Source organism: Streptomyces sp. NPDC001108, from assembly GCF_053598535.1.
In genome coordinates, this window is the sequence record NZ_JBSFKL010000008.1 from 224,940 (window position 1) to 338,771 (window position 113,832).

100 protein-coding genes, 6 pseudogenes and 1 riboswitch (2 of these 107 running past the window's edge) are annotated in these 113,832 nt (G+C 71.6%); of the genes and pseudogenes, 63 read left to right on the forward strand and 43 right to left on the reverse strand.

Going from position 1 to position 113,832, the window contains the following annotated elements:
- Window positions 1-283, reverse strand: the 5' portion of a protein-coding gene (locus tag ACWC97_RS19995) for an ABC transporter substrate-binding protein (RefSeq protein ID WP_450650629.1). The gene continues 1,055 nt to the left of window position 1, outside the view; 283 of the gene's 1,338 nt are visible here — the first part of the coding sequence; the start codon lies at window positions 281-283; its stop codon lies off the left edge, out of view.
- Window positions 284-427: 144 nt separating this feature from the next.
- Between ACWC97_RS19995 and gcvPA the strand changes: the two genes are divergently transcribed.
- The 6 genes from gcvPA (at window position 428) to ACWC97_RS20025 (ending at window position 7,189) form a co-directional block, all read left to right on the forward strand.
- Window positions 428-1,819 (forward strand): aminomethyl-transferring glycine dehydrogenase subunit GcvPA, encoded by a 1,392-nt coding sequence (gene gcvPA, locus ACWC97_RS20000; RefSeq protein WP_352274352.1) that lies wholly within the window; start codon window positions 428-430, stop codon window positions 1,817-1,819.
- A complete protein-coding gene (gene gcvPB, locus ACWC97_RS20005; RefSeq protein WP_352274351.1) occupies window positions 1,816-3,414 on the forward strand; it encodes an aminomethyl-transferring glycine dehydrogenase subunit GcvPB in 1,599 nt (532 codons plus the stop codon). The genes gcvPA and gcvPB overlap by 4 nt, the downstream gene beginning before the upstream one ends.
- Window positions 3,411-4,544 carry an ATP-NAD kinase family protein gene (locus ACWC97_RS20010; RefSeq protein ID WP_450650632.1) on the forward strand — a complete coding sequence of 378 codons (1,134 nt, stop codon included), beginning with the start codon at window positions 3,411-3,413 and terminating at the stop codon, window positions 4,542-4,544. The genes gcvPB and ACWC97_RS20010 overlap by 4 nt, the downstream gene beginning before the upstream one ends.
- Before the next feature lie 41 nt (window positions 4,545-4,585).
- Window positions 4,586-5,332 (forward strand): SDR family NAD(P)-dependent oxidoreductase, encoded by a 747-nt coding sequence (locus ACWC97_RS20015; protein ID WP_352274349.1) that lies wholly within the window; start codon window positions 4,586-4,588, stop codon window positions 5,330-5,332.
- A 49-nt stretch (window positions 5,333-5,381) separates the two neighbouring features.
- Complete coding sequence (locus ACWC97_RS20020; RefSeq protein WP_385213797.1) at window positions 5,382-6,023, forward strand: GntR family transcriptional regulator; 642 nt, start codon at window positions 5,382-5,384, stop codon at window positions 6,021-6,023.
- A 116-nt stretch (window positions 6,024-6,139) separates the two neighbouring features.
- Window positions 6,140-7,189, forward strand: coding sequence for an NAD-dependent epimerase/dehydratase family protein (locus ACWC97_RS20025; RefSeq protein ID WP_450650635.1), 1,050 nt, complete (start codon window positions 6,140-6,142; stop codon window positions 7,187-7,189).
- A 49-nt stretch (window positions 7,190-7,238) separates the two neighbouring features.
- On the opposite strand, the gene ACWC97_RS20030 is transcribed toward ACWC97_RS20025, so the two are convergent.
- Window positions 7,239-7,532, reverse strand: coding sequence for a type II toxin-antitoxin system Phd/YefM family antitoxin (locus tag ACWC97_RS20030; RefSeq protein WP_352274347.1), 294 nt, complete (start codon window positions 7,530-7,532; stop codon window positions 7,239-7,241).
- 436 nt (window positions 7,533-7,968) lie between these two features.
- On the opposite strand from ACWC97_RS20030, the pseudogene ACWC97_RS20035 reads away from it, so the two are divergent.
- From ACWC97_RS20035 to ACWC97_RS20055, 5 genes and pseudogenes are all read left to right on the forward strand, one after another.
- Window positions 7,969-9,194: pseudogene (locus ACWC97_RS20035) on the forward strand (cytochrome P450).
- Window positions 9,195-9,228: 34 nt separating this feature from the next.
- Window positions 9,229-9,423 carry a ferredoxin gene (locus tag ACWC97_RS20040; protein ID WP_450650637.1) on the forward strand — a complete coding sequence of 65 codons (195 nt, stop codon included), beginning with the start codon at window positions 9,229-9,231 and terminating at the stop codon, window positions 9,421-9,423.
- 488 nt (window positions 9,424-9,911) lie between these two features.
- Window positions 9,912-10,550: an ATP-dependent Clp protease proteolytic subunit gene (locus tag ACWC97_RS20045; protein ID WP_385213812.1), complete on the forward strand. Its 639-nt coding sequence runs from the start codon at window positions 9,912-9,914 to the stop codon at window positions 10,548-10,550.
- Between the two features lie 7 nt (window positions 10,551-10,557).
- Window positions 10,558-10,866: a hypothetical protein gene (locus ACWC97_RS20050; RefSeq protein ID WP_352274343.1), complete on the forward strand. Its 309-nt coding sequence runs from the start codon at window positions 10,558-10,560 to the stop codon at window positions 10,864-10,866.
- A gap of 394 nt (window positions 10,867-11,260) precedes the next feature.
- Window positions 11,261-11,427: riboswitch (cyclic di-AMP (ydaO/yuaA leader) on the forward strand.
- 3 nt (window positions 11,428-11,430) lie between these two features.
- Entirely contained in the window at window positions 11,431-11,904 is a 474-nt protein-coding gene (locus ACWC97_RS20055) for a C40 family peptidase (RefSeq protein ID WP_385213815.1), read from the forward strand.
- A 191-nt stretch (window positions 11,905-12,095) separates the two neighbouring features.
- Here the strand turns inward: ACWC97_RS20055 and ACWC97_RS20060 are convergent, their stop codons facing one another.
- Window positions 12,096-13,238 (reverse strand): 8-amino-7-oxononanoate synthase, encoded by a 1,143-nt coding sequence (locus tag ACWC97_RS20060; RefSeq protein WP_450650640.1) that lies wholly within the window; start codon window positions 13,236-13,238, stop codon window positions 12,096-12,098.
- 141 nt (window positions 13,239-13,379) lie between these two features.
- On the opposite strand from ACWC97_RS20060, the gene bioB reads away from it, so the two are divergent.
- From bioB to bioD, 3 genes are read left to right on the forward strand one after another with little or no spacing between them, the layout of a single operon-like run.
- Complete coding sequence (bioB, locus tag ACWC97_RS20065; protein WP_450650642.1) at window positions 13,380-14,546, forward strand: biotin synthase BioB; 1,167 nt, start codon at window positions 13,380-13,382, stop codon at window positions 14,544-14,546.
- Complete coding sequence (locus ACWC97_RS20070) at window positions 14,539-15,843, forward strand: adenosylmethionine--8-amino-7-oxononanoate transaminase (RefSeq protein ID WP_450650643.1); 1,305 nt, start codon at window positions 14,539-14,541, stop codon at window positions 15,841-15,843. Before bioB ends, ACWC97_RS20070 begins: the two co-directional genes overlap by 8 nt.
- A 1-nt stretch (window position 15,844) precedes the next feature.
- The gene (gene bioD / locus ACWC97_RS20075) at window positions 15,845-16,525 is read left to right on the forward strand and encodes a dethiobiotin synthase (RefSeq protein WP_450650645.1); all 681 of its coding nucleotides are present in this window, start codon (window positions 15,845-15,847) and stop codon (window positions 16,523-16,525) included.
- 81 nt (window positions 16,526-16,606) lie between these two features.
- Here bioD and ACWC97_RS20080 read toward each other — a convergent pair whose 3' ends face one another.
- A complete protein-coding gene (locus ACWC97_RS20080; RefSeq protein ID WP_352274337.1) occupies window positions 16,607-16,978 on the reverse strand; it encodes a fic family toxin-antitoxin system, toxin component in 372 nt (123 codons plus the stop codon).
- Window positions 16,975-17,202: an antitoxin gene (locus ACWC97_RS20085; RefSeq protein ID WP_352274336.1), complete on the reverse strand. Its 228-nt coding sequence runs from the start codon at window positions 17,200-17,202 to the stop codon at window positions 16,975-16,977. The genes ACWC97_RS20080 and ACWC97_RS20085 overlap by 4 nt, the downstream gene beginning before the upstream one ends.
- A gap of 411 nt (window positions 17,203-17,613) precedes the next feature.
- On the opposite strand from ACWC97_RS20085, the gene ACWC97_RS20090 reads away from it, so the two are divergent.
- From ACWC97_RS20090 to mug, 7 genes are all read left to right on the forward strand, one after another.
- The gene (locus ACWC97_RS20090; protein WP_385213830.1) at window positions 17,614-18,117 is read left to right on the forward strand and encodes a transglycosylase SLT domain-containing protein; all 504 of its coding nucleotides are present in this window, start codon (window positions 17,614-17,616) and stop codon (window positions 18,115-18,117) included.
- A gap of 110 nt (window positions 18,118-18,227) precedes the next feature.
- Complete coding sequence (locus ACWC97_RS20095; RefSeq protein WP_450650648.1) at window positions 18,228-18,653, forward strand: GNAT family N-acetyltransferase; 426 nt, start codon at window positions 18,228-18,230, stop codon at window positions 18,651-18,653.
- Window positions 18,654-18,884: 231 nt separating this feature from the next.
- Entirely contained in the window at window positions 18,885-20,222 is a 1,338-nt protein-coding gene (locus ACWC97_RS20100) for a hemolysin family protein (protein ID WP_450650650.1), read from the forward strand.
- On the forward strand, window positions 20,219-21,238 hold the full coding sequence (locus ACWC97_RS20105; RefSeq protein ID WP_352274332.1) for a hemolysin family protein: 1,020 nt from the start codon (window positions 20,219-20,221) through the stop codon (window positions 21,236-21,238). Before ACWC97_RS20100 ends, ACWC97_RS20105 begins: the two co-directional genes overlap by 4 nt.
- 127 nt (window positions 21,239-21,365) lie before the next feature.
- Window positions 21,366-22,214, forward strand: coding sequence for an SGNH/GDSL hydrolase family protein (locus ACWC97_RS20110; RefSeq protein ID WP_450650651.1), 849 nt, complete (start codon window positions 21,366-21,368; stop codon window positions 22,212-22,214).
- A gap of 505 nt (window positions 22,215-22,719) precedes the next feature.
- Window positions 22,720-24,162: an adenylosuccinate lyase gene (gene purB, locus ACWC97_RS20115; protein ID WP_352274330.1), complete on the forward strand. Its 1,443-nt coding sequence runs from the start codon at window positions 22,720-22,722 to the stop codon at window positions 24,160-24,162.
- Between the two features lie 21 nt (window positions 24,163-24,183).
- Window positions 24,184-24,747, forward strand: a complete 564-nt coding sequence (mug, locus tag ACWC97_RS20120; protein ID WP_352274329.1) for a G/U mismatch-specific DNA glycosylase — start codon at window positions 24,184-24,186, stop codon at window positions 24,745-24,747.
- A gap of 145 nt (window positions 24,748-24,892) precedes the next feature.
- Here mug and ACWC97_RS20125 read toward each other — a convergent pair whose 3' ends face one another.
- Entirely contained in the window at window positions 24,893-25,630 is a 738-nt protein-coding gene (locus ACWC97_RS20125; protein ID WP_450650653.1) for an ABC transporter permease, read from the reverse strand.
- A 2-nt stretch (window positions 25,631-25,632) separates the two neighbouring features.
- Window positions 25,633-26,571 (reverse strand): ABC transporter ATP-binding protein, encoded by a 939-nt coding sequence (locus tag ACWC97_RS20130; protein WP_450650655.1) that lies wholly within the window; start codon window positions 26,569-26,571, stop codon window positions 25,633-25,635.
- Between the two features lie 108 nt (window positions 26,572-26,679).
- On the opposite strand from ACWC97_RS20130, the gene ACWC97_RS20135 reads away from it, so the two are divergent.
- The 3 genes from ACWC97_RS20135 (at window position 26,680) to ACWC97_RS20145 (ending at window position 29,815) form a co-directional block, all read left to right on the forward strand.
- On the forward strand, window positions 26,680-27,900 hold the full coding sequence (locus tag ACWC97_RS20135; protein WP_450650657.1) for a sensor histidine kinase: 1,221 nt from the start codon (window positions 26,680-26,682) through the stop codon (window positions 27,898-27,900).
- A gap of 9 nt (window positions 27,901-27,909) precedes the next feature.
- Complete coding sequence (locus ACWC97_RS20140; protein WP_352274325.1) at window positions 27,910-28,560, forward strand: response regulator transcription factor; 651 nt, start codon at window positions 27,910-27,912, stop codon at window positions 28,558-28,560.
- A gap of 97 nt (window positions 28,561-28,657) precedes the next feature.
- Window positions 28,658-29,815: an ROK family protein gene (locus ACWC97_RS20145; protein ID WP_352274324.1), complete on the forward strand. Its 1,158-nt coding sequence runs from the start codon at window positions 28,658-28,660 to the stop codon at window positions 29,813-29,815.
- Between the two features lie 52 nt (window positions 29,816-29,867).
- On the opposite strand, the gene ACWC97_RS20150 is transcribed toward ACWC97_RS20145, so the two are convergent.
- Window positions 29,868-30,635 carry a GntR family transcriptional regulator gene (locus ACWC97_RS20150; RefSeq protein WP_450650660.1) on the reverse strand — a complete coding sequence of 256 codons (768 nt, stop codon included), beginning with the start codon at window positions 30,633-30,635 and terminating at the stop codon, window positions 29,868-29,870.
- Between the two features lie 250 nt (window positions 30,636-30,885).
- Entirely contained in the window at window positions 30,886-31,773 is an 888-nt protein-coding gene (gene sigJ, locus ACWC97_RS20155; RefSeq protein WP_352274322.1) for an RNA polymerase sigma factor SigJ, read from the reverse strand.
- A 153-nt stretch (window positions 31,774-31,926) separates the two neighbouring features.
- On the opposite strand from sigJ, the gene ACWC97_RS20160 reads away from it, so the two are divergent.
- Window positions 31,927-32,757: an alpha/beta fold hydrolase gene (locus ACWC97_RS20160; RefSeq protein ID WP_352274321.1), complete on the forward strand. Its 831-nt coding sequence runs from the start codon at window positions 31,927-31,929 to the stop codon at window positions 32,755-32,757.
- Between the two features lie 75 nt (window positions 32,758-32,832).
- Here the strand turns inward: ACWC97_RS20160 and ACWC97_RS20165 are convergent.
- A pseudogene (locus ACWC97_RS20165) lies at window positions 32,833-33,681 on the reverse strand (DMT family transporter); the annotation flags it as partial.
- A 47-nt stretch (window positions 33,682-33,728) separates the two neighbouring features.
- On the opposite strand from ACWC97_RS20165, the gene pdxR reads away from it, so the two are divergent.
- From pdxR to ACWC97_RS20190, 5 genes are all read left to right on the forward strand, one after another.
- Entirely contained in the window at window positions 33,729-35,231 is a 1,503-nt protein-coding gene (gene pdxR, locus ACWC97_RS20170) for a MocR-like pyridoxine biosynthesis transcription factor PdxR (protein WP_450650662.1), read from the forward strand.
- A gap of 92 nt (window positions 35,232-35,323) precedes the next feature.
- Window positions 35,324-36,904, forward strand: a complete 1,581-nt coding sequence (locus ACWC97_RS20175; RefSeq protein ID WP_450650664.1) for an alkaline phosphatase D family protein — start codon at window positions 35,324-35,326, stop codon at window positions 36,902-36,904.
- Window positions 36,905-36,977: 73 nt separating this feature from the next.
- The gene (locus ACWC97_RS20180; protein WP_450650666.1) at window positions 36,978-38,351 is read left to right on the forward strand and encodes an SWIM zinc finger family protein; all 1,374 of its coding nucleotides are present in this window, start codon (window positions 36,978-36,980) and stop codon (window positions 38,349-38,351) included.
- Window positions 38,348-41,017 (forward strand): DUF6493 family protein, encoded by a 2,670-nt coding sequence (locus ACWC97_RS20185; RefSeq protein ID WP_450650668.1) that lies wholly within the window; start codon window positions 38,348-38,350, stop codon window positions 41,015-41,017. The genes ACWC97_RS20180 and ACWC97_RS20185 overlap by 4 nt, the downstream gene beginning before the upstream one ends.
- A gap of 319 nt (window positions 41,018-41,336) precedes the next feature.
- Window positions 41,337-42,815, forward strand: coding sequence for a GNAT family N-acetyltransferase (locus ACWC97_RS20190; RefSeq protein WP_450650670.1), 1,479 nt, complete (start codon window positions 41,337-41,339; stop codon window positions 42,813-42,815).
- Here the strand turns inward: ACWC97_RS20190 and ACWC97_RS20195 are convergent.
- Complete coding sequence (locus tag ACWC97_RS20195; protein WP_392279917.1) at window positions 42,783-44,021, reverse strand: trans-sulfuration enzyme family protein; 1,239 nt, start codon at window positions 44,019-44,021, stop codon at window positions 42,783-42,785. The two genes, ACWC97_RS20190 and ACWC97_RS20195, sit on opposite strands and share 33 nt — an antisense overlap.
- 59 nt (window positions 44,022-44,080) lie before the next feature.
- Between ACWC97_RS20195 and ACWC97_RS20200 the strand changes: the two genes are divergently transcribed.
- Both ACWC97_RS20200 and ACWC97_RS20205 read left to right on the forward strand, forming a co-directional pair.
- Window positions 44,081-44,593, forward strand: a complete 513-nt coding sequence (locus ACWC97_RS20200; RefSeq protein ID WP_352274314.1) for an Lrp/AsnC family transcriptional regulator — start codon at window positions 44,081-44,083, stop codon at window positions 44,591-44,593.
- A gap of 164 nt (window positions 44,594-44,757) precedes the next feature.
- Window positions 44,758-46,443, forward strand: a complete 1,686-nt coding sequence (locus ACWC97_RS20205) for a DUF885 domain-containing protein (protein WP_352274313.1) — start codon at window positions 44,758-44,760, stop codon at window positions 46,441-46,443.
- Window positions 46,444-46,510: 67 nt separating this feature from the next.
- Here the strand turns inward: ACWC97_RS20205 and ACWC97_RS20210 are convergent, their stop codons facing one another.
- From ACWC97_RS20210 to ACWC97_RS20220, 3 genes are all read right to left on the reverse strand, one after another.
- Window positions 46,511-49,582: an AAA family ATPase gene (locus ACWC97_RS20210; protein ID WP_450650672.1), complete on the reverse strand. Its 3,072-nt coding sequence runs from the start codon at window positions 49,580-49,582 to the stop codon at window positions 46,511-46,513.
- Window positions 49,579-50,742 (reverse strand): exonuclease SbcCD subunit D, encoded by a 1,164-nt coding sequence (locus ACWC97_RS20215; protein WP_450650674.1) that lies wholly within the window; start codon window positions 50,740-50,742, stop codon window positions 49,579-49,581. The genes ACWC97_RS20210 and ACWC97_RS20215 overlap by 4 nt, the downstream gene beginning before the upstream one ends.
- A gap of 111 nt (window positions 50,743-50,853) precedes the next feature.
- Complete coding sequence (locus ACWC97_RS20220) at window positions 50,854-51,480, reverse strand: YigZ family protein (RefSeq protein ID WP_352274310.1); 627 nt, start codon at window positions 51,478-51,480, stop codon at window positions 50,854-50,856.
- A gap of 58 nt (window positions 51,481-51,538) precedes the next feature.
- On the opposite strand from ACWC97_RS20220, the gene ACWC97_RS20225 reads away from it, so the two are divergent.
- Together ACWC97_RS20225 and ACWC97_RS20230 are read left to right on the forward strand one after the other, a co-directional pair.
- Window positions 51,539-51,949: a CoA-binding protein gene (locus ACWC97_RS20225; protein WP_352274309.1), complete on the forward strand. Its 411-nt coding sequence runs from the start codon at window positions 51,539-51,541 to the stop codon at window positions 51,947-51,949.
- A 74-nt stretch (window positions 51,950-52,023) separates the two neighbouring features.
- Window positions 52,024-52,857 carry an aminoglycoside N(3)-acetyltransferase gene (locus ACWC97_RS20230; RefSeq protein ID WP_450650677.1) on the forward strand — a complete coding sequence of 278 codons (834 nt, stop codon included), beginning with the start codon at window positions 52,024-52,026 and terminating at the stop codon, window positions 52,855-52,857.
- Between the two features lie 22 nt (window positions 52,858-52,879).
- On the opposite strand, the pseudogene ACWC97_RS20235 reads toward ACWC97_RS20230, so the two are convergent.
- A pseudogene (locus ACWC97_RS20235) lies at window positions 52,880-52,975 on the reverse strand (transcriptional regulator); the annotation flags it as partial.
- A gap of 21 nt (window positions 52,976-52,996) precedes the next feature.
- Entirely contained in the window at window positions 52,997-53,752 is a 756-nt protein-coding gene (locus ACWC97_RS20240; protein ID WP_450650679.1) for an acyltransferase, read from the reverse strand.
- Between the two features lie 154 nt (window positions 53,753-53,906).
- Between ACWC97_RS20240 and ACWC97_RS20245 the strand changes: the two genes are divergently transcribed.
- Window positions 53,907-54,437, forward strand: coding sequence for a gamma carbonic anhydrase family protein (locus ACWC97_RS20245; protein ID WP_352274306.1), 531 nt, complete (start codon window positions 53,907-53,909; stop codon window positions 54,435-54,437).
- 55 nt (window positions 54,438-54,492) lie between these two features.
- Here ACWC97_RS20245 and ACWC97_RS20250 read toward each other — a convergent pair whose 3' ends face one another.
- Together ACWC97_RS20250 and ACWC97_RS20255 are read right to left on the reverse strand one after the other, a co-directional pair.
- The gene (locus ACWC97_RS20250) at window positions 54,493-55,152 is read right to left on the reverse strand and encodes a DedA family protein (RefSeq protein ID WP_352274305.1); all 660 of its coding nucleotides are present in this window, start codon (window positions 55,150-55,152) and stop codon (window positions 54,493-54,495) included.
- 162 nt (window positions 55,153-55,314) lie between these two features.
- Complete coding sequence (locus tag ACWC97_RS20255; protein ID WP_352274547.1) at window positions 55,315-55,752, reverse strand: DUF4442 domain-containing protein; 438 nt, start codon at window positions 55,750-55,752, stop codon at window positions 55,315-55,317.
- Window positions 55,753-55,905: 153 nt separating this feature from the next.
- Here ACWC97_RS20255 and ACWC97_RS20260 point away from each other — a divergent pair, with 153 nt between their 5' ends.
- Together ACWC97_RS20260 and ACWC97_RS20265 are read left to right on the forward strand one after the other, a co-directional pair.
- Window positions 55,906-56,976, forward strand: coding sequence for a hypothetical protein (locus tag ACWC97_RS20260; RefSeq protein ID WP_450650682.1), 1,071 nt, complete (start codon window positions 55,906-55,908; stop codon window positions 56,974-56,976).
- Window positions 56,977-57,036: 60 nt separating this feature from the next.
- A complete protein-coding gene (locus ACWC97_RS20265) occupies window positions 57,037-58,335 on the forward strand; it encodes an MFS transporter (RefSeq protein ID WP_450650684.1) in 1,299 nt (432 codons plus the stop codon).
- On the opposite strand, the gene ACWC97_RS20270 is transcribed toward ACWC97_RS20265, so the two are convergent.
- Both ACWC97_RS20270 and tuf read right to left on the reverse strand, forming a co-directional pair.
- Window positions 58,297-59,142, reverse strand: a complete 846-nt coding sequence (locus ACWC97_RS20270; protein WP_450650686.1) for a spermidine synthase — start codon at window positions 59,140-59,142, stop codon at window positions 58,297-58,299. The two genes, ACWC97_RS20265 and ACWC97_RS20270, sit on opposite strands and share 39 nt — an antisense overlap.
- Before the next feature lie 98 nt (window positions 59,143-59,240).
- Window positions 59,241-60,428, reverse strand: coding sequence for an elongation factor Tu (gene tuf, locus ACWC97_RS20275; RefSeq protein WP_450650688.1), 1,188 nt, complete (start codon window positions 60,426-60,428; stop codon window positions 59,241-59,243).
- A gap of 392 nt (window positions 60,429-60,820) precedes the next feature.
- Between tuf and ACWC97_RS20280 the strand changes: the two genes are divergently transcribed.
- The 9 genes from ACWC97_RS20280 to ACWC97_RS20320 all read left to right on the forward strand — a co-directional run bounded on the left by ACWC97_RS20280 (window position 60,821) and on the right by ACWC97_RS20320 (window position 70,884).
- Window positions 60,821-61,534, forward strand: coding sequence for a TVP38/TMEM64 family protein (locus tag ACWC97_RS20280; protein ID WP_450650690.1), 714 nt, complete (start codon window positions 60,821-60,823; stop codon window positions 61,532-61,534).
- A 222-nt stretch (window positions 61,535-61,756) separates the two neighbouring features.
- Window positions 61,757-62,629, forward strand: coding sequence for an undecaprenyl-diphosphate phosphatase (locus ACWC97_RS20285; protein ID WP_352274299.1), 873 nt, complete (start codon window positions 61,757-61,759; stop codon window positions 62,627-62,629).
- Window positions 62,630-62,924: 295 nt separating this feature from the next.
- On the forward strand, window positions 62,925-63,665 hold the full coding sequence (locus ACWC97_RS20290) for an IclR family transcriptional regulator (RefSeq protein ID WP_352274298.1): 741 nt from the start codon (window positions 62,925-62,927) through the stop codon (window positions 63,663-63,665).
- 200 nt (window positions 63,666-63,865) lie between these two features.
- A complete protein-coding gene (locus ACWC97_RS20295; RefSeq protein ID WP_450650693.1) occupies window positions 63,866-65,959 on the forward strand; it encodes a hydantoinase/oxoprolinase family protein in 2,094 nt (697 codons plus the stop codon).
- 14 nt (window positions 65,960-65,973) lie between these two features.
- Window positions 65,974-67,737: a hydantoinase B/oxoprolinase family protein gene (locus tag ACWC97_RS20300; protein ID WP_385213925.1), complete on the forward strand. Its 1,764-nt coding sequence runs from the start codon at window positions 65,974-65,976 to the stop codon at window positions 67,735-67,737.
- A 46-nt stretch (window positions 67,738-67,783) separates the two neighbouring features.
- Entirely contained in the window at window positions 67,784-68,650 is an 867-nt protein-coding gene (locus tag ACWC97_RS20305) for a DODA-type extradiol aromatic ring-opening family dioxygenase (protein ID WP_352274295.1), read from the forward strand.
- A 13-nt stretch (window positions 68,651-68,663) separates the two neighbouring features.
- Window positions 68,664-68,990 carry an extradiol ring-cleavage dioxygenase gene (locus tag ACWC97_RS20310; protein ID WP_352274294.1) on the forward strand — a complete coding sequence of 109 codons (327 nt, stop codon included), beginning with the start codon at window positions 68,664-68,666 and terminating at the stop codon, window positions 68,988-68,990.
- 80 nt (window positions 68,991-69,070) lie between these two features.
- Complete coding sequence (locus ACWC97_RS20315; protein ID WP_352274293.1) at window positions 69,071-69,958, forward strand: acetamidase/formamidase family protein; 888 nt, start codon at window positions 69,071-69,073, stop codon at window positions 69,956-69,958.
- 56 nt (window positions 69,959-70,014) lie between these two features.
- On the forward strand, window positions 70,015-70,884 hold the full coding sequence (locus tag ACWC97_RS20320) for an alpha/beta fold hydrolase (RefSeq protein WP_352274292.1): 870 nt from the start codon (window positions 70,015-70,017) through the stop codon (window positions 70,882-70,884).
- On the opposite strand, the pseudogene ACWC97_RS20325 reads toward ACWC97_RS20320, so the two are convergent.
- From ACWC97_RS20325 to ACWC97_RS20335, 3 genes and pseudogenes are all read right to left on the reverse strand, one after another.
- Window positions 70,806-71,111 (reverse strand): annotated as a pseudogene (locus ACWC97_RS20325) (hypothetical protein); the annotation flags it as partial. The gene ACWC97_RS20320 and the pseudogene ACWC97_RS20325 overlap by 79 nt on opposite strands.
- A gap of 21 nt (window positions 71,112-71,132) precedes the next feature.
- Window positions 71,133-71,387: a DUF1049 domain-containing protein gene (locus ACWC97_RS20330; RefSeq protein WP_352274291.1), complete on the reverse strand. Its 255-nt coding sequence runs from the start codon at window positions 71,385-71,387 to the stop codon at window positions 71,133-71,135.
- Between the two features lie 47 nt (window positions 71,388-71,434).
- On the reverse strand, window positions 71,435-71,704 hold the full coding sequence (locus ACWC97_RS20335; protein ID WP_385213936.1) for a hypothetical protein: 270 nt from the start codon (window positions 71,702-71,704) through the stop codon (window positions 71,435-71,437).
- A 301-nt stretch (window positions 71,705-72,005) separates the two neighbouring features.
- Here ACWC97_RS20335 and ACWC97_RS20340 point away from each other — a divergent pair, with 301 nt between their 5' ends.
- On the forward strand, window positions 72,006-72,899 hold the full coding sequence (locus tag ACWC97_RS20340; protein WP_450650697.1) for a DUF1963 domain-containing protein: 894 nt from the start codon (window positions 72,006-72,008) through the stop codon (window positions 72,897-72,899).
- A gap of 153 nt (window positions 72,900-73,052) precedes the next feature.
- On the opposite strand, the gene ACWC97_RS20345 is transcribed toward ACWC97_RS20340, so the two are convergent.
- A complete protein-coding gene (locus ACWC97_RS20345) occupies window positions 73,053-74,063 on the reverse strand; it encodes a hypothetical protein (RefSeq protein WP_450650698.1) in 1,011 nt (336 codons plus the stop codon).
- Window positions 74,064-74,353: 290 nt separating this feature from the next.
- On the reverse strand, window positions 74,354-74,872 hold the full coding sequence (locus ACWC97_RS20350; RefSeq protein WP_352274287.1) for an RICIN domain-containing protein: 519 nt from the start codon (window positions 74,870-74,872) through the stop codon (window positions 74,354-74,356).
- A gap of 540 nt (window positions 74,873-75,412) precedes the next feature.
- Between ACWC97_RS20350 and ACWC97_RS20355 the strand changes: the two genes are divergently transcribed.
- From ACWC97_RS20355 to lnt, 3 genes are all read left to right on the forward strand, one after another.
- Window positions 75,413-76,276 carry a universal stress protein gene (locus ACWC97_RS20355; RefSeq protein ID WP_450650701.1) on the forward strand — a complete coding sequence of 288 codons (864 nt, stop codon included), beginning with the start codon at window positions 75,413-75,415 and terminating at the stop codon, window positions 76,274-76,276.
- A 65-nt stretch (window positions 76,277-76,341) separates the two neighbouring features.
- Window positions 76,342-76,839 carry a nuclear transport factor 2 family protein gene (locus ACWC97_RS20360; RefSeq protein ID WP_450650703.1) on the forward strand — a complete coding sequence of 166 codons (498 nt, stop codon included), beginning with the start codon at window positions 76,342-76,344 and terminating at the stop codon, window positions 76,837-76,839.
- 15 nt (window positions 76,840-76,854) lie between these two features.
- Window positions 76,855-78,456, forward strand: a complete 1,602-nt coding sequence (gene lnt, locus ACWC97_RS20365; RefSeq protein WP_450650705.1) for an apolipoprotein N-acyltransferase — start codon at window positions 76,855-76,857, stop codon at window positions 78,454-78,456.
- On the opposite strand, the gene ACWC97_RS20370 is transcribed toward lnt, so the two are convergent.
- Window positions 78,443-78,787 carry a hypothetical protein gene (locus tag ACWC97_RS20370; protein WP_450650707.1) on the reverse strand — a complete coding sequence of 115 codons (345 nt, stop codon included), beginning with the start codon at window positions 78,785-78,787 and terminating at the stop codon, window positions 78,443-78,445. The two genes, lnt and ACWC97_RS20370, sit on opposite strands and share 14 nt — an antisense overlap.
- Before the next feature lie 93 nt (window positions 78,788-78,880).
- Window positions 78,881-79,780 (reverse strand): Gfo/Idh/MocA family protein, encoded by a 900-nt coding sequence (locus ACWC97_RS20375; protein WP_450650709.1) that lies wholly within the window; start codon window positions 79,778-79,780, stop codon window positions 78,881-78,883.
- 352 nt (window positions 79,781-80,132) lie between these two features.
- Between ACWC97_RS20375 and ACWC97_RS20380 the strand changes: the two genes are divergently transcribed.
- Window positions 80,133-80,606 carry a hypothetical protein gene (locus ACWC97_RS20380; RefSeq protein WP_352274281.1) on the forward strand — a complete coding sequence of 158 codons (474 nt, stop codon included), beginning with the start codon at window positions 80,133-80,135 and terminating at the stop codon, window positions 80,604-80,606.
- Window positions 80,607-80,637: 31 nt separating this feature from the next.
- Here the strand turns inward: ACWC97_RS20380 and ACWC97_RS20385 are convergent, their stop codons facing one another.
- The 7 genes from ACWC97_RS20385 to ACWC97_RS20415 form a co-directional block, all read right to left on the reverse strand.
- Window positions 80,638-81,123, reverse strand: a complete 486-nt coding sequence (locus ACWC97_RS20385; protein WP_352274280.1) for a hypothetical protein — start codon at window positions 81,121-81,123, stop codon at window positions 80,638-80,640.
- A 330-nt stretch (window positions 81,124-81,453) separates the two neighbouring features.
- A complete protein-coding gene (gene ung / locus ACWC97_RS20390) occupies window positions 81,454-82,137 on the reverse strand; it encodes a uracil-DNA glycosylase (protein ID WP_352274279.1) in 684 nt (227 codons plus the stop codon).
- Window positions 82,138-82,218: 81 nt separating this feature from the next.
- Complete coding sequence (locus tag ACWC97_RS20395; protein ID WP_352274546.1) at window positions 82,219-83,799, reverse strand: ABC transporter substrate-binding protein; 1,581 nt, start codon at window positions 83,797-83,799, stop codon at window positions 82,219-82,221.
- A 117-nt stretch (window positions 83,800-83,916) separates the two neighbouring features.
- Window positions 83,917-84,672 carry an SDR family oxidoreductase gene (locus tag ACWC97_RS20400; RefSeq protein ID WP_392279939.1) on the reverse strand — a complete coding sequence of 252 codons (756 nt, stop codon included), beginning with the start codon at window positions 84,670-84,672 and terminating at the stop codon, window positions 83,917-83,919.
- A gap of 20 nt (window positions 84,673-84,692) precedes the next feature.
- On the reverse strand, window positions 84,693-85,454 hold the full coding sequence (fabG, locus tag ACWC97_RS20405) for a 3-oxoacyl-ACP reductase FabG (RefSeq protein ID WP_352274277.1): 762 nt from the start codon (window positions 85,452-85,454) through the stop codon (window positions 84,693-84,695).
- Window positions 85,455-85,689: 235 nt separating this feature from the next.
- A complete protein-coding gene (locus tag ACWC97_RS20410) occupies window positions 85,690-86,073 on the reverse strand; it encodes a DUF3037 domain-containing protein (protein WP_352274276.1) in 384 nt (127 codons plus the stop codon).
- A complete protein-coding gene (locus tag ACWC97_RS20415) occupies window positions 86,070-86,924 on the reverse strand; it encodes a HipA family kinase (RefSeq protein ID WP_352274275.1) in 855 nt (284 codons plus the stop codon). Before ACWC97_RS20415 ends, ACWC97_RS20410 begins: the two co-directional genes overlap by 4 nt.
- Before the next feature lie 517 nt (window positions 86,925-87,441).
- Here ACWC97_RS20415 and ACWC97_RS20420 point away from each other — a divergent pair.
- Window positions 87,442-88,059, forward strand: a complete 618-nt coding sequence (locus ACWC97_RS20420; RefSeq protein ID WP_450650713.1) for a hypothetical protein — start codon at window positions 87,442-87,444, stop codon at window positions 88,057-88,059.
- Window positions 88,060-88,216: 157 nt separating this feature from the next.
- On the opposite strand, the pseudogene ACWC97_RS20425 reads toward ACWC97_RS20420, so the two are convergent.
- Window positions 88,217-88,456: pseudogene (locus ACWC97_RS20425) on the reverse strand (Tn3 family transposase); the annotation flags it as partial.
- A 229-nt stretch (window positions 88,457-88,685) separates the two neighbouring features.
- Here ACWC97_RS20425 and ACWC97_RS20430 point away from each other — a divergent pair.
- Entirely contained in the window at window positions 88,686-88,913 is a 228-nt protein-coding gene (locus ACWC97_RS20430) for a hypothetical protein (protein ID WP_450650715.1), read from the forward strand.
- A 92-nt stretch (window positions 88,914-89,005) separates the two neighbouring features.
- Here the strand turns inward: ACWC97_RS20430 and ACWC97_RS20435 are convergent.
- Window positions 89,006-89,176, reverse strand: a pseudogene (locus ACWC97_RS20435) (Tn3 family transposase); the annotation flags it as partial.
- Between the two features lie 615 nt (window positions 89,177-89,791).
- Between ACWC97_RS20435 and ACWC97_RS20440 the strand changes: the two are divergent.
- Window positions 89,792-90,586 carry a hypothetical protein gene (locus tag ACWC97_RS20440; RefSeq protein ID WP_450650717.1) on the forward strand — a complete coding sequence of 265 codons (795 nt, stop codon included), beginning with the start codon at window positions 89,792-89,794 and terminating at the stop codon, window positions 90,584-90,586.
- 403 nt (window positions 90,587-90,989) lie between these two features.
- Here the strand turns inward: ACWC97_RS20440 and ACWC97_RS20445 are convergent, their stop codons facing one another.
- Complete coding sequence (locus ACWC97_RS20445; protein ID WP_450650719.1) at window positions 90,990-91,868, reverse strand: SCO0930 family lipoprotein; 879 nt, start codon at window positions 91,866-91,868, stop codon at window positions 90,990-90,992.
- Between the two features lie 275 nt (window positions 91,869-92,143).
- Window positions 92,144-93,721, reverse strand: a complete 1,578-nt coding sequence (locus ACWC97_RS20450) for a hypothetical protein (protein WP_450650721.1) — start codon at window positions 93,719-93,721, stop codon at window positions 92,144-92,146.
- A gap of 158 nt (window positions 93,722-93,879) precedes the next feature.
- Between ACWC97_RS20450 and ACWC97_RS20455 the strand changes: the two genes are divergently transcribed.
- From ACWC97_RS20455 to ACWC97_RS20465, 3 genes are all read left to right on the forward strand, one after another.
- Window positions 93,880-99,954, forward strand: a complete 6,075-nt coding sequence (locus ACWC97_RS20455; protein ID WP_450650723.1) for a hypothetical protein — start codon at window positions 93,880-93,882, stop codon at window positions 99,952-99,954.
- A 98-nt stretch (window positions 99,955-100,052) separates the two neighbouring features.
- The gene (locus tag ACWC97_RS20460) at window positions 100,053-100,349 is read left to right on the forward strand and encodes a hypothetical protein (protein WP_352274267.1); all 297 of its coding nucleotides are present in this window, start codon (window positions 100,053-100,055) and stop codon (window positions 100,347-100,349) included.
- Between the two features lie 97 nt (window positions 100,350-100,446).
- The gene (locus ACWC97_RS20465; RefSeq protein WP_450650725.1) at window positions 100,447-104,835 is read left to right on the forward strand and encodes an FtsK/SpoIIIE domain-containing protein; all 4,389 of its coding nucleotides are present in this window, start codon (window positions 100,447-100,449) and stop codon (window positions 104,833-104,835) included.
- Between the two features lie 177 nt (window positions 104,836-105,012).
- Here ACWC97_RS20465 and ACWC97_RS20470 read toward each other — a convergent pair whose 3' ends face one another.
- The 3 genes from ACWC97_RS20470 to ACWC97_RS20480 form a co-directional block, all read right to left on the reverse strand.
- Complete coding sequence (locus ACWC97_RS20470) at window positions 105,013-105,639, reverse strand: hypothetical protein (protein ID WP_352274265.1); 627 nt, start codon at window positions 105,637-105,639, stop codon at window positions 105,013-105,015.
- 79 nt (window positions 105,640-105,718) lie between these two features.
- Window positions 105,719-106,054 (reverse strand): hypothetical protein, encoded by a 336-nt coding sequence (locus tag ACWC97_RS20475; RefSeq protein WP_352274264.1) that lies wholly within the window; start codon window positions 106,052-106,054, stop codon window positions 105,719-105,721.
- A 141-nt stretch (window positions 106,055-106,195) separates the two neighbouring features.
- Window positions 106,196-106,666: a COG4315 family predicted lipoprotein gene (locus tag ACWC97_RS20480; RefSeq protein WP_450650727.1), complete on the reverse strand. Its 471-nt coding sequence runs from the start codon at window positions 106,664-106,666 to the stop codon at window positions 106,196-106,198.
- A 203-nt stretch (window positions 106,667-106,869) separates the two neighbouring features.
- On the opposite strand from ACWC97_RS20480, the gene ACWC97_RS20485 reads away from it, so the two are divergent.
- The 4 genes from ACWC97_RS20485 (at window position 106,870) to ACWC97_RS20500 (ending at window position 110,319) form a co-directional block, all read left to right on the forward strand.
- A complete protein-coding gene (locus tag ACWC97_RS20485; protein ID WP_450650729.1) occupies window positions 106,870-107,823 on the forward strand; it encodes a CHRD domain-containing protein in 954 nt (317 codons plus the stop codon).
- Between the two features lie 87 nt (window positions 107,824-107,910).
- Complete coding sequence (locus ACWC97_RS20490; protein WP_450650731.1) at window positions 107,911-108,909, forward strand: DUF1996 domain-containing protein; 999 nt, start codon at window positions 107,911-107,913, stop codon at window positions 108,907-108,909.
- A gap of 121 nt (window positions 108,910-109,030) precedes the next feature.
- A complete protein-coding gene (locus ACWC97_RS20495; protein ID WP_352274260.1) occupies window positions 109,031-109,603 on the forward strand; it encodes a sigma-70 family RNA polymerase sigma factor in 573 nt (190 codons plus the stop codon).
- Window positions 109,600-110,319, forward strand: coding sequence for an anti-sigma factor family protein (locus ACWC97_RS20500; RefSeq protein WP_450650733.1), 720 nt, complete (start codon window positions 109,600-109,602; stop codon window positions 110,317-110,319). The genes ACWC97_RS20495 and ACWC97_RS20500 overlap by 4 nt, the downstream gene beginning before the upstream one ends.
- A gap of 234 nt (window positions 110,320-110,553) precedes the next feature.
- Here ACWC97_RS20500 and ACWC97_RS20505 read toward each other — a convergent pair whose 3' ends face one another.
- A complete protein-coding gene (locus ACWC97_RS20505) occupies window positions 110,554-111,240 on the reverse strand; it encodes a FadR/GntR family transcriptional regulator (protein ID WP_352274258.1) in 687 nt (228 codons plus the stop codon).
- Between the two features lie 59 nt (window positions 111,241-111,299).
- Here ACWC97_RS20505 and ACWC97_RS20510 point away from each other — a divergent pair, with 59 nt between their 5' ends.
- Window positions 111,300-112,508, forward strand: a complete 1,209-nt coding sequence (locus ACWC97_RS20510) for an MFS transporter (RefSeq protein ID WP_450650735.1) — start codon at window positions 111,300-111,302, stop codon at window positions 112,506-112,508.
- On the opposite strand, the gene ACWC97_RS20515 is transcribed toward ACWC97_RS20510, so the two are convergent.
- Window positions 112,489-113,079 carry an alcohol dehydrogenase catalytic domain-containing protein gene (locus ACWC97_RS20515; RefSeq protein WP_450650737.1) on the reverse strand — a complete coding sequence of 197 codons (591 nt, stop codon included), beginning with the start codon at window positions 113,077-113,079 and terminating at the stop codon, window positions 112,489-112,491. The two genes, ACWC97_RS20510 and ACWC97_RS20515, sit on opposite strands and share 20 nt — an antisense overlap.
- Before the next feature lie 373 nt (window positions 113,080-113,452).
- On the opposite strand from ACWC97_RS20515, the gene ACWC97_RS20520 reads away from it, so the two are divergent.
- A protein-coding gene (locus ACWC97_RS20520) for an amidase (protein ID WP_450650738.1) crosses the window boundary here: on the forward strand, window positions 113,453-113,832 show its beginning. Its footprint extends 1,129 nt past the window's final position; the window shows 380 of its 1,509 coding nt (coding positions 1-380); it begins with the start codon at window positions 113,453-113,455; the stop codon falls past the right edge of the window.

A 113,832-nucleotide genomic window follows, 5' to 3' on the forward strand; every position in this document is an offset into this window, starting at 1 on the left:
TGTCGGCGGCGTTGTCGTAGCCGATGTCGGTGACGGCGACGGTGGTACCGGGATGGCGCTTCTCGAAGGTGCGGGCGAGGCGTTTGAGGGCGTTGGCGGCCACGTCCCACGACCAGACGGTGATCTTCCCGCTGACCTTGCCCCCTCCGTCCTTCTTCCCGCCGCCGAGGTCGCGGCTCGCGCCTCCGCCGGTGCCTCCCATCGCGCATCCGCCGGCCAGGGCGGCCGTGGCGGTGGCGATCCCGGTGGACAGAACGGCCCGTCGGGTGGGTCGTGTTGACACTCTTGCCTCCTCGAGCCTGAATGCCTAATGCTGTATTCAGAACACTGAATGACGGAGGCTGCCGTCAAGAGGTGTACACACAAAGACTTTTGCTGCTGTGTCCACGACCGACCCGCCCGAGTCGGCCCACGCGAAAGGCGCGGCATGACGCCACCCCAGGAACCCGTCCCCCCGTTCACCCATCCGTACATCCCCAACGCCGTACCGGCCGTGCGGCAGGCGATGCTGGACGAGATCGGCGCCGCGAGCGTCGAGGACTTCTACGCCGACATCCCGGACTCCGTCCGGCTGCACCGCCCCCTCGACCTGCCCGCACCCCTGCGTTCGGAAGCCGAACTCACCCGGCACATGGAGGGACTGCTCGGCCGCAACACCTCGACGCGGCAGGTGCTGAGCTTCCTCGGCTCGGGCTGCTACCAGCACCATGTCCCGGCCGTCGTGGACGAGGTGGTCAACCGCAGCGAGTTCCTCACCGCCTACGCGGGCGAGCCCTACGAGGACCACGGCCGCTTCCAGGCGCTGTGGGAGTACCAGTCGATGATGGCCGAGCTGCTCGACGTGGAGGTCGTCAACGTCCCGGTGTACGACGGCTTCCAGGCGGCCGGGACGGCCCTGCGGATGGCCGGCCGGATCACCGGCCGCCGCCGGCTGGTGGTCGCCACGGCGATCGACGCGGACAAGCTCTCCCGCATCCGGGACTACGTACGCCCCGACCACGATGTGACGGTGGTCCCGGTCGATCCGGCGACCGGCCGCGCCGACCTCGACGCGGTACGCGAGGCGCTCGCCGCCGGTGACACGGCCGCGGTGTACGCGGACGCCCCGTCCGCCCTCGGCATCGTCGACGAAGCGCTGCCGCTGCTCGCCCCACTCGCCCACGACGCCGGCGCGCTCTACGTCGTGGGCTGCAACCCGCTCACCCTCGGGGTCCTCGCCCCGCCCTCCGCGTACGGCGCGGACATCGCCTGCGGCGACATCCAGCCGCTCGGCCTGCACCAGAGCTTCGGCGGATCCAACGCGGGCTTCATCGCCACCCGGGACGAGGAGCGGCTCGTCGCGGAGTACCCCTCCCGGTTGTTCGGGCTGGTGCCCACGGCGGTCGAGGGCGAGTACGGGTTCGGCGACGTGGCCTATGAACGGACCTCGTTCGCGCTGCGCGAGGAGGGCAAGGAGTGGGTCGGCACCGCCGCCGCGCTGCACGGCATCGGCGCCGGGGTCTACCTCGCGCTGATGGGACCGCAGGGCATGCGGGAGATCGGCGACACGATCCTCGCGCTCACCGCGTACGCCCGGCGGCGCCTGGCCGAGGTCCCCGGCATCGAGGTCCCGTACGGCGACGCCCTGCACTTCGCCGACTTCACCGTCCGCTACACGGGGGCCCGTACGGCCTCCGAGATCAGTGCCGGGCTCAAGGAGCGGGGCATCTACGGCGGCACCCCGACCGGCACCCGCGAGGCCGCGTACTGCGTCACCGAAGTCCACACCAAGGCCGACATCGACCGGCTCGCCGCGACCCTGGAGGAGATCGTCAAGTGACCGCCCACACCCCGGTTTCCGTGGAGCCCGAGCAGGCGCGCATCGCGGCCAGACCGCCGCTGCGCAGGTTCCGGCAGGCGTCCTGGGACGAGGAGCTGATCTTCGAGCTGGGCTCCCCGGGCGAGCGCGGCGTGCTCGTCCCCGTCCCGGACCCGGCCGTCGAGCCGGTCACGGTCCCGGCCGCGCTGCGCCGGGCCGAACCCCCCGCCCTGCCGGAGCTGTCCCAGCAGCAGGTCCTCCGCCACTATCTGCGCCTCTCGCAGGAGAACCTGGGCGCCGACCTCAACATCGACGTCGGCCAGGGCACCTGCACCATGAAGTACAGCCCCAAGGTCAACGACCAGTTCGTCCGCGACCCCCGGATCGCCGCGCTCCACCCGCTCCAGGACGCCGACACCGTGCAGGGCGTCCTCGGGATCGTCCACGGCCTGGAGGAGCTGCTGAAGGAGATCTCCGGCATGGACCGGGTCTCGCTCCAGCCGGGCGCCGGTTCCGCCGCGATCTACACCAACGTCGCGATGATCCGCGCCTACTTCGCCGCGCGCGGCGAGCTGGAGCAGCGCGACGAGGTCATCACGACGATCTTCTCCCATCCGTCGAACGCGGCCTGCGCGAAGACGGCGGGCTTCAAGGTCGTCACCCTCCACCCGGACGCGGACGGCTACCCGGACATCGAGGCGCTCAGAGCGGCGGTCGGCCCGCGCACGGCGGCACTCCTCATCACCAACCCCGAGGACACCGGCATCTACAACCCGCGCATCGAGGAGTTCGTGCGGATCGTCCACGGGGCGGGCGGCCTGTGCTCGTACGACCAGGCCAACGCGAACGGCATCCTCGGCATCACCCGGGCCCGGGACGCGGGCTTCGACCTGTGCCACTTCAACCTGCACAAGACGTTCTCGACGCCGCACGCCTGCGGCGGCCCGGCGGCGGGGGCCTGCGCGGTCACCGAGGAGCTGGCCCCGTACCTGCCGCGTCCGACGGTCGAGCGCGACCCGGACACCGGGCTGTTCCGGCTGGACGACGACCGGCCGGAGTCGGTCGGCAAGATGCGGCCGTTCTACGGAGTGGTGCCGAACCTGGTCCGCGCCTACGCCTGGATCATGTCGCTCGGCGCCGAGGGGCTGCGGACCGCCGCCGAGACGGCCGTGCTCAACAACAACTACCTGCTCCACAAGGTGCGGCGGATCCCCGGGGTGTCGGTGCCGTACGCGCAGGGCCGCCCCCGCGTGGAGCAGGTCCGCTACAGCTGGGAGCAGCTCCACCGGGACACCGGGCTGCACTCCGAGGACCTCGGTCTGCGGGCCGCCGACTTCGGGACGCACTACTGGACCAGCCACCACCCCTACGTGGTGCCCGAGCCCATGACGCTGGAGCCCACCGAGTCCTACACCCGCGCCGACCTGGACGAGTACGCGGCGATCCTCGCCGAGGTGGCCCGCGAGGCGTACGAGGACCCGGAGACCGTGCGCACCGCACCGCACCGCTCGACGATCCACCGGGTCCGGCCGGAGGCGCTGGACTCCCCGGAGACCTGGGCGGTCTCCTGGCGCGCCTACCGCCGCAAGGTGCTCGGCGAAACGGACCGGGGGTGACCCGGATCGGCCTGGTGGTCAACCCGGTCGCCGGGCTCGGCGGCCGGGTGGGGCTGGGCGGCACCGACGGCCCGGACCGGGCGCGCGCCGCGCTCGCGCGGGGCGCCCGCCCGCTGGCGGGGGCACGGGCCACCACCGCCCTGGCCGAACTCGCCGCCCGTGCCGGCCGGGCCCCCGTCGTCGTCGCCGCGGCCGGGCCCCTGGGCGCCGGCCCGGTCGCCGCCGCCGGACTCACGGGGCGGGTGGTGTACGACGCGGGCACCGGGCGGGACACCTCGGCGGCGGACACCGCCGCCGCGGTGCGGGCCGTCGTCGCCGAGGGGGTGGAGCTGCTGCTCTTCGCGGGCGGCGACGGCACCGCGCGGGACGTGCTGGGCGCGCTGGACGGCGTGCGGTGCCCGGTCCTCGGCGTACCGACCGGGGTGAAGATGCACTCGGCGGTCTTCGCCGTCAACCCGCGCGCCGCGGGCGAGGTCGCCGCGGCGTGGCTGGAGCGCGCGGGCGCGGTCCGGCTGCGGGACGCCGAGGTGATGGACCGCGACGAGGAGGCGCTGGACCGGGGCCGGGTCGCCTCCCGGCTCTTCGGGTGGCTGGCGGTCCCGGACGTACCGGTCCGGGTGCAGCAGCGCAAGACCGGTTCCACCGCGGCGGCGCCGGAGGCGGTGGGCGGCATCGCGGCGGAGGTGGCCGAGCGGGTCGGGTCGGGGCTGCTGGTGCTCGGCCCCGGCACCACCACCCGGGCGGTGGCGGCGGCCCTCGGCGCGGACACCTCGCTCACCGGCGTGGACGTCCTCGCGCTGCGGCCGGGCCTGCCGCCCCGGGTCGTGGTCCGCGAGGCCGCCGAGGCCGACCTCCTGACGCTCGGGCCCGCCTGGGTCGCCCTCTCCCCCATCGGCGGCCAGGGCTTCCTCCTGGGGCGGGGCAACCAGCAGATCTCACCGCGCGCCCTGCGGGCGACGGGCGGGCGCGAGCGTCTGCTGATCCTGTGCACCGAGGCGAAACTGGCCGCGCTCGGCGGCCGCCCCCTTCTTCTCGACACCGGCGACGACGCGCTCGACGCGGAGCTGTCCGGCCACCGCCCGGTCATCACCGGCCGGCGGAGCTCCGCGCTGTACCGCCTGGCCGGCTGACCACGCACCTGTCCCTCGACACCGTGACCAAGGAGCCCAGCATGTTTTCCCTCGACGGCAAGCGCGCGATCGTCACCGGCGGCGGAGCCGGGATCGGCCGCGCCACCGCACAGGTCCTCGCCGAACTCGGCGCCCGGGTGGTGGTCGCCGACATCGACACGGACGGCGGCGAGAGCGCCGCGAAGGACACCGACGGCGTCTTCGTCCGCTGCGACGTCTCCCGGCGCGAGGACTGCGAGGCCGTGGTGCGCACGGCCGAGGAACGGTTCGGCGGGGTGGACGTCCTCTTCAACAACGCGGGCATCATCCGTCGTTCCACGGTCTGCGAGATCACCGACGACGACTGGGACCTGGTGATGGCGGTGAACATCCGCTCGGTGATGCTGATGAGCCGGCTGGTGATACCGGGGATGGCGGCGCGGGGCGGCGGCTCCATCGTCAACACCGGCTCCGGATGGGGCATCCGGGGCGGCGGCCGGGCCGTCTCGTACTGCGCCTCCAAGGGTGCCGTCGTCAACATGACCCGGGCCATGGCCATCGACCACGGCCCCGACAACATCCGGGTCAACTGCGTCTGCCCCGGCGACACCGCGACGGGGATGCTCGCCGACGAGGCCCGCCAGCTCGGCGAGAGCGCCGACGCCTTCTACGCCGACGCCGCCGACCGGCCGCTCGGCCGGATCGGGCAGCCCCGCGACATCGCGCAGACCGTGGCGTTCCTGGCCTCCGACGCCTCGGCGTTCCTGAGCGGGGCGGTCATCCCCGTCGACGGCGCCGGTACCGCGTGACTTTCCGGTAGCGGATAATCGACCGGACCGAAGGGGAGGGCAGCCGCACATGCCAATCGAGAACCGCCCGCTGCGCGAACAGGTCAAGGAGGAACTGATCAGGCGCCTCGGGCGCGGCACGATCGCGACCAACTCACCGATCAACGAGGGGCAGCTCGCCACCGAGCTCGGTGTCAGCCGTACGCCGCTGCGCGAGGCGCTGATCACGCTGGAGCGCGAGGGCGTCATCACCAGCGAGCGCGGCAAGGGCTTCCGCTTCACGCCGCTCAGCGCGCAGGAGTTCCGCGACCTGTCCGCGATCGTCGCGACGCTGGAGGCCCTCGCCCTGGAGTCCAGCGATCCGGAGCATCTGGCGGCGGCGGCCCCCCGGCTGCTGGAGGAGGCCCGCGCCTTCTCGGCACCGCAGGCCCCGCACGACGTCATAGAGCGGTACGACGACGCCTGGCACGACCTCCTCCTGTCCGGCTGCACCAACGACCGGCTGATGAAGTTGATCACCTCCCTGAAGGTGACGATGCACCGCTACGAGCGGGTGGCCCTGGGCGACCAGGACATCCTGGAGCGCTCCGCGGAGGAGCACGAGCGGATCGCCGAGTGCCTGCAGCGCGGCGACCTGGAAGCGGCCGTCGCGGCGCTCAAGGAGAACTGGAACAGCGGGATGCACCGCATCCTGGAGCATCTGACGGACTGACCGGGGCGGCGTCCGCGGCGCCGCCCCGGAGTTCCCGGAACGGTGACGCCGAGAGCGGATCCGCGCCGGGTGAACACCACCGCGGTTCCCGGTGGATCCGCCCTACCGTCGCTCCCATGAGCCGAGGAAACGCATGGGTGCTGGGAGCGACGGGACAGATCGGACGGGTGGCCGTACGGGCGCTCGTCGAGGACGGCTGGGAGGTGACGGCCGCCTCGCTCGGCGGCGGCCGGGACGAACGGTGGGACGGGGCGGTGCGCACGGTCGCCCTGGACCGGGACGTGGACGGGGCGCTCGCGACGGCGCTGGGCGAGGGGTGCGACCTGCTGGTGGACATGGTGGCGTTCCACGGGGGCCATGCCCGTCAGCTGACCGGTCTCGCCGACCGGATCGGCTCGGCGGTGGTCGTCTCCAGCGGCGCGGTCTACGAGGACGACCGGGGCCGCAGCTTCGACACGCACGGCGAGCCGGACGGCGCGCCGCACTATCCGGTGCCGATCCCGGAGTCGCAGCGCACCCTGCCGCCGGGCGACGCCACGTACGGGAAGCGGAAGATCCAGCTGGAGCGCGCCTTGCTGGCGGCCGGCGAGAGCCTGCCGGTGACACTGCTGCGGGCCGGCGCGGTGCACGGCCCGCACTGCCGCTCCCCGCGTGAGCTGTACTTCGTGAAGCGGGTGCTGGACGGCCGGGAGTGGCGGGTGCTCGCCCTCGGCGGCAGGGCCCGGTTCCACCCGGTCCATGTCTCCAATCTGGCCGAGCTGATCCGGCTGGCGGCGCTGCGGCCCGGCTCGCGGGTGCTCAACGCCGGTGACCCGTACGCGCCGACGGTCGCGGAGATCGGCGAGGCCGTCGACGCGGTGCTGGGGCGCAGCACGGTGACGGTGCTGCGGGAGGGGATGCCGGAGGAGGGCTTCGTCGGCCTGACCCCGTGGAGCGGCGCGCACCCCATCGTGTACGACATGACGGCGGCCGGGCGCGAGTTGGGCTACCGGCCGGTCACGGACTATGCCGGCTCGCTACCCGAGACGGTCGAGTGGCTCGCGGCGCAACTGGCCGACCGGGACTGGCGGGACGCCTTCCCCGCCCTGCTGCACGCGTACGGGGAGAAGCTCTTCGACTACGCGGCGGAGGACGCCTGGCTGGCGGCGTACGACCGGGAGCACTGAGGGGCGGCGGCCGGAGCTTGCCCCGGGAGTGGTGTCGGCGCGGCGCCGTTCAGCGGCCCGGCTCGGGCCGCTCCCCGGGCTCGCGGTGCTCCGCCGCGATGCCGAAGCGCTGACGCTCGCCGGGAACGGACGGCGCCGACCCGACCGAGGAGATCGAGCTGATCACCTGCTCCCCGGCCGCTCCCGGCTCCTGCTCCAGTCGTTCCAGGTCGGCGGCCGAGACGAGCGCCACCAATGGCTTGCCGTGGCGGGTCACCACCACGCGCTCGCCGCCGTAGACGACTCGGTTGATCAGTTCGGCGAGCTCCGCCCGGGCTTGCGTCACCGGAATCTCATAGGCCATGCCCTCCAGCTTATGTAATGCCCGCCCGGTCCGGCGTGGTCCCGTGGCGGGGGTGACGATCCTGGTCGGAGGTGCCGGCTGCCGCCCGGGACGCGGGGCGGATTCGCACGGTGCGGTCTAGGTCGGGGCCGTTTCCCGGCGGCGCGGCCCGGCTCCGGACGCACGGCGTGCTCTTGCCGGTTGCGGTGGGTGAGGGGAGGGCGGTCGGTTCCGGTCACATTCGGCGGGTGAGCGGCCGTGCGGCCGGGGAGCGGTCCGGGATCCGTCCCCGCGCGCGGTGGCCCGGTCGGCACCGAGCGGGTGACCGCCCTGCCGTGGGTGTCGGGGATGGCCGGATAGAACGCAACAGCCGATCACCCTCGGTGATTTAGTTGTGTCAGGCTACTAATGCTGTGAGAAATGAGTCACGTGATTCCTCTTCCCCAAGGAGGTACGCATGACCGAGGCCGCGGACACGACGGTCCGACTTCCCGAACTCCCCAGCCCCCGGGCGGCGGGCTGCCCCTTCGACCCGCCGCCCGCGCTGCGGTCGCTCCAGGCCGACAGCCCCGTCACCCGGGTCCGGATCTGGGACGGCAGCAGCCCCTGGCTGATCACCCGGCACGATCATCTGCGCACGCTGCTCGGCGATCCGCGCGTCAGCTCCGACCCGGCGCTCCCGGGGTTCCCGCACCGCAACGCCGGGATGAGGGACCGGGACCAGCGGGACCCCACGTTCATCAACATGGACGATCCCGAACACGCCCGGCTGCGCCGCATGGTGACCGCCCCCTTCGCGGTCCGGCGGACGAACGCGCTGCGGCCGGCGATCCAGCGGATCGTCGACGACCTGATCGACGGGATGCTCGCCGGACCCAAACCCGTCGACCTGGTCGAGGCGTTCGCGCTTCCGGTGCCCAGCCTGGTCATCTGCGAGCTGCTGGGCGTTCCGTACGAGAAGCACGACTTCTTCAGCACCGCACCAAGGTCATCGTCCGGCGCACGTCGACGCCCGACGAGGTGCGGGAGGCGACCGAGGCGCTCACCGACTACCTCGACGGCCTCCTGGCCGCCAAGAGCACGGCACCCGGCGACGACCTCCTGTCCGAACTCGCCGTCAAACGTGTGGCCACCGGCGAGACGACTCGGCACGAGGCCGCGCGGATGGGCGTCCTGCTGTTGGGCGCGGGGCACGAGACGACGGCCAACATGATCGCGCTGGGCACCCTCGCCCTCCTGGAGAACCCGGACCAACTCGCCCTGCTGCGCGAGTCGGAGGATCCCGCGGTGGTCTCCGCGGCGGTCGAGGAACTGCTGCGCTACCTGAACATCACCCACTCCGGCCGCCGCAGGGTGGCGCTCGCGGACATCGAGGTGGACGGCTTCACCATCCGCGCGGGCGAGGGCATCGTCTTCGCCAACGACATCGCCAACCGCGACCCCGACGCCTTCCCCGACCCGGACCGTCTCGACCTCACCCGCGACGCCCGCCGCCACGTCGCCTTCGGGTTCGGCGTGCACCAGTGCCTGGGGCAGCCGCTGGCCCGCGTCGAGTTGCAGTGCGTCTACAGCACGCTCTACCGGCGCGTCCCCACGCTCCGGGCGGCCACCGGTATCGACCGGCTGGACTTCAAGCACGACGGCTTCGTCTACGGCGTCTACGCGCTGCCCGTCACCTGGTGAACGCCCCTCTCCCCCGAACGGAAACGAGAAGCCGATGCGTGTGGAAGTCGACCGGCCCAAGTGTGTCGCCTCCGGTCAGTGCGTTCTGCTGGCCCCCGATGTCTTCGACCAGGACGACGACGGCATCGTCGAACTGCTCACCGACACCCCCGGTCCCGCCCACCACGACGACGTCAGGGAATCGGCCGCCGTCTGCCCGGCCGCGGCGATCCGTCTGGTCGGGGCCTGACCGCCGGGCCTCCGCGCCGGACCGCCGTCGACCCGCCCGCCCCTTCGCCCCCGTCCCCTGTTCTCGCCCACCGACTCACCGGCGCCCTGTCCTTCGGCATGCCGCCCAGGGCACTGCGCCCCTGGCACGCAGCCCATCGCCGCCGGGAGTGACTGGCGGCCGACCACGGCGACGGCCCCGGCCGTGCGACCGCACATCTCCGTGAGGCACCAGGGGCGTTGACCGGCCCTCCCGGCCGGTCGACGCCCCTCGCCCGGGGTTTTCCGGCCAGGACCGGAAGCCCACGCAACGGCCGGATCGCCTCTCCACGCCTACCCGTTCGGCGGGTTCACGGCGTTCCCGCGCGCCTCGGCCACCTCGTGGAACCGGTCGTTGGGCAGGCCAGGTCGATGGCTGAATACCCCCTCCTTCTTCTGTACGTCCTGTACATTTTTCACGGAAGCCCGCCCAGGGCCCGGCCCGTACCGTTCCGGAAGAGAGGCGTCGCCATGCCGTTCCGCCCCGCAGCCCGCCATGTACTGCCCGAGTTCACCGAGCGCACGGCGGACGGTGTCCGCACCTTCGATCCGTACTCCAAGCTGCTCGCCGAGCGGATCGTCTTCCTCGGCACCCCGGTCGACGACGCCGCCGCCTCGGACCTGATCGCGCAGTTCATGTATCTGGAGCACGCGGCCCCCGACCGGCCCCTCTCGCTCTACATCAACTCCCCCGGCGGCTCGTTCGAGGCCATGTCCGCGATCTACGACACGATGCGGTACGTGGACTGCGAGGTGGAGACCTTCTGCCTCGGCCAGGCCGGCCCCTGCGCCTCCGTACTGCTCGCCGCCGGGACGCCCGGCCGTCGGCACGCGCTGCCCGGCGCCCGGGTGCTCGTGCGCCAGCCCGAACTTCCCGAGCCGATGCGGGGTCAGCCGTCCGACCTGGCCATCGAGGCGCGGGAGATGGAACGGCTGCACGCGCTCCTCGTCGACCTGCTGGCCCGGCACACCGGGCAGGACGCCGGGCGGATCGCCGAGGACATCGAGCGCGACCTGATCCTCGACGCGGCCGGGGCCCGGGCGTACGGCCTGGTGGACCATGTCCTGGAGAACCGGAACGCCGTCCGCGCACCGCACGGCGCGCGGTGACCGCCCGATGCGACCGCCGGAGCCCCGGCCGCTTCCCGCGCTGACCAGGGCCGAGGGGGAGTTCATCGACCGTTACCTCGATGTCGTCGACCAGGTCGGGCGGATCAACCCGGCCCGGGGCAGCGACACCTACGGCGCCCTGCGCGCCGCACAGGCGCTGGCCTCGCACGCGGTCGCACTGCGGGACGCCCTGACGCTGATGCACGAGCGCGGGGAGGCACACATCCACGCCGCGACACTCGCCCGGGCGCTGCGCGTCCTGGACGGCGAGCGCCGCGCCGGGCGCGTCACCGTGCCACCGGCTCCCACCGGTTGACCGGAGCGTACGCTCCGCCGTGGGCGGCGCGGCCCACCGCACCGCCCACGGCCCGCATCCCGTCCCAGGGGGGCGACACACCCGACACGGTGATCGAATTTCCTCGCTCGTTCGGCGTAGGAAGTCCCCTGCGCAAGAGACCGCTCGACTTGCGCGTTTCGCGTGGACCACGGCTGGAACCGGCGCTTCCGCCGCTGGTACCGCGCCGGTCCGATCGTCCGGCGACGGTCCGGAAGGACAGATGTCCACCCGAATGGATCAGCCGTGAGGAGCCTCACATATCCGTTTTTCAGCTCGGAAATCCACCGGCCCGTGGGTCAAGATCCCTGGGACGACAAGCCCCCGCCACCGCGGCGGGGCGGTCCGGGTGGACGCCGAGTCCTGCCGCCGTCCGGATGCCTGGTCGACGAAAGTGGATCGGCAGGAGTGGAGGACCCGAGCACAACGGGTCGGCCCGGGCACACCGGACGGCCCTCGGGGTGAAGCCGCACCACGCGGCCGGGCGACTTCGCAGGCCCGAACCCGACAGGTCACCCTTCACAGGCGGCTGACGAAGGGTTGCGCATGTCTGCGCAGGTTCATGTCCCGTCCTTGCTCGCCCGGGCCGGAACGGCCTCGGTCCTCACTCTCGCCGCCGTCGGCGGCACCATGTTCGCGCCGGGCGCCCCTACGGAGGCCCAGGCCGCGACCGTATCGATGAAGGCGCTCGACATCGCGGCGTCGAAGAAGGGCTCACCGTACCGTTGGGGCGCCGCGGGCCCCCACCGCTTCGACTGCTCGGGCCTGACGCTCTACGCGTTCAAGAAGGCGGGCAGGACGCTCCCCCGCACGGCCCAGCAGCAGTACAACCGGGCCAAGCACGTCCGGTCCTCGGACCGGCGCCGGGGCGACCTGGTCTTCTTCCACTCCGGCCGCAGCGTCTACCACGTCGGGATCTACGCCGGGGAGAACCGGATCTGGCACTCCCCGAAGGCCGGCGCCGTGGTGAGGCTGGAGAAGATCTGGAGCAGGAGCGTCTACTACGGCCGGGTCGGCTGAGCCCCGGCCGGCCCGCCACGCGGTCGCGGCCGCGTATCGCGTTCGGCGCCGGACCGTCCGGCGCGGCCCCCTACCTGATCGGCTCCGGCCCGTCCGGCCCGACGGAAGGGAGGGAGGCCGCGCGTTCCTCACCGGGCCGCGCGGCGTGTCCGTCGCACCCCGGCCGACGGACACGTACGGGGCGAGTGCGGTCAGCCGGCGGGCGCGGTGCGCAGGACGGTCGACACGGCGGTGGCGATCTCCTCCTCGGTCAGGTCGGCGCGCGCGGTCAGCCGGAGCCGGGACACCCCGTCCGGTACCGACGGGGGCCTGAAGCAGCCGACGGCGACCCCGGCGGCACGGCAGTCGGCCGCCCAGCGCACCGCCGCGTCCGCGGAGGGGGCGCGCACCGACACCACGGCCGCGTCGGGGCGTACGGCGGTCAGCCCGGCCCCGGTCAGCCGTTCGTGGAGCGTGGCGGCCACGGCGCGGGCCCGGCCGGCCCGTTCCGGTTCGCGGCGCAGCAGCCGCAGGCTCGCCAGGGCGGCGCCCGCCGCGGCCGGTGCGAGACCGGTGTCGAAGATGAACGTCCGGCCCGTGTTGACGAGGTGTTCGATGACGCGGGCCGGTCCGAGGACGGCCCCGCCCTGGCTGCCCAGGGACTTGGAGAGGGTCAGGGTGGTGACGGTCCCGGCGGTGCCCGCGAGCGAGGCGGCGGCCGGCGCACCCCGGCCGCCGGGCCCGAGCACGCCCAGGCCGTGTGCGTCGTCGATGAGCAGGGCGGCGTCCTCCGCGCGGCAGACCTCGGCCAGTTCGGGCAGCGGGGCCGCGTCGCCGTCGACCGAGAAGACGGAGTCCGTGACGGCGAGCGCCCGCCCGTCCCGTGTCCGCAGGGCCTTGCGTACGGCCTCGGGGTCGGCGTGCGGGACGACGGCGGTCCGGGCGCGGGAGAGCCGGCAGCCGTCCACGATCGAGGCATGGTTGCCCGCGTCGGAGACGATCAGCGAGCCGTGTCCGGTGAGCGCCGTGACGGCGGCGAGGTTGGCCGCGTAGCCGGACGACAGCACCAGGGCCGCCTCGAAGCCGCAGAACTCGGCCAGTTCCCGTTCGAGTTCGGCGTGGAGCGCGGTGGAGCCGGTGACCAGCCGTGAACCGGTCGCGCCCGCGCCCCATTCGTGTGCGGCGGCGGCCGCGGCCGCCGTGACGTCGGGGTGTCTGGCCAGCCCCAGGTAGTCGTTGCTCGCGAGGTCCAGGAGCCCTGAGGCGGCGGCCCGGGGGCGGAGGACACGGACGAGTCCGGCATCGGCACGACGGCGTGCCTCGGCGTCGATCCAGCCGAACGGGTCGAAGGGCATGAGCGGTCCCTTTTGTAGGCAGCTCACAGACCCTAACCGTGGGAACCGCCGGTCATGGTGTGGCAATACACACACCCTCGACAGGCACTGTTGTCCGGTTCCTCCTTGGCTGCGGGACGTCGGTAGGACAGGATCTTCGCCATGGACCTCCTGACCACACTGGTGGACAAGGGCCTGCGGCGTGAGCTGCCGACCCGTGAAGAAGCCCTCGCCGTGCTGGCGACCTCGGACGACGATCTGCTCGAAGTGGTGGCCGCGGCCGGGAAGGTGCGCCGCCAGTGGTTCGGGCGGCGCGTGAAACTCAACTACCTGGTCAACCTCAAGTCGGGGCTGTGCCCCGAGGACTGCTCGTACTGCTCGCAGCGGCTCGGCTCCAAGGCCGGGATCCTCAAGTACACCTGGCTGAAGCCGGACGAGGCGTCGAAGGTCGCCGCGGCCGGAGTGGCGGGCGGGGCCAAGCGGGTGTGCCTGGTCGCGAGCGGCCGCGGTCCCACGGACCGCGACGTCGACCGGGTCTCGGAGACCATCGAGGCGATCAAGGAGCAGAACGAGGGCGTCGAGGTGTGCGCCTGCCTGGGTCTGCTCTCCGACGGCCAGGCCGAGCGGCTGCGGTCGGCCGGCGCCGACGCGTACAACCACAACCTCAACACGTCCGAGGCGACGTACGGGGACATCACCAGCACCCACACCTACGCGGACCGGGTGGCGACGGTGCGTCAGGCCCAGTCCGCCGGGCTCTCGGCGTGTTCCGGGCTGATCGCGGGCATGGGAGAGAGCGACGCCGATCTGGTGGACGTCGTCTTCTCGCTGCGTGAGCTGGACCCGGACTCGGTGCCGGTGAACTTCCTGATCCCGTTCGAGGGGACGCCGCTGGCCAAGGAGTGGAACCTCACCCCGCAGCACTGCCTGCGCATCCTGGCCATGGTCCGGTTCGTCTGCCCGGACGTGGAGGTGCGGCTCTCCGGCGGGCGCGAGGTGCATCTGCGCTCGATGCAGCCGCTGGCCCTGCACCTGGTGAATTCGATCTTCCTGGGCGACTACCTGACCAGCGAGGGTCAGGCGGGCCAGACGGATCTGGACATGATCGCGGACGCGGGTTTCGAGGTGGAGGGCGCGGGCACGACGACGCTGCCCGCGCACCGGTCGGAGCAGGGCGGCGGATGCGGCTCGCACGCCGGCGGATGCGCCCCCTGCGGGGGGACGCCCGAGGCGGATCCGGCCGCCCCCACCGAGGTGCCGGCCGCCCGCACCGATCTGGTGGCGGTCCGCCGCCGCGGCGCGGGGACGGATCTCGCCCCCAATGCCTGAGCCGCTCTCCCCGGCCGAGCTGAGGTCCCTGGACCGGGCCCATGTCTGGCATCCGTACGGCCCGATGCCGGGGCGTCAGGATCCGCTGGTCGTGGCGTCCGCGTCCGGGGTACGGCTCAGACTGGCCGAACCTGCCCACGGACGGACCGAGTTGGTGGACGGCATGTCCTCCTGGTGGTCCGCGGTGCACGGCTACAACCACCCGGTCCTCAACGAGGCGGCCCGCGGGCAGCTGGACCGGATGAGCCATGTGATGTTCGGCGGGCTCACCCATGAGCCCGCCGTGCGGCTGGCCTCCCGGCTGGTCGAAATCACCCCGGAGCCGCTGCGGCACGTCTTCCTCTCCGACTCGGGGTCGGTCGCGGTCGAGGTCGCGGTCAAGATGTGCCTGCAGTACTGGCGTTCGGCCGGTCGGCCCGCCAAGCGACGGCTGCTGACCTGGCGCGGCGGCTATCACGGGGACACCTGGCAGCCGATGTCGGTCTGCGACCCCGAGGGCGGGATGCACGAGCTGTGGTCGGGCGTCCTGCCCCGTCAGGTCTTCGCCGACGAGCCGCCGGCCGGCTTCGACGCGGGGCCGGACGCCGCCTATGAGCGACGGCTGCGGGAACTGGTCGCCGAGCACGCCGAGGAGTTGGCGGCGGTGATCGTGGAGCCGGTGGTGCAGGGCGCGGGCGGAATGCGTTTCCACTCCCCCGCGTATCTGCGGGTGCTGCGCGAGGCGTGCGACGCGAACGACGTGCTGCTGGTGTTCGACGAGATCGCCACCGGGTTCGGCCGGACCGGAAAGCTGTTCGCCGCCGGGCACGCCGGTGTCTCGCCCGACGTGATGTGCGTGGGCAAGGCGCTGACCGGCGGCTATCTGACGATGGCGGCGACGCTGTGCACCTCCCGGGTGGCGGAGGGCATCTCGCGCGGCGAGGTGCCGGTGCTCGCGCACGGCCCGACGTTCATGGGCAATCCGCTCGCCGCCGCGGTGGCGTGCGCCTCGATCGATCTGCTGCTCGGCCAGGACTGGGAGCGCGAGGTGGAGCGCGTCGGGGCGGGGCTGCGGAAGGGGCTCGCCCCGGCGTCCGAACTGCCCGGAGTACGGGACGTACGGGTGCTGGGCGCGATCGGCGTCGTACAACTGGACCACGCGGTGGACATGGCGACCGCGACCCGGGCCGCGGTACGGGAAGGGGTGTGGCTGCGGCCGTTCCGCGACCTGATCTACACGATGCCGCCGTACGTGACGGACGACGAGGACGTGGCGCGGATCTGCCGGGCCGTGTGCGCGGCGGCGCGGGAGGGATGAGATGACGATCCTGGTGGTGACCGGTACGGGCACCGAGATCGGCAAGACGATCGTGACGGCGGCCGTGGCGGCGGCCCACGCGGGCCGCCGCGTCGCGGTGCTCAAACCGGCGCAGACCGGCCTCGCCCCCGGCGAGCCGGGCGACGCCGCCGAGGTGGCGCGGCTGGCCGGGGACCACGTCACGGCGGTCGAGCTGGCCCGCTTCCCCGAGCCCCTGGCCCCGGCGACCGCCGCCCGCAGGTCCGGACTCCCGCCGGTACGGCCGGACGATGTCGCCGACGCGGCACGGAAGCTGGCGACCGAGCACGACCTGGTGCTGGTCGAGGGTGCGGGCGGGCTGCTCGTCCGGTTCGACGACGAGGGCTCGACCCTCGCCGACGCCGCACGGCTGCTGGCCGCCCCGGTGCTGGTCGTGGTGGCCGCGGGGCTGGGCACGCTCAACACCGCGGCGCTGACCTCGGAGGCCCTGCGGTCCCGGGGGCTGGAGTGCCGGGGGGTCGTGGTGGGCAGCATGCCCGCCGAGCCGGACCTCGCGGCGCGCTGCAATCTGACGGATCTGCCGGTGGTGACGGGCGCCCCGCTGCTGGGTGCGGTACCGGCCGGTGCGGGCGCGTTGGAGCCGGCCGCCTTCCGCAGGCGGGCCCGGGGCTGGCTCACGGCGGAGCTGGGCGGGGACCGCTGACCTCGGCGCGCGGGGCCGTGCGGGCCGCCCCTCCGCATCACGCGGACGCGGCCCACACGGCCCGTGCGGCTCCCTTCCGGGTCACAGACTCCACTGGCGGAGTTCGTCGGCGATGGCCCGTACGTCGGCCTTGCCCTCCTTCACCAGCCTGGCCAGGTCGCGGACCTGCTCGGGCGAGGTGATGACCTTGAGGCCGGAGGCCACGAGATATCCGTAGGCGACGGCCGAGGAGAACATCGCGTTGGAGTGTTCGAGCGCGGGGACGTGCAGCAGCAGTTGGAGGAGCGAGGCGGCCCGGGAGTGCGGGTCGCTGTACACGGGGCTGCCGAAGATCTCGGCCTCGTGACGGGCCACTGCCGCCACCAGCGCGCCCCAGTCGACGACCTGCGGATCGCCGGGGGTCTTGTGCTCGGCCACCATGAGCAGCCAGGCGAGGTCGATCTTCAGGTTCAACGCTTGCCTTCGCGCTCCGGGCCGAACTCCTCGGCGAACACCGACCCGTACTGCTTCATGAAATCGGCCGCCGCCTCGACGAAGGTGTGTCCCACCTCGCCGGCGTCCTGACGCACGAGCTCCTCTATATAGCGGTTCACGCTCATCCCCCTCTGCAGCGCGCGCTGCCGCGCGGCCTCGGCGGTGGCCTCGTCCACTCTCACGTTCAGCTGAGTCTTGGGCACCCCACCACGCTAGCGCCGGGGCGCTAGCACCGACAAGAGAAGGCCCCGGGTGCTCCGTACACGGGTCGGGGGGACGGGGATCCGGGTCCGGGAACGCCCCGCGGATGTGATGCCACCCATAGGGGCCAGATCACATACGAAGAGGGGTAGTAGGTGTCGGAGCCGCAGACGCGCGAGATAAACAGCCTTAAATGCACCATTTCCGACATTGCTCCGTATTGGGGTAGTACGTCACATCGTTGCCCCCTGGACGGACCGCCGCTAACCATGGTTGTCATCACGGGGAGCCACGAACGACCCGGACGCGACACCACCGGACCCGCCACCCCGTCCCGCATCCCGCGGGCCCCGCCCCACCGCCGACACCGGCACCCGGGCGGCCTCGTCCCACCCCACAGGAGTTACTTCCGCATGACCGCTCGCACCCTGACCAGCACCGGCCGCATCCGTAACCTGGCCATCACCGCCCTCACCACCACCGCCGCCGCGGCCGCCGCCCTCACCCTGGTCCCCTCCTCCGCACACGCCGCGGAGGTCAAGCAGACCGCCGCCGCGGTCACCGCCGGTGACACCGGGCAGACCGGCAATGCCTACGCGAACAACCTGGACGGCTGGATCAAGGAGTCCCTGGACATCATGAAGTCCAAGGGCATCCCCGGCACCTACGAGGGCCTGCACCGCAACATCATGCGTGAGTCCAGCGGCAACCCCAACGCCGAGAACGGCTGGGACGTCAACGCCCAGAACGGCACCCCCTCCAAGGGCCTGCTGCAGGTCATCCAGCCGACCTTCAACGCCTACCACGTCGCCGGCACGGCCCACAGCCTCACCGACCCGGTGGCCAACATCACCGCCGCCGCCAACTACGCCGCCGCCCGCTACGGCTCCATCGACAACGTCAACTCGGCGTACTGATCGGGCCGTACGTACCGGCACCCGCCACCGCGCAGCGTCCGCACCACGGCGGACCGTCCACAGCGCGAAACACGCTCGCCCGGCCGATCCCACTCTGCTTGGCTCGGCCCATGAGCGATCTCCACATCCGCCACGCCGACCTCGGTGACATCGACGCCGTACTGGACTTCTGGCGCGAAGCCGCTGAGGGAACGAGCATCAGCGACGACCACGACGGGGTGACCCGGCTCATCGGCCGGGACCCCGAGGCCCTGCTCCTCGCGGAGCGCGACGGGCGGCTCGTGGGAACCGTCATAGCGGGCTTCGACGGCTGGCGGTGCTCGGCCTACCGACTGGCCGTACACCCCGACCACCGCCGCGAGGGCATCGGCACCGCCCTGACCCGGGCAGCGGAACAACGCTTCCTCGCCCTCGGCGGACGACGCGTCGACGCCATGGTCCTGGAAGCCAACGAACGCGCGCATCGCGCGTGGGGCGCGAACGGCTACCACCGCGAGGACCGCTGGCGGCGCTGGGTCAAGCCACTCACCGGCTGAACACCCCCGGACCGCTGCCGCCGCACCGGCGACCACCGGCCGCGACAGCGCCGAACCGGGCGGCCCACCGGAACGATCAGCCGACTTTGCCGATCCTTTACTATGGTTGTTCCACTGTCCGCATCCTTCCGAAAGGTGTGAGCGTCCGCCCATGGGCGAGCCTCCCAGTCGACACGACCGGTACCGAGCGATCCTTCTCCCCCTGCCCGATCATGGGACGGAGGTGAACCGATGACCGAAGTGCTCCTGCTGCTCGTGGCCGTACTGCTCTCCCTGGCCTGCGGCGCCTTCGTCGCGGCCGAGTTCTCGCTGACGACCGTCGAGCGGGGCCAGCTGGAACGGGCCGTGGAGCGCGGCGAACGGGGCGCCGTCGGCGCCATGAAGGCCGTACGCAGCCTCACCTTCCAGCTCTCCGGCGCACAGCTCGGCATCACCGTCACCAACCTCGTGGTCGGCATGCTCTCCGAGCCGTCCATCGCCAAGCTCATCCGCGGCCCGGTGGAGGCGGTCGGCCTCTCCCCGAGCGTGGCCTCGTCGGTCGCTCTCGTCCTGGGCACGGCGCTGTCCACCGTGTTCCTGATGATCGTGGGCGAGCTCGTCCCGAAGAACTGGGCGATCTCCTCCCCCCTCGCCGTGGCGAAGGCCGTGGCCACCCCGCAGCGGATCTTCACCGCGGTCTTCCGTCCCTTCATCAGCCACCTCAACAACACCGCCAACCGGATCCTGCGCCGTATGGGCCTGGAGCCGGCCGAGGAGCTGGCCTCCGCGCGCAGCCCGCAGGAGCTGGCGGCACTGGCCCGGCACAGCGCGAAGGAGGGCGCGCTGGAGGCGGACACGGCGGAGCTGTTCGTCCGCACCCTGAACCTCTCGGAGCTGACGGCGGAGAACGTGATGACGCCCCGGGTCCAGGTCACCGCCCTGGAGGCGGAGGCCACCGCCGAGGACGTCGCGAACGCGACCCGGGCGACGGGCCTGTCCCGTTTCCCCGTGTACCTCGGCAATCTGGACACCGTCGTCGGAGTGGCGCACATCAAGGACGTGCTCGCGATCCCCGCCGAGCAGCGTCCCCGTATCCGTGTCTCGGAGATGCTCCGCGCCCCCCTGCTCGTACCGGAGACCCTCACCGTGGACCGGCTCCTGGACCGGCTGTCCGGCCAGCTCGCCATGGCCGTCGTCATCGACGAGTACGGCGGAACCGCCGGGGTCGTGACACTGGAGGACATAGTCGAGGAGGTCGTCGGCGAGGTGCGCGACGAACACGATCCGCACGAGACCGCGGACCTCGTACCGGCGGGCGAGGACACCGACGGACGGCCCCTGTGGTCGGCCGACGGCGCCGCCCGCGTCGACCAGCTGAAGACGATCGGACTGCGGGTGCCGGACGGACCGTACGAGACGCTCGCCGGACTCGTCGCCACCGAGGTCGGCCGGATCCCCGCCGTGGGTGACACCGTGGAGCTGGCGGGATGGCGGATCGACGTGGTCGACGCGTCCGGGCGCCGTGCCGCGCGCGCCCTGCTGCACGCGCCGCTCCCCGGTGACGACGAGCGGACGGAGGACGCACGATGATCGCCGTCCAACTTCTCATCGGGCTGCTGACTCTGGTCGTCAACGCCTTCTTCGTCGGGGCGGAGTTCGCCCTGATCTCCGTACGCCGCAGCCAGATCGAACCCGCCGCCGAGGCCGGGAACCGGCGTGCGCGCAGCGTGATCTGGGGCCTCGAGCACGTATCGGCGCTGCTCGCGGCGGCACAGCTCGGCATCACGCTCTGCACGCTCGTCCTCGGTATCGTCGCCGAGCCCGCCATCGCGCATCTGCTGGAGCCCGTCTTCCACGCGGTGGGGATGCCGGACGGACTGATCCATCCCATCTCGTTCGTGATCGCGCTGACCGTGGCGACATATCTGCACATGCTCCTCGGTGAGATGGTGCCGAAGAACATCGCGCTCGCCGAACCGGTCCGCGCCGCACTGCTGCTCGGACCGCCGCTCGTGGCCCTGGCCAAGGCGCTGCGGCCGGTGATCTTCGCGATCAACGCCTTCGCCAACACCCTGCTCAAGCTCCTCCGGGTCGAGACGAAGAACGAGGTGTCCGCCACGTTCTCCGACGACGAACTGGCCCGGCTGGTGACCGACGCGGGCGATGCCGGGCTCGTCGACGACCGCTCGGCCGAGCGGCTGCGCCACGCCCTCGAACTGGGCAGCCGTCCGGTGCGGGAGGTGGCGATGCCGGTGGACCGGGTCACGTACGCCAGGATCGGGACCACTCCCGAGCAGTTGGAGCGGCTCTCGTACGAGACCGGCTTCTCCCGCTTCCCCGTGATGGACGGGGAAGGGCGGATACTCGGCTATCTCCATGTGAAGGACGCCCTCGACGCCGCACCTCGCGACGTGCCCTTCCCGGTGACCGCGATGCGGCCCATCGCCCGGGTCCGGGCGGACACACCGCTCGACGACGCCCTGACCGCGCTGCGGCGCAGCCGTACGCACCTGGCGGCGGTGCTCGACGAGGACGGCCGGCCGGCCGGGATGGTCACCATGGAGGATGTCCTGCGCGAGCTGGTGGGGCGCCCGAAGGCCGCCTGACGAAGGAGCGGGGCCCGCTGACGGAGTACGGGGCGCGGCCCGGACACGGGTCCGGCCGCGCCCTTCGTCCCTCGGGCGGCCACGGGCCCCGGAGGGGGCCGGCCCACCGCGATACCATCGCTCCGCCATGGAAACGAATGCCTCCTACACCAGTCTTGTCGCGGTCGGCGACTCGTTCACCGAGGGCATGTCGGACCTGTTGCCCGACGGGTCGTACCGCGGATGGGCCGATGTACTCGCCGGACGGCTCGCCGCCCGCACACCGGGGTTCCGCTACGCGAATCTCGCGGTGCGCGGCAAGCTGATCGGCCAGATCGTCGACGAACAGGTCGACGCGGCCGCGGCCATGCACGCCGATGTCGTCACGCTCGTCGGCGGGCTCAACGACACGCTGCGCCCCAAGTGCGACATGGGGATGGTCCGCGGACGTCTCGAGGAAGCGGTGGAACGGCTCGCGCCCTCGTGCGGGACGCTGGTGCTCATGCGGAGCCCGGGGCGCGCAGGCCCGGTGCTGGAGCGGTTCCGTCCGCGGATGGAGGAGCTCTTCTCCCTGGTCGACGACTTGGCGGCCCGGCACGGGGCGGTGGTCGTCGACCTGTACGGGGCACCGGTACTGGGCGACCCCCGGCTGTGGGACGTCGACCGGCTCCATCTGACGGCCGACGGTCACGACCGGGTGGCCGAGGCGGTCTGGCAGACGCTCGGGCTGCCGCCCCGGAACGACTGGCGGACGCCGCTGCCGCCCTCCGTGCCGCCCGCATGGGCTGCCCGGCGGGTCGAGGACGCCCGCTTCGCCCGTGAGCACCTCCTCCCGTGGATCGGACGTCGGCTGACCGGCCGGTCCTCCGGGGACGGGCGTACGGGCGCCCAGTACAGCTCCGAGCTGGGCGGGGCGTTCTGGGTCACCCCCGGGAACGACCGGCCCCCCGGCCCGGTCGCGACCTGGCACCGGGTCGACCCGGCCCCGCCCGCGTAACGACTCGTGCCCGGGAGCGGCCGCCCGGTGTCCGGCGCGGCCTCGCCACAAAAGATCCGTGCGACGTACCGTCTCCCTCCACCTCGCCCACGCCGGGGCGAGCCGACGGATCATGGTCCCCACCGGCCGGGACCGCCGAACCCGGACCACCTCCGAGCCCGTCACCGGCTGTGCCACCACCATCACCGGCCGGAACGGACGGACACCGCTTCGTGGCCGACGCGGGCGTGGCAGGCCCTTCGAGGACGGCCGAGGAGTGGCCCTCGGCGCGGTGGTCAGATCACGGTCCCGCATCGGTTCGGCTCCCTGGATCGAGGGACTTCTTCTCGGGCCCGGCCGTACCGGAACCATCGGACCGGGGTCATGCGCCTTACGCGGGTGCCGCCCAAAGGGTGCGAGGCGGTCGCCCAGCCTCTCCGACCTGCGTCTTGCGAGTTGGGTAGGTGACCAAGAAGGTCCGTGGGCGCTCAGGAGCCGCTGAGGGCGGCGGGTAAACTCCCGACACGTGACTGCTGTGTCTGCGAAGCCTCGCATCCCCAATGTCCTGGCCGGCCGCTATGCCTCCACGGAGCTGGCCGTTCTCTGGTCCCCCGAGCAGAAGGTGAAGCTGGAGCGCCAGCTGTGGCTGGCGGTACTGCGCGCTCAGAAGGACCTCGGGATCGAGGTGCCGGACGACGCGCTGGCCGACTACGAGCGGGTCCTCGACCAGGTCGATCTCGCCTCGATCGCCGAACGGGAGAAGGTCACCCGGCACGACGTCAAGGCCCGGATCGAGGAGTTCAACGCCCTCGCCGGCCATGAGCAGGTCCACAAGGGCATGACCTCTCGGGACCTCACCGAGAACGTCGAACAGCTCCAGATCAGGCTCTCCCTCGAACTGATGCGGGACCGTACGGTGGCGGTCCTGGCCAGGCTCGGGAAGCTGGCGGGCGAGTACCGCGAACTGGTCATGGCCGGTCGCTCCCACAACGTCGCCGCTCAGGCGACCACCCTCGGCAAGCGCTTCGCGACCGCCGCCGACGAGCTCCTGGTGGCGTACGGACGCCTGGAGGACCTGCTGACCCGCTACCCGCTGCGGGGAATCAAGGGCCCCGTGGGCACGGCGCAGGACATGCTGGACCTGCTGGGCGGTGACGCCGGAAAGCTCGCCGACCTGGAACAGCGCATCGCGGCGCACCTCGGATTCTCCCAGGCCTTCACCTCGGTCGGCCAGGTCTACCCCCGTTCCCTCGACTACGACGTGGTGACCGCGCTGGTCCAGCTGGCCGCCGCTCCTTCCTCGGTCGCCAAGACAATCCGGCTGATGGCCGGACACGAGCTGGTGACCGAGGGCTTCAAGCCGGGCCAGGTCGGCTCGTCGGCGATGCCGCACAAGATGAACACCCGGTCCTGCGAGCGCGTCAACGGCCTCATGGTGATCCTCCGCGGCTATGCGTCGATGACCGGCGAACTGGCCGGCGACCAGTGGAACGAGGGCGACGTGTCCTGCTCCGTGGTCCGCCGGGTGGCCCTTCCGGACGCTTTCTTCGCCTTCGACGGTCTGGTGGAGACGTTCCTGACGGTGCTCGACGAGTTCGGTGCGTTTCCTGCCGTCGTCGCCCGTGAGCTGGACCGTTACCTTCCGTTCCTTGCCACGACCAAGGTCCTCATGGGCGCGGTGCGTGCGGGTGTCGGCCGCGAGGTCGCCCACGAAGCGATCAAGGAGAACGCGGTCGCCTCGGCCCTGGCCATGCGCGAGCAGGGTGCCGAGCGCAACGAGCTGCTCGACAAGCTGGCCGCCGACGAGCGCATCCCTCTGGACAGGGAACAGCTCGACGCGCTGATGGCCGACAAGCTCTCCTTCACCGGTGCGGCCGGTGATCAGGTCGGTTCGGTGGTCTCTCGCATCGAGGAGATCGTCAAGCAGCACCCCGAGGCCGCCGCGTACGCCCCGGGCTCCATCCTCTGACGGCCTCGGCCTTCCTGCCGGATGACGCCCGAAGAGCTCCAGGCCGCCCGTGACCGCACCGTTCCCGACGTGGTCACGGGCGGGCTTCGTGTACTGTTCTGCGGAATCAATCCCAGCCTCATGACGGGGGCGACGGGCCACCACTTCGCCCACCCCGGCAACCGCTTCTGGCCTGTTCTCCATCGGTCCGGCTTCACCCCTCACCAGTTGGATCCAGCTGAGCAGAACGAACTGCTGCGCTACGGTCTCGGCATCACCAATGTGGTCGCCCGGGCCACCGCTCGTGCGGACGAACTGTCCGCCGAGGAGTACCGGGAGGGCGGGCAGATCCTCCGGGCCAAGGTCGAGACCCTGCGGCCGCAGTGGCTGGCGATCGTGGGCGTCACGGCCTACCGCACAGCCTTCGGCAGGCGCACCGCGCGGATCGGTCCGCAGGACCACACGATTGGCGGCGCGCAGGTCTGGGCCCTGCCCAACCCCAGCGGGCTCAACGCCCACTGGACCGTTCAATCGATGGCGGAGGAGTACGGCCGTCTCCTCGCCCGCGTCGACGAGGCCACCGCCTTCACCCCCGAAGCTCCCTGACATGTCTGTCGGCGATCCCTCGGATTCCGCCTCTCTTCCCTCGGGGATCAGTCATTGGCTCCGTCCCATGGATCCCGCTCCTCGCACCTGGCCCCGGAGGGCTTCATTCGTCGTGGGGCGGCGCAGGCCCCACAGTTGAGGGGAACTACGCGTCCCTGCGTCGTACCGCCCACCAGCCGGCCAGCACGGCGGCCAGCGCCCACGCCGCCGTCACCGCGAGCCCGCTCCATGGCCCGAGACTTCCCTGCGGGGTCTGGTGGAGCACCAGCTGGCCCGCGCGGTCCGGCAGATAGTCCGCGGCACCGGCCGCGACATCACCGATGACGAACGGCACGATGAGCACGAACGGGATGAGCAGGCCGAGGACGGTCACCGCGCTGCGCAGCAACGCGGTGAGACCGGCCGCGAACAGTGCCATCAGAGCCAGGTAGATCCCTCCCCCGAACGCTGCCCGCAGTGCGCCCGGATCTCCCAGGCCGATCGCGTACTCACCCATGAACAGCTGACCCACCAGGAAGGTGGTGAAGCTCGTGACCAGGCCGACGGCACCCGCCGCCGCTCCGACGACCGCGACCTTCGCGGTGTAGAAGAGGTTTCTGTGCGGTACGGCGGCGAGCGATATCCGCAGCGCGCCATTGAGGAATTCGCAGGACAGCGCGGTCGCTCCGAAACTGATGGCGGCGAGCTGGCCGAAGTTCAGCGCGTAGAAGGCACCGAAGACGGGGTCGGCCCCCGCGTTGTCCGCCTCCGCCTGGCCGACGGTCGGGAAGACCAGCAAGGTGACGGCGAGCGTCACGGCCAGGACCGCTATCAATGACCCCGATGTGGACCGGAGCGATCTCACCTTGATCCACTCGGAGCGCAGCACTGCTGTGGTCGACATGTTCAGGCCTCCTGCTGAGGGTCGGATCGGATCGGCGCGGACGCGAATTCCGCGGTGCTGGTGGTGAGGTCGAGATATGCCTGTTCCAATGTGGTTCGCTCGTCCGCGAGTTCCAGAACCGGAATACCTGCGGCAGCGGCTATCGCCCCTATCTCTTCCGCTTTCACCCCTTCGATGGTCAAACGGCCGTCGTCGCCCTGCGTCGGGGTGTGGCCCCTGCGAGCCAGAAGGTCGCGCAGCCGTGTCGGCTCGGTCGTTCGCACGCGGGTCCTGGGACTGCTGCGGGATTCCAGGAACTCCTGCATGGGCAGGTCCGCCAGCAGCCGCCCCTGGCCGAGAATCACCAGGTGGTCGGCGAACGACGAGGTCTCGTTCATCAAGTGGCTCGACACCAGGACGGTGCGCCCTTCACGGGCCAAGCGCTTCATGAGCTCGCGGATCCAGATGATGCCTTCCGGGTCGAGACCGTTCGACGGCTCGTCCAGCATCACTATCTCCGGGTCTCCCAGCAGGGCGGCCGCGATGCCCAGCCGCTGACGCATTCCGAGCGAGAAGGTCTTGATGCGGGCGCCGCCGACCTGTGCGAGGCCGGCCTCCTCCAGCACCTCCTCCACTCTCCGGGCACCGATCCGGTTACTGACCGCGAGTGCCGAAAGGTGATTCCGTGCGGTGCGCGAGCCGTGGGCGGCCTGGGCGTCGAGCAGGGCGCCTACCCGACGCAGAGGTTCGGTGAGCTCGGCATACCGTCGGCCGCCGATCGTCGCACTGCCCCGGGTGGGCCTGTCGAGACCGAGAACGAGTCGCATGGTCGTGGACTTGCCGGCCCCGTTGGGACCGAGGAATCCCGTGATGCGCCCCGGGCGCACACTGAACGTGAGGTCGTCCACGGCACGTTTGTTTCCGTACAGTTTGGTGAGGGTCTGGACGTCGATGCTGGTCATGTCCTCAGCCTCGCGCCGGTGCCCCGTTGCTCGCCTCACTCGCGCGTGGGGTTCTCCTCCCTCTCGCGGGGGAGCCGCTGCGACCCGGCGGACTGGCACGATGACCGCATGTTCCACCTCCTGCGACCGCTCGCCTCGTCCGTCACCTACACCCGATGGCTTCATCTGCTCATCCCGGGTGCGGGCTACAGCGTGTGGATCTTCATCTCGCCGGACTCGCCGTGGGTGCCGGTCCTCTTCGCGATACCGGTCGGGTTGTTGCCCGGGATGCGGCTCGCCGAGGGAGTGCAGGCGCAGTTGCTGCTCGTTCCGGAGGACCGTGGCAGACCCGATCCCTCCGTATCCGCGACCTCGGCGTCCACCTGGGGCGACCGCTGGCGAACGGTGCTGTGGTTGGAGGCGCGCCTGATACTCGCGGCTCCGGTCTGGTACGTCACGGTGTGGCTGTCGGCGACCGCGGTGGACCTGTTTCTCGCTTCGCTCGGAAAGAACCCGAGCGACGACTGGCTCGCCCGGGGGTGGGAGTCTCACTGGTGGCTCGGCCTGCTCGCGCCGCTCTCCCTTCTCCTGCTGTTTCCCGTCGTTGTGCTGAGCGGCCATCTGATCACCGCGATCGCCCGGTGGCTTCTCGGTCCCTCACCGACGCAGCGGCTGACGGAGCTGGAGGAGCGCACGGAGCAGTTGCTGGAGCGCAATCGCATCGCACGCGAGTTGCACGACTCGATCGGCCACGCGCTGACGGTGGCGGTGGTGCAGGCCGGAGCGGCTCGTGCGGCACGGGATCCGGCGTTCACCGAGCGCGCCCTCGCCGCGATCGAGGAGACCGGCCGGGACGCGCTCGACGATCTGGAGCGGGTCCTACGGATCCTGCGGGAGCCGGAGGCGCCGGTGGGGCAGAGACCGACGCTCGCGGAATCGGACCGGCTCCTGGAATCCGCGCGCGGCTCGGGGGCTGAGGTCGACGCGGACGTGTCCGGTCCTCTGGGGCAGGTTCCTGGTGCGGTCTCCCGCGAGGGGTACCGCATTCTTCAGGAGGCGCTCACCAATGTGCTGAGGCACTCGGGAGCCGTCCCCGTCCGTGTACGAATCGCCGTCGCCGAGGGGCGCCTGGAGTTGGAGATCACCAATCCGCTCACGGACTCTTCCGTAGCCCCGGGCGGCGGAAGCGGGCTGCGTGGTATCCGGGAACGGGCGGCGCTGCTCGGCGGAAGAGCCGTGGCGGGCCCGCACGAGAAGGAATGGCGGGTCCACGTGGTCCTTCCGTTGGACGGAGTGCGGATCACTCCGCCGTCCCCGAGCGCCCGCAGGAACCGTCTGGACAGCCCTTAGGCTGTGCCAATGGCGGTCAGCGTACTTCTGGTAGACGACGAGCCCCTCGTCCGCGCGGGGTTGCGCGCGATTCTCGATGCTCAGCCCGATATCGAGGTCGTGGGCGAGGCCGGTGACGGAGCCGCTGTGATCCCGCTGGTGCGTCAGTTGCGTCCCGATGTGGTGGCCATGGATGTCAGGATGCCACTGATGGACGGGATCGAAGCCACCCGCACGATGCTGCGGACGGTGCCGGACCCGCCGAAGATCCTGGTGGTGACGACCTTCGAGAACGACGAGTACGTCTATGAGGCGTTGCGGGCCGGTGCGGACGGCTTCCTGATCAAGCGGGCCCGGCCGACCGAGATCGTGAACGCGGTGCGCCTGGTCGCCGAGGGCGAGTCCCTGCTCTTCCCCGCGGCGGTCCGGCAACTGGCCACCGAGTACGGGAGCAGCAAGGCGCGCGCCGCCATGGAGCGGGCGGCTCTCACCGAGCGGGAATCCGCGGTGCTCCGGCTGATGGCCCGTGGCCTGTCGAACGCCGAGATCGCCGCCGGGCTCGTGGTCGGTGTCGAGACGGTGAAGACCCATGTCAGTTCCGTACTGGCCAAGTTGGGCGCGCGGGACCGGACCCAGGCGGTGATCGCGGCGTACGAATCCGGGTTCGTCGCCCCGGGCTGAGGTAGCCGCCCCGAAGGCCGTCGCGTCCCGTGGTCGCCCGGCGCCCGGGTAGCGAGTACCATCCGCCTGACATTCGCTTGAGCTGGGAGGACACACTGTGGGCCGGCTGACCGGCGGAGATCCGTCACTGTTGCGACGCATCAATTCCGCAGTGGTGCTGCACGCGCTGCGTGGAGCCGACTCCCCCACTCTGACGGACCTGACCAGGATCACCGGCCTGTCCCGGCCCACGGTCGAGGGAGTCGTGGAGGGGCTCTTCGAGGCAGGGCTGGTCGTCGAGTCGCTGCCCGACGGCGGCGAGGCCCGACGTCAGGGACGACCGGCGCGCCGGTTCCGGTTCCGTGCCGAGGCCGGCCATCTGCTCGGTGTCGAGATCGGTCCGCACCGTGTCTCGGCGCTGCTCTCGGGGCTGGACGGCCGGATCATCGGTGCGGGCGCCCGTGAGGTGTCGGAGACTGCCTCCGCCGACGACCGGCTCGACAAGGTCAGGGCCGTGGTGGCCGACGTGCTGCGGCGAACGGGGGTGGCCCGCAGCAGTCTGCGGGCGGTGGGCGTGGGCAGCCCCGGCATCGTGGAGGCGGACGGGACGGTGCGGCTGGGCACCGCGCTGCCGGGCTGGACGGGGCTGGCGCTGGGAGAGCGGCTGAGACGTTCCTTCCGCTGCCCCGTCCTGGTGGAGAACGACGCCAACGCGGCGGCGGTCGCGGAGCACTGGAAGGGTGTGGCCACCGAGTCCGACGACGTCGTGTTCGTCCTGGCGGGGCTGAGCCCCGGGGCCGGATCGTTGATCGGCGGACGGCTGCATCGCGGTTTCGGCGGTGCGGCGGGCGAGATCGGAGCACTGCATCTGCTCGGGCGGGAGGCGACTCCGGAGCGGCTGCTGTCCACGACGGACACTCCGCTGGACCCGTTGGACGAGCCGGCCGTGGCCCATGTGTTCGCGCAGGCCCGGCAAGGAGACGACCGGGCCCGGGCGGCGGTCGAGCGGTTCATCCAGCGGCTGGTGCACGATGTCGCCGCCTTGGTCCTGGCGCTGGATCCCGAGCTCGTCGTGGTGGGCGGCTGGGCCACCGGCCTCGACGACCTGCTCGATCCCCTCCGCAGTGAGCTGGCCCGCTACTGTCTCCGGCCGCCACGGGTCGCCTTGTCGATGCTCGGTGAGGCGGCCGTGGCCACCGGCGCGCTGCGGCTGGCTCTCGACCATGTGGAGGAGCAGTTGTTCGCGGTGGAGGGAACGGTGACGGCCCGCCGCTGAGGGCGACGGGCCGTCACTGTTCCGGCCGCTCCTGCCGTATGTCCGGAGCGGCTCAGGAGGCCTGGCGCTCCGGGCCGTGGTGGCTGATCTCGACATCGCCCGCGTCGCCGAAGGTGAGCCGGCAGGTGTCGGCCCGGTACGTGGCGACGGAGAGCGCGGCGGTGCCGCCCGCCACCAGGTAGCGGGTGGTGACGACCAGCACGGGAGCGCCGGGGAGCCGGTCGAGCTCCTTGGCGTCGTCCGCCCGCGCCGAGCCCAGCTCGACGGAGCGGTCCTGCCCGTCGAGGCCGAGACGGTGCAGCTCGCGCAGGACGGCACGGGCCCGGGCGGGCCCGGACGGGGCGTCGATCGCGGAGAGTTCGGGTACGGAGGACGCCGGGACGTAGAGGAACTCCGCCGCGACCGTCTGGCCGTGGGTCGTCCGGATCCTGCGTACGACGTGCACCGGCTCGGCGGCGTCCGCCCCGAGCGCGGAGGCGACCGCGGGCGGGGCGGGGGCCGTCGTGGCGTCCACGGGCCGCCATGCCTCCGCGGCGCCATCGCCGGTCCAGTCCCGCTGGGCCGTGGAGACGGCCACGCCGACGCGCGGCGGGGCGACGGTCGTCCCGACGCCGCGGCGGCGCTGGAGCCTTCCTTCGAGTTCGAGCTGCTCCAGGGCCTGCCGGAGCGTGGCCCGGGCGACTCCGAAGCGAGCGGCGAGCTCACGCTCGTTGGGCAGGATCTCGCCCACCGCAAAGTCCGAGTCGAGTGCCTCACTGAGCACGGTCTTGAGGTGCCAGTACTTCGGCTCCTGCACCGATTCCAGCTGCGTGGTCCCCACCCTGTCCTCCGCAATCGCCCAGCGGCTATTCCGCGACGTTATTTATTAAAGGTTCCTGCCTTAACGGTGAGACCATAGGACGGTAGACACCCTTGGTCAAGACCAATCCTGCGTCGGTCACGCAGTGGAACGAACCCTTGCCGCAGAGCGTTCACAGGACGTTCGTGATGCCGTGGGACGCGCGCAGCACAAAGCCCCACGGCCGGCGAGGCCATGGGGCTTCGTCCGCAGCGACGCGAGGGGCGTACGGCTACGGGAGGGCGGAGAAGTGCTGGAGCTTGTCGGGGTTGCGCACGATGTACACGCACTGGACGGCCCCGTCACTGATGTCCAGCTGGACGACGGAGTCGACCTCGCCGCCCACGAGCACCAGGAGCGCCGGACCTCCGTTGAGTTCCAGGAGCCGGGAGTCCAGACGTCCGGCCTGCTCGCGGGCGACCGCGAGCAGGAAGCGGCCGACCTTGTCGGCGCTGTCGATGATCCGCAGCGGCGCCTTGGACTTCCCGCCGCCGTCCCCGACGAGCCGCACGTCGGGCGCGAGGAGCGCCACCAGTTCCTGGAGGTCCCCGCCCGCCGCCGCGGCGAGAAAGCGCTCCGTGAGGTCGCGGCGTTGGGCCGGATCGACGTCGTACCGCGGCTTGCGCTCCTCCACATGGCGCCGCGCGCGTCCCGCCAGCTGGCGCACGGCCGCCTCGCTCCGGTCCAGGGTGTCGGCGATCTCCGCATACGGGAGTCCGAACGCCTCACGCAGCACGAAGACGGCCCGTTCCAGCGGCGACAGGGACTCCAGGACGACGAGCACGGCGATCGACACGGAGTCGGCCAGGACGACCCGCTCCGCACTGTCGGGCGCGGCGGGGCCGAAATCGGTGACGACCGGCTCCGGCAGCCACGGCCCGACATACGTCTCACGGCGTGACCGCGCCTGCCTCAACCGGTCGACGGCGAGGCGGGTGACGACCCTCACCAGGAAGGCCCGCGGCTCGCGTACGTCCTCGCGCGGCGCGGAGGACCAGCGGAGCCACGCCTCCTGCACCACGTCCTCGGCATCGGCGATCCGGCCCAGCATGCGATACGCGACGCCGGTGAGGACGGGGCGGTGGCTCTCGAAGACATCGGTCGCGGTGTCGGCTGTCACTCCCCCATCCCAGCCCACCCGCCCCACCCTGTCCAGCACGAACCGGCCGCCCCCCTTGAACTGCGGGCTACTCGGCGGTAATTGTTGTTGACGAGACGTCTAAGTCGCCTTCGGGCATGGCCCGTTCATGTCTGATCACCCCGGGAGCCCAGCATGGCCAGCACGGTCTCGTTCAGCGTCGAATCGCCCCATGGGCCCCGGACCGTGTCCGTGGCGTACGAGCGGACCGGTACCGGCGATCCGTTGCTGCTGCTCCATGGCATAGGTCACCATCACCAGGCGTGGACCCCCGTGCTGTCCCCGCTCTCCGCGGAGCGGGATGTCATAGCCGTCGACCTGCCCGGCTTCGGCGAGTCGCCGGAGCTCCCCGAGGGGCTGCCGTACGACCTGCCGACCGTGGTCTCGGTACTCGACGCGTTCTGTGCGGAGATCGGTCTGGACCGGCCGCATGTGGCGGGTAATTCCCTGGGCGGAATGCTGGCGCTGGAGCTCGGGCGGCAGAAGCGGGTGCGGTCGGTGACCGCACTCTCGCCCGGCGGATTCTGGACCGAGGGCGAGCGGCGTCTGGCGTTCGGCACGCTGCGGGCCATGAGGCACGCGGCACGGTCCATGCCGGTCCCGCTGATCGAGCGGCTCTCGCGCAGCGCGGCCGGGCGCACGGCGCTGACCAGCAGCATCTACGCGCGGCCCGGCCGCCGTTCACCCGAGGCCGTCGTCGCGGAGACCTTCGCCCTGCGGCAGGCCACCGGATTCGACCAGACGCTCGCCGCCGGGCGGAGCACAGCGTTCACCCGTGATGTGCCGGGGCTGCCCGTGACCGTCGCCTGGGGCACCCGGGACCGGATACTGCTGCGCCGGCAAGGGGTCAGGGCGAAGCACACCATCCCGGATGCCCGGCTGGTCCGCCTGCCCGGCTGCGGCCATGTGCCGATGAACGACGATCCCGCGCTGGTGGCCCGCGTCATCCTCGACACCAGCCGCTGAATCCGCACCGATGCGCGTATCCGCACCACGGGCGGCCGCGCGCCGGGACAGGGTCCCCGCCCCGAGGGCGACGCCGAGCCCGACGAGCAGGCTGCCGCAGATCTGGGCGGAACCGTAGGAACCCGTGCCAACGACCGGCGCGGTGAGTGCGGCGGAGACCGGGATCAGGCCGGAGAAGAGGGTCGCGCGCTCGGTGCCGATGTGCTGCATGCCCGTGTACCAGCAGACGAATCCGACGACGGTGACCACGGCCGCCTGCCACAACAGCGCGGCCGTCTCGGCTCCGGTGGGTATGCGCAGCGCTCCACCGCCGTCCAGGAGCACACCGAGCAACGCCGATTCGACGGCCGCGATGCCGCATACGACGGCCGAGAGCAGTCGTGGCCCGAGCGGACGCAGCACCGGCCCCGCCAGGACGGCGAAGCCGACCTCGCCCGCCAGCGCTCCGGACGAGCAGAGGATGCCCGCCAGGTCCGTGCGGCCCCACCCCTGGACGGTGAAGGCCCCGGCGGCGACCAGCCCCGCCGCGCAGAGCACCGTGCGCGTGGGCCTACGCCCGTCCAGGAGGGGTACGAGTACGGCGACGACGATCGGCGCGCATCCGACGAAGACTCCTGGAACGGCCGGTTCCGCCGACCGTTCCGCGCCGAGCACGGCCAGGTTGAAGCCGACCATCCCGATGGCGGCCAGCAGTGCGAGCCGTCCCCATTGACGTGGGGTGAGGGTGCGCAGCACGGCGGTCGGCCGACGGCCGCCGTCGCGGGCCAGGACCGGTAGGAGCAGCAGTGCCGCCAAGCCGTAGCGCAGCGCCTGGCCGCCCGCGTACGGGTAGTCGCCGAGGACGCTGTTGGCGGTGAAGGAGGCGCCCACGAGGACGCAGGCGAGGGCCGCGAGGAGGGCCCCGCGCAGTGAGCTGGCGTTCATGGGACCGACGTTAGGCAGCCGGGCGGACCGGGTTAAGGTCCACTTCCATGACGTCTTCGGGGACCAATTCGGCGTCCGGCCCGCAGGCGGCCGGTGCACGCGTCACCGGCCCACGGACGGACGGCACACGGGCCGGCGGATTCGGTTCCGCCGCCTGGGAGCTGCTGCTTCCGGCCGCCGACGCACCGGTTCGCCGACGTGGCCGCGCTCTGCAGTCGGCCCTGCGTGAGGCCGTGCGTTCCGGCCGTCTCGCGCCGGGCACCCGGCTGCCGTCCAGCCGTGCGCTCGCCACTGATCTGCGGGTTTCGCGCGGGCTGGTGACCGAGGCGTACGAGCAGTTGACGGCCGAGGGCTATCTGCGCAGTGGACGCGGCGCGGGAACATGGGTGAGTGGCGCGGTCCGTGCCCCGGCGCCCGGGGCACGTGATCTGGCGCCGCGCGCCCCGGGCGTACGCGTGGACTTCCGGCCGGGCACTCCCGATCTGTCGCTGTTCCCGCGCGGCGCCTGGGCCGCCGCCCACCGTTCGGTGCTCGGCCGGTTGCCGCACGATGCGCTCGGCTACCCCGACCCGCGCGGTCTGCCGGCGCTTCGGGACGCCCTGGCGGCCCTGTTGTCCAGGCGCCGCGGGGTGGTCGCCGATCCGGAGCGCCTGGTGGTGTGCTCCGGCGTGGCCCAGGCGACGACCCTGCTGGGGTTCGTCCTGCACGGACGGGGTGCACGGACCGTCGGCGTGGAGGACCCCGGAAGCCCCGAGCACGCCGACCTGTTCGCGTCGGCGGGGATCACCGCCGTCGGCCTGCCGCTCGACGACGAGGGGCTCGCGGTCGAGCCCCTCGTGCACTCGGGCGTACGCGCGGTCGTCACCACGCCAGCCCACCAGTTCCCCACCGGAATCGCCTACTCCGCGCAGCGTCGCGGCAGGCTTCTGGAGTGGGCCCGCGAGGTGGACGGGCTGATCGTCGAGGACGACTACGACGGCGACTTCCGCTACGACCGGGCGGCCGTCGGCGCGCTCCAGGGGCTCGACCCGGAGCATGTCGCCTACACCGGATCGGTCAGTAAATCGCTGGCCCCCGGGCTGCGGCTGGGCTGGCTGCTCGCGCCCGCGGCCATGACCGAGGAGATCGTCGCCCGTAAACGCACCATGGACCTGGGCAACCCCTCCCTCGACCAGGCGGTGCTCGCCGACTTCATCGTCCGGGGCGGCTACGACCGGCAGTTGCGCCGCTGCCAGCGCGCCTACCGCGAGCGCCGGGACGCGCTCACGTCGGCGCTGGCGGAACACTTCCCCGGGGCCGAGGTCAGCGGGATCGCCGCCGGTCTCCACGTCATCGTCGACCTGCCGGAGCGGTACGGGCCCGAGCCGCTCTTCCTGGCGCGGGCGTCCGGGGCCGGAATCGCCCTGCGGCCGCTCAGTACCTGCGGCACCGCGGCGCCCGGGCACGGGGCCGTCCGGCTGGTCGTCGGCTACGCCCATCTGTCTCCGCAGGAGATCGGGACAGGGGTACGGCTACTGGCCGATTCTCGACGGCGCCGGGAGTTCATCTGAGGTTGGCGTGCCCGCTGCCGAGGGGCACGAAGGTGGGAGCGTCCGACGAGCCACCCGTTCGTTCCGCCGACCGCTGCCCGAAAGGCGCCCCGATGCCGAACCGCCCCCCGTTCCCGTCCCCTGCCCGTCGCAGTGTGCTGCGTGGTTCGCTCGCCGCGTCGGCCGCGCTCGCACTCCCCGCGGTGGGCGCCGCCGCCCCCGCCTTCGCGCTGTCCGGCCGACCGCGCGCGGAGTGGGGTGTGCAGGTGGGCGACGTCACCTCCTCGTCCGCGCTGGTCTGGGTGCGGTCGGACCGGCCGGCCCGGATGATCGTGGAGACCTCGGCCACGGAGTCGTTCCGGCGTTCCCGCACCTGGCACGGCCCGCTCGTCGGCCCCGGCACCGACTTCACCGGGACGACACCGCTGTACGGGCTGCCGCCGGGCGAGCAGGTGCACTACCGGGTGACCCTCGCCGACCCCCACGACCCCCGGCGCACCGGGAAGCCGGTGCACGGGACCTTCCGGACGGCGCCCGCCCGACGCCGGGACGGGGTGCGTTTCCTCTGGTCGGGGGATATCGCGGGGCAGGGCTGGGGCATCAATCCGGACATCGGCGGCTATGTGGTGTACGACGAGATGCGCCGCCTCGACCCGGACTTTTTCCTCTGCAGCGGTGACAACATCTACGCGGACGGGGTGATCGAGCCGAGCGTGACACTGCCCGACGGACGGGTCTGGCGCAATGTCACCACCGAGGAGAAGGCCAAGGTCGCCGAGACCCTCGCCGAGTACCGCGGGAACTTCCGCTACAACCTGCTCGACCACAATCTGCGCGCGTTCAACTCCCAGGTACCCTCGATCGTGCAGTGGGACGACCACGAGGTGCGCAACAACTGGTACCCCGGGCAGATCCTCGACGACGCCCGGTACACCGAGAAGAACGTGGACGTGCTCGCGGCCCGTTCGATGCGGGCCTTCCGCGAGTACTTCCCGGTGTCCACGCTGCACTCCCGGTCCGGGGACGGACGGGTGCACCGGGTCGTCCGGCACGGTCCGCTGCTCGACGTGTTCGTCCTCGACATGCGCTCGTTCCGCAACGCCAACTCCCCCGGCCGGCAGCCCGACGACACGACGGGCATCCTGGGCGCGGAGCAGCTCAGGTGGCTCAAGAACGAGCTGTCCCGGTCCCGCGCGGTGTGGAAGGTGATCGCCGCCGACATGCCGCTCGGACTGGTGGTCACCGACGGCGCCACGGACTTCGAGGCGGTGGCCCAGGGCGACCCCGGAAAGCCGCTCGGGCGCGAGTTGCAGATCGCGGAGCTGCTGCGGTTCATCAAGCACCGTCGGATCACCGGAACGGTCTGGCTGACGGCCGACGTGCACTACACCTCGGCACAGCACTACGCGCCGGAGCGCGCGGCGTTCAAGGACTTCGCACCCTTCTGGGAGTTCGTCTCGGGGCCGCTCGCGGCCGGCCAGTTCCAGGCGAACGACCTCGACGCGACCTTCGGCCCCGACCGGGTGTTCGTGCGCGCGCCCGACCGGGCGAACGTGTCGCCGATGGAGGCGCCGCAGTACTTCGGCGAGGTCGACATCGACGGCGGCAGCGGTGAGTTGACCGTACGACTGCGGGCCCAGGGCGGTTCCGTGCTGTTCACCAAGGTGCTGCAGCCGGGGCGCGTCGGGCAGTGATCCGCCGGCGGACGAACGGCGTTCGGCCCCCGGCCGGGGGCCGATTGTCAGTGGTGGGTTCTACGGTTTTCCCATGACCCGATCCGTTCAGGCACTGGCCTACGCACGCTCGTCCGCCCTGGAGTCCTCGCAGGCCGGGCCGCTCCTCGGGCTGGAGACCGCCGGGGGGCTCACCCCCCGGGGCGCCGAGCCCCACCCGCGGTTCTTCTCCGGTTTCCTCACCTCTCCGGCGATCGCGGCCCGGGGGCTGCTCGCCGTGGCGGACGTCGCGTCCGCGCGGTACTACCAGCGCACGCTGCCGTCCTCGCTCGACCCGGTCGTGACGGGCAACGGGGACCGTCTGCGCTTCGAGTCGTTCTCCGGCTGCTGCGGCGTGTACGCGCGCCTCGATGTGCTCCAGCAGGGTCTGGACGGCGGGCGGACGGACCACGGCACCACCAATGTGGACGTCAACAACCCGTTGCGGGAGGCGCTTTCGCGGATATCGGGGGACGATCCGCTGCATCTGCGGGTGGGCCCGGAGGAGATGGCCGTGACCACGCTGGACGGTCCGGTCGTGGAGAAGAAGGTGCCGTTGCCCGACCGGTGGCTGCGCGGATTCGCGGAGGCGCAGGTGGCCTCCGCCGGGTTCGACCTGCGGGCCGAGCTGCCGGCCGCCGAGGCCGTGCGGTTCCTGCGCTCGCTGCCCCGTTCGTCGGGGAGTTCCTCGCGCGGGGCCCGGTGGGTGGTGCCCGCTGGAAAGACGCTCCGGCCGACGACCCGGCCGGTGGCGGGGGCGGTGTGCCTGCCGGGGCCCGAGCGGCTGGGCGCACTGCAGCGGGTGCTGCGCCACGCCACCTCCCTGCGGGTGTACGGGCCGGCCGGCGACGGGGCCGCGACCGCGAGCGCCTGGGAGGCCGTACTGCCGGGGATGCGGCTCACGCTGACGCTCTCGCCGGACGTCTCGCGCGGGTTCTCCGGTGAGGGCGGGGTGCTGGAGGCGCTGGCCACCGACGACGCGGCGGCCGACGCCGAGCTGGTGTCCGTGCTGCTGGCCTGGGAGCCCCGGATCGACACCGCGGACCTGGCGGCCCAGTCCGGCCTCACGGTGGAACGGGTCCGGGCGGCGCTGACCCGGCTGGGGACGGCGGGCCGGGTCGGCTACGACCTCGCGGACGCGGCGTACTTCCACCGGGAGCTGCCGTACGACGCGGACCGGGCCGAGCGGCACAATCCACGTCTCGTGGCGGCCCGGCAGCTGGCCGGTTCGGGCGCGGTGGTGCTCGACGCGGACACGGCGGCCGTGACATCGGGTGATCATCGGTACCAGGTGAGGGAGAAGGACGGCGTGCTGAGTTGTACCTGCACATGGTGGGCGGACTACCGCGGGCGGCGCGGCCCGTGCAAGCACGCGCTGGCCGTCCGGATGGTCCGGCGCGGGGCGCTGGTGGCCGGAGGTGCGCGATGAGCGAGCTGATGACCGCCGTACGGGAGTCGCGCGCACACGAGCTGCCGGCTCTGCTGGCCAGGATGGACACGGCGCAACGCCGTGCGGCACTGGTCGAGTTGAAGGCCCTCCGCAAGGAGAAGCGGGGCTGGAGCTGGGACAGTCAGAGAAAGGTCATCAAGCCGCTGCTCGTGGCCGGTGCGGGTTGCCACACCGGAGCGGCGGCCTGTGCCACCTGGATCGCGGGCCGGGACCTGCTGGGCTGGGACCGCCCTCCCTTCGCCCTGGTCGTCGCGGCCATGGCGGACCGTGACCCGGAGTGGCTCGGCGATGTCGCGCACCGGCTGGCGGCCCGGCCCACGACGGCGGAGATCACCTACGACCTGATCTCCCGGCTGGTACGGAAGTCCCAGTGCGCGGTGCCCACGACGGAGGGCTTCGTGCGGGGCTGGCTCCAGACGGTGTCGTCCCACCAGTGGCAGCGGAAGAAGAGGGAGCCGTTCATCGACATGCTCCGGGCCGACCCGTTCGCACCGGTGCTGCTGCCGCGGATCTTCGAGGTACAGGAGCTGCCGCCGCAGATGCTCTGGGCCTACGAGACCGATGACGAGCGCCGCTGGGACGTCACCCTCGCTTCGCTCCCCGAGGCGGGTCTGCTGGAGCGCTCGGCGCTCGTCGACGGCTGCGTGACCCGGCTGCTCCGTGGCGGAAAGCCGGGTGAGCAGCGCTTCTTCCTCAGTACGCTGCGTCTTCTCGCCCTGACCGAGCAGGAGGAGGCGGAGCGGATCCCGGACTGGGTCGGGATGGCCTCGGACGCGATGTCCACCGTCGCCGCCCATGCCCAGCAGGTACTCGGCCGGCTGGACGAGTGCGGCAGGCTCTCCGTGCGGACGCTGGCGGAGATGTCGGGCGCCGTGCTGTTCCGCACCGAGAAGAAACTGGTCCGGTCCCAGCTCGTGCTGCTCGGCAAGGCGCTGCGCCGTGATCCGTCGGCCGCCGACGAACTGCTGCCCGTGGTGGTGGGCGCCTTCGAGCACGAGGACATCGATGTGCGGGAGCGGGCGCTCAAGCTCGTGGGCCGTCATCTGCCGGCCGCCGGAGCCGGGGTGCGGGAGGAGCTCGCCCTGTCGGCATCGCTGCTCGGCCCGGCGCACCGCGCGCTGGTGGCCGAGGTGTTCGGCACCTCGGCGGTCGGGGAGCCGGAGGCGGAGGAGTACGAGGAGGTGCTGCCCCCGGCGCCGGTCGCCCGGCGCCTCGACCCGGCGCCCGTGTCGCTTCCCGAGCTGGTCGAGGACGTGGTGGTGCTGGGCCGCGCGTCCGCGCCGGAGGTCCCGGTCTTCGAGCGGGTACTGGACGGCCTGGTGCGCCATGCCCACACCGACCGGTCGGCACTGGTCGGGGCGTTGCGCGACGCGCTGACGGGCCAATGGTGGATGACCGGCGGATCGGGGGAGGGCGATCTGCCGCACTGGTCCGTACGGCAGTTCCGCGCGGCGGAGGGGATCGAGCCGGTCCTGGCCGTACTGCTCGGGTATCTCTCACCCCAGGTCGTGGCGGACGAGCTCGCGGCCTGGACGGGTACGGGGTCCTGCGTCCACGACTCCCTGCAGGGGGTTTCGCGGGCCCGGGTGTGGGATGCCGCCGATGCCGTGCTGACCGGTGATCGCCCGTTCCTGGTGGCGACCCCGACCTGGCACACCGGCTCGCTGGACCCCGCGGTACTGGTCGAACGGCTGCGGGAGTACTGGCGGCTCGGCCTGCGGCCCGGCCAGACCGACTTCGCCCAGGCCCTGCTGCGGGTGCGGCGTCGTGGGCAGGACGGGGCAGCGGCGGAGGCCGAGTCGCTGGGAACGCTCGAGGGCGAGCGGCTGGCCGCCTGGCTGCGGGCCGACGAACCGCTCGCCGAGGTGCACCGTTTCGATCTGGAGAAGAAGGTCAGGCGGGGGCAGACGGTCGAGCGGTCGCACCGGATCCTGCTGGCCACCAAGGAGCGCCCGTTCGTCAAGGAGGTGCTCCCGCGCTCCTTCCACTGGCTCGGGCAGGCGCGGATCCCGACGCACAGCCCGTGCTACCACTGGGACGCGCGTCAGGAGATCTGGACCGCCGTCCTGCCGGAGGACGCCGAGACCCTGGCCGCCTGGCTGCTGCCGCACGCGGCGAACGACGTGGTGGAGGAGATCGAGAACGACATACGGTCGCTGACACTGCTCACCGAGCTCGACGGCCCGGCGGGCGAGGCCCTTCATCTGACGCTGGCTTATGAGCTGGGTGCCCGGTATCCCGAGGACCGCCTGGCCGCGGTGGACGCCCTGCTGATTCTCGCCACCCAGCAGCGGCTCGACGCGGCGCTGCTCGGCGACCGGATCTCGGTCCTGCTCGGCCATGGGCTGATCAAGCCCAACCGTCTCGCGGACTCCGTCCGCACCGCCGCCCTCACCGGCGCGTACCGGACGGTGCTCTCCGTCCTGATCGGAGTGCTGCCCGGGGTGCTGGCGCACGAAAAGGCTCCGCGCGGGGCGGGCGATCTGCTCGGCGTGGCGGCGGAGTGCGTCGAGCACTGCGGTACGACGGGGGCCGGAGACATACCGGGGCTCGCGGAGACCGCTGCGCGTGGCGGATCCTCGCAGCTGGTCCGGCAGGCCAAGCGGCTGGCGGAGGCGTGGAAGGCCGGTGTCGCGGGGAAGTGACGGCCCCGTCCCTCGGAAGGGGCGGCCCTCGGGAGAACGGCCTCCGGAAGGGCGATCTTCGGAACGGGTGGCACCCGGGATCGATGACTGCCCGGAACCCGGGGGCGCCCGGAGCCGACGGCCGCCCCGGATGCCCGTGGGGGCTGCTCGGAGCCCACGGGCATCCGGGCCCCAGAAAGGTTCGGGCCCAGAAGAATTCGGGCCCAGGAACGTTCGGAACCCAGGGACGAAATCGACCTGAAAGGGATCAGGCGCACATGTAACCCATCGGTCACAGCGTGTTCGTGGTCAGGCAACAACTCTCGGTCAGAGTGAGTACATGACTGACACGACATCCGCGAAGACCGCCCATCGCCGCCACCACTGGCGGCGGGACGTGATCGAGCTGGCCGCGGTCTTCACCGCGGTCGCGGTGGCCGACGCCGTCGCGAACCTGATCGGTCACCAGCCGGGCGGACCGTCCCTGTTGATCGTCTCGGCGCTGGCGCTGGCGGTGACTGCCGGGTTCCACACCTGGTGGGCCCGCCGCCACAGTCACGCCCCGCCACCGCACGACACCACCGGCGCAAGCCCGGCCCCGGCCCCGGCCTCAGTCGCATTCCCGTCCCCGTCCGACACGGACACCGGTGCCGAGGCTGAATCCGGCACCGACACCGACACCGGGGCGCGTGCGGTGGCCGGTCCGGGCCGGGCACAGACCGTCGAGGGCACAGCGCTGTGGCGGATGCGGACCACGGTCCGGGATGTCCCCGGCAGCCTGGCCGTGGTGTGCGCCGCCCTCGCCCGGCACCGGGTGGACATCCTCACCCTCCAGACCCACCCGCTGGCCCGGGGCACGGTGGACGAGTTCCTGCTGCGCGCCCCCGCACGGCTTCCCGCGCGGGAGCTCGGCCGGGCGGTCTCCACGGCCGGGGGCAGTTCGACCTGGATCGAGCGGGCCGACGCCCACGATCTGGTCGACGCCCCGACCCGCGTCCTGGGCCTCGCCACCCGTACGGCACTCGATGCCGCCGAACTCCCCCTTGCCCTGAGGCAGTTGCTCGGCCGGTGCACCATCCGCTCGCTGCCCGCCGTCTCGGCCACCGGCCGGAGGACCGGCGCGGTCGCCCCCGTCGAAGGAGTGTTGGAGGAAACGGTGATGCGGCTGCACGACCCCTCGGGAGGCGCCCTCACGGTCGAGCGACCGCATCTTCCGTTCACGCCGACCGAGTTCGCCCGGGCACGTGCCCTGGTCGAACTCGATGCCCGGCTCGGCCCCCGTGTCCCACGCGGCGCACAGGTGCTCACCCTGCCCGAGGGCAACGAGATCACCGTACGCCGCGCCGACCCGACCGACCTCCCGGCCGCACGCGCGATGCACGACCGCTGCTCCGACCAGACGCTGCGGATGCGCTACCACGGTCCGGTCCAGGACGCCGACCGCTACCTCGACCACCTGCTCGGCCCCCGCTTCGGCCGCACCCTCGCCGTACAGACCGCCTCGGGTCGGCTGGTCGCGCTCGGCCACCTGCTCTGGGACGGTGACGAGACCGAGGTGGCCCTCCTCGTCGAGGACGACTGGCAGCGCCGCGGCATCGGCTCCGAGCTCCTGCGCCGACTGGTCGCACTCGCGATCGAGGCCGGTTGCGAGAGCGTCTACGCCGTCACCCAGGCATCGAACACCGGAATGGTCGCGGCCATGCGCTCGCTCGCCCTTCCGCTGGACTACCAGATCGAGGAGGGCACCCTGGTCGTCACGGCCCGGCTGGACGCGACGCCGGTCCGTTCACTGCCCCCGTACGAGCAGGCCGGCCGCTGACTGACCGGTCGCTGACTGGCCGGTCGCGGCCACCGGGTGCTCGGCGTACTGCGCGCCGAGCGCCTGGTCGAGGTCGGCCCACAGGTCCTCCACGTCCTCCAGGCCGACCGACATCCGCAGCAGCCGGTCCCCGACGCCGGAGGCGTGCCGGTCCCCCTCGTCCACGATGCGATGGCTGATGGAGGCCGGGTGCTGGATCAGGGTGTCCACGCTGCCGAGGCTGACCGCCGGTGTGACGAGCCGTACGGCCGAGATCACCCGGTGCGGATCGCCGTGCACCTCGAACGAGACCATCGCACCGCCCAGTTCCGGGTAGTGGACCCGGGCGACACGCGGATCGGCGGTCAGCCTGCGGGAGAGTTCGGCAGCGGTCGCGGACGCCGCCCGTACCCGTACCGGAAGGGTGGCCAGGCCCCGCAGCAGCAAGAATCCGGCCATCGGGTGCAGCACTCCGCCGGTGGCGAAGCGCACCTGTCGCAGCCGGGCAGCGAACTCCTCGTCGCAGGCCACCACCCCGCCCATCACATCGCCGTGCCCACCGAGGTACTTGGTAGCGCTGTGCAGCACGATCCGGGCGCCGTGCTCGACGGGCCGCTGGAGCACCGGCGTGGCGAAGGTGTTGTCGACAAGCAGCGGCACCGAACCGCAGGAGTGGGCGACTGCCCGGATGTCCACCTCGGCGAGCGTCGGATTGGCGGGGGTCTCCACCACCACCAGCCCGGTCTCCGGGCGGATCGCCTCGGCGATGCCCGCCGGGTCGGTCCAGGTCACCTCCGTACCCAGCAGCCCCGCGCCGAGCAGGTGGTCGCTGCATCCGTAGAGCGGGCGGACGGCGACCACATGGCGCAGACCCATGCTCGCGCGGGCCAGCAGCACGGCGGTCAGGGCCGCCATTCCGCTGGCGAACGCGACGGCGCTCTCCGTTCCTTCGAGCCGGGCGAGGGCGGTCTCGAACCGGGCCGTCGTCGGGTTGTCCAGCCGCGCGTAGACCGGCGGTCCTTCGAGCCGGGCGCCGGTCGTGGCGAAGGTGTCGATCCGCTCCGCCTCGGCCCGGGAGTCGTACGACGGGTAGGTGGTGGACAGATCGATCGGCGGGGTGTGCAGTCCGAGGGCGGCGAGGTCGTCGCGGCCCGCGTGCACGGCTTCGGTGGCGAGCGCCCGGGACCGGTCGGGAACCGGGGGCGCCGTCGGGGTTTCGGTGTCCATGCCTCCACTCTGAACATGTACCGGCCGGTCCGGTGCAACGCCCGTGCTACGTTCGGCCAATGGCCGATTCTGTCGCTCTCGACCCGGTGGACCTGCACATTCTGCGGCTGCTGCAGAACGATGCCCGGACCACGTACCGAGAACTGGCCGCCGAGGTCGGGGTGGCTCCGTCGACCTGTCTGGACCGGGTGGCCAGACTGCGCCGCTCGGGCGTCATTCTCGGCCACCAGCTGCGGCTGGACCCGGCGCGGCTCGGCCGGAGTCTGGAGGCGCTGCTCTCCGTACAGGTCCGGCCGCACCGCAGGGAGCTCATCGGCCCGTTCGTCGAGCGCATCAGGGCACTGCCGGAGTCCCGCGCACTGTTCCATCTGACCGGCCCCGACGACTATCTGGTCCATGTCGCGGTCACCGGCACGGCCGATCTGCAGCGTCTGGTGCTGGACGAGTTCACCTCCCGCCGCGAGGTGGCGCGGGTCGAGACGAGGCTGATATTCCAGCAGTGGGAGTGCGGTCCGCTGCTGCCACCGGCCGCGGATCCACCGGAACCGGACCGCAGGGACCGGACGACGTGACGCAGGATTGGACAAAAACATGACGCGGGGGCCGAACGGCCGCACAACCGGACCGCCGGACCGCCGGACCGCCGGGGCCCGACGACGCGAAGCGGCGGCCCGGCCATGTGACGCGGCGGCGTAACGATGTGACGCGGAGGCCGTCGCCGTACGAGGATGTCCGCATGTCAGACACTCCCAGCAGCGCGCTGCCCCGTCAGGTCGCCGACGCCTACGTCGACGCGTTCATCGAACTCGATCCGGTCTCCGGAACATATCTGGGTGTCGCGGAGAGTTCGCGCCGCCTTCCCGACTTCTCCCCCGCCGGGCAGGAGGCCCTCGCCGAGCTCGCCCGGACCACCCTGGCGAAGCTCGACGCCGCCGAACAACTGCCCGGTGCGGACAGCGAGGCCGAGCGCCGCTGCGGCCGGCTGCTGCGCGAGCGCCTCACGGCGGAACTCGCCGTTCACGAGGCCGGTGAAGGGCTGTGCACCGTCTCCAACCTGTCCTCCCCGGCGCACAGCGTCCGTGAGGTGTTCACGGTGACGCCGACCGACACCGACGAGGACTGGGCCGCGATCGTGGACCGGCTCAACGCGGTGCCCGCCTCCCTGGAGGGCTACCGCGCCTCGCTGGCGCTCGGTCTGGAGCGCGGGCTGTACGGCGGTCCGCGCGCCACGGCCACGTTCATCGGCCAGCTCGACGAGTGGGCGGGCCAGGGCCGTGACGGCTTCTTCCAGGAGTTCGTGGCCGAGGGCCCGCAGGCGCTGCGCGCCGACCTGGACAAGGGCGCCGATCGGGCCACGGAGGCGGTCGCGTCCCTCCGCGACTGGATGCGCGACGTCTACGCCCCGGCGGTCGAGGGCGCGCCCGACACGGTGGGCCGCGAGCGCTACGCGCGCTGGGTGCGGTACTTCAACGGCACCGACCTGGATCTCGACGAGGCGTACGCGTACGGCTGGTCCGAGTACCACCGGCTGCTCGGCGAGATGCGGACCGAGGCCGAGAAGGTGCTGCCCGGTGCCGGTCCCTGGGAGGCGCTGGCCCACCTCGATGTGCACGGCACGCACATCGAGGGGGTGGACGAGGTGCAGGCCTGGCTGCAGAAGCTGATGGACGAGGCGATCGAGGCACTCGACGGCACCCACTTCGAACTCGCCGAGCGGGTACGGAAGGTGGAGTCCCGGATCGCCCCGCCCGGCGGCGCGGCCGCCCCCTACTACACGGGCCCGTCCGAGGACTTCTCCCGTCCCGGGCGCACCTGGCTCCCCACGATGGGCGAGACCCGGTTCCCGGTGTACGACCTGGTGTCGACCTGGTACCACGAGGGGGTGCCCGGTCACCATCTGCAGATCGCGCAGTGGGTGCACGTGGCCGACAGCCTCTCCCGCTACCAGGCGTCGATCGGCGGGGTCAGCGCCAACTGCGAGGGCTGGGCGCTCTACGCGGAGCGGCTGATGGACGAGCTGGGCTTCCTGACGGACGCGGAGCGCCGGCTCGGTTACCTGGACGCGCAGATGATGCGGGCCTGCCGGGTGATCGTGGACATCGGCATGCACGCGGGGATGGAGATCCCGGCGGACTCCCCCTTCCACCCGGGCGAGCGCTGGACCCCGGAGCTGGCGCAGGAGTTCTTCGGCAGCCACAGCGGACGCCCCGCCGACTTCGTGGAGAGCGAGCTGACCCGCTACCTCTCGATGCCGGGGCAGGCCATCGGCTACAAGCTGGGCGAGCGGGCCTGGCTGCTGGGCCGGGAGAACGCCCGCAAGGCGCACGGCGACGCCTTCGACGCCAAGTCCTGGCACATGGCGGCGCTGTCGCAGGGTCCGCTCGGGCTCGACGACCTCGTCGAGGAGCTGTCCCGGCTCTGACCGCCCCGGGGGCGGCCGGGCTCCGGGTCCGCACCGGACCTCGGCCCGGCCGCCCCGCACGCCGTCGTCAGCCGGTCCGTTCCCCGGCGGTGTGGTGCCGCACCACCGAGCCCTGCCGCTCCTTGACCACTTCGAGCTGGACGGGGACGCGGCGGCGCAGATCGGCGACATGGCTGACGATGCCCACGCTGCGGTCCCGTTCGCGCAGCGAGTCCAGTACGTCGAGCACGTCGTCGAGGGTCTGTTCGTCCAGGCTGCCGAAGCCCTCGTCGATGAAGAGGGTGTCCAGCCGTACGCCGCCGGCCTCGTCGGTGACGACGTCGGCGAGTCCGAGCGCCAGGGCGAGCGAGGCGAAGAAGGTCTCGCCGCCCGAGAGCGTCGCGGTGTCCCGCTCCCGGCCGGTCCAGGCGTCGACGACATGGAGGCCCAGGCCCGACCGGCGGCCGCCGGCGCGGGCGTCGGAGTGGACCAGTGTGTAGCGCCCGGACGACATGCTCCGGAGCCGGACGGTGGCCGCCGCGGCGACCTGCTCGAGACGGGCGGCGAGCACGTACGACTCCAGCCGCATCCTGCGCTCGTTGTCCGCGGATGTGCCGGCGGTGAGCCCGGCCAGCCGGGCCACCCGGTCGTACTCCTCGCGCAGCGGGCCCAGTCCGCGTACTTCCCGCTCGGCCTCCCGGGAGAGCCGGTCGAGCTCGGTGGCGCGTTCGCGGGCGGCGGCCAGTGCGGCGGAGGCGTCCCGCAGCGAGCGCTCGGCCGTGTCGTACGCGGCTTGCGCCCCTGCCACGTCGGCCCGCGGGCGGTCGGCGGCGTCCCGGGTCGCCGCTTCGGCCAGCCGGTCGGCCACCGCCGCCTCCTCGGCCTGCCAGGCGTCGACGAGGTGCTGGAGCTCGCGCTGCGCGGCCCCGTCGAGAAGAGCCCCGGAGGCCTCCCTCGGGGTGTCGAACCCGGACCGGAACGCGGCGTCCGCGAGCCGGCCGTCGGCCTCCTTGCGGCGCTGTGCGGCCGCCTCCTCCTGGCGCACCGCCTCGGCGGCCGAGGCGAGCAGCGCGACCCGGCGTTCCAGCCGGGCCGCGCGTTCGGCGACGTCGGCGGCGTCTCCCCGGGCGGTCGCCAGCTCGGCCTCCAGGGCGGCCTGTTCGCGGTCCAGTGCCTCGCGCTGGGAGGTGCGGGCCGCGGCGCGGCGTTCGGCGAGGCGGCGTCCGTCGAGGCGTTCGGCCTGTTCGCGCTCGGCTGCGGCAAGCGCCTCGCGTGCGGCGTGGGTGCCGGACGCGGTGCGGTGGGCCTCGGCGTGCAGGGCCGTCAGGCGGTCGACGAGAGCGGCGAGTTCGGCGGTCGTCGGGTCGTCGGCGGGTGCGGCCGGACCCTCGGTGCGGGCGGCCCGCTCCCCCGGCGCCGTTCCGGGTTCCGACGCCGCCGCGCGGGCCGCCGTGTGCTGTTCGCGCACGGCCGCGAGCTCGCGGTCGGCCCGGGTCCGCGCGTCCTCGGCGTCCCGGTACGCGGCCAGCGCCCGGTCCTCGGCCGTCTTGTCGACATGTCCATCGGCGGCGCGGGCCGGCCGGGGATGTTCGGCCGAGCCGCAGACCTTGCACGCCTCCCCGTCCACCAGCTCGGCGGCCAGCTCCGCCGCGATGTCGCGGAGCCGTCGCTCGCGGAGGTCCAGCCACGTCTCGTGGGCTGCGGCGGCACGTTCCCGGCTCCCGGTCAGCCGGTCGGTGGCGTCCGAGACCCGGGCGGCGAGCGCGTCGCGCCGGTGGGCGGCGGCCAGCCGGGCGCGGGCCGGTTCCAGTCGGCCGGCGAGCTGTTCGGCCCGGGTGGCGGCGTCCTGGGCCGCCTCGATGCGGGCGTGCAGGGCGTCGCGGGTGGCGGCCCAGCCGGCCAGCCAGTTCTCGGCCTCGCGGATGAGCTCGTCGTCGGCCCTGGCCTGGTGTTCCAGTGCGGCCCGCTCGGTGTCGATCCGGGCGCTGCGCCGTTCGGCGCGCCGGGCCGCGTCCAGGGCGCCGAGCTCCTGGCGCAGCCGCCGTTCCAGCTCCGCCAGTTGTTCGGCGCCGGCCTCGGCCAGGTCGACGGGGAGTGCGGCGCGGGCGTGGTCGCGTTCCCGGCAGGCGGTGCGGTGGGCGCGCTCGGCCTCCTCGCACAGCTCCAGGGCGGGCGCGACCAGTTCGGCCCGGCGGGCCCGGGCGAGGCGTTCACGGTGCCGGTCGTGCTCGGGACGGCGGGCCTCCAGCGCGGCGGAGCGATGGAGCGTCTCGGCGTGGCGCTGCTGGAGTGCGGCGAGTTCACGGGTGCGGTCGAGGGTCCGACGGGCCGCTGCCTGACGGCCCTCGGCCGCCGCGAGGACGCAGCCGGCGATGTCGAGCCGTTCACGGGCGGCGCTGCGGGCCGTCGCCGCCCACTCCAGTACGCCGTCGGTGAGCCCCGGGTCACCGGCCTGGAATTCGGGGAGCGGGACCTCGTGCCCGGCGGGTCCGGCGGCCTGGGCGATCCGCTGGGCCACCGCGAGCACCCGCTCGTCCCCGGCCCTGACCCTGGTCTCGGCGCGACGGCGCAGCTCGGCCAGCCGGTCCTCCACGGCGGCGAAGCGGTGGGTGTCGAAGAGCCTGCCGAGGAGCTTGCCCCGGGCCTCGGCGTCGGCCCTCAGGAAACGGGCGAAATCACCCTGCGGCAACAGCACCACCTGGCAGAACTGTTCCCGGCTCATCCCCACGAGCCCGGTGATCTCCTCGCCTATCTCCTGGTGCGAGCGGCTGAGCGGCCGCCAGCCGCCGTCGGGACCGTACTCCCGCAGGTAGCTCTGGGCCCGCTCCGTGGTGAAGCCGCTGCCCTTCTTCTTGGGGCGGGGCTGGGCGGGGCGCCGGGTGATCTCCAGGCGGCGGCCGCCGACGGTCAGCTCCAGTCTGATCTCGGTGGCGAGATCCGCCGGGGCGTGGTCGCTGCGCAGGGAGGTGCCCGGGCTCTGGCGGGCGCCGGGCACCGCGCCGTAGAGGGCGTAGCAGACCGCGTCGAGTACCGAGGTCTTGCCCGCTCCGGTGGGGCCGTGCAGCAGGAAGAGCCCGGCCGAGGCGAGCGTGTCGAAGTCGATCTCCTGGGTGGCGCCGAACGGCCCGAAGGCGGTGACGGCGAGCCGGTGCAGCCTCACGGGTTCACCTCGCGCAGGCCGTCCGTCACCCGGACGTGGTCGAAGGCGTCGCGCAGCACGGCGCGTTCCGCCGCGTCGGCGGCGCCACCGCGTACATGGGCCACGAAGTCCTCCGCGATCTGCTGGTCGTCGCGCCCCCTGAGGCGCTGGGCGTAGGAGGCGAGCGGGTCGTCGGGCGCCCGGTCGGGCTCGAAGGCGAGGCTGAGCGTGTGCGGGAACCGTTCGGTCAGCCGGGCCATCGGCTCGTCCGGGCGGACCGGGTCGGTGAGCGTCGCCTCGACCCAGGCGTCGCGGTGCCGCTCCAGGGCGGGGTCGTCGAGGAGCCGGTCGAGGTGTCCGCGGATACGGGCGAGCGGGCGGGGCACCGGGCAGTCGACGCGCTCGGCGGTGACGGTGCCCGGGGCGTCCAGCTCGATCAGCCACATGGTCTTGCGGTGGGCGGCCTCGGAGAAGGAGTACGCGAGCGGCGAGCCCGAGTAGCGGACGTGCTCGGTGAGGGTCTGGCTGCCGTGCAGGTGGCCGAGGGCCACGTAGTCGATTCCGTCGAAGACCCCGGCGGGCACGGCGGCCACCCCGCCGACGGTGATGTCGCGCTCGCTGTCGCTGGGCTCGCCGCCCGCGACGAAGGCGTGCGCGAGCACCACGGACCGGGTGCCCCCCGGCCGGGCCGCCAGATCCGCGCGGACCCGCTCCATGGCCGCGGTCAGCACGGCCTCGTGGCCCGCCCGGTCCGCCCCGAGGACGTCCTTCACCAGGGACGGCTCCAGGTACGGCAGCCCGTAGAAGGCCACCTCGCCGTGGGTGTCGCGCAGCACGACGGGGGTGGCGCAGTCGGCCGGGTCGGTGCGCAGGTGGATCCCGGCCCGTCCGATCAGGCCCGCGCCGACGCCGAGCCGGCGCGCCGAATCATGGTTCCCGGAGATCATCACGGTGGGTACGCCCTCGGCGGCGAGCCGGTGCAGCGCGTCGTCGAAGAGTGCGACGGCGGCCAGCGACGGCACCGCCCGGTCGTACACGTCACCCGCGACGACGACCGCGTCCACCTCGCGCTCCCGCACCGTCGCCACCAGGTGGTCCAGGAAGGCGGCCTGTGCGTCGAGCAGCGGGACCCGGTGGAAGGAGCGGCCCAGGTGCCAGTCCGACGTGTGCAGAATTCTCAAGACCCGGCTCCGACCCGCATCGCTCTTCTCCGCGGCCCGTCCGCCGCGGCCGGCCCCTCACAGTCTCGCATCACCGCCGGCCGTGTCCGCGGGGTCCGGGAACCGCTCCGCTCAGGCGTCCCCGTACGCCTCGCCGCCCAGCTCCAGCGTGGCCTCGCCCGCCGTCGCGTCGGCCAGCCAGCCCCGGAAGGACTCCACGTCCGCGTCCGGCAGCCCGATCTCGATGACGACGGCCTCCGCGTAGCGGACCTCACGGACCGAGCGGCCGGTGGCACGGAGGTCGTTCTCCAGCTTGCCCGCGCGCTGGTGGCCCACGGTGATCGTGGCGAGCCGGAACCGGTGCCGGGTGACGGTGCCGAGCGCGTCGATGGCCTCGCCGACCACCCCGCCGTAGGCCCTGATCAGCCCGCCCGCGCCGAGCTTGATTCCCCCGTAGTAGCGGGTGACGACGGCGACGACGTAGCGCATCTCCCGGCGGGTCAGCATCTGGAGCATGGGCACGCCCGCGGTGCCCCCGGGCTCCCCGTCGTCGCTCGCCTTCTGCACGGAGGCGTCGGCGCCGATCACGTAGGCGAAGCAGTTGTGGGTGGCGGTCGGATGCTCGGCGCGGACGCGTGCGACGAACTCCTGCGCCTCCTGCTCGGTGGCGGCGGGGGCGAGCGCGCAGATGAAGCGCGATCGGTTGATCTCGGTCTCGTGCACGCCCGCTTCGGCGACGGTCCGGTACTGCTCCTGCATCCGGCCACCCTATGCCCCGGGCGGGAATGGTCCCGGTCCGCCGTCCGTTGTCCGGATCATGTATGCGGACGACGAGACGATCAGCCGGATTCTCCGGGACAGCGGCGACACCTGGGCCGTGGTGGGGCTGTCGGGCAACCGCTCGCGCGCGGCCTACCGCGTCGCGGAGGTGCTCCAGCGCTTCGGCAAGCGGGTGGTGCCGGTCCATCCGAAGGCGGAGCGGGTGCACGGCGAGGACGGCTACGCCTCGCTGGCCGAGATCCCCTTCCCGGTCGACGTTGTGGACGTGTTCGTCAACAGCGAGCTGGCGGGCGCGGTCGCCGACGAGGCGGTCGCGGCGGGGGCCAGGGCCGTCTGGTTCCAGCTCGGTGTGATCGACGAGGCGGCCTACGAGCGGACCCGCGCGGCGGGTCTGGACATGGTCATGGACCGGTGCCCCGCGATCGAGATCCCCGCACTGGGCGGCTGACGCCGAGGAGCCGCGCCGTTCGTCCGGATGTGCGTGGTGTCGCTCCGGGCCGCCCGCTGGGAGAATGGCCCGCTGTGACCACTTCGACCGCACCTGCCGTCGCCCACACCCGGACCGGCCTGGCAAGGCAGCTGACGGCGCTCGGGGTGGAGCCCGGCGGAATCCTGCTGGTGCACGCCTCGATGCGCGCGGTGGGGCCGGTGAGCGGTGGGGCGCGTGCGCTGGCCGGTGCGGTGCGGGACGCGCTCTGTCCGGGCGGAACGCTCGTCGTGCCCGCCTTCACCCCGGAGAACTCCGACACCTCCCCGCACTACCTCGACCGGGTGCGCGGCCTGGACGACCGGGCCCGTGAGGCGGTGCGGGCGGCCATGCCGCCGTTCGACGCGGCGACCCCCGCGCCCTCGGTGGGCCGTCTGGCGGAGGCGGTGCGGCTCGGCCCGGGCGCGGTGCGCAGCGGGCATCCGCAGACGTCCTTCGCCGCGGTCGGCCCGTCGGCCGGGAGCCTGCTGGCCGGCCACCGCCCCGACTGCCATCTCGGCGAGGACTCGCCCCTGGCCCGGCTCTACGATGCCCGGGCCCAGGTCCTCCTGCTCGGCACCGGCTTCGACACCTGCACCGCCTTCCACCTCGGCGAGTACCGCGTACCCGCCCCGCCGCGCCGGACCTACCGCTGCGTGGTGGCGCTGGCGGGGGTGCGCCAGTGGTGGGAGTACGAGGACGTCGCCCTGGACGACAGCGACTTCGCCGCCCTGGGCGCGGACTTCGCCCGCGTCGCCGGTCCCCTGGTGAACACCGGCCCGGTGGGTTCCTCGACGAGCCGCCTCTTCCGCGTCACCGACGCGGTGGACTTCGCCTCCCACTGGCTGCCGTCCCACCGCGATCCCGTGCTCTGCGGCACGCGCGGCTGAGCGCAAACCGGCCGCGGATCCAGCGTGCGGGCGGGACGGAGACCGCCATGGTGATCTCCACCGGTTCGGGGCCGTCGTTGCGGTGGGCGTGGGGATGGTGCGCCTCGAACGACGCGGAGCACCGCCCTGTGCTGCGCGGTCACCCGGTCGGCGGGTCCTCCGTTACGGCCGATTCCGCCAGGGCCAGCAACTGCTCGGGGGTGGCGTCCGCCGGTATCGGGATCGGGGCGGGGGTGCGCATCGGCGGCTGCCAGCCCTGCTCGGGGTCCCAGCTGCGTACGGCGCGGGCGGGGGCGCCCGCCACCACCGTGTGGTCGGGCACCGTTCCCCGTACCACCGCGCCCGCGGCGACCACCACGTTGCGCCCGAGGGTGGCGCCGGGGAGGATCACCGCCCCGGTGCCGATCCAGCAGCCGGCCCCTATGGCGACGGGTTCCATCCGGGGCCACTGACGGCCGACCGGTTCGTGCGGGTCGTCGTAGCTGTGGTTCGTGGACGTGATGTAGACGTAGGGCCCGCAGTACGTGTCCGGGCCGATGGTGACCCGGGTGTCGGCGACCACGTGGCTGCCCCGGCCGAGCACCACCCCGTCGCCCAGGGTCAGGATCGGGTCGGGACCGAGATCCAGGTCGGGCATGAGTCCCGCGGTCAGCGTGACCTGCTCGCCGATCACGCAGTGCGCGCCCAGTTCGATCCACCGTTCCCCGAAGACGGTGCCCTGGGGGAAGGCCAGCCGGGTGCCCTCTCCGATCCGGCCGAAGCGCAGGGCGCCGGGGCGGTCCGCGGTGACCGCGCCCGTCTCCCGTACCCAGCGCCAACCGCGGTGCACGGCCCGGGACAGGGCACGGCGCCGCCGGGCGGCGAGGGAGGAGAACACGTTCCTGATTGTCGGCACGCGCTCACGCTAGTCGGCGCCGGAGGCCCGATCGCCGGGGCGACCTGTGATTTTCACCCCACTCGGCCGCCGTCCGCCGACCGTCGCATACCGTTCCCCTGCCGGGGCCGGACGGCTCCGGTCGTACGGGACCCGAGCACGGAAGGAGCACGCCATGGCGGAGCGGGCGTTGATCACGGGACTGGGCGGCAAGGAACCGGACATCGACGCGGCGGCCTTCGCGGCGCCGACCTCGGTGGTCGTCGGCGAGGTCACGCTGGCCGCGGGCGCCAGCGTCTGGTACCAGGCCGTACTGCGCGCCGACTGCGCCCCGATCACCATCGGGGCCGACAGCAACATCCAGGACAACTGCAGCGTCCACGGCGACCCCGGCTTCCCCGTCACGGTGGGCGAACGCGTCTCGGTCGGGCACAACGCCGTGCTCCACGGCTGCGCCGTCGAGGACGACGTCCTGGTGGGCATGGGCGCGACCGTCCTCAACGGCGCCCGGATCGGCGCCGGTTCGCTGATCGCGGCGCAGGCGCTGGTCCCGCAGGGGATGCAGGTGCCCCCGGGTTCGCTGGTCGCCGGGGTCCCCGCCAAGGTGAAGCGGCAGCTCACCGAGGAGGAACGCGAAGGGATCCGGTTCAACGCGGTGGGCTACGTGGAGCTCGCCAAGGCGCACCGCCTGGCCCACGAGGGCTGAGCGGGCGGCGGGGGACGTACGGCGGGCGCGGCCGGTGCGGCCGCGCCCGTGGCCGTCACTCCCCGGCGGGCACCGCCGACGCCTCGGGCGCGGAGCTCGCCGAGATCCGCTCGGCCGCCTTCTTGGCGCGGCTGCGCACGATCAGCATCGAGGTGATGCCGACCAGTACCGCGGCCACCAGGCCGAGGTACGAGAACCGCTTGAGCCAGGCCTCGGCCACCACGCCGACCGAGTAGACGACGGCGGTGGTGCCGCCCGCCCAGACGATGCCGCCGAGCACGTTGGCGGTCAGGAACCGCCAGTAGGGCATGTGCAGGACACCGGCCAGCGGGCCCGCGAAGATCCTCAGCAGCGCGATGAAGCGGCCGAAGAACACCGCCCACATGCCCCATTTGTCGAACGACCGCTCCGCCAGCGCGATCTGGGCCTCGCCGAAGTGCTTGGGGAACCTCCGGCCCAGCCGGGCGAGGAGCGGGCGGCCGCCCTTGCGGCCGATGGCGTACCCGATGGAGTCACCGATGACCGCGCCCGCCGAGGCACAGGCCCCGAGGACCCACGGATTGATCCCGTCGTGCCCGGCGGCCAGGAGCGCCGCGCTGACCAGAACGATCTCGCCCGGCAGCGGAATGCCGAGGCTCTCCAGCCCGATGACTCCGGCCACCAGGGCGTAGACGCTGATCGCGGGGATGGTCTCCAGCCATTCCTGGATGTGCAACGCCCGTTCCTCCCGAAGCTGTTGTCCGCTGCCCGCCGGGCGACTCCTCGGCGCACGGCGGGCAGCCTACCCGCCTCCGCGACCGCCGGGACAGCACGAAAGGCCGCCGCGCACCCCCGGGTCGGGCAGGTGGCGGCGGCCCCTTTCGGGACGGACCGGACTTCAGGAGTGGGGACGCAGCGTCCAGACGACCGTCATCTCACCGGTCACCGCGCCGTCCTCGCGCCGGATCTCGACGGCCACCGGGAACTCCGGCCGCTCGCCCGCGTCGAGTTCGGCGACGACCTCGGCCGCCGGGCGTCCGAGGGTCGCGGTGGCGGTGACGACGCCCTTGGCCAGCTTCTTGTAACCGATCTCCGCCTTCACGGCCAGCGGCACGGCGCGTGACATCTGGTCGCCGAAGGCGGCGATCACGATCGCTCCGCTCGCCGACTCCGCCAGCGTGAACATCGCTCCAGCGTGCGGTCCGCCGATGTGGTTGTGGTACTCCGCCTGGTCCGGCAGGCGGACCACCGCACGCTCGGGGGTCGTCTCCAGGAACTCGAGATGGAGGGTCCGGGCCATCGGGACCGTCGCCACGAGCATCTCGCCGACGGTCATCTGTTCAGCGCTCATGGCCAGATGTTACTCATGAGTATATATCTTTGGCCATCCCTGTGCCTTCCGGACGACCGCCGCTGATCGCCTCCTTCACCGTCCGCTCACGGGGGCGGGCGTAGCAGACCGGCCACCGCACCTCTATCGTTACTCGCCATGTGGCCAGGACAGCAGCCGCCCGGGGGCGAGCAAAACCCGCAGGACCAGAATCAGAACCCGTACCAGCAGCCGGGTTACCAGCAGCCGAATCCCTATCAGCAGCCGGGATATCAGCAGCAGGGCCAGCCGGTACCGCAGCCGGGACACCCGCAGCAGGGCCAGCAGCCCGGCTACCCGCAGCCGAACCCGTACCAGCAGCCGACCGTGCCGCAGTACGCGGTGCCCGGCCCGCCCGGGGATCTTCAGCCCGGCGGCGGTGACAACAAGAAGAAGAACACCGTCATCGCGATCGTCGCGGCGACCGCGGTCGTCGTGGCCGCCGTGGTCACCGGTGTCGTGGTGATGAACAAGAAGGGCGACAAGAAGGACGACGTCGCCGACGGCAAGCAGTCCTCGGCACCCGCCAAGCCGTCCGAAAGCGCTTCCGACGAGGCGAACCCGCGCGGTGACGGGGACGATCCCAAGCCCCTCATCCCCGGGTGGAAGGTCGTCACCAACCCCAAGTGGGGCACCCAGTTCGACGTGCCCGGCGACTGGGAGGTCGGCAAGCCCGGCACCATGTCGTACTTCGAGGACGAGAAGAAGGGCGACGGCTCCCCGCTCATCGGCTTCTCCGCACCGTCGTTCCTCAAGAAGAACTGGTGCGTGGACGACTCCGACAAGGACGGCGTCGAGGAGACCTCCAGCCTCGCCAGCGCCGGTTCCCGGGGCGCCCAGGGCGCCACCGACGCGGGCAAGAACGCGCACAGCGAGGCCGGCACCTGGGTGTGGGCCGCCTATGCGCAGCACATGCCGCAGAGCACCATCAAGTTCACCGAGGCCAAGCAGTACACCACCAAGTCGGGGCTCACCGGCCAGGTCGTCACCGCGACCGCCCCGAACGTCAAGAAGGTGAAGAAGTGCGACAGTGACGGCAAGGCCATCGCCTTCACCTTCAAGAACAAGGAGAACGAGTTCGCCTCCTGGGTGCTGTACGGGGCCGCCGGCGTCGAGGACGAGCTCTCGGACGCCACGATCCAGCAGATCCTGAGCACGGTCCGGCTGGTGGACGTCGTCAAGTCGGAGTGACCGCTCCGCCGCCGGGAAATCGGTTGGCACGGGGCGGGGCGCGGAAGGCATAGTCCGCGGGTGACCTCCGCTTCCACCTCCCCGTCCCGTCCGCAGCGCTCCGGCCGCAACTACCGGCTGCTGACCGCCGCCGCGATCATCACGGGTCTGGGTACCCATGGCGCGTTGATCGCGGCGGCGTTCGCCGTGCTGAAGGCGGGCGGTGACAGCGGGGACGTCGGGCTGGTGGCCGCGGCGAGGGCCGCGCCCCTGGTGCTCTTCCTGCTGATCGGCGGCGCGATCGCGGACCGGCTGCCCCGCCATCGGGTGATGGTCGCGGCGAACACCGTCAACTGCCTCTCGCAGGCCGTGTTCGCCTGGCTGGTGCTGGCCGGTGATCCCCAGCTGTGGCAGATGATGCTGCTCACCGCGTTGTGCGGGACGGGGCAGGCGTTCTTCAACCCGGCGGCCGAGGGCATGCTGATGTCCAGCGTCGACCGGGAGCAGGCGAGCCGGGCCTTCGCCCTGTTCCGGATGGCGATGCAGGGCGCGTCGATCGGCGGTGCCGCGCTCGGTGGCGCGATGATCGCGGCGATGGACCCGGGCTGGGTGCTGGCTGTCGATGCCGCGGCCTTCGCCGTGGCGGGGGCGCTGCGCGCGTTCCTGGACGTCAGCCACATCCCTCCGCGCGCGCCGGGTGGCGGCCTGTTCGCCGATCTGCGCGACGGCTGGCGGGAGTTCATCGGCCGCCCCTGGCTGTGGAGCATCGTGGCGCAGTTCTCGGTGGTCGTCGCGGCGGTGGGTGCCGCCGAGTCGGTGTACGGCCCGCTGGTCGCCCGGGACGAGCTGGGCGGGGCGCGGCCCTGGGGGTTCGCGCTCGCCGCGTTCGGGGTCGGCACGATGGGCGGGGCGCTGCTGATGACGCGCTGGAAGCCGCGGCGGATGCTGTTGACCGGGACGCTCTGCGTCTTCCCGCTGGCGCTGCCCTCGGCGGGCCTGGCGGTGCCGCTGCCGGTGGGCGCGCTCTGCGTGGTGATGCTCGTCAGCGGGGTCGCCATCGAGGTGTTCGGGGTCGCCTGGATGACGACCATGCACCAGGAGATCCCGGAGGAGAAGCTGTCCCGGGTCTCCGCGTACGACTGGTTCGGCTCGGTGGCGATGATGCCGCTGGCCACCGCGCTCGCCGGTCCGGTGGAGTCGGTGGTCGGGCGGAGTCAGGCGCTGTGGGGCTGCGCGGCGCTGATCGTGCTGGTCACCGGGGCCGTCCTGTTCGTTCCGGACGTACGCCGGTTGACCCGGGCCCCCGCCTCGGCCGAGGTGGCGAAGGGCCCGGGTCCGGTCTCAGCCGATGCTGAAGGCGCCGTCGGGCGGCTCGGGTGAGGCGACCGCCTCCCCGTCCCCGACCGGCCGGGCCCCACCGGCCAGCCGTTCCAGCGCGGCGCCGTGTTCGACCCGGGCCGGGAAGGCGTCGGCGGCGCAGCGCCGGGTGAGCGTCGCGATGTCGATGGGGGCCGGGGAGGCGACGAGCACCAGGTTGCCGAAGCGCCGGCCGCGCAGCACCGCCGGCTCGGCGATCAGTGCCAGCTCCTCGAAGACGGCGGCGAAGGTGGCGAGTTGGGAGCGGAGGAAGTTGAAGGGCGCGCCGTCGGCGAGGTTGGCCGCGTAGGTCCCGCCGTCCCGCAGTGCCCGCCGGGCGGTGTGCGCGTACTCGACGGAGGTGAGGTGGGCGGGTACCCGCGAGCCGCCGAAGACGTCCGCGACGACGAGGTCCAGCGAGCCGGGCGGGGTCTTCTCCAGCAGGCCCCGCGCGTCCGTGCCGTGGACGGTGATGCCGCTGTCCTCGGGGACCGGGAGGTGCTCGCCGACCAGTGCGAGGAGGCCCAGGTCGGCCTCGGCGACGTCCTGCCGGGAGCCGGGCCTGGTCGCGGCGGTGTAGCGGGGCAGGGTGAGCGCGCCGCCGCCGAGGTGGAGCACGTCCAGCGGCGCGCCCGGTGCCCCGGCGCAGTCGACGACGTGCGCGAGCCGCCGCGCGTACTCGAACTCCAGGTGGTCCGGCGCGTCGAGGTCGACGTAGGACTGGGGTGCGCCGTCGACGGTGAGCAGCCAGGCCCGGTCCCGGTCCACGTCGGGGAGAAGTCTGGCGGTGCCCTGGTCCACGTCCCGGATCACCGGTATCGAGTCGTTCACTCCCCCATTGTGGGGTGCCCGGGCGGCCGCCGCGGCATCCGGTGCGCCCCGTGGGCCCGCCTCCCGCACTCGGCGGAAGGCGGGCCCGGACGCGCCGCTCAGAGCAGGGCGGTGACGGTGCCGGCGCCGACCGTGCGGCCGCCCTCGCGGATCGCGAAGCCGAGTCCGGTCTCCAGCGGGACGTCACGCCCGAGTTCGACGGTCAGGTCGACGGTGTCGCCGGGGCGCGCCACCGCGAGCCCGCCGAGGTCGATGTCGCCGACCACGTCCGCGGTGCGGATGTAGAACTGCGGCCGGTAGCCGGTGGTGACCGGGGTGGTCCGGCCGCCCTCCCGCCCCGAGAGGACGTACACCCGCGCGGTGAACCGGCGGCTCGGCGTCACGCTCCCGGGCGCCGCGACCACCTGGCCCCGGCGCACCCGGCCGCGCTCCACCCCGCGCAGGAGCAGCGCCACGTTGTCGCCGGCCTGCGCGGACTCCATCGGCTTCCCGAAGGTCTCCAGGCCGGTGACGACCGTGTCGATGTCCTGCTCCCCGCCGAGCACCGTCACCTTGTCGCCGGTGCGGAGGGTGCCGCGCTCGACGGCTCCGGTGACGACGGTGCCCCGGCCGGTGATGGTCAGCACGTTCTCCACCGACAGCAGGAACGGCGCGTCGGTGTAGCGCACCGGCATCGGTACGTACGTGTCGACGGCGTCCAGCAGCGCCTCGATCGCGGAGGTCCAGCGCGGGTCGCCCTCCAGGGCCCTGAGACCCGAGACCCGTACGACGGGCACGGAGTCGCCGCCGTATCCGTGCGCGGAGAGCAGCTCGCGGACCTCCAGCTCGACCAGGTCGGTCAGCACCGCGTCGTCGCCCTCCTCGACGGCGTCCGCCTTGTTGAGCGCGACGACGATGTGGTCGACGCCCACCTGGCGGGCGAGCAGGACGTGCTCGGCGGTCTGCGGCATGATCCCGTCGAGCGCCGAGACGACCAGGATCGCCCCGTCGAGCTGGGCGGCTCCGGTGACCATGTTCTTGATGTAGTCGGCATGGCCTGGCATGTCGACGTGGGCGTAGTGGCGGGTGTCGGTCTCGTACTCGACGTGCGCGATGTTGATGGTGATGCCGCGCTGCGACTCCTCCGGCGCCCGGTCGATCCGGTCGAACGGGACGAAGGTGCCGGTGCCCCGGTCGCTGAGGACCTTGGTGATGGCGGCGGTGAGCGTGGTCTTGCCGTGGTCGACGTGGCCCATGGTGCCGATGTTGAGGTGCGGCTTGGTGCGTACGTAAGCCGTCTTGGACATGGTGGATTCCTTGCTGTTCGAAGCTGGGAGAAGACCCCGGGGCCCTGCCGACCCTCCCCTTGCGGGGTCCGCCGGACTGTCGGGGGAGGGTCAGCTTCGGGCGCCGCCGAAGGGCGCTGCGGCAGCGGTGCACGCTGCCGCGACAGCTGCGACGACCAGGTTCACGGCAGCCTTCGGCGCGTCCGCGACTGCGGACGGCGCTGCGGGGAAGGCGTACCGGGACATGGCTCCGATGATGGCGGACGGGCCGGAAGCCGTCGAACGGTTTTCGCGCAGCTCACCGCTCCGTCAAGGAAGTTCGGCCGACGGCTCGGTGTCCGCCGGTTCCACGCCCCGGGGTGCGCGGGGGCGCGTCGCGGCGATCATTCACCGGCGTCGGTTACTCTCCCCGCATGCTCGACCCCGCCCCCGCCACCCGGCCCGCCACCGGCCTCGCCACGCGCTGCGCGAGGGCGCTGCTCTCTCCCTGGTCGCGGTTCTCGCTGCTCGTGGCCGTGCTGCTGGGCGCCGCCGCGTCGATGTTCCTGCTGGAACCCCAGCGGCTGCTCACGGCGGGCTGGCCCGCCCAGGTCAGCGGGGGTGCCGTCGCGGTGCTCCTGTTCGGGGTGGCGTACGGGGTGTGCACCGTGGCGTTCGTACCCCGGCCGCTGCTCAATGTCGCCGCCGGTGCGCTCTTCGGTACGCAGGCGGGGCTCGCCGCGGCGCTGGCGGGGACGGTACTGGGTGCGGGCGTCTCGTTCGCCCTGGGGAGGGTGCTGGGGCAGGACGCACTCCGCACGCTGCTGCGCGGGCGGTGGCTCAGGGCCGCGGACGGGCAGCTGAGCCGGCACGGGTTCCGCTCGATGCTGGCGCTGCGGCTCTTCCCGGGGGTTCCGTTCGCGGCGGCCAACTACTGCGCGGCGGTCTCCCGGATGGGGTATCCCGCCTTCCTCGGGGCCACCGGGCTCGGCTCGGTGCCGAACACCGCCGCGTACGTCGTCGCGGGCAGCGAGGCCACCTCCCCCACCTCCCCGGCCTTTCTGGCCGCGATGGGCTTCATCGTGCTGACGGGGGCCGGGGCGGTGGTCGTCGCCTGGCGCAGACGGCACCGGCTGCCCGCCGAGTGAGCGCCCGCGCCCCGGCCCCTCCACGCCCCGGCGGCCGTCCGCGCCACCCGCCCGTCGAGGAACGTACGAACTGCGTTCACCTGAGGGCGGTACCCTGCCCGCAACCGACCGCAGACCTCCGGGCCCCTCATGGCCCTGTCCGCACTTGACCACTATGCACACGCCGCCGACGGCTGACCGCCGTCGGCCGATGCACGATCACCCCGGGATGGCCAAAGCCCCATGAGCTGGTTCGAATCGTTCGTCCTGGGCCTCGTACAGGGACTGACCGAGTTCCTCCCGATCTCCTCCAGCGCGCATCTGCGGCTCACCGCGGCGTTCGCGGGCTGGCACGACCCGGGTGCGGCGTTCACCGCCATCACCCAGATCGGCACGGAGGCGGCGGTCCTCATCTACTTCCGCAAGGACATCGTCAGGATCGTCTCCGCCTGGTTCCGTTCGCTGGTCGACCGGTCGATGCGCGGCGACCACGACGCCCAGATGGGCTGGCTGGTCATCGTGGGCTCCATCCCGATCGGTGTACTCGGCGTGACGCTGAAGGACCAGATCGAGGGGCCGTTCCGCGATCTGCGGCTGATCGCCACCACTCTGATCGTGATGGGCGTCGTGCTGGGTGTCGCCGACCGCCTCGCCGCCCGCGACGAGGCAGGCGGACGGCACCGGGCCGCCCGGGAGCGCAAGACGCTCCGGGAACTCGGCGTGAAGGACGGCCTGATCTTCGGCTTCTGCCAGGCGATGGCGCTGATCCCGGGCGTGTCCCGCTCCGGGGCCACCATCAGCGGTGGCCTGCTGATGGGCTACACCCGCGAGGCCGCGGCCCGCTACTCCTTCCTGCTCGCGATCCCGGCGGTGCTCGCCTCGGGCGTCTTCGAATTGAAGGACGCGGGCGAGGGACATGTCTCGTGGGGGCCGACGATCTTCGCCACGATCATCGCGTTCGGCGTCGGATACGCGGTCATCGCATGGTTCATGAAGTTCATCACCACGAAGAGCTTCATGCCCTTCGTGATCTACCGGATCCTGCTCGGCATCCTGCTGTTCGTGCTGGTGGGAGCCGGTGTGCTGAGCCCGCACGCGGGTGAATCCGGCGGCTGAAACCGGGCCGTACAGGTAGCGCTGTCCAGCATTTCCCAGTGCCTGATTACAGCACCACGCCATGATCATCTCCCACTTGTCTCCCACCTGGGGGGCGGGATGCACTCCGCTGGGACGTGTGCGTTCGCAAAGTAGGGGATGACACGGAAGGGCCCGCACAGCAGCTGCTGTGCGGGCCCTTCCACAGGCGACTGAGCCGCTCGTCAGCCATCGAGCGGGCGGCCATGGCCCTCGCCGCCCCTCGCGGGCGCGCCGGGCCCCGTATCCTGTCGGTCGTGCGGGTACGTGATGTGGCGTGATCGACGGTCTTGAGCGGGCCGTGCGGATTCTGGATCTCTTCTCCTCCGACGCCCCCGAGCGGACGGTCAGCGAGGTGTGCCGCGCGCTCGACCTTCCGAAGACGACGACCTGGGACCATATGCAGTCCATGGTCGAGCTCGGCCTGCTGCGCCGGACGGGGCGCGGTCGCTACCGGCTCGGATGGCGGGCCTTCCAGCTGGGGCTGCGTGCACGTATGACATCGGAGATCTCCGAGCCGGCGTGGGTGGAGATGCGGGCCCTGGTCGCCGCTCATCGACAGACGGTTCAACTGTCGTCACGTCATTACGGCGAGGTCGTCTACCTGGAGAAGCTCGCGCCGCACGACGGGGTGCGGCTCAACGCGACCCGGGTCGGTGAACGCCTTCCGGCGCACTGCACGGCGCCCGGCAAAATGCTGTTGGCCTATCTCTCCCCCCGCGAACTGCGCGATGTCTACGGCCACGACGCACTGACCACGCTCACGGACCGTTCACTCACCACGCTCACGGCGCTGGAGGCGGAGCTGCACACGGTGCGTGAGCGCGGGTACGCACGGGACGTCGAGGAGGCGGTCGAGGGCGTGTGCTGTGTCGCGGCGCCGGTCAGCAACCGGCACGGCGACGTCACCTGGGCGCTGAGCATGAGCTTCGTCGAGCAGCGGCTGGCTACGCACGGTGACACGTATGCCCGCGCCGTGACCGAGGCAGCCCGGCGGCTTTCCGAGCGTGCGCCGTGACCCGGCCGTCCCTGTTCGGCTGAGCCGAACACTTCGTTGTCGGCCCCTGTACGAGGGGCTACGGTCCTGGAAACACCGCGCCTTCTGTAATTCTCGAATTCGGTTCGCACCGGCCGCACCATTCGCGCACTTCTTCTTGCGTCAATGCACCGCACGCCCTTCTGCGCGCCCATTCGGTTCTCAGTAATGGAGTTTCCTCGATGACGAACGTAAGCAGCACTGCGAGTCGGCGGATCGGAATTGATATCGGCGGGACATTCACCGACCTCTTCGTGGTCGAAGGGAACGGAGAGTCCCGTATCTACAAGTCTCCGACGACGCCGCACGATCCGTCCGTCGGTCTGCTGAACGGCCTGACCAAAGCGGCCGACAGTTTCGGGGAGTCGCTGGAGGCCTTTCTCGGTGCGGTGTCCACGATCGTGCACGGTACGACGATCGCCACCAACGCCGTGCTGACCCACCAGGGGGCGAAGACCGGCTTCGTCACGACGCACGGCTTCCGTGACCTGCTGAACATGCGCCGCGGTATCCGGGACCGGCAGAACGACTCCAAGTACGCGCCGCCGCCCCCGCTGGTCCCCCGGGAGCTCATCGCCACCGTCCGCGAACGCGTCGACGTGTCCGGCAACGAGATCGAGGCGCTCAACGAGGAGGACGTGCGCGCGGCGGCGCGCTATTTTCGCGAGCAGGGCGTGGAGGCGGTCGCGGTCTCGTATCTGTGGTCTTTCGTCGATGCCGCCCACGAACGGCGCACCGCGGAAATCCTGCGCGAGGAACTTCCCGGTGTCTTCATCACGATATCCAGCGACGTGGTGCCCCAGATCCGCGCCTACGAGCGACACAGCACCACGGTGCTGAACGCGTTCGTCGGACCCAAACTGCAGAATTACCTGGCGAACATCGAACGTCAGCTGGCAGACCGGGGATTTTCCGGAACCCTGCTCATCGTGCAGTCCAACGGCGGCGTGATGTCGCCCGAGATCGCCAGTAATTCCGCGGTCAACGCGCTCATGTCGGGACCGGCGGCGGCGCCCGGGGCGGCTCTCCAGTACGCCCGTCGGCACGGCGCCCAGGACGTCATCGCCGTCGACATGGGGGGCACCAGCTTCGACGTCGCCCTGGTGCGCGACGGGGAGTCGCTGCTCACCGGCGACAGCGAGATCGCCGGATACCGCGTCGCCCTGCCGATGCTGGACATCCACACGGTCGGCGCGGGCGGCGGTTCGCTGGTCTGGGTGGACTCAGGCGGCATCCTCCGGGTGGGTCCGCAGAGCGCCACCGCCAACCCGGGCCCCGCCTGCTACGGGCGCGGCGGCGAGAACCCCACCACCACGGACGCCGATCTCCTCATGGGCTATCTGAACCCGGACATGTTCGGCGACGGCGCCTTCACCCTGGACGTCGAGGCGTCGCGCAGGGCCGTGGAGGAGAAGGTCGCGAAACCGCTCGGACTCACGGTCACCGAAGCGGTCGAGGGCATCTACCGCGTGGTCAACGCGACCATGGCCGAGGCCGTCAGCGCGGTGTCGGTCAAGCGCGGTGTCGACCCCCGGGAATTCACCGTGGTGGTCGCCGGCGGCGCGGGACCGATCCACGCCGTACCGATCGCCCAGGAACTCGGCATCACCCGCATCATCGTGCCCCGCGAATCGTCGGTGTTCTGCGCCGTCGGCACCCTTCTGACCGACCTCAAGCACCTGTACGCGCGCACCTTCGTGTCGGACATGGACGCCCTGGACCTGGACCGTGTCGGCGCGCTGTACCGCGAGATGCGCGACGAGGCCGTCGAGACGCTCCGCTCGGAGAACGTCGAGGACGGGGCGATCAGTCTGGTATTCAGCGCGGACGTGCGCTATATCGGCCAGTTCACGGAGATCGAGGTCCCCTTGTCGTTCGACGGCGAGCTGACCCAGGAGTCGGTCAAGCAGCTCGTCAGCGACTTCGAGGCCAAGCACGAGGCCCTCAACGGGTACGCCATGCCCGGCGAGCCCACCGAACTCATCAACGTCCGCCTCACCTCGCTCGGCCGTACGACCAAGCCCGCCCTCGCCGACGAGCCCTCCGCCGGCCCCGACCCGAGCGCCGCCCGCAAGGGCGCCCGCGAGGCCGTCTTCTCCGGCCGCACCGTCCGCACCGACGTCTTCGACGGCCTGGCCCTGCGCCGTGACAACCGCGTCGTCGGCCCCGCGATCATCGAGCAGCCCACCACCACCGTCGTCCTCATCGAGGGCTACGTCATGACGGTGGACGCGCAGGGCAACTACGTCATCGAACCGGCGAACCAGCCGGCCTGAAGGGAATCGAGCAGATGACACAGCAGACGACCCAGACGCAGTCCCCGTCCAACCCCATCCTCGTCGCCGTGATCGGCAGCGCCCTGGACGGCATCACCAGCGAGATGGGCCAGACGATGCTGCGTACCTCGCGGTCGCCCATCTTCGTCGAGGCCCGCGACTTCGCCACCTCTCTCTTCAGCGCGGACTGCCGGCTGCTTGCCCAGACCCACTACATCCCGGTCATCGGAGGGGCGACGCCGTTCGCCCTGCGCGCCATCGCGGAGTTCTTCGGCGACGACGTGCACGACGGCGACATCTTCATCCACAACGACCCGTTCAACGGCGGCTCGCACCTGCCCGACATCACCATCGCCCGGCCGGTCTTCTGGGACGGCGCACTCGTCTTCTGGGCCACGACCAAGGGGCACAACGCCGACGTCGGCGGTGGCGGCGTCGTCGGGTTCAACCCCGGCGCGCGGGACGTCCAGGAGGAGGGCATCGTGATCCCGCCCACCCGCGTCGTCGCACGGGGCGAGCTGCGGCGCGACGCATGGGAGCTGATCCTCTCCAACGTGCGGATGCGCGCGCTGGTGGAGAGCGTGCTGAACTGCCAGATCGGTGCCACGGCCATCGGCGAACGCCGCCTCAAGGGCCTTCTGGAGAAGTACGGGCCACGGACGATCGCCGCCGCCACCGACGAGCTGCTGCGGGCCAGCGCCCGCCAGGTCCGCGCCGAGATCGCCGCGATCCCCGACGGCGAGTACCACGCCGACGCGCTGCTCGACAACGACGGGATCGACCGGGACCGTTCCTACCGGGTCGCCCTGACGATCAGGGTCGAGGGCGAGCACCTCACCTTCGACTTCAGCGAGAGCGACGAGCAGGCCAAGGGCTTCATCAACAGCACGATCGCCAACACGGTGTCCTCGGCCCATCTGGCCCTCTTCGGATGCATCGATCCGGACATCCGCTACAACGACGGCGCGATCGAGCCGATCGACGTGATCGCCCCGGCCGGCTCCCTCACCAACCCCGAAGCCCCGGCACCCGTCGCCGCCTGCACCGTCCCGACCTGCGAGGCCATCGCCTCGGCGGTCTGGGTCGCCCTCTCGCAGGCCGTCCCCGACCGGGCGCACGCCGGCTGGGCTCGCTGGTGCACACCCGCCACCATGGGCATGAACCCGCGCACCGGACGCCACTTCGGCGACCTCCACTTCCTGGGCAAGGGTGGCAGCGGAGCCACCGAGGGCTTCGACGGCTGGGACCATCTCTCCCCGTCGAACACCCTGGGCGGACTGCGCGCCCCGGACCCCGAACTGCACGAACTGGACACCCCGTACCTGCTGGAAGCACTCGAATACCTCCCGGACAGCGCGGGCGGCGGCCAGTGGCGCGGAGGTCTCGGCGTGCGCTACCGGTGGCGGGTCCTGGCCGACAACATCGCCTGCGCCACGTACGGCAGCGGTTTCATGCCGCGGACCGCTCCCGTGGGACTGCTCGGCGGACGCCCCGGCATCGTCAATCGCCTGACCCTGATCCGCGCCGGCGCCGAGCCCGTCGAGATGGAATCGAACTCCTTCTACACCCTCGACACGGGTGACGTCGTCGAGGTGATCGCGAGCGGCGGCGGCGGATTCGGCGATCCGCGACTGCGCCCCGCCGACCTGGTCCTGCGCGACGTACGCGAAGGGGTCGTCTCCCTCGACGCGGCGCGCACCGTCTACGGCGTAGCCATCGACGCGGACACCCTCGAAGTCCATGAGGACGAGACCCGGGACCTGCGCGCCGCGATCTGACCGGCCCCCCACACACATCCCCGCGAGCACCAAAGGAACACGCACCATGGCCCACATCGGCCTCGCCGTGGCAGCGAGCCACGCCCCCGGCCTGATCGGCATGCTCGATCAGGCGCCCGAAGCATCGCAGCAGATGGTCACGTCCGCCTACGGGGCCCTGACCCGGCAGATCCGTGACGCCGAACTCGATGTCCTCCTCATGGTGGCCAACGACCACATGGCCAACAACCGCATCCGCGCGTACCCGGACTTCGTCGTCGGCATGGCGCCCGTGCACCGCGGCCCGGCCGAGTTCTTCAAGGACTGGCTGGGGTGCGGGGAGTACCGGATACCGGGGCGCCCGGACATCGCGGAGAAGGTCCTCAACGGCCTGAACCGGCGGGGTGTTCCGGTCTCCGCGACCCGCGACAACCTCAACTTCGACGACAACGTCTCGGTGCCCGTGGTCAGGACCGGGATCGAGGCGAGCGGCGTCCCGATCGTGCCCATTCTCCAGAACGTCACGGTCCCGCCCTTCCCCGACCAGCACCGCTGCTACGAGATCGGCCGGCAGCTCGCCGACCTCATCGAGCACGACCTGCCGTCCGATCTGCGCGTCGGCCTCTTCGCCACCGGCGGCATGAGCCACGAGCCCGGCGGGGTCCGGGACTTCTGGATCGACGAGGAGTTCGACCAGTGGTTCCTCGGCCTGCTCGCCGACGGCGACCACGAGAAGGTCCTGACCGAGGTCACCCTGGAGCGGCTCGACCGGGCCGGCATCGGCGGCACCGGCGAGCTGCTGAGCTGGATCCTGGTCATGGGCGCGATCGGCGAGCGGCCCTGCGACGTCCTCGGCTACACCGCCTGGGACCAGTGGCGCTGCGGCATCGGTGCCGTGAGCTGGGACATGACCTCGGCGCCGGCCGGACGCTGAGAAGGAGAACGCCATGAGTCTGGAACACATCAACCGCGCCCTGGTCGCGCACGATCTCGTGCAGGACCTGAAGTGGGACGCCGGCCTTCGTGAGGAGTTCGTCAAGGACGAGGCCGCCGTGCTCGACCGCTACGAACTGACCGGTGCCGAGCGCACCGCCATCGAGGAGCGCGACTTCCGCACCCTGTACGACCTCGGGTTCCATCCCTACCTCGGGGCCCAGTTCGCCCGGATCCTGTTCGCCAGCAACACGAACGGTGCCACCAGCGCCGTGCAGCACCTGCTGGCCTCGATCCGTGGCGAACCCGCCCCGGGCCGGACCGAAACGGGTGGCCTGTGACGCGGGTGCCCGCCCCGTCCGCGGTGGGGGGAGGCGGTGTCCACGACCTTCCTGCCGGGCCCGACACCGTCCGGGTCGGGGTGATCGATCCCGCCGCACCGCCGGTGCTCACGATCGACTCCGGCGACGAGGTCACGCTGTCGACCTGGGGGCACTGGGGCGACCGCGTCACCCCGGGCACCGTGATGGAGGACTTCCCGGCGCTCCGGGCGGCCTTCCCCGACGCTCTCGGGCCGCACTCCCTCACCGGCCCCATCCGGGTGCGCGGGGCCCGTCCCGGTGACGCCCTCGTGGTGGACGTGCTGGCGCTGACGCCCGCGGCCCACGGGTTCAACCTGGTCGTGGCCGAGCCACGGGGCCGAGGCGTCCTGCGGGACCGCTTCCCCCGGGGAACGATCCGCCACTTCGAGCTGGACCGCGCCACCATGACCACCACGCTCGGCGGCAAGGTGCGCGTCCCCCTCAAGCCGTTCCTGGGCATCATGGGAGTCGCCCCGGCCGAGGACGGCCCGCGCAGCACGGTGGAACCCGGCCCCTTCGGCGGCAACATGGACCTGTCCGCACTTGTCGTGGGCGCCCGCCTCAGGCTCCCCGTCTTCCGGGACGGCGCGGGCTTCTACTGCGGTGACGGCCACGCCGTTCAGGGCGACGGCGAGGTGAACCAGACCGCGATCGAGACCGGGATGGACCACGTCCGGTTGCGGTTCACGGTGGAGCCGGGTGCCGGTCCGCGTACCCCCCGGGCCGAGACGGAGGACCACTTCGTCTCCACCGGATTCGGGGAGAACCTGGAGGCCGCCGCCCACGACGCGGTGGACGACCTCGTGAACTGGCTGACCGAGGAGGGCCTCGACCCGGACGAGGCGTACAGCCTCTGCTCCATCGCCGCGGATGTCCGCGTGACCCAGATGGTGAACAACGTCGTCGGCGTGCACGCCGTCATCGAGAAGCTCACCCGCCGTTCGTGACCTGTCCCCGGGCGTCATGGGACGACCCGGGGACAGGAAAAGGGAAAGGAATGCCGATGACCACGGTCGAGATCCCCGAATACAGGACCGACCCCTTCTTCGGCCTGGAGGACAGGTGGCTGCCCACCGCCGATGGCGAGCTGACCCACTACCACGAGGTCGGCGAAGGAACCCCGATCCTCTTTCTGCACGGCTCGGGGACGGGGGTCACCGCCGCCGCGAACTGGTGGCTGAACCTGCCCCACCTCGCGCGGCACGGCCGCTGTATCGCCATCGACTCCATCGGCTACGGCCAGAGTGTCGTGGCGCCGGGCACCGAGTACGGGATCCGGGAGTGGGGCCGGCACGCACTGCGCGTCCTGGACGCACTGGGCATCGACAAGACCTGGATCGTCGGCAACTCGATCGGCGGCTGGGTCGCCCTGCAACTCGCCATCGACGCTCCCGAGCGGATCCTGGGCATCGTCTCGATGGGCACCGGAGGAGCCAGAAAGACTGCGGCGCTGGCGGGCCACGCCACTCCGGAACTCTCGCCGGAGGGCATCCGCCGTACGCTCGAACAGTTCGTCGTGGACACGGGTCTGATCACCGACGAACTCGTCGACCTGCGCTACCGGGCGGCGCTCAACGACAGCGCGTCGAGTCGGCTCAAGGAGGTCGTGGCGGCCCGCGACCGCGACCGGGACGCGCTGCCGCTCGACCTCGAGGCGCTCGCGGAGGTGGACATCCCGGTGCTGCTGATCCACGGCACGCGGGACGTGGTCATCCCGGTCTCCCGGACCTGGGAACTCCTGCACGCCCTTCCGCGTGCCGACGCGCACCTCTTCAGCCGGTGCGGGCACTGGTCTCAGGTGGAACGCGTCGAGGACTTCAACGAGAGCGTGGGCCGGTATCTGCGCAGGCACGGGGGGAGCGGCCCGGTGTGAGGTGACCGGGCCACGAGTCCGGGCAGCCGCACCCCGGCGGGCACCCGCGTACAGGTGCCCGCCGGGGTCCGTTCCCGGTGTCCCTCGGAAGTGAGGGTGTCGGCGATGTTCCAGACGGCGAGGACCTTCTGCTTGCCGGTGAAGCCGCCGAAGTCGACCTCGTGGCTGACGTCGGCCGGAGGCTGGGCGCCGTTGCCCTCGTACTCGGCGATCTTCTGGTCGCCGACCCGGGTGCTCGGCGTCCGGGGTCAGCGCTTGGTGCGGCGGTGGAACAGGTATCCGCCCATGCCCAGGCCGACGAGGAGTGTCACGGCCAGCACCGCCCAGAGCGGCAGGGTGACCGACGGGATCCAGAGCCGGATGGCGACCGAGCCGGTGTTCGCCGCGATGAACCAGATCGCGAGGGCCGCGAGCACCACGACCCCGATGGTGCGGATGCGTACGCTCCGCCCCTTGACGGTCAGGGTCGACGGCTCCTGCGACCGGGACGTCTTCTGCGCCATGCGTCCAGTATCGGGCGGTTCGGCCGATCAGGCCCGACGAACCCCGCTCAGGGGGTGTCACCCCGCCAGTCCCAGCGGTCGGCGTCGCCGTCCCTGGGCCCGTACTCCGCTTTGCCGCCGGGGCCGAAACGCCCGATCTCCGTGGTCAGCGCCGCGCCCTCGCGCAGCTCCCGGTCCGTCCACCCCGTCACGTCGAGCAACAGGCCGTCGAGCGGGCCGCCCACCAGCTCCCGGTAGACATGACCCGGCCGGGGCCCCGGATCGGGGTCGTCGTGGTCGGCGCCGTACACGCGCCGCTGCCGCATCAGCTCGTCCATGGGGGCAGGATCGCACCCGGCACTGACAATCGCAGGGCCCGGACGCCCCGGGGCCGACAGGGCCTGGCGGACTCCTCGTCCCAGTGGACCCGTCGGCTGGAGCTCGCCCCTCAGGGAAGTCCTTGACCAGCTGCTGAACGTGAACGCGTGATGTCGGGTGTTGGCAAGGCCGACCGCGAAGTGCCCGGTGGCCGAGAACGGGGCCTGCTGGTGGGTCCGACCGGTCGTGCGGCTACTCTCGGCCCACCGCGGCACCGGTCGCGGCCAAGCCCGACGCTTTGGTCTGTGAGGAGCACGTCCGATGGCTCGCACCACCCCGCCACGTCCGCTCGATGTCGAGGCGCTGTTCCCGGAGGTGGCCGACTACCGGAAGACGGCCGTTCGCCTGCACCCGCGCCTCGGCAATCCGAGCGCGCGGGAAAGCTCGCTCGGCGGGCCCGTGCTCTGGCCGCTCTCGGAGCCCTGGCCCCACTGCGAGGACGACCACCCGCGTACGGCGTTCTCTCCTCCCGCCCAGGGACCGGTCCCGCTCGTCCCGGTCCTCCAACTGTTCGCGACCGACGTGCCCGACCTGGACTTCCCCGGCAGCGCCGACCTGCTGCAGGTGCTCTGGTGCCCCTTCGACCATGAGGACGGTTACGTTCCCCGCCCCGAGATGTACTGGCGGAACAGCTCCCTGAGCGACCTGAGGCCGGCCGACCCGCCCCGCCCGACCGGCCCTGACGACCACTACCTTCCGAACCCGTGCGTCCTGCACCCCGAGCGCGTTACCGACTACCCGAACTGGGACCTCCCGGACGAGGTCGCCGACGCGCTCGAAGCCAGGTTCGAAGAGCTGGAGGAGGAAACCGGCTGGTCCTACTGGTCCCACCTCTCCGTGTCGGACGGCATCAAGGTCGGCGGATACCCGACATGGACGCAGGAGCCCAACTGGCCGACGTGCCCTACATGCAGTGTGCGCATGGAGCATCTCCTGACGATCAACAGTTCCGAGTTCGACGGCGAGAGCTGGCGCACGTGGCTGCCCATCGAGGACACCCCGGCCACGGGAACCATCTGGGACCTTCCTTACGAACAACGCACCGCGATCCAATGCCCGCCCGGGCTCATGCTCGGCGACATGGGCGGCATCTACCTGTTCGAATGCACCAGCTGCCCCGACAGGCCCTTCGTCCACCGCTCGGACTGTTCGTGACCGCGCGGCGGCTTCAGCCAAAGGGCCATACCGGTGCTGCGGGGCAGCCGTCGATCGCATCGGGCGGTACTGCACCCTCGTGAGCTCGCGTTTCACGGCTCGGGCGATCCGACCGAGGCGGGCGGCGGCGAGGTTGCCGATGTCCCGACCGGCTCAGCGCGGCTCCAGCGAGCGGATTCGTTCGACCGCCCGCCGGGTCAGCTCCACGATCTCGGCCTTGTGCCGCTTCGACGCGGTATACGGCTTGTACCGGAGCCCCAGGACGACGTTCTCGACACGAACGGTGGTGTAAACGACGTCCGATGGCTTGTACCAGTTCGTCGAGTGCTCGTCTCCGAAACGAGGAAGATCCGGCTTCGTAGGGGTCCCGACGTTCATCTGCTGTTCTGTTGCTTGTCGAGCGGTCTGCTGGAATACATCCTTGGCCACCTCGTACGAGGAGCAGACGTGGATGATGAATGCGGCGTCCACGAACGGAGAATGGGGAGTGTCTCCGTCACGTTCGAACTCGATACCGTCCAGTTCGCATCCGTCCTGTCGGTCCTCCTCCCCATAGGTGTCCACGTCGAACGTGACCCAGCCCCGAGGCATGTCGTCTGCCGTCAGGAGAGCCCGGTCGGCTTCCGAAGTGGGCAGCACATGCGGTCCCATGCTGGCGGCCCGACTGCCCGCTCCTTGGGATTTCTGCGTGGCGGGGCTCTGTGAGATCAAAAGGCGTTGGCCACCGTGGACGGCCAGGGCGAGCAGTCCGGCGGTCAGCAACAGGGACACCCCGATCAATATCCGTGCCGCCGGTGTGTTGTTGATCGTGAGCGGTCCGAAAGAAAGGTGGTTACGGGAGACCCGGCTTCCGGCAATGGCGACCGATCCATGATGATGGACGGACGGGCTGGACAGGTGCGCGGACAATTGGCGCCGCAACTCGGGATCGGTATCGATCTGCTCGCGCAGGGCATTCTCCGCCTCATTCCGCGCCCCGGTGTCTCCGGGTTCCGATTCGAGCCCCCGTAGCGCCGATTCCCCGCGCGGGTTTCCACCCAGACGGGCGCGGACGATCTCGGCGACAGCGTCTCCTCCGCTCTGGCCGAACGCGTTTCCCACCGCACCAGCCACGACCGCCAGAAAACGGCCGACAGCTGCGGCCGCCAACTCCGCAGCGTCCATGTCTCCCCCCCTCGCCACAGCAGGCCGATCGTTCGCCATAGTTTTCTGGAACGGCGCGCATCGAGTCGTCAGCGATGCGCACTTCTCGCACCGGTGCACCGGGCTGCCTCCAGCGCCGTTGCCCCGCTCCGGACGACTACGAGGCGCTGAAGGCATAGGTGTTCGGTCAGGGCCGACGCATCCCCCTGGACACTGCCCGGCTCACGGAACGCGCGGCGGCTCACAGCTTTCCGGCCGCAATCCAGCAGGCCCGAGTACCCGTCGGTGGATCTTGGGCCGCTGTCAGTGAATCAGTGAATCAGCCAGTAGTGGTCCTTCCAGCTGCCGCAGCGGAACTGGATGACCGGTGCGGCCTCGGCAGTGCTTCCGTCCTGGACCGCGAGGCAATTGCCGCTGTTGAAGTTCTTGATCTGGTATCCCTTGGTGAGAGCGTCGTAGGGCCCCTCCCGCCAGTACTGGTCGAAGTAGCCACCGCACGGGTACTGCGTCACCCTGGCGTAGTCGTCCATGGATGCCCCGTCGACCGAGAGGCAGAGCCCGCTGTGCCGGTTGACGATCTTGTACCAGACATTTCCGTCTTCGTCGTAGAGGCCGGCCTGCCAGTACCAGAACTGGTCGGCGTAGTTATTGCAGCTGAACTGGTTGAGATACGCGAAACCCGTCGATGTCCCGGGGACGGAGAGGCATCTACCGGAATTCGCGTTCTTGAGGGTGAAGTCGCCCGAGTCCGCCTGGCTGCTGCCCGCCAGACCGACGACAAGGATGATCGAGCCGAGCAACCCTCCGACGAGATGCCTTACTGGTTTCATCGTGTTCCTCCTTGTGGATCAGCGCCGCGGCGCTCCGCCCGTTCGCAACGGGCCTGGTCATCATCGGAGGAAATCCAGCACCGTCCTTGGCAATGAGCGCAGGACTACATGGCAGAGCGTGCCGTATCCGTCGGCGCGGCCTGGACCGCGAAGGCCGACTGCGCGGGCGGTTTCGGCGCGCCGGACCCTCGGCGTCCCCGCCCGCTTCCACGGGCTGGTCGTGTGGCCGCCCCGCCGGGGCTCAGCGACGGGCCACCGTACGGCGAACCCGCCACCCGGCACCCGGCAGCCGTGCGCCGACCTGGTGCGGTTGGTCGTGCTCGGACACGGCCTCGGCCCGGACCCCTTCGAGGGCCGCGCCCGACGCGGCCACCACCACGTCGCCCTCGCCAGGTCCTGGGCCGCCTCCAGGAATCCGCCGAGGACGCGGGTTGCGGTGGTCCCGGGATCTTCCGGGCGGATAGGGTCGAAAGGCCCTGCCGCACCCGTGTCCGCGCCGACCAGTCTGGGACACGCACCGCCGGAATCTGGAGGGACACCATGACCAGCACCGACCGCCCCGTGATCGCCGCGGTCGACGGCTCGTCGCACAGCGACGAAGCCCTCGACTGGGCCGCCCGTGAAGCCGCGCGCCGGGGGCTCGGGCTCATCGTCGTGCACGCCATGACCCCGGACCGGCCTGCCGAACGGGACGCCCGCCGCCGCGAGGCGGAGGAACTGCTCGCCCGGTCCGTACGGCAGGTGGCCCGGATCGCCCCGGAGCTGAGCCCGTCGACGCTGGCACCGCTGGACTACGCCTCGGCGGTGCTCTCCTCGCTCAGCCACAACGCCTCGCTGATCGTCGTCGGCTCGCGCGGGCTGGGCGGTTTCCGCTCCCTGCTGCTGGGCTCCAACAGCCTGGCGGCCGCCTCGATGGCGGACTGCCCGGTCGTCGTCGTCCACTCCTCCCGGGCCGAGGAGGAGGCACCGGAGGACGCGGAGGCGCCTCGCGACATCGTCGCGGGGGTGGCCGCCGACGAGAGCAGCGAGGCGGTCCTGGAGTTCGCCTTCGAAACCGCCGCGTCCCGGCCCGGCGCGCGGCTGCGGATCGTGCACGGCTGGACGATGTTCTCCTCCATGCTCTCCGGCGGTCCCGTCTTCGACCGGGAGGCCGCAGCCGGCGCCGCCGCGCGGGCCCTCGCGGAACTCACCGCGGGCTGGCGCGAGAAGTACCCACAGGTCGAGACCGTACGGGAGCCGGTCAGCGGTTCCGCCTCACGCACCCTGGTCACGGCGTCCGCCACCGCGGCGCTCACCGTGATCGGGCGGCGCCGGGGCGGCGAGTCCCTCGGGCTCGGCCTCTCCCCCGTCGCCCAGACCACGCTCACGCACGCGCTCGGTCCGGTCGCCGTCGTGCCGTGCTGACCACCGTCTCCGATCGTCCGTGCACGCCTCTTGGCCTCTTCGGCGGGCGGGCGGACACTGACCCGATGACGCAGCGCGCGGACCTCGCCCATCTGATGGACCGGCTCGCCGTCGACGCCCTGCTCACGGGGTACGCGGCGGCGGTTGACGACGGCGAGTGGGCCGACTACCTGGCCCTGTTCACCGCTGACGGCCGAGCCGACTACCGCGGCGCGGGCGGCATCGAGGGCCCGGTGGCCGAGGTGGCCCGGTGGCTGGCGGAGACGATGCGGCTCTTCCCCGTACGCCAGCATCTGATCGTCAACCGGCGCATCGCCCTCGAGGCCCCGGAGGGGTACCGCGGCGACGGGGCGAAGGCCCGGGCCGACTATCTCAACCCGATGCGGCTGGAGCACCCCGAGAGCCGCGCGGACGGCCCGGCGGCGCGGTCCACCGCGCCGAACTTCGTCTCCGGAGGACGGTACGCGTTCACGCTGTCGCGCACGGCCGACGGCTGGCGCATTCGCACGGTGACCGTGCACGAGAAGTGGCGCGGCGCCGGAGGGCTCCTCGCCGGGGAGTGAACAGGGAGGAGCCGCATGCGGATTCCGGCCGGCCGGGGCGAGCGGCGGGGACAGGAGCGACGGGAGCGGGTACTGCGGTCGGCCTGGGGGCGGGGGTGTCTGGCCCTGCTCGCCGGGGCGCTGCCCGCACTCACCTTCCCCGAGCCGGACCTGTGGTGGCTGGCCGCTGTCTGTCTGGTGCCGTGGCTGCTCCTGGTCCGGTCGGCCGGTACAGGGCGGCGGGCCGCGCTGGACAGCTGGCTCGGCGGCACCGGCTACATGCTCGCGGTGCACCACTGGCTCATGCCGAGTCTCCATGTCTTCATCGTGGTCCTGGCCGCGCTGCTCGGTCTGCTGTGGGCGCCGTGGGGGCTGCTGGTCCGCCGGACCATGGGCGGACGGCCCTCCGCACCGGCGGCCGCCCGCGCGGTCGTGCTGGTGCCCTGCGGCTGGCTGATGATCGAACTGATCCGTTCCTGGCAGGCGCTCGGCGGTCCCTGGGGGCTGCTCGGCGCCTCCCAGTGGCAGGTGGGGCCCGCGCTCCGTGTGGCGTCGGTGGGCGGTGTGTGGCTGGTGAGCCTGGTGCTGGTGGCGGTGAACACGGCCGTGGCCCTGCTGCTCCTGGCTCCGGCCGCCCGCACGGTGGCCGGGGTGTCCCTCGTGGTGTGCGGGCTGGCCGTGGGGGCGGCGGTGCGGTGGGCACCCCGGCCCGCGGAGTCGGGGGTGGCGAGGATCGCCGTCGTACAGCCCGGAATGTTCGACGGGCCCCTCGGCCCGGAGCGGCGGCTGGCCGCCGGTGAGCGGCTGACCGGTGCGCTGGCCGGGCGCGGCGTCGACCTGGTGGTGTGGGGCGAGAGCAGCGCGGGGGTGGATCTCGCGCACCGGCCGGACGTCGCCGATCGGATCGCCGCGCTCTCACGCCGGGCGGGCGCGGACATCCTGGTCGGTGTGGACGCCCGGCAGACCGACCGGGCGGGGCGGACGGGGATCTTCAAGTCGGCGGTGCTGGTGGGTCCGGACGGGCCGACCGGGGACCGGTACGACAAGATGCGGCTGGTGCCGTTCGGCGAGTACGTCCCCGCCCGGTCGGTGCTCGGCTGGGTCACGTCCCTGGGCCGGGCGGCGGGCGAGGACCGGCTGCGGGGCACCCGGCAGACCACGATGACGGTGCCCGGGGCCGGGGGCGGGCACGCCCTGCGGATCGGGCCGATGATCTGCTTCGAGTCGGCGTTCCCCGACATGAGCCGGCGGCTCGCCCGGGACGGGGCGCGGGTGCTGGTCGCCCAGTCCTCGACCTCCTCGTTCCAGCACAGTTGGGCGCCCTGGCAGCATGCCTCGCTGGGGGCGCTGCGGGCCGCCGAGACCGGCCGCCCGATGGTGCACTCCACGCTCACCGGGGTCAGTACGGCGTACGGCCCCTCGGGCGCCCGGATCGGCACACCGTCCGGTACGGAGGCGCGCGGCTCCGCCGTGTTCGACGTGCCCCTGGCGACGGGGAGCACGCTCTATGCGCGGCTGGGCGACTGGCCCCTCCAGGGAGCGGCGACGGTGCTGGTGCTGTTCTGCGGGTACGAGGCGGTCCGCTCGCGCGCGGAGCGCGGGCGGACCGCCTCCGACCGGCCGGTCAGGGGCCGTTGACCGAAATGATGCGGCCCTGGGCGTCGACGGTGAGCGCGACCCGCTGGACCTTGTTGGTCACGGCCAGCCCCACCCAGACGGCGCCCCAGAGGAAGCAGGTGAGCACCGTCAGGAGGGCGTGCAGGAGATGGTTGAGCGGGGCTCCCCGGACCATGACGACCTGCGTCCGGGACCGGGACTCCACCCGCCAGCCGGCGGCTATCCGCTGGTTGACCGCCCAGTCGAGGATCAGGGCGCGCTGCGTCGCGTCGGGCGGCCGTCCGTCGGCCGAGTAGTAGCCGGGCGGCGGCTGGAGCGCTCCCCAGCCCGTCGGCTCGTCGTGGGGTCGCACGAGGTCACCTCCACAGGCCGGTGGGACATCACCCCAGCCTGCATCCCGTCCGGATCCGGCGCATCCCGGGGCCGGGCGGCGCCGGGTTCGGCCTCAGCCGAGGCCCAGGTCGGTGAGGACGCGCTCGCAGAGTTCGTGGGTCAGCAGGGCGTCGCCGGCGTGCAGCACCCTGCCGGCGCGTACGGCGTCGAGGAAGGACAGGACGCACTGCTCGATGCCGCGCTGGTGGGCCACCGGCACCCAGTCGCCGCGCCGCCGTACGCTCGGCACCCCGTGGTGGTCGATGATCCGGGCGAGGTCGACGACCTCGCGCTTGGCGTCCTGGCCGGAGACCTCCAGCCGCTCCTCGGTCGACCCGCCGCGCCGGTTCATCATGCCGATGGCGGTGAATCCGTCGCCGGACAGCTGGAGCACGACCTGGTGCATCAGTCCGTCGCGGACCCTGGCGCGTACGACGGTGTCCTCGACCGGTCCCGGCGCGAGGAAGCGGAGGGTGTCCACGACGTGGATGAAGTCGTCGAGCACCATGGTGCGCGGGTCCTCCGCCATGCCCACCCGGTTCTTCTGCATGAGGATCAGCTCGCGCGGATGCTCGGCGCACTCCGCGTAGCCGGGGGCCAGCCTGCGGTTGAAGCCGACGGCGAGGCTGGTGCCGCGTTCCTCGGCCAGGGCCACCAGCCGCCTGGAATCGGCGATCTCGTAGGCCAGCGGCTTGTCGACGTAGGTGGCGACGCCCGCTTCCAGCAGCCGGGCCACGATCTGCGGGTGGGCGGTCGTCGGGGCGTGGACGAACGCCGCGTCCAGCCCCTGCGCGATCAGCGCGTCCAGGTCGGCGTGGCACTGCGCGGCCGGGATCCGGTGGGCCTCGGCGACGGCGGCAAGGGTGGCGGGCGTACGGGTCTGCAGGTGCAACTCGATGCCGGGCAGGCTGGTCAGCACCGGCAGGTACGCCTTGCGCGCGATGTCGCCGAGCCCGATGCAGCCGACCTTCATCAGGGTCTCCCTGTTCTCGCTGTCCGGCGTCCGTCGGCGCCGTGTCCGCCTCGCGAGAGGCAGCATACGTGGGCCGGGGCGGCCGTCGACCGGCGGGGAAGGCGGGGCCCGCTGGCCTGCCCGCCTCCGGTGGACCGGCGCGGGTGACCGGTGTCGTTCCCTCACGCGGCCGGACCCGGCCGCTGGTCCGTCCGTCCTTCCCGGACAAGAGGGGTCACGCGCGGAATTCACCGAACTGCTGAACGGAACCCTCGGTCCCGGGCGGGCGCCACGCCGACCGGGTGTCACCCGTGCGGAGCAATCCAGGCCGCCGTAGCCTCCCGGGACGCGTCCGCACCGCAGAGTTGATCACGTGCAACGAACTCGAATCACCGTGAGCCTCCTGGTGGGCATGGCCGCCACCACGCTGTCCGGCTGCGTGTCCGTGGGGCCGGGTCCGGACATCCCGCCCCGGCCGCACAGCAGTGGTCCCGCCCAGAGGCTGTCGCCGCAGATCGTGCTGCCGCCCGTCCATGACTCGCTGGAGGCCCTGCCGGTCCCCGAGCCGTCCACCCCCCGCCCCTCGTCGGCCGCCCCGCCCCGCGCGACCAGCGCCCCGTCCGCGCCCCGCCGCTCCGCGCCCCGTGCGCCGTGGCGGCAACGGCACCCCGCCACCACGCGTCCGCTCCCCCGCCCGGTTCCCGTGCCGCCGGGGGTGACCGCGCCGGTCCCCGTCCCGCCGCCACCGGCCCCCGGTACGGGCATCTGCGCCCTGGGCCGTGGCTACGGGCACTGGCCCGCGGGCAGCCCGCAGTCCAGGATCTGCGACCACGCCTACGGGCACTGACCCCGCCCGGTCGCAGGGTCGGCGGACCGGCTCAGGGTTCGCGCAACCGCAGCTCCAGCCGGGCGATCGCCGCGCGCACCCCTTGCGCGTACCCGTCGTCGGCCCGCCCGTCCGCGAGCGTGCCGGCGGCGGCGCGGGCCCGGTCCAGATGGAAACGCGCCGCGTCCGGGCGTCTCAGCTTCAGGTAGTCCGCCACCAGGCTGAGGTGGAGCGAGGGGTAGAAGGCCCGCAGCGCGGGGGCGTCGGGATGCCGGGCCGCCCGCTCGTCGCCCGGCCCGTCGGCGGCGGTCAACGCCCGGAGGTCCCAGGCCAGTTCGTCACCGGGGTCGTCCTGGGTGTCGGCCATGTAGTGGGCGAGGGTGGCCCGGTCCAGGGCGTCGCCCGCCTCACCGATCTCCGACCAGAGCGCACCGAAGCGGTTGCGGGCCTCCTCCCGGTCGCCGCCGTGCAGCAGCATGACCGCTTGGCCGATCCTGGTCATGACGGCGTCCCTGGACGCCTCCCGCTGCTCCGCCACCGCGGCCTCCTCACACGCGCCGGTCCCCCGTTCGTTCCCGGTCGACGCCAAGGACTGTCCTCCCGGCAATCCGTGGTGGATCAGCGCGCGGCGTCGGATGCGGTACATCGTAAGGCGGAGGAACATCCCCATACCGGATGTATGCGGATGTTCCGACAACGCGGCGAGGTGTCGTAGCTGCCGTCGGCGAGGTGTCGTAGCTGCCGTCGCGCGCCCGCCAGGGATTACGGGGCAGCCCTTGGCTCCGGCGGCCGCCGACCCCGCCGAGGTGCGGGCGGGCGTCCCGGGCCGGCCGCCGAAAGCCGCCGTCGGCCGGACCGGGAAGCGGGCTCAGCCCAGGTCCGGGATGCGCCAGTCGATGGCGTCGTGCCCCTGCGCCGCCACCGCCTCGTTGATCTGCGTGAACGGGTGGGAGCCGAAGAACTTCTTGGCCGAGAGCGGCGAGGGGTGCGCCCCCTTCACCACCACATGGCGCTCCTCGTCGATCAGCGGGAGCTTCTTCTGGGCGTAGTTGCCCCAGAGCACGAAGACCGCCGGATCGGGCCGCGAGGCGACGGCCCGGATCACGGCGTCGGTGAACTTCTCCCAGCCCTTGCCCTTGTGCGAGTTGGCCTCGCCCGCGCGGACCGTCAGCACGGCGTTGAGCAGGAGCACACCCTGCTCCGCCCACGGCATCAGATAGCCGTTGTCCGGGACCGGCAGGCCCAGCTCCTCCTTCATCTCCTTGTAGATGTTCCGCAGCGAGGGCGGCGTCTTCACCCCCGGCCGCACGGAGAAGCACAGCCCATGGCCCTGGCCCTCGCCGTGGTACGGGTCCTGGCCGAGGACGAGGACCTTCACCCGGTCGTAGGGCGTGGCGTCCAGGGCGGCGAACACCTGGTCGCGCGGCGGATAGACCGGCCCCTTGGCCCGCTCCTCCTCGACGAACTCGGTGAGCTCCTTGAAGTAGGGCTTCTGGAGCTCGTCGCCGAGCACGTCTCGCCAGGACTCGGGCAACAGGTCGGTGTCGGTCACTTCAACAACCTCCGGTAAGCAAATCAGCTGTACATCCGAGAACCTACCGGGGGCCACTGACAACGCGTCCCGCAGTGCGGACTACCAGCTGGTCTTGCGGTAGAACTCCCACATCTGCATGACCGTCTGCGGGTCCAGGGCGCGCTCGCCGCCGCCGATGTCCTCGCCCGAGGCGACGTACAGCTTGCCCTGCCACAGCGGCAGCAGCCGCACGTCCTCGACGAGGATCCGCTGGGCCCGCTCGAACTGCTTGGCAACCGCGCCCCGGTCGCTCTTCCTGCGGGTCTCCGGCAGCAGCTGCTTGGTGATCTCGTCCTTCAGGTAGGGCATCCCCGTGACGCTCTGCTTGCCCACGAACGGGGCGATGAAGTTGTCCGCGTCCGGGAAGTCCGGGAACCAGCCACGGCCGAAGACGGGGTACTCGCCCTTGGTGAAGCCTTCCTGGAAGGGCGTCCAGGTCGTGCTCCGGAGCGTGATGCGGAACAGCCCGGAGCCGTCCAGCTGGCGCTTCAGCTCGTCGAACTCGGGGGCGGTGGAGGAGCCGTACCGGTCGGTGGCGTACCAGAACGTCAGCTCGACCGGCTTGTTGATGCCCGCCTTGGACAGGATCTGCTTCGCCTTGGCCCGGTCCGGGTCGCCGTACGCGTCGAAGAAGCTGGTGGTGTGGCCGGCGATGCCCTTGGGGACCATGGAGTACAGCGGTTCGGCCGTCCCCTGGTAGACCTTGGCCACCAGGGCGTCGCGGTCGACGAGCTGGGCGATGGCGCGCCGCACGGCCACGTTCCCCGCCGCCGGGTCCTCGGGATTGAAGACCAGGAAGCGGATGTCGGCGCCGACGGTCTCGACGATGCGCGGCTGGCCGTCCTTGGACTGGTCCCGCTCCAGGCCGACGACCTCCTCGGCGGTGAGGCCGCGGTAGATCGCGTCGATCTCCTTCTTCCGCAGCGCCGCGACCACCGGGGCGGACTCCTTGAAGTACCGGATGGTGACCGCGTCGTTCTTGCGGTGCGCGAAGCCCTGGTAGTCCGGGTTCTTCACCAGCTCGGCACGGGTCCCCGGCTTGTACGAGTCGAGGAGGTACGGACCGGAACCCGTGACCTTTCCGTCGTTGCGTATTTTGTGCTGCGAATAGTCACTGGGGGCCACCAGCGACATCGCGGGCGTGGCCAGAATGAACGGGAACGTGGCATCCGGCCGGGTGAGGTGGAAGACGACGATGTCGTCCCCCTTCGTCTCGACACGGTCGAGCGAACCGAGCATGCCGACCGGTCCGGTCTTGAGGGCGATCTCCGAGATCCGGTCGATGGAGTACTTCACCGCCGCGGCGTCGAGCTTGTCCCCGTTGGAGAATTTCAGACCCTCGCGCATCTTGCACCGGTAGGAGGTGCTGGTGGCATCGGTGAACCTGCACCATTCCGCCGCATCGGGCTCGGGCTTGGTGCTTCCGGTCGGGAAACTCACCAGGGTCTGGAAGACATTCCGCATCAGCTCCCAGGAGTTGTCCCACGCCGCTGCCGGATCGAGGGTCGAGGGTTCACTGGTGGTGCCGACGACTATTTTCTGCTCGCCCTTCGAACCACTGTCGGAAAGAAGTCCGCAGCCGGCCAGCAGAGAAAGGGAAGCAAAGACTGCAGCGGCCTGCAGACTGGCCCGGTAGAACACGTGCACGCTCCTCGATCAGCCATGGGTCGGCAGACGATACCGCAGTGCCCCGTCGGGTCAATCCGCAGGCCCGACAGGGCACTTGAGTCAATCAGGGCCAAACCAGCTCAGGCCGTCTCAGCCCACACCCGCGTTCAGGAAGATCCCTCCGTCGACCACCAGGGTCTGTCCGGTCATCCACTCCGACTGACTGGAGGTCAGGAACGCGGCGGTGCCGCCGATGTCCTCGGGAACTCCCAGCCGACCCAGCGGATAAGCCGCCGCGGCCTCCGCCTCCCGGCCTTCGTACAACGCCTGGGCGAACTTCGTCTTCACCACCGCGGGCGCGATCGCATTGACCCGGACGGCCGGCGCGAACTCGTGCGCCAGTTGCAGGGTCAGATTGACCATGGCCGCTTTGCTCATGCCGTACGCACCGATAAAGGGCGAGGCGGAAATACCGGCGACGGAGGCGATGTTGACGATCGCACCGCCGTTCTCCTTCTGCCACGCCTTCCAGGTCAGCTGCGCGAAACCGAGCGCGGAGACGACATTCATCTCGAAGACCTTGCGGGCGACGTCGAGGTCGAGCTCCGCGATCGGACCGAAGACCGGATTCGTACCGGCGTTGTTGACCAGGAAGTCGACCCGGCCGAACGCCTCCATCGTGCGCTCGACGGCCTCGGTCCGGTGCTCCGCGTCGTGCGCCTTCCCGGCCACGCCGATCGCCCGGTCGGCGCCGAGCCGCTGGACGGCCTCCTGGAGCGCCTCCTCGCCGCGTCCGGTGATGCACACCCGGTCGCCCCGGGCCACCAGCGCCTCGGCGACCCCGTAGCCGATGCCCCGGCTCGCGCCCGTGATGAGCGCGACCTTCCCGCTGTCCTGCACTGCCATGATGTCCCAGCCCTCCGGGTTCAGTTGAGCGGTCCGCCGGCGACGTACAGGACCTGGCCGGAGACGAAGCCCGCGTCGTCGCCGGTGAAGAAGGCGATGGCGTTGGCGATGTCCTCGGGGCGGCCGACGCGCTGGACCGGGATCTGGGTGGCGGCTGCGGCCTGGAAGTCCTCGAAGCCCATGCCGATCCGGGCGGCCGTCTGGGCGGTCATCTCGGTGACGATGAAACCGGGGGCGACGGCGTTGGCGGTGATGCCGAACTTGCCGAGCTCCTTGGCGAGCGTCTTGGTGAAGCCCTGGAGGCCCGCCTTGACGGCGGCGTAGTTGGCCTGGCCCCGGTTGCCGAGCGCCGAGGAGGAGGAGAGCGAGACGATCCGGCCGAACCCGGCGTCCACCATGTGCTTCTGGACGGCCTTGGCCATCAGGAACGCGCCCTTGAGGTGGACGTTCACCACGGTGTCCCAGTCGGACTCGCTCATCTTGAAGAGCAGGTTGTCGCGGAGCACGCCCGCGTTGTTGACCAGGATCGTCGGGGCGCCGAGCTCGGCGGCGACCCGCGCGACCGCGGCTTCCACCTGGGCGCTGTCCGAGACGTCACAGCCGACCGCGAGGGCCCTGCCCCCGGCCGCGGTGATCGTGTCGACGGTGTCCTTGCAGGCGGCCTCGTCGAGGTCGAGTACGGCGACGGCGCGGCCCTCGGCCGCCAGGCGCACCGCGGTGGCGGCGCCGATGCCCCGGGCCGCTCCGGTCACTACGGCGACGCGCTGCTCGGTGGTGGACATGCTTGGTTCTCCTCGCCCTTGGATCGCCGCCCAGCGGGTCCGGGGCGCCTCCGGCACGGGATCTCGATCTCGTGTGCGGAACCTTCCCGATGCCTGAGCGACCGCTTAGTACCTTCAGCAGAGGAGACGCTAGAAGCCGCGGCATCCGGTGTCAACGGCGCGCGGCCGCCGCGGCGCATGTCACATCCGGCGCACCACCCGCGCGATGGCGGCGGGGCGGCGCGTCGGCGGACCGTCAGCGGACCAGCAGCTCCAGCAACCGCTCGACCTCGGCCTCCGGGTCCGTGGTGAGACCGCTGTGCACGGGGCCCGGCTGGACGACCGTGGAGCGCGGCGCGATCAGCCACCGGAAGCGGCGGCCGGCGTCGTCGCGGGCGGCCTGGCCCGCCTGTGCGCCGCCGAGGCAGACGCCCTCGACGGCGTGCAGGGCGGCCCGTACGCCCCTCGTGTCGGCGGCCGGGTCCAGGGCCTTCAGCTTGGCCTCGTCGAGGTGGGTGCGTGCGGCCACGAAGCTCCGGGCACGGCAGTAGACCACCACGCCCGCGTTGAAGCACTCACCGCGCTCCACCCGGGGCACCACGCGCAGCAGGGCGTACTCGAAGACATCGCGCTCGCTCACCGCTGGCCGTCCTTGTCGTTCTTCTTGGTGGGGTGGGGCCAGGGGGTGAGGTGGTCGGTGAGCCAGCCGGGGGCCTGGGACGGCCGGTCCGGGGTGGGGCCGTCCATGGTGATGCGCTCGTGGATGGTCGCGGCGCGCGGCAGCAGCGCCTCCACGTAGGCACGGCGCAGCTCGTCCGTGGTGGCGAAGCCGGGCTCGTCCACCAGCCATTCGTCGGGGACGTCCGCGGCGACCTCGGTGAGCAGTTCCTCGGTGACCAGTGGGGCCAGTTCGGCGGCGGCGGCCGCGATGTCGGGGGCGAACGGGGCGAGCGCGTGGTCGGAGGCGTTGTACGGCTTGGCGGCGGAGGTCCGGGCGCCGGGCCAGTTGTGGTGCCAGATCATGGTGGCGCCGTGGTCGATGAGCCACAGGTCACCGTGCCAGACCAGCATGTTCGGGTTGCGCCAGGACCGGTCGACGTTGTTGATCAGCGCGTCGAACCAGACGACCCGTCCGGCCTCGCGCGGGTCCACCTCGTAGGCGAGCGGGTCGAAGCCGATGGAGCCGGGCAGGAAGTCCATCCCGAGATTGAGCCCGCCACTGGCCTTGAGCAGCTCCTGCACCTCCTGGTCGGGCTCGGCGAGGCCGATGACCGGGTCCAGCTGCATCTGGACGAGGGTCGGGACGCGCAGCCCGAGGCGCCGGCCGAGCTGTCCGCAGATCACCTCCGCGACGAGCGTCTTACGCCCCTGCCCGGCGCCGGTGAATTTCATGACGTACGTGCCGAGGTCGTCGGCCTCGACGATCCCGGGGAGCGAGCCGCCCTCACGTAGCGGCGTGATGTAGCGGGTCGCTACGACCTCTTCCAACATTTTCCCAGGCCACCCATCTCTTCAACCTTGCAATCCACGGAAGACTTCTTCAGAGCGTAGAGGCCGGGAGCAGGGGTCAACAGCACTGGGGAGAATCCGGGGAGTTTCGGCCAGCAAGCTGATCCCCCGCGCTCCCCGAGCAGACCGTGGACGGTACCGCGCCCCTTACTGCCGGCCTCCGGCACGAAGTGAGCATAGTAACCGAGAGTGATCGACGCGAGGGGTTTCCAAGCCGCCGCGACAAGGGGCGCGGCGGACTGCCCGGCTTCCGACATGATCGAGGCGTAGGCGTGCCGAAGCGCGTGATGAGCAGCAGGGAGAACCCCTTCCTCTCTCTCCCTCCGGTTTGCCCCACGGCAGCTCCACTTCTACCGGCGGGAACGCTTCATTGTGGCCCGCTGCCGGGAGGCCCATATGTGCGTCGACCTGTTGCGGTGCTGGTGCCCCAGATACTGGAACGCGCCGACCTCCTGCGAGCATGTCGGCTGTACGCACGGATTACAGGAGAGGTGAGGGCATGGAGACGTTGGTGGACCAGGCCGTCACGACGACCCTCCGCGGCGGGGGCGGAGAGATGGTCCGTCTGTATGTAGCCGCCTGCGCCGAACGCATGGCGCCACTGTTCGTAGGGCTGCGGGCAGGCGGAGCGGGCCGTGAAGGCGACGTGGATTTCTACGTGGAGTCCGTACGCGACCTCTGGCACGTCGACCGCCCGCTCTCCGACGCCCCGGAGCGCGTACGCGTGCTGGAGGGGTTCCCCGAGTTGCATCCGATGGATGACGAAGCGGTCACCGACGTCGTCGGCATCAACACCTTCTTCGCCGCCCTGGTCCTGCGATATGCCCTGCTGGCCAACGGCTCCGGGAGCGCTGATGACGCGGTGTCCTGTGGCCATGCGGCGCTCACTGCGATGGGGATGCTGGACCAGAATGTGTTCGGCGCCAGCTTCCGTGCGCAGGAGCATGGGCTCCAGTCCCTCTCTGCGTCGGGTGACGCCGCGGGGCTGTGGGAAGCGAGCATCGAGGCGGGACGGGAGCGGTTCCGCGCCGTACTTGGACGTACCGCCGACAACTCGGGCCGTGGGCACACGACCTCGGCTTCGGTCCCGCCCGTGCTCCAGCGGCATATCCGGTGAGCCACGTCCTTGGTCAAGCAGGCCAGGTGGAGCTCAGTACCAGCGGTTGCCGCTAGCGTCGGCATGGAGCGGACCGCTACGGCGCCGAAGCGGTTGACGAAGGCGGCGGCCCATAGGCCAATCGGTGCCCTGGTCGGTACCTGCGCCGTCCTCGTCGTCATCCTGTCCCGGCCGCGTCCGGATCACGCAGCGGGCGCAGGGTGCCGCCCGCCGACTGGGTGGCGGTGAAACTGTAGCGGCCCAGCACGTTGAGGTTCCTGTGCTTCAGCGGGGACAGCCGGGCCACGTCCTCATCCCGGATCTCGTGGCCCTCGGCGCGCATCTGGACGACGGCTATGTGCCTGGTCGTCCAGAGCACCACTGCGTTCAGGACCAGGCCGAGCGAGCCGAGCTGGTCTTATCCCAACTCGTCCAGCGAGACCGGCGGAGCGGTCACGGACTGTGGTGCCCAAGGAGCCGTAGGTACGGAAATCGCTCGGGCGCCTCACGGCACGGAGGTTGGCTCCGGTGGTTGGTAAGGGCCATGTCCTCGTATAGCTCCGGCAAGGTGGCGTGTAGATCGGGGCAGCGTCGCGCGCATAGGATCACAGCCCTCATATCCGTTCCTGGTCAGGGGGGTTCGCGTGATGGCGTTGGTTGAGGGCGAGTACGAGTTCCAGTGCGACGAGTGTGACGGAGACGGCTCCGTGCAGGTCCTGCACGGCATGCTCGACGAAGCCACCGATACGCCCAACCTCCGCTGGGAGGCGTGCGAAGACTGTCACGGCCAGGGAAAGGTGTGGGTGGACGAGCAGGTCGCGGCAGAGAAGATCCTGTACGGGCAGACGCCGACCCGTACGCCTGCCGGCGCGTGAGGTCGGCGATCTAGAACATCGCTCTGCGCTTCACCTTGTGGCACCACCATCTGCCCGATGCCGATCACCTGGTCATTGATCGCGTTCAGCTACGTTATTCCGGTCTTCTTCGCGAAGCACTTGGGGCTGGGTGCGGCATTCATGGTGCGTACGGGAACGACGAAGCGCAGGCCGTCGACGGACGCGAGCAGCCCGTAGCCCCAGAACTTGATGGTTGGCACCTGTGCCTGGGCGGCGTTCGCCGCGGCGATGGCCGGTAGACGTGGAATCCGTGCTCGCCGAGCGGGCCGAGAACGTCGTTGACTGCCTGGCCGGGCTTGGCCAACGGTCTCGGGCGACCTCGTGAGGTCAGAGTCGGCCCGCAACAGGGGCGAGCCCGCCTACGGCGGCGGCCTGCGCCCTCCACATCGATCTCGATCAGCAAGGCGGCGGTGAGTTCGGTGTCGGTGAGGATCCGGGGCAACGCACTCCAAAGGCCGCATCCAACTAACTCGCCTTGATTTTCAGTGAGTTGACTCAAAGGAGGACGCCTCCGGCCTTAGCATGTGCGCAGCTGATTCATGGGGGAAATGATGGATCCGACGGACCTCGTGTCACAGGCCGTGCGAGTAGTAACAGCGCTTGCCGGGAGCGCAGCCACCGCGGCGGCCACCGGAGTGGGGCAGGCCGTCTCCGACCTCGTACGGCAGCGGCTCAGCGGTACGCCATCGGGACAAGCGGCCTTGGCAGCTGTGGACGCGCGGCCCGATGACCCGGCTGCCGTCGCAGGGCTGCACAATGAGCTCAACGCCGGGGTCGCGGCCGACCAAGACTTTGCCGCCGCGTTGGCCGCGGCCCTCGCTCCGGTCCTTGCGGGGCCGCCGCCCGAGGAACCGCCTATGCAGACCATCCAGAACAGTGTGGTAATCGACGGTGGGGCGCGGGTGCGCGGCAACACCATTTCGCTCGGGCCGGTGACCTTCAACAACACTCCTGCGGGACGTTCCGCCTTCGGCGGGGTCTGCGTCGCGCTGGCGACCTTGGTGGCACTCTTGGTCTACGGCAGCGTCCAAGCCCTCGACGGTGACTCTCCCGGCTCCCGGACCAGAGGCGGGTCGGAGTCGGGGCAAGGCCAACAGGAGACCGGGACGACCGGCAGCAACGAAACGGGCAACCACACAGCAGGCACCGGCAATGCGGACGGCGCGCAGCCGCTCGCCGGTGCAGAGGCCGTCCGCAACGTACTGCCGGACGCGACAAGCCTGCCGTCGGGCTGGACCGAGAGCTCAGCACCCACCGCAGACGTCTCCTCGCAGGATGACGGCTCCACCTTCGAAGGCCAGGCCGAGTATCTGGGGCGCTACAGCATGGAGACCCAGTTCCTTGTTTTCTCCTATCCGGACGAAGGCACGGCACGGGCGGCCTTCGACAAAAAAACCTCCAAGGCCCGGGAGCAGGGAGCGAGTTCACTGACCATGGCACAGACTGGGGACCAGGTCGCAGCGTTCTCGATCTCGACGAGCCGGGGAGACGCGTACGTCACCCATACCAGCCGAAGCACCGTGGTCCGCACCGGAACGGTCCTCACCATCGTCGTCGGCAACGACAACGAGAGCCGCAGTTACAGCAGCGCAGACCTCGAAAGCCTTACCCGACTCCTCTCCGACCGCGCCCGAGCGGCCCAGACGGGCTGACAACGCCGACTTCGCCGCGCTCACCGGGGCTCCTCTCCGCGCTCACCGACCCCCTGCTCCTGACCCGGCCGCTCGGCCCGGACGCCGACCGCGCACTACAGGCCCCCAACGACACCATCCGCACCCTGCTCGGGCAGGCCCGTGCCTTTCGCCAGTGGAACGACGAGACAGCCCCTGCCGGGACTGGGGGCGCCCTGACCGCGGTCGCCCGCCAGTGGACCGGCCACCCCGACTTCGAAGTCGCCGGCTCCTCCGGGGGTCCGTCCTGCCGATCACCCTCTGTGGCCGTATTGGGCCGTGCTGAAATGTCGATCAACACAGGTCTTGATCGACATTTCGAGCGTCGCATGGCGTCAGGAAGGTGGAAACAACGCACCGCCGGTCGACGTATGCCTGAGGTCGGTCACTTGGCGAGCTTGCCGTCCGCCCGCACGGTGAACCAAGTGCCGTTGACAGCATGCCCGTTGGTCTCGCCGGGCTGTTCGTCACCGGTGTACCAGTAGAGCGGCCAGCAGTCGATGGTGAGCTGCTCGGTGCCGTCGGGGCGGGTGTACTTGATGAGGAGCTTGGGGGCGATGCCCTTGATGTTCTTCTTGTCGACGAGCTTGGCCGGCTTCCACTGCTTGAGGCAGTCGCCCTGACAGTTCGACTTCATCGGCCAGGCCGTGTCCTTGGTGAACCGGTAGAGCGTGCGGCCCTTGCCGTCGCGGATGATCTCGCCGAGTTCCTTGTCCTCGACCGTCGACAGCGCGGGAAGTGCCTTCGGGGCGCTCGCCGTCTGCTTCGCCTTCGACCCGTCGGGGGCGGCCGCGAACCACGTGCCGCCGATGCCCTGCCCGCGGGTCTGCCGGGGCTGCGTGTCCTGCGCGTAGCGGTAGAGCGGCCGGCCGGCGAGCGTGAGCTGCCTGGTGCCGTCGGGGCGTTCGACCGAGCCCAGCAGCGACGGGTCGAGGCCGCGGCCCGCCTTCGCACTGTCGGCGAGCACCGGAGGCCAGGCGGCGGCACAGTCGCCCGCGCAGGTGGACGCGGAGGGCGAGGCCGTGTCCTCGTCGAAGCGGTACAGGGTGAAGCCGGCTCCGTCCGTCACGACCGAGCCCAGATTCGCGCTCTTCCACACGCTCAGGCGGCCCGCTTCCTCGGGCTGCGCCCCGCTGGCCTTCGAGGCGGAGAGCTCCGGGGAGCCGGCGGTTGTTGCCGCCGTGCTCCGGGAGCCGCCGCACGCGGCTGTGCTCAGGACCGCGGCAAGGGTGATCGCGACCGGGACGTAGGCGAATTTGCGCATGGGGATCCCTCTTTCGGAACTCTCGACGAATGCGTGAAATGAATAGCTGAGCTGATTACCCAGGTGGGTGCGGCCTTTTCAGCGTCTCTTGATCTGCTCGATGCGCACCTGAAAGGCCCGCCCCGGCAGCCGGGGAGGAGGCCGGCCGGCTGCCGGAGCGGAGTTTCCGGACCCGGAATCCGTCCTGGCCGGTCACCGTGAACACGGCTTCGGCTACGGAACGGTTCAATTCCGAAGGATTTCTTTCCTCGGGTCGCCCCTATCGGCGTGCGGCGTCACACACGCCCCGTGCCCGCCCCAACCAACGTCTGTGTCGGAACGACCACTTGGATGCCGAGCACGCCCAGGTCCACGCTTCCGTCGCTCTCCGCGTACCACCGCCAGTGCGCGCCGGGGATGTCGCCGACGGTGAGGACTGTCCAGCTGCCGCCCTCCGGTGAAGAAAGGCCCGCGAGGGCCCGTGCCTCGTCCGCCGTCGGCGCGTCCTGGAGGACGACGAAGCCCGTGACCTCGCCGGTACGGGCCGCGCCGCGTACCAGGCCGATGCCCAGTTCCTCTGCCGAGTCGAGGATCTCGTCCGGCGCCTTGCCCTGCACATCGGTGACCGAGCGGACCCGGACCAGGCCGTTGAGGCCGGGCAGGGCGCTTGCGCTCGGGTCCACCGACACCACCACCGTGCTCTGTCTCGGGAGTTCGAGGAGACCGCGGACCAGGGCCGCCACCGTGTCCTGCGCGACGACGAGGTCACCGCTGATGCTGAGCGCACCGTTGATCTGCCCGAGGTCCACCATGACCTGCGCGCCCCGCTCGCTCACCCCGATCCGGGCGAGGTGCGGCAGTGCGAGCGTCACGTCAGCCGTCGGATCGCCCTCGATGACGGGGGTCAGCCCGGTGCGCTCCCAGCGATTCGGTTCGAGCGCGGTCCACGACGCGGGCGCCGTGCGCGCCCCCGATACCGACGCGAGCAGCTTCGTGGGTTCGGCGAGGACACTGTAGACCCGTACCGGACGCTCCGCCTCCGCCGCGTCGGCGGGGATCAGTTCGCGCAGGGCCTGCCGCACCATTACCGGCGTACGGGTGTCCGCCGCGAGCCGCCGCGCGAGCGCGCCCCGCCGACGCCGCCGCAGCGCGAGCGCCAGGCGGCGCGGCAGCCGGGGCCGCAGCACCCGGGCGGCCCGCACGGTCCCGGAGCCGGTGGCGCGCACGGCCCGGCCGATCGGACGCCGCGCGACGATCACCACGGTGAGTACGGCGGCGCCGGCGACACCCCCGATCAGCCACGGCGACCCGAGCCGGTCGCCGAGCCCGGCGAACTGTCCAGAGCCCCGGCCGGCCGCGGCGCGGGGCGCGGGGGAGGCACTCCGTGCGGGGGGCTTCGCCGCGTCGGCGTTCTCCTCGGGCAGGACACCGAACTCCACGCCGGGCCCGTCCGCATCCTCCGGCAGGATCAGCGGGAAGCCCGGGGTCAGCTGGTCGGGGCTCACGAAGGCCGAACCGTCCGGCAGCTGGCGCGCGCTGTTGAGGACCAGGATCTCCTCGAACCGGTCGCCGTCGCCGAGGGTGCGCTGGGCGATCCCGAACAGCGTCTCCTGCTCGCCTCCGTTCTCCTGAGCGGACTTGACCACGTAGTACTTCGTCACCTCGTCGGCCCGCAGCGCCCGGGGAGACTGCATCCGCACAGCCGCCGGTGGCGGTGCGGAGTCCAGAGCCCGTACGGAACCCAGCGCCTGCGCCGGTGCGGGCAGCGCCAGCCAGGTGGCGGCCACCAGGCCGCACACCGCCGTCACCCGTGCCGTCGTGCGCCACGGCGTCGGCCGCCGCGCTTCGTTCGTCGTCCTCGGGGCGTCGCGCATCTTTCTCGTCCTCCTCCGTACGGGGCCTGGTGACGCGCACTGCTGATGCGTCGGCCGTCACACGCGCGGAACCCCGGGTCGGTTCAACGAGCTGAACCGAAACGTCGACGGCCCCGTTAGGAGGTGCCGAACAGGCGTGTAGCCGTGAGGAGTTGGAAATGGCGCGTCGGCACACCACGGGCTGGGAGGTGCTCGGGTTCGGGGAGGACCCGACACCCGGGAACCCGGAGGCGATCAGAATACTGGCCAGGACCTATCTGGAGCTGGGCGACGGAGCGGGCGAGGCGGTCGACCTGCTGCGCGACGACGGGGCGCTGCGCCGCGGCAAGGGCCAGGCGATGGACGCCCTGAAGACGCGCATCACCAAGGATCTGCCGGGGCTCCTGGAGAAGACCAGGGACTCCTTCCGTACCGCCGCAGGTGCCTACGACGAGTACGCGAACACCCTGACCGACGCCCAGGACCTGCTGGACCGGGCCATCGACCAGGGCCAGGAGGTCGCGGCCACCGCGAAGGCGGAGATCCCGGCCCTCGCGGCGGACGCCACCCCGGAGCAGGCCGAGACCCACCAGACGCAGCAGGGCGAGGTGAACGCCGCGAAGGAGGCGCTGTCGGCCGCCGAAGAACTCGGCCGCGCGGCGCAGCGGATGCGCGAGGACGGGTCCGACAAGGCCACGATCATCCTCGACGAGGCCGCGGACCAGGCCATCCCCGCACGGGACTTCGTGAAGCAGTTCGGTGACTTCCTCGCGGACAACCCGCTGGTGGAGATCATCGCCGGTGTCATCATCGGCATCGTCGCCGTGTTCTTCCCGGTCGTGGGTCTCATCCTGGGCGCGATCCTGTTCGCCGTGTCGGTGATCCGGATGGTGTCGCAGGGCAAGATCGACGCCGGTGAGATCATCATCGGCCTGCTCACCCTCGTACCCGGTGGTGTGCTGCTCGGCGGGCTCGGGAAGATCGTCGGGGCGGCGGGCAAGCTGGCGAAGTTCGCGCCCTTCCTGGCCAAGGTGGGCAAGGGCGTCGGGACGGCTTCAGGGGCGGTATCGGCTGCGCTGAAGAACTCGACGTTCGTCCGCAAGATCATCGACCCGCTGGCCAAGGGCCTCGTGGGCCTCAAGACGTCCCCCGGCCTGGCCCTCGGCGCCAAGTTCGCGATCGACGTGACCACCGAGTTCTCCCTCGGCTTCCTGGCGAGCGGAATCACGGCGCTGGTCGACGGGAAGAAGTTCGACGCGGCCTCGGCCGCCACGGGCGCCGCGCTCGGCGCCTCCACGGCCGGTGCCTTCACGCTGTTCGGCGGGACGAAGTTCGCCACCAGCATCAAGGACGCCTTCACCACCAAGGGCAAGTTCAAGAGCAACATCGACAAGGCGTTCTCCGTGAACAGCCTCGGTGTCGTCGACGGCAAGTTCAAACCCACCAACGTCCTGTTCTCCGAAACCAAGGGCGCGCAGAAGACCGGCTTCCACGGCATCAACGGCACGACCAAGTCGGACCCCACCACGGGCGAGGTCAAGACAAAGGTCACGACCCCGGACGGCACGAAGACCGAGACGAAGATCACCCCGCCCGGTCCCAAGGCCGACCAGGCCCCCGATGACCTGCCCTTCGCAGTCGCGCCGCCCCAGACGTCTACGACCACCACGACTCCCGACGGGTTCACCTCGACGACCGCGGACGGCACGAACACCATCAAGAGCCCGGACGGCGACGTCATCACCTCGAACGGCATTACGACGACGATCGACACCCCGATCCAGGGCCCGACCACGAAGGAGAAGATCACCGGCGGGCTCGGCGGCGAGTTCGCGCCCGCGCAGTCGGAGAAGCCCGCGCTCTCCACGGAGCTGGGCCCGAACGGCGGCTTCACGACCTCGGGACCGTTCGGCGAGGTCTCCAAGGGGCCGGGCGGCGTCACGACGTTCAGCTCTCCCGGCGACGGCGGTCCCACACCGGAGTTCACCGTGAACAACAACACGGTCTCCACCCCGAACGGGCTCACCCTGACCGACAACGGCGGCTCCACGACGGTGGGCGGTGGCGGGCTCACCACGAACAACACGAACGGCGTCAACTCGGTCTTCAACGGCCCCCCGGCGGGCCAGCCGGTGGCGACCCACAACCCCGCCGACGGCAACGTCGCCATCAACTTCGGCAACACCACGCTCAACGGCAACACGGGAATCACCGGGGGCGGATTCGCCCTGCCGGACGGCACGCAGGCCCACGTCGGCGGCAACGGCAACGTGAGCGTCGTCAACGGCGACGGCGGCCAGAACGTCAATCTGCCCCCGGCCAACGCGGGCGGCCCGGTCACCTTCACCGACACCAACGTGAACACCAGCATCACCCCGGGCGGCGGCGCCACCATCACCACGCCGGGCGGCCCCGCCACCACACTCGACAACACGGGGTTCACGGTGACCACCGGCGGCCCCACCCCCGAGACAGTGCAGTTCAACGGTCCGGGCAACTCTCTCGATGTCACCCCGCCCGGCGGCCAGCAGCAGGTCTCGGTCGGCCCGGACGGCTCCATCACCACCGGCAACATCAAGACCGACGGCGGTGGCGGCGGTACGGCCACCGGCGGCGGGGGGAACGTCGAGTTCTCGCCCATCGACATCAAGTTCAGCACGCCCGACGGCGGAACGATCACCGTCAACCCGCAGGGGCAGTTCGACCTGAACCCCTCCGGCACCCAGCCGCCGGTCACGGTCAACCCGAACGGGGACATCGCCGTGGGCCCGAGCGACGTGGCCCCGATCACCTTCAACGGCCCCGACGGCACCGCCGTCACCATCAAGCCCGGCGGCGGCCTCGACGTGACCCCGCCCGGCGGCCAGCCACAGATCTCGGCAGGCCCGAACGGCGGCGTCACCGTCAACGGGATCACCACGGACGGCAACGGCGGCGGTACGGCCACGGGCCCCGGCGGCAAGGTCGACTTCTCGCCGCTCGACATCAGGTTCAGCTCCCCGGACGGCACGACGTTCACCATCAACCCCAACGGCAAGTTCCACGTCGACGGGATCAGCCACGGCGCGGACGGCGTCACCATCGGCGGCTCGACCACGGTCAACAACGACGGATCGGCGAGCATCGCCCACGGCGACCAGGAGATCCACGTCGCTGCCGACGGCACCATCACCGCCAACGACGCGCAGGGCAACCCGGTCCCGCCGGCCGTGCCGCAGCCGACCGCCGGAAATCCGGTGAACGCGGGCAACACCACCGTCTCCGTGGACAACGGCGGCGGCCACTCGGTCACCGTCCACGGCCCGAACGGCGCCACCGTGACCGTCGACAACAGCGGCACCACGACCGTCAGCCATGGCCCGATCCAGGCGAGTCACGGCCCGAACGGAATCAGCGGCAGCGTGGGCACCGCCCACCCGGTCCAGGTCAGCCAGGGTCCGAACGGTGTCACGACCGTGAGTCAGAACGGTACGTCGGTGAGCACGGGTGGGACCGGCCCGACCACGGTCGGACCGCAGGGCGGGCCCGCCTCGGTCACCGTCAAACCGCCCTCGGGCGGCGACCCCGCCCAGGTCACCACCGCCGACGGCAGCACCACCAGCGTCCACGAGGACGGCACCGTCACCAAGTCCGCGCCCGCGGGAGCCGGCAGCCAGACGGTCGACACGGGCGGTCCGGACAGCACCACGGTCACGGTCGGCAACAATGGCACCACGACCGTCAGCCATGGCCCGATCCAGGCAAGTCACGGCCCGAACGGCACCGGCGGCAGCGTGGGCACCATCAACCCTGTCCAGGTCAGCCAGAGCCCGGACGGTGTCACGACCGTGAGTCAGAACGGTACGTCGGTGAGCACGGGAGTGAACGGCCCGACCACGGTCGGACCGCAGGGCGGGCCCGCCTCGGTCACCGTCAAACCGGCCGACGGAGGCAACCCGACACAGGCCACCACCTCCGGCGGCAGCACCACCACCCTGACGGGGAACGGTGCCCGGACGGACATCAACGGCAACAACACGGCGAGCAGCACGATCAACAACGACGGCACCATCGGCAACAATGCCCCGGCAGGCCCCAACAGCACCGTCACCACCGGAGCGAACGGCACCACCGTCGCCGACAACAACGGCAACTTCAGCGTGGACAACACCGGCACCGTCACCAACGGCCCGATCACCATCACCGCCAACACCGACGCGGGCAACAACTCCGTGGCCACCTTCACCGACACCTCAGCCGCCGGAGCGCGGGCCGATGTCGGCCCCAACGGCGTCAACACCCAGGGCATCAACACCATGGTCGACCCGGGCGGCGGCGTCACCTTCACCCACCACCAGGCACCCGGCAGTCCGGCCACGACCGTCAGCTCGGGCCCCGACGGCACGATCACCGCACAGACCCCCGACGGGGCCGAGGCGAAGGTGCCGCCCCCGAGCCCCGCGGGCGGCGCACCCGTCCCCGCACCGACCCCCAGCACGATCACCAACAACAACGGAGCCACCCTCTCGACGGACGGGCAGAACACCACATTCACCAAGGACGGGTTCACGACCACCATCGGCAACGACGGCACCGGCCCGGCCACCACCACCGTCCACCACGACTCCGGCGTCAGCCACACCGTCGACGCCAACGGCCAGGCCACGGTCAACAACTCGCCGAGCGGCGCCGTCATCACCGGCACCCATACCCAGGTGACGGTGAACACCCCGCAGCAGGAGGGCTGGGGCCTGTTCGGCTCACCGGAGATGACCGGTGGCCAGAACACCCTGTCCAACGGCCCGAACGGACCCACGATCACCACGCACGGTGCCGACCCGGTGCATGAGCCCGGCAGCACCGTCGTGCACGGCCCGAACGCGGGCGGACCCGACGGCGAGTTCTCCGTCACGTACGGGCCGGCCACCGGCACCTTCGCGCCCGGCGGCGTCACCGGCCTCGGCCCCTCCGGCACCCACGTCGACCCGGTCACCAACCTTCCGATCGACACGGCGGGCAACCCCATCGGCAACAACCCCGGCGAGACCTCCATCAGCACCGTCACCGGCGACGGCAACAGCGGCATCACCGTGCCCACGCCCGGGGGCGGCCCGGTCGTGCACCACGACGGCTTCTTCGGCGGAAACACCAGCGTGGACACCCACAACACCACCTTCGGCAAGAGCCCCGGCGAGGTGGAGAACGCCGGTACGCCGGGCCAGAAGTCCGACGTCCTGGACGGCCCGCACAACCCCTTCAACCGTGACCCCGCGCCGGGCCCCGAGACCTTCACGGTCGGCGGCAACGGCGGCGGCCCCTCCGCGGACATCCCGGTCGGCGGCAAGGGCGCCTCCACCGTCCACGGCGGCCCGTTCGACGTGAAGGCCAACGGCGACGGCACCTTCGACGTCTCCGTACCCGGCAGCAACCAGCCGGGCGACACGGTCACAGTCGGACCGGGCGGCAGCCTCACCGGCCCCGGAGTGCCTCCTGCGACGCAACCCGGAGCAGGACAGGAGGGGCCCGCCGGACCCCCGCAGGTCACCTTCAGCAACAACACCACTGTCACCGGCGGGCCGGGCACGGCGCCCGTCGTCACCCCCCACGGGGGCGGTGCCACGACCACGTTCGCCAACGGCGCCGCCACCACCACCGACCAGGCGGGCAACGTCACCATCACGCAGAACCCGGACGGCAGCACCTCGTTCAGCAACACCGCGGGCGGCGAGAACACCACGTTCACCGTCACCAAGGACGGTGCGGAGGGCACCGTCATTACGACCGACAACAACGGCAACCCGGTCACGTTCGACGTCAAGGTCAACAACAACGGCTCCGTGCAGGTGAAGGACGCCAACGGCAAGATCCTCACCGAGGTCGACGCGAACGGCTCCTTCAACGAGCAGCACACCCCTATCCACGACTACCACGCCTACGCGGGCGGCCCCACCTCCGTCACCGAACTCCACGAATACGGCTACGAGGCCCTCACCAGCATCCTCAAGGGCGCCGTCGGCCAGGCCGTCAGTGTCGGCTACGAGGTGGGTGCCAAGGGCGCCGACGCGCAGACCACCCTGGAGAACGCGGGCATCAAGCTCGGCTACGGCGTGGGAAATTCGCTGGCCGGAAAGAAGGTCGAGAACGCTCACGGATTCAAGACCAAAGGCCCCGAAGTGCCTCTCTCCTCGATTCCCACGAAAACCATCGGCGCCGTCAACTCCAACCAGGACACCGACTTGGCGAATCCACCGGAAGAAGCCCCCATCAAAGTCTGAACCGATCTGCCGCCCCCCTCGTGTGTAGGGCGCGGGTCCACAAAATGGTCCATGAAACAAACTTCCACACCACCGACTTGGAACAAGGAGAAATTCCGATGGCCGATTACATCGTCAACGACGAGAAGACCAACGCCGCCGCCACCCAGACCATGAACGAGTACGAGATCGCGGTCGCCCAGCTCAACAAGATCAAGACCGACCTGGACGCGCTCACCGCCGACGGCTACAACACCCCGTCGGCGAAGAACGACTTCCAGCCCTTCGTGCAGGAGTACACGGACAACTACGGCAAGGTCACCGAGGGCCTCACAGGCATCTCCGAGTACATCAAGAAGTACGGCGAGGGCATGACCCAGTTCGACTCCGAGATGGGTTCCAGTCTCCGCAAGTGACCCCGCCCGGAGGCCGGCCGGGCCCCTCTCCGGCACGGCCGGCCTCCCCGCACCCCCGACAACCTCTGGTGACCCCCGTGCCCAAGGAGCACTGACGATGCGTCTGACCGTCACCGCCGTCGACCCGGAGCAGGGTCAGACCGCGGACATCATGATCGAGGCCGACCCCGAGGCTCCCGCCGGCGAGCTCGCCGAGCAACTGCACCGGCGGCTACGCGGCGGCACCCCGGACACACCGCCCGTCCTGTACCACGGGGCCACCCCGCTGGCCGCCGACCAGCCGATGGCCGCTGCCGCCCTGCGCTCCGGCAGCCTGCTGTCCCTGGACGCCCCCGCACCCGAGGCGGGCCCGGAGCCGGACGGCGTCGTGGAACTGCGCGGCATCGGCGGCGCCGACGCCGGGCTGGTGTTCCGGCTGTCGCCCGGCGACTACGAGATCGGCTCCGCCGCGTCCTGCCGCATCCAGCTCCGCGCCGAAGGGCTCGCGAAGACCGCGGCGCGCCTGAAGGTGCACGCCGACTCCACCGCGACCGTATGCTCCGTCGACCAGGACGGCGTCACACGGGACGGGACCGAGGCACGGGACTGGACGGACTGGCCGCTCGGCGGCGTACTCACCGTCGGCCCGGCCCTGCTCGAACTGGCCGCGCCGTCCGTGCCCGACGCCGCCCTCCAGCCCTCCGACGACGGCGTGGGGCTCGACTACAACCGGCCGCCCCGGCTGCTGCCCCCACCGGTCAACAATCGATTCCAGCTCCCCGTACCGCCCGGCAAACCCACCCGCAACAGGCTTCAGCTCATGCTGATCTTCGCGCCGTTGATGATGGCCAGTGTCTCGTTCGTCCTCTTCAACAACCCCAGGTTCCTGATCTTCGGCGTCCTCTCCCCGGTCGTCGCCCTCGTCTCCCAGTTCTCCAACAAGCGCCGCGGCAAGGAGAGCTACGAGGATCGGCTCAAGGAGTACGAGGAGAAGAAGGCCGTCCTGGAGCAGGACGTCGACGAGGCGGTGCTCGCCGAACAGCACGCCCGGCGCCTCGCCGCCCCGGACCCGGCGTCGGCCCTCCTGATCGCCACCGGCCCGCGGCAGCGGCTGTGGGAGCGCCGCTGGCGCGATGACGACTTCCTGCTGATGCGGCTCGGTGTCGCCGACCGCCCGGCCTACGTGGAGCTCCAGGACCCCGCCGAGCCGGAACACCGCCGCAGGGTCGACCGCACCACGCACGCCGTACCCGTGACCGTGCCGCTGCGCGCCTGCGGCGTCATGGGCGTTGCCGGAGGCGACACCGCCGAGCCGCTGGTGCGCTGGCTGATCGCCCAGGCCGCCGTCCTGCACAGCCCCTCCGACCTGCGGATCTGTGTACTGTCCGGCACGGGCGGCGCGGACCGCTGGTCCTGGGTGCACTGGCTGCCGCACTGCGCGCCGCTCGGCGAGGACACCATCTCCCTGGTCGGCGCGAGCGCCGAATCCGTGGGCCGCCGCATCGCCGAACTCACCACCGTGATCGCCGCCCGGCAGGCGGCCGGCGACCGGGCGCCGCGCGGCGGAGCCGTGGGCGAACCCGACGTCCTGGTCGTCCTCGACGGTGCCCGCAGACTGCGCTCCCTGCCCGGCGTCATCCAGATCCTCCGCGACGGGCCGGCCGTCGGCGTGTACGCGCTGTGCGTGGACGACGAGGCCCGGCTCCTGCCCGAGGAGTGCCGCGCCGTGGCCGTGGCCGGGCCGAAGTGGCTGCGTGCCGAGCAGGACAGCGCGGACCCCGTCGACGAGGTCCGCGCGGATGCGCCGAACCGCTCCTGGTGCGTGGGCGTGGCCCGCGCGCTCGCGCCGATCCGCGACGTGGGCGACGACGCCGACGAGAACCTGCTGCCCGCATCCGCCCGGCTCCTCGACGTACTCGGCCTCGAACCGCCCACCCCCGACGCCGTGGCCGCACGCTGGGTGATCGCCGCCCGCAGCACCCGCGCCGTGATCGGCGAGGGCGTGGACGGTCCGTTCGCCGTCGACCTGGCCGCCGACGGGCCGCACGGCCTGATCGCGGGCACCACCGGATCCGGCAAGTCCGAACTGCTCCAGTCCCTGGTGGCGAGCCTCGCCGTCGCCAACCGGCCGGACGAGCTGAACTTCGTCCTCGTCGACTACAAGGGCGGCAGCGCCTTCGCCGAGTGCGAGGACCTGCCGCACACCGTCGGCATGGTCACCGACCTGGACACCCACCTCGTGGGGCGGGCCCTGGTCTCCCTCGGCGCCGAACTCAAGCGACGCGAACACATACTCGCCGAGGCCGGTGCCAAGGACATCGACGACTACACCGACAAGCGCACCCGCCGCCCCGAACTCGCCCCCATGGCCCGGCTCGTCCTCGTCATCGACGAGTTCGCTTCGATGGTGCGAGAACTCCCCGACTTCGTCTCCGGACTCGTCAACATCGCCCAGCGGGGCCGCTCACTCGGCATCCACCTGATCCTCGCCACCCAGCGGCCCTCCGGCGCGGTCACCGCCGACATCCGCGCCAACACCAACCTGCGGATCGCGCTGCGCACCACCGACACCAGCGAGAGCCGCGACATCATCGACGCCCCCGACTCCGGACAGCTCTCGCCCCGCACCCCTGGCCGCGCCCACGCCAGGCTCGGCCACGCGGCGCTGCTGCCGTTCCAGACCGGCCGGATCGGCGGCCGGCGCCCCGACGCCTCGGACACGGTCGAGGACCGCTCGGCGCCGGTGCTCACCGAACTCCACTGGGAGGCCCTCGGCGCCCCGATACCCAGGCCGGACGCCCAGGAGGACACCTTCCAGCGGGTCACCGACCTGTCGGCCCTGGTCGGCGCGGTACGCGACGCGGCCACCCATCTCTCCGTGCCGCCCGCCCGCCGCCCCTGGCTGCCCCCGCTGCCCGACATCCTCACGCTCGCCGACCTGCCTGCGCCTCCCGGGGCGGCCGAGGACGGCCGGCTCGTCCCGGTGGCGTACGGCCTCGTGGACGTACCCACCGAACAGGCCCAGCGTCAACTGGCCTTCGACCCCGATGGGACGGGGCATCTGTACATCGTCGGCTCGCCGCGCAGCGGCCGGTCCCAGACGCTGCGCACCCTCGCCGCCGCTCTCGCCGGCGCGCACGGCTGCGCCGACGTCCACCTGTACGGACTCGACTGCGGCAACGGAGCCCTCCAGGCCCTCACCGGACTGCCGCACTGCGGTGCCGTGGTGGACCGGGGTCAGGTCGAGCGGGTGGCCCGCCTCCTGAACCGCCTGGTCGCCGAGGTCGGGCGGCGCCGTGAACTCCTCGGCAGACGGGGCGTCGCCGACCTCACCGAGCTGCGCCGCGCCCTGCCCGAGGCGGAGCGGCCCCCGCACATCCTGCTCCTCGTCGACCGGTTCGAGGCGTTCGAGCGGGACTTCGCCAACTACGACCAGGGCAGCCTGATGGACGCCATGACCCTTCTGATGCGCGAGGGCGCGAGCGTCGGCGTGCACCTGCTCCTGTCCGGAGACCGCATCCTCGGCCAGAGCCGGTTCTCCGCCTCCACCGAGGACAAGCTGGTCCTGCGCCTCAACGACCGCTCCGACTACTCCATGGTGGGCCTCAACGCCCGCAATGTCCCGGAGGACCTCCCGGCCGGCCGCGGTGTCCTCGCCAAGGACATCAACAGCGCCCAGGTCGCGTTGATCCCCGGCACCCACGGCACCGACGCCACCGGCGCGGGTCAGGCCCAGGCACTCGACGCACTCGCCGAGCGGGTCGGGGAACGGGACGCCGACGTGCCCGCCGGGCGCAGGCCGTTCCGCGTGGACGTCCTGCCCGACGAGCTGGACTTCGCGGACGCCCTCGCCCGCAAGCCGCACCGCGTCTCCCCGTTGTGGGCGATGATCGGCGTCGGCGGCGACGAACTCGCCGCCATCGGAACCGACTTGTCACAGGTGCCGTCCTTCGTGGTCGCCGGCCCGCCGAGGTCGGGCCGCAGCACCGTGCTGCTCACCATGGCGAAGTCGCTGACCGATTCCGGCACGAAGATCGTGGTGATCGCGCCGCGCAATTCACCGCTGCGCGGCCTCGCCGGACAGCTCGGCGTCGTGCAGGTCTTCACCGACGCGGACGTCGCGGTCGCGGACTTCCGCGCCGCACTCGGCAAGGTGGACAGCCCCGCCGGAGCCATCCTCGTCGACGACGCGGAAATGATGATCAACTCCGAGCTCGACACCGACTTCGTCGCGCTCGCCCGCGGCAGCGCCGGGGACGGCTGGGGCCTGATCGTGGCCGGCAACAACGAGGCGTTGCTCGGTGGCATCGGCGGCTGGCAGGCCGCCGTACGCCGCAACCGCTGCGGCGCCCTGCTCGCGCCACGCCTGATGAGCGACGGCGAACTCGTCGGCGCGCGTCTGCCACGCGGCCTGATGGGCCAGGACAGCGAACCCGGCCGCGCCCATCTGCAGCTCGGCGACGGCCGCTTCACCACGGTCCGCGTGCCCGCGACGACGGTGGACTGACCGGCAGTACGGCGTACCCCACCACGTCGCACCGCACCACAGAGCAAGGCCGTAAGGCATCCGCTCCCCTCCGGCCGTCGGAGGGGAGCGGATGCCTTACGGCCTTCTGCACACATGAAGAAGAGGGCCTGGCCGTTCCCCCAGGAACGGCCAGGCCCTGTGCGGGGCCGACGTCGGTCAGGTGGCCGCCGCGCCGGCGCCCACCGGCGCCTCCTCACCGAAGGCGAACGTCGAAGTGATGGCGTCGAAGAGGTCGCACAGCGGCTCGGCGAGCGGAATGTTCGGACTGAAGCAGGTGATGATCAGGACCCGCTCACCACCGGGAACCGGCACGAACGTGTGCGTCACCACCGTCTTGTACGAGATGCCGTCGGCGATCTCCGTCTCCTCGATGCCGGTCATCCGGCCGACCGGACCGACACCCGGCAGCGTCGCCGTCGTGAGGGTCCGGGTGGTGCCCTCGCGTCGGCGGCCCCCGGCGGCCGAGAACTGTTCGGCGATGCCCTTGGCGGAGAAGTCCTCACCGGGCGGCGGATTCACGCTGAACACCATGAGCCCGGCCATCAGCAGGCCGTCCTCGTACATGGCGGTGGTGCCCGCCGCATAGACGGCGCCGCGCATGCGGGCGCCCTCCATGATGCGCCGCGCGGTGCGGAACGTGTGGTTGATGGCGTCCCGGGTCTCCTTCTGCGGAGCCTGCCGCAGCATCTCGGCGCGGCGCTCGGCGAGCGTGTCGCCGTGCAGGTCGTACTCCGTCCAGTTCTCCGGGATGGCGATCCCGAAGGTGTGCGAACCAGCGGTCATGGGACCGTTCTCCTCAGTTCGTTCCGGGCCGGGCCCGTGCCGGGCCAGGCGGACAGGGGGAAGCGATGCGGCCGTTCTCCTAGGACGACGGCCGGGCGGCACCCCTGGCGGGTGTCGCGTCGCCGCCACCACCCTGGCTGCCGCTTTCCTTGAGCGAAGAGCCCATGTTGGTGTCGAATTCGGCGAAGGCCTTCACGATGGCATCGCAGCCGTCCTTGAGGTCCTTGCTGTTCCGCTTGACCTGCACGCGCCCGTCCTTCCACGCTTCGTCGAAGTTCGTGCCGGGGCGCACCAGTGGCGGGCCGACGTCCTCGGGGTTGTAGCCCGAGGGCCGGGTGTCGATGAGATCCACCACCCGGCCCAGCAGCTCACCGAGACGTTGCACCTCGTCTCCCGGCATCTCGATCTCGGCCAAGGCTCCTCCCTCGTACGCGTCGTCCGGCGGGCGCGTCCCGCCCCGCTCCAGGAACGGCCGTGGACACGGGACGGTTCAACGACCCGCCGGATCAAGGGCATGCGGGAGTCGGAGCGGTACGGGACCGGCCCCCGGAGACGGTCACGCGGACTCGCGGACGAGTTTTCCGTCGGGCGATACGGCGAACCACTCGCCGTCAAGGCCCTGCCCGTTGACGTCCCCGGGCACCATGTCGCCGACGTAGTAGTACAGCGGCCAGTCCCCGTACGTGACGTGCACGGCACCCCCCGACTGCTTCGCCTCGCGCAGCAGCGACTTCTTGACGCCCTTGCCCGCGTCGGCAGGGGAAGGGCTGGTCAGCGCGGGCCACACGGCGATGCACTCCGCGTCGCAGTTGCTGGTCGCCTCCTTGTCCTTGGTGAACGCGTACAGGGTGCGGCCCTGGCCGTCGACCAGGATGGAGCCGAGCCCGACGTCCGCCACGGTGACCTCGGTGGCGGGCGCCGTCTTGACCGGTTTCCTGTCCGCGCCGGTGTCGCCGTCGCTCCCGGTACCGCAGGCGACAAGTCCCAGGACCAGCGGGATCGCGAACAGAGCCTTGCGTGCGCGCATGGTGATGACCTCTCTCGTACGTCGTGAAAAGCGGCGGGGTGAGTTCCCCGCGGCCCACACGTGCCGGCCGCCGTACGGGTTCAGCGAGCGCCGTCCCGTCTGCCGACGCCCCGGATCGCGGACGGCGTTGAACCGTTCGGTCCGTGCGTCCGTTGGTCGACGCGAAGGGCCCTGGAAGCCCAACTCCCGGAAGGACGAAAGACATGCGCAGGCTCACTGTCGCGGCGGGCGTCGCCGTGCTCCTCGCCGGTCTCACCGGCTTCGCCGGTACGGCCCCGGCGTCGGCCGAGAACGGCCCCGGCCCCGGGGGATCCGATGATGCCCGGATCTCGACGGCCGCCGCCGAAGCGGCGCGGGCACCGGCCGTCTCCCTGATCGCCCGGCTCACCGGCGACCTGGCAGCGCGGAAGAAGGGCGGGTCCACCGAGGGCGCCCAGGACGGCAAGGCCGTCGTGCTCATCAAGGTCAAGGGCGACCGCGTCACCTTCGCCCTCACCTGGAACGGCATCGGCAGGCCGACACGCGGCCACCTCCACCAGGGCCAGGCCGACAGCGAGGGCGGGGTGAAGGCCGAGTTGTTCGGTACGGCCATGCCCGCCTCGGTCAATTCCGCCGCCGGGCAGACCTCGATCCCCTCCGCCGCGCTCGCCCGGCGGCTGCGCACCGACCCCGGCGGCTTCTCCGTCGACCTGCACTCCGAGGAGCCCCCCGGCGGCGCGGTGCGCGGACGGCTCCGGCTCCTGGAGAGGCCGGTGAACCCGCTCAGCATCATCAGGGGCGGCAAGTTGCGCGCGCTCGCGGACGGCGGCCAGGAGATCCCGGCCGACGACGCCGGGAAGGCGGGCGACCCGGACGGGCACAGCACCACGTTCCTGCACCCGAGGCCGGACCGCGTCGACTACTCCATGGCCTGGGTGAACATCGGGGCGCCGTTGGCCGGACACATCCACGAAGGCGTGCTCGGCGAGAACGGCGACGTACGTCTCCCGCTGTTCGTCACTCCCGTACCGAAGAACATCTTCGCGATCTCCGGCAGCGTCAGCACCCCCGACGCCGAGCTGATCGCACGTCTCAAGGGGAGCCCGACCACCTTCTACTCGAACGTGCACACCCGGGAGTTCCCCGACGGCGCCGTACGAGGGCAGTTGTTCCGCTGACGTTCACCGACAAGAGGCTGACGGAGGTTTCGCGGGTGGCTTGTGAGCAATCTTGATTGCCCCGGCCCCTGGTGACACCCTGCATCCGTGCGGATCAAGCTGCCCTTCCCCAACTCCCTTCTCTACTGGGGGATACTGCCCGTGACGCTCGGGCTGACCGTGATCCTGGCCCTCATGACGTTCGGCGCCGACAGGGCCGCCACGGTGTCCGGCGCACCCGCCGACGAGAAGTACGTGGACCTCGGGACCGTCGCGCCGACACGGGCGCCCACGACCGGACCCGACGCGTCCACCGGCTCGTACACCGTCGACTGCGGCCGCAACGAACAGGGCCACTACAACATGGACAACGTCGTGACCTCCCCGGGCGTCGTGAACGGCGCCCACCACACCCACGACTACGTCGGCAATCTCTCCACCAATGCCTTGTCCACCGACCGGACTCTGGCCGCCGCCGGAACCACCTGTGCGGGCGGCGACCGGTCCACGTACTACTGGCCGGTGCTGCGCCGCCTGGACCGCACCGGCGAGGCCCACAAGGCCGGCGCAGGCGCCCACGGCAACACCGGTGAGGCCGTCACGGCCTCCTCGGTGCGGGTGGAGTTCCGCGGCAATCCGGTCAGCTCGGTCGTCGGCATGCCCCGCTTCCTGCGGCTGGTGACGGGCGACCCGGTCGCGGCCACCACGGCGAGTGCGAACGTCCGTGCCCAGTGGGGCTGTTCCGGCTACCCGGACCGGTTCACCCGCAACTACGTGCGCTGCCCGCAGGGCAGCGGACCGACCCGCACCCTGGACTTCCCGAGCTGCTGGAACGGCCTCGCCACCGACAGCCCCGACCACCGCGCGCACGCGCAGTTCCCCGCCGCCGACGGCACCTGCCCGCGGACCACGTTCCCCGTGCCGCAACTGCGCGTCACCCTCACCTATGAGCTCCCGGAGGGCACACCGTTCGCCGTTGACTCCTTTCCGGAGCAGCTACGCGATCCGATCACCGACCACGCGATGTTCGTGAACGTGATGACCGGGGACCGCATGGCGGAGCTGGTGCACTGCATCAACGAGGACCGGCAGTGCAAGGCGGGGTGACCAGGGCCCCTCGCAGGACCCCGGCCAGCATGTGATTCAGCTCACACCCGCTGGGGATTGAACCGGTCCGGCCCGCCGTCCGTGTTCAGCGCATCGGCCCAGGAGAGGACGGAGAAGATGGATGGCGGCATTGTGGTCCCGCAGCCGGCAGAGACAGGACACCGGTGACGAGGCACTGATCCGGTCCCTCTACGAGGAACACGGCAGAGCCCTGCTCGCGTACGCGCAACGCCTGACCGGCGATCGCAGCGCCGCCGAGGACGTGGTCCAGGAAACCCTGATCCGGGCCTGGAAGCACCCGGACGCGCTGGTCAACGGCAAGGGCTCGGTACGTGGCTGGCTGCTCACCGTGGCCCGCAACATCGTCACGGACCGGTACCGGGCCAAGGCCGCGCGCCCCCCGGAAGTCGCCGAGTCGGTGACCACCCAGCCCGTCGAGCAGGACCACGCGGACGCCGTGGTCGACTCGATGGTCGTCATGGAGGCGCTCGACCGGCTCTCCCCGGACCATCGGGACGTACTCATGGAAATCTACTTCCAGGGCAGGAGCGTCGCCGAGGCGGCGAACAGGCTCGGGATACCACCCGGGACGGTCAAGTCCCGGTCACACTATGCGTTGAAGGCCCTGCGGGACATGTACGCGGACAGACCGAAGGCAGTGGATCTCGTGGCGTTGAAGGGGGTGGCGGTATGAGCATCAAGGAGCATGACAGCGAACTGCTCGGCGCCTACGTCCTCGGCGCGCTCGATGAGCGGGAGGTGCGAACCGTCGACGAACACGTTGCGTCGTGCCAGAAGTGCCGTGACGAACTGGGCGAGTTGAGGGACATGGAGTCCGCTCTCGGCGAAGTGCCTCCGGAGGCGTTCCTCGACGGGCCCCCGGAAGGCGGTGACCTGCTGCTTCAACGCACGCTGAGGCAGGCCCGCAGCGAACGTGCCGGGCAGACGCTGCGGCGAAGAGCTGCCCTGGGCGCGGTCGCGGCGGTCGCGGCGGGCGCCGTGCTCGGTGGCGGCATACTGATCGGGCAGAACACGGGCGCCGGCCGCGCCCTGGAGGCCCACCCGCTGGCCCCCTCGGTCACGGCCACCGCACCGGCCACGCCCCCGGGGAGCGTGAGGGTCGTCGAGGGCCACAGCACCAGGACCGGCAGCGAGATGCGCCTGAAGGTGACCCCGGCAGTCGACTGGATCCGCCTCAACGCCTCGGTCACCGGCATCCCGGCGGGAGAGCGCTGCCGCATCGTGGTGGTGGCGAAGGGCGGCAAGCGCGAGATCGCCGGCAGCTGGCTGGTCGCCGACAAGGAGAAGGGCGCGAACCTCGACGGCTCGGCAGCCGTCCCCATGGACGACGTCGAGAAGGTCGTGGTCGAGAACGACAAGGGCAAGGAGTACGTACAGGTCAGGATCTGAGTACGCGCCGGGCCCGCACAGCGCATGCCCTTGCCGCGCCGCGGACGTAACCGGAGCGCATCGGCGTGCCTGCGGACGCACCATGACGTGTGCGAGGGCGGCGCGCGTCACCCGCCTGCCCGGGTCTGTGGTGGAAGTGCGGCGGACGGCAGCGGTCGTCCGCCGCCGGGTGGATCCTGGCGGGTCGGCCACCTCACAGGGCAGTGCGCGCCAGGGCCAAGTGGTGGTCGCACATCACCTTGTGCCGCGGTGCCATTCGGCGGTGGCGTCGATGTTGGTGTCGGCCTGGCGTGCCGCTTCGGTGGGGTCCTTGCCGCGCAGGGCGGCCAGGAGGTCCTCGTGTCCGGCGGGGTCGGCGCCGTTGAACCCGGGCCGCTCCCAGAAGCCGGACATCGACGCGCGGAGCGGTTCGGTGAGGCTGCGGTACAGCTCGGCGAGCAGCGCGTTGCCCGAAGCGTCTGCGACGCGGGTGTGGAATTCCCAGTCGGCGCCGACCCAGCCGTCGAAGTCCCGGGCGGCCCAGGCCTGTGCGCGGCGTTCCAGTGCGAGGCCCATGGCCGCGAGGTCTTCGTCGGTGGCGTGGGTGGCGGCGAGGTGGGCGGCTTTGGCTTCGAGGGCGGCGCGGACGTCGAGGAGTTCGGTGGAGGCGCGGTCGGCGTAGAGGCGCCGGACGGCGCCGGAGAGCTCGTTGACCGCCCGTACGTAGGTGCCATCGCCCTGGCGGACTTCCAGAAGACCGGCGTGGGCAAGCGCGCGGATGGCTTCGCGGACGGTTCCGCGAGCGACTCCGAGCTGGCGCATCAGCTCCGGCTCCGGCGGGATCCGAGTGCCCACGGGCCAGGCGCCGTCGGTGATCTGCCGACGGAACGTACTGAGTACTTCGGCGGCCAGTGTGGGGCGACGTACTGGATCCAGACTCATGCCCGCATCATACAACCGATGATTTGACCACCAAACGTTAGACGTTTTACGTTCGACCTATGACTACTACCGCCGTCCCCGCCTCCGGCAGGCTTCTCGGCCGCACCCGCGCTGCCTGGCTCGCGGGAATCGGCGTGGTCCTCATCGCGCTCAATCTCCGCCTCGGCATCAGCAGCGCCTCCGCCCTGCTCGAAGCCCTGCGGACCGATCTCGGATTCGGTTCGGCGGCTGCCGCCGCCCTGCCCGCCCTGCCCACCCTGAGTTTCGCGGCGGCGGGGTTCTTCACCGGCCGCATCGCCGGCCGGCTCGGGACCGAGCGGACCGTTCTGCTCGCGCTCGCGGCCCTCACGGCAGGGCTCGCCCTGCGGGGCATCCACACCACCTGGGCGCTGCTCACCGGCACCGTCCTCGGCATGTCCGGCCTCGCCCTGTGCAACGTCCTGCTGCCCACCCTGCTCCGCGCCCACTTCCCCGCCCGGGTCACGCTCCTCACCAGCGTCTACACCACGGTGATGGCGCTCGGCTCGACCCTGGGTGCGGCGGTCGCCGTACCGCTCGCCGCCCGGGTGGGCTCCCCGTCCCTCGGGCTCGCCGCATGGGCCGTGCCCGCGCTCCTCGCCACGCTCGTGTGGACGTTCGTCCGCCCACCCGCGGCGCAGTCCGCTGCCCCCTCGGACGCCCGGCGCGGGACGTACGTGTCGCCGTGGGCGATGGCGCGCACCCGGCTCGGAGCGCTGGTCACCGCCTACTTCGCACTCCAGGCGCTGAACTGCTACGCCATCATCGGCTGGCTGCCCACGATGCTGTCCGAACTGGGCATGTCGAGCGGCGGCGCGGGCGGCATCCTCGCGGTGACCCAGGCCGTCGGAATCCCGGCCACCTTCCTGGTGCTCGCCGTCGCCCGCGCGCCGCACCGGCTGCGACGTTCCTTCATGGCGATCTCCGCCGCCATGCTCGCCGGTCTCGTCGGGCTCCTCCTTGCCCCGGTCGCCCTGCCCGTCGCCTGGGCCCTGCTGATCGGGTTCGGGCTGTGCTCCTTCCCCCTGGTACTGGCCGTGATCGGCAACAGCGGGACCAGCCCCGGCGAGACCACCGCGCTCTCCAGCCTCTCCCAGTCCCTCGGCTACCTGGTCGCAGCCGCCGGCCCCTTCGCCATCGGCCTGCTGCGCAGCGCCTCCGGGGGCTGGACCGTGCCGATGGCGGCGCTGCTCGTCACGGCTGCCGCGCAACTTGCCGTGGGAATGGCTCTTACCGCCCAGCGGCACTGACCGTCCCGGCACGGAGCCGGCGGTGAGCCGCCCTGCACTTCCCCGCCCACGTCGTCGGCCCCCTCCCACGCGCCCGGGTCGCGCGGTGGGCGCCGGGCGCCGCCGGGAACTCGCGGGGAGCGGCTCCGGCCCATCGCTCACGGGCGGGCCGGGCGCGAGTCCGGGGCGTGTCGCGGGAGCGGCCATGTTCCGCGTTCGACCCCAGCGAGCCCAATAGCCGGCACGAAAAGGGCAGCCCCCGGCGGCAAGCCGTACACGTGCCGCAGGACGCCGCCAGGGGAAAGACGGCACAGCGGTCGCCGACCCGCACATCCGTCACCCCCTCACCGGTCTCGACGACGGTGCCGGAGAACTCGTGCCCGAGGATCTGCGGCAGGGCGGCCGCGGTCAGAGGGTGCGGCTCGTCCAGGGAGAACGGCAACGGCTCGGGGTGGAAGAAGAAGTAGAAATCGGAGCCGCAGATACCGGCGAACGCGCGTTGCTCAGCTTCACCTGCCCCGGGGCCGGGGCCGGGCTCCGGCACCTCCTCGATACGGAGGTCTTCCTTGCCGTGGAACCGCGCAGCCTTCATGTCTCTCCTTCGGAATCCGCCCTGTTAGTCCGGGCGGGATCCGGCCATGGTCCGACGGGGACGGGCCCATGGCACCGCCGCGCGAGGCGGATACCGGGCCGTTCCCCCGCCATCCGCGCGCCGCACCGTCCGTCGGGAGCCGGGGCAGGGGCGGCGGCCTTCGCGCGAGCGTGTGAACGGTGGGTCGAGCGGCCGGTACCGGCCGTGGACGGCGGTGTCGTCGGGCGATGCCCCGTCCACCGCCGTGGGCATACTCCGCCGCGGATCCGGTGGGCGCCGCACGCGTGAGGAGAGAAGCAAGGACTGGCCGACGGGCCGCGTTGTGGAAAGCGGCGTTTCGTGCCCCCTCCCCCCTGCCCCTACGGTCGGATTCATGGAGCTGAATCTTTTGACGGCGGGACAACTCACGGCTGCCCTGCGGGCCGGTGACGTGACGTCGGCGGAGCTGACCGACGAGGCGATCGCCCGTATCGAACGGGACGACGAGGTGGTCAACGCGATCTGTGTGCCGGACTTCGACCGGGCGCGGGCCGCCGCGTGCGACGCCGACCGGGCGCGGGCCCGCGGTGAGGACCGGCCGCTGCTGGGCATCCCGGTGACGGTCAAGGAGTCGTACGACATCGCGGGACTGCCCACGACCTGGGGCCTGCCGCAGCACCGGGACTTCGTACCGGCCGAGGACGCGGTGCAGGTGTCCCGGCTCAGGGCCGCGGGCGCGGTGGTGCTCGGCAAGACCAACGTGCCCGTCGGGCT

Bases quoted from the DNA above. Each gene is read 5' to 3' on its own strand.
- gcvPA (WP_352274352.1), top strand. From the start codon at position 428: ATGACGCCACCCCAGGAACCCGTCCCCCCGTTCACCCATCCGTACATC.
- ACWC97_RS20015 (WP_352274349.1), top strand. From the start codon at position 4,586: ATGTTTTCCCTCGACGGCAAGCGCGCGATCGTCACCGGCGGCGGAGCC.
- ACWC97_RS20020 (WP_385213797.1), top strand. From the start codon at position 5,382: ATGCCAATCGAGAACCGCCCGCTGCGCGAACAGGTCAAGGAGGAACTG.
- ACWC97_RS20025 (WP_450650635.1), top strand. From the start codon at position 6,140: ATGAGCCGAGGAAACGCATGGGTGCTGGGAGCGACGGGACAGATCGGA.
- ACWC97_RS20030 (WP_352274347.1), bottom strand. From the start codon at position 7,532: ATGGCCTATGAGATTCCGGTGACGCAAGCCCGGGCGGAGCTCGCCGAA.
- ACWC97_RS20040 (WP_450650637.1), top strand. From the start codon at position 9,229: ATGCGTGTGGAAGTCGACCGGCCCAAGTGTGTCGCCTCCGGTCAGTGC.
- ACWC97_RS20045 (WP_385213812.1), top strand. From the start codon at position 9,912: ATGCCGTTCCGCCCCGCAGCCCGCCATGTACTGCCCGAGTTCACCGAG.
- ACWC97_RS20050 (WP_352274343.1), top strand. From the start codon at position 10,558: ATGCGACCGCCGGAGCCCCGGCCGCTTCCCGCGCTGACCAGGGCCGAG.
- ACWC97_RS20055 (WP_385213815.1), top strand. From the start codon at position 11,431: ATGTCTGCGCAGGTTCATGTCCCGTCCTTGCTCGCCCGGGCCGGAACG.
- ACWC97_RS20060 (WP_450650640.1), bottom strand. From the start codon at position 13,238: ATGCCCTTCGACCCGTTCGGCTGGATCGACGCCGAGGCACGCCGTCGT.
- bioB (WP_450650642.1), top strand. From the start codon at position 13,380: ATGGACCTCCTGACCACACTGGTGGACAAGGGCCTGCGGCGTGAGCTG.
- ACWC97_RS20070 (WP_450650643.1), top strand. From the start codon at position 14,539: ATGCCTGAGCCGCTCTCCCCGGCCGAGCTGAGGTCCCTGGACCGGGCC.
- bioD (WP_450650645.1), top strand. From the start codon at position 15,845: ATGACGATCCTGGTGGTGACCGGTACGGGCACCGAGATCGGCAAGACG.
- ACWC97_RS20090 (WP_385213830.1), top strand. From the start codon at position 17,614: ATGACCGCTCGCACCCTGACCAGCACCGGCCGCATCCGTAACCTGGCC.
- ACWC97_RS20095 (WP_450650648.1), top strand. From the start codon at position 18,228: ATGAGCGATCTCCACATCCGCCACGCCGACCTCGGTGACATCGACGCC.
- ACWC97_RS20100 (WP_450650650.1), top strand. From the start codon at position 18,885: ATGACCGAAGTGCTCCTGCTGCTCGTGGCCGTACTGCTCTCCCTGGCC.
- ACWC97_RS20105 (WP_352274332.1), top strand. From the start codon at position 20,219: ATGATCGCCGTCCAACTTCTCATCGGGCTGCTGACTCTGGTCGTCAAC.
- ACWC97_RS20110 (WP_450650651.1), top strand. From the start codon at position 21,366: ATGGAAACGAATGCCTCCTACACCAGTCTTGTCGCGGTCGGCGACTCG.
- mug (WP_352274329.1), top strand. From the start codon at position 24,184: ATGACGCCCGAAGAGCTCCAGGCCGCCCGTGACCGCACCGTTCCCGAC.
- ACWC97_RS20125 (WP_450650653.1), bottom strand. From the start codon at position 25,630: ATGTCGACCACAGCAGTGCTGCGCTCCGAGTGGATCAAGGTGAGATCG.
- ACWC97_RS20130 (WP_450650655.1), bottom strand. From the start codon at position 26,571: ATGACCAGCATCGACGTCCAGACCCTCACCAAACTGTACGGAAACAAA.
- ACWC97_RS20135 (WP_450650657.1), top strand. From the start codon at position 26,680: ATGTTCCACCTCCTGCGACCGCTCGCCTCGTCCGTCACCTACACCCGA.
- ACWC97_RS20140 (WP_352274325.1), top strand. From the start codon at position 27,910: ATGGCGGTCAGCGTACTTCTGGTAGACGACGAGCCCCTCGTCCGCGCG.
- ACWC97_RS20160 (WP_352274321.1), top strand. From the start codon at position 31,927: ATGGCCAGCACGGTCTCGTTCAGCGTCGAATCGCCCCATGGGCCCCGG.
- pdxR (WP_450650662.1), top strand. From the start codon at position 33,729: ATGACGTCTTCGGGGACCAATTCGGCGTCCGGCCCGCAGGCGGCCGGT.
- ACWC97_RS20175 (WP_450650664.1), top strand. From the start codon at position 35,324: ATGCCGAACCGCCCCCCGTTCCCGTCCCCTGCCCGTCGCAGTGTGCTG.
- ACWC97_RS20180 (WP_450650666.1), top strand. From the start codon at position 36,978: ATGACCCGATCCGTTCAGGCACTGGCCTACGCACGCTCGTCCGCCCTG.
- ACWC97_RS20185 (WP_450650668.1), top strand. From the start codon at position 38,348: ATGAGCGAGCTGATGACCGCCGTACGGGAGTCGCGCGCACACGAGCTG.
- ACWC97_RS20190 (WP_450650670.1), top strand. From the start codon at position 41,337: ATGACTGACACGACATCCGCGAAGACCGCCCATCGCCGCCACCACTGG.
- ACWC97_RS20195 (WP_392279917.1), bottom strand. From the start codon at position 44,021: ATGGACACCGAAACCCCGACGGCGCCCCCGGTTCCCGACCGGTCCCGG.
- ACWC97_RS20200 (WP_352274314.1), top strand. From the start codon at position 44,081: ATGGCCGATTCTGTCGCTCTCGACCCGGTGGACCTGCACATTCTGCGG.
- ACWC97_RS20205 (WP_352274313.1), top strand. From the start codon at position 44,758: ATGTCAGACACTCCCAGCAGCGCGCTGCCCCGTCAGGTCGCCGACGCC.
- ACWC97_RS20220 (WP_352274310.1), bottom strand. From the start codon at position 51,480: ATGCAGGAGCAGTACCGGACCGTCGCCGAAGCGGGCGTGCACGAGACC.
- ACWC97_RS20225 (WP_352274309.1), top strand. From the start codon at position 51,539: ATGTATGCGGACGACGAGACGATCAGCCGGATTCTCCGGGACAGCGGC.
- ACWC97_RS20245 (WP_352274306.1), top strand. From the start codon at position 53,907: ATGGCGGAGCGGGCGTTGATCACGGGACTGGGCGGCAAGGAACCGGAC.
- ACWC97_RS20255 (WP_352274547.1), bottom strand. From the start codon at position 55,752: ATGACCGTCGGCGAGATGCTCGTGGCGACGGTCCCGATGGCCCGGACC.
- ACWC97_RS20260 (WP_450650682.1), top strand. From the start codon at position 55,906: ATGTGGCCAGGACAGCAGCCGCCCGGGGGCGAGCAAAACCCGCAGGAC.
- tuf (WP_450650688.1), bottom strand. From the start codon at position 60,428: ATGTCCAAGACGGCTTACGTACGCACCAAGCCGCACCTCAACATCGGC.
- ACWC97_RS20280 (WP_450650690.1), top strand. From the start codon at position 60,821: ATGCTCGACCCCGCCCCCGCCACCCGGCCCGCCACCGGCCTCGCCACG.
- ACWC97_RS20285 (WP_352274299.1), top strand. From the start codon at position 61,757: ATGAGCTGGTTCGAATCGTTCGTCCTGGGCCTCGTACAGGGACTGACC.
- ACWC97_RS20295 (WP_450650693.1), top strand. From the start codon at position 63,866: ATGACGAACGTAAGCAGCACTGCGAGTCGGCGGATCGGAATTGATATC.
- ACWC97_RS20300 (WP_385213925.1), top strand. From the start codon at position 65,974: ATGACACAGCAGACGACCCAGACGCAGTCCCCGTCCAACCCCATCCTC.
- ACWC97_RS20305 (WP_352274295.1), top strand. From the start codon at position 67,784: ATGGCCCACATCGGCCTCGCCGTGGCAGCGAGCCACGCCCCCGGCCTG.
- ACWC97_RS20310 (WP_352274294.1), top strand. From the start codon at position 68,664: ATGAGTCTGGAACACATCAACCGCGCCCTGGTCGCGCACGATCTCGTG.
- ACWC97_RS20320 (WP_352274292.1), top strand. From the start codon at position 70,015: ATGACCACGGTCGAGATCCCCGAATACAGGACCGACCCCTTCTTCGGC.
- ACWC97_RS20330 (WP_352274291.1), bottom strand. From the start codon at position 71,387: ATGGCGCAGAAGACGTCCCGGTCGCAGGAGCCGTCGACCCTGACCGTC.
- ACWC97_RS20335 (WP_385213936.1), bottom strand. From the start codon at position 71,704: ATGGACGAGCTGATGCGGCAGCGGCGCGTGTACGGCGCCGACCACGAC.
- ACWC97_RS20340 (WP_450650697.1), top strand. From the start codon at position 72,006: ATGGCTCGCACCACCCCGCCACGTCCGCTCGATGTCGAGGCGCTGTTC.
- ACWC97_RS20345 (WP_450650698.1), bottom strand. From the start codon at position 74,063: ATGGACGCTGCGGAGTTGGCGGCCGCAGCTGTCGGCCGTTTTCTGGCG.
- ACWC97_RS20350 (WP_352274287.1), bottom strand. From the start codon at position 74,872: ATGAAACCAGTAAGGCATCTCGTCGGAGGGTTGCTCGGCTCGATCATC.
- ACWC97_RS20355 (WP_450650701.1), top strand. From the start codon at position 75,413: ATGACCAGCACCGACCGCCCCGTGATCGCCGCGGTCGACGGCTCGTCG.
- ACWC97_RS20360 (WP_450650703.1), top strand. From the start codon at position 76,342: ATGACGCAGCGCGCGGACCTCGCCCATCTGATGGACCGGCTCGCCGTC.
- lnt (WP_450650705.1), top strand. From the start codon at position 76,855: ATGCGGATTCCGGCCGGCCGGGGCGAGCGGCGGGGACAGGAGCGACGG.
- ACWC97_RS20375 (WP_450650709.1), bottom strand. From the start codon at position 79,780: ATGAAGGTCGGCTGCATCGGGCTCGGCGACATCGCGCGCAAGGCGTAC.
- ACWC97_RS20400 (WP_392279939.1), bottom strand. From the start codon at position 84,672: ATGGCAGTGCAGGACAGCGGGAAGGTCGCGCTCATCACGGGCGCGAGC.
- fabG (WP_352274277.1), bottom strand. From the start codon at position 85,454: ATGTCCACCACCGAGCAGCGCGTCGCCGTAGTGACCGGAGCGGCCCGG.
- ACWC97_RS20415 (WP_352274275.1), bottom strand. From the start codon at position 86,924: ATGTTGGAAGAGGTCGTAGCGACCCGCTACATCACGCCGCTACGTGAG.
- ACWC97_RS20420 (WP_450650713.1), top strand. From the start codon at position 87,442: ATGGAGACGTTGGTGGACCAGGCCGTCACGACGACCCTCCGCGGCGGG.
- ACWC97_RS20430 (WP_450650715.1), top strand. From the start codon at position 88,686: ATGGCGTTGGTTGAGGGCGAGTACGAGTTCCAGTGCGACGAGTGTGAC.
- ACWC97_RS20440 (WP_450650717.1), top strand. From the start codon at position 89,792: ATGCAGACCATCCAGAACAGTGTGGTAATCGACGGTGGGGCGCGGGTG.
- ACWC97_RS20445 (WP_450650719.1), bottom strand. From the start codon at position 91,868: ATGCGCAAATTCGCCTACGTCCCGGTCGCGATCACCCTTGCCGCGGTC.
- ACWC97_RS20450 (WP_450650721.1), bottom strand. From the start codon at position 93,721: ATGCGCGACGCCCCGAGGACGACGAACGAAGCGCGGCGGCCGACGCCG.
- ACWC97_RS20455 (WP_450650723.1), top strand. From the start codon at position 93,880: ATGGCGCGTCGGCACACCACGGGCTGGGAGGTGCTCGGGTTCGGGGAG.
- ACWC97_RS20460 (WP_352274267.1), top strand. From the start codon at position 100,053: ATGGCCGATTACATCGTCAACGACGAGAAGACCAACGCCGCCGCCACC.
- ACWC97_RS20465 (WP_450650725.1), top strand. From the start codon at position 100,447: ATGCGTCTGACCGTCACCGCCGTCGACCCGGAGCAGGGTCAGACCGCG.
- ACWC97_RS20470 (WP_352274265.1), bottom strand. From the start codon at position 105,639: ATGACCGCTGGTTCGCACACCTTCGGGATCGCCATCCCGGAGAACTGG.
- ACWC97_RS20480 (WP_450650727.1), bottom strand. From the start codon at position 106,666: ATGCGCGCACGCAAGGCTCTGTTCGCGATCCCGCTGGTCCTGGGACTT.
- ACWC97_RS20485 (WP_450650729.1), top strand. From the start codon at position 106,870: ATGCGCAGGCTCACTGTCGCGGCGGGCGTCGCCGTGCTCCTCGCCGGT.
- ACWC97_RS20495 (WP_352274260.1), top strand. From the start codon at position 109,031: ATGGCGGCATTGTGGTCCCGCAGCCGGCAGAGACAGGACACCGGTGAC.
- ACWC97_RS20500 (WP_450650733.1), top strand. From the start codon at position 109,600: ATGAGCATCAAGGAGCATGACAGCGAACTGCTCGGCGCCTACGTCCTC.
- ACWC97_RS20505 (WP_352274258.1), bottom strand. From the start codon at position 111,240: ATGAGTCTGGATCCAGTACGTCGCCCCACACTGGCCGCCGAAGTACTC.
- ACWC97_RS20510 (WP_450650735.1), top strand. From the start codon at position 111,300: ATGACTACTACCGCCGTCCCCGCCTCCGGCAGGCTTCTCGGCCGCACC.
- ACWC97_RS20515 (WP_450650737.1), bottom strand. From the start codon at position 113,079: ATGAAGGCTGCGCGGTTCCACGGCAAGGAAGACCTCCGTATCGAGGAG.